Raw genomic sequence first — 113,729 nt, 5'->3', positions numbered from 1 at the left:
TGCCTTGTGATCGGTTGGCTGATGATCCGCCAGCCCGAGACCTTGCCACCCGAGCGGCGACGCTCCTTCGCCCCGGCAGCCCTGATCGAGGCGACGCGTGTGTGCTTCTCGCACCGCGTCTTTGTTCTGTCGACAGCGATGCAGGTCCTGGCATTCGGCATGTTGTTTGGTTGCTTGAGCTCGGTTCAGCAGATCTTCGAGACCAGTTTCGGACGCGCCGAAACATTCGAGCTATGGTTTGCCCTGATCGCCTTAATCTCGGGCAGCGCGTCGGTGATCAACGCGCAATTGGTCGTCCGTCTGGGGATGCAGCGGATGATTACCATCGGCTTTGGCATGCAAGTCGCCTTCTCCGCGATGGTGTTGCTTTTGGCGCTGTTCGGCGCGGTCCCGTTCGGGCTTTACATCGTCTGGACCACGTCCTTGTTCTTTATGGCGGGGCTCGTGATCGGCAATCTGAACGCATTGGCGATGGAGCCCGTCGGCGATATCGCGGGCCTTGCGGCGTCGGTCCTTGGTGCGGTGGCAACGGTGCTGGGCGCGATGATCGCAGCCCCCATTGGGCTTGCCTTCGATGGCACCCCGCTGCCCCTCGCCATGGCCACGGCAACTCTGTCGGCAATCGGGCTGTTCACCGTGTTCCGCGGCCTACGGTAATCAGGCGCTTTTCTTTACCTTGAACGTGCCGGCCAGTTCCGCCAGATCGCGCGCGATCGCGAAGGCGCCTTTGATCTTGTCGGCGTTGCTCTTCCAGTCGCGGCGCACGACGACCTTGTTGTCCTTGAGTTTTGCAAGGTTCCGCTCGTCCTGCAGATAGGACACAAGCCCCTCTGGCTTGGCGAATTTGTTGTTGTGGAACTCGATCGTGGCCCCGCGCTCGCCCGCGTTCAGCTTGGCGATACCCGCGCGCTTGCACATCGCCTTGATGCGCACGACGAGCATCAGAGTGTTAACCTCCTTCGGCAGGGCACCGAAGCGGTCGATCAGCTCTGCCGCGAAGCCTTCCAGCTCGACCTTGGTCGTCAGGTTCGACAACCTGCGATAGAGCCCCAGACGCACGTCGAGGTCGGGCACATAATCCTCGGGGATCAGCACGGGCACGCCAAGGTTAATGACCGGTGCCCATTGATCGTCACTCTCGGTCAGGCCCTCCATCTGGCCAGAGCGGATTTTGGCGACGGCTTCCTCCAGCATGGATTGGTACAGCTCGTAGCCGACCTCGCGCATGTTGCCCGACTGCTCTTCGCCCAGAACGTTGCCTGCTCCCCTGATATCAAGGTCTTGGCTGGCAATGTTAAAGCCCGCCCCCAGACTGTCGATGGAACCCAGTACCCTCAAGCGTTTCTCGGCCACGGGTGTCAACTTGGCGCGCGGCTTGGTCGTCAGGTAGGCGTAGGCGCGGGTTTTCGAGCGACCGACACGTCCGCGAATCTGGTAAAGCTGCGACAGCCCGAACATGTCGGCGCGATGGATGATCATCGTGTTGGCCGTTGGGATATCGATGCCGCTTTCAACGATCGTGGTCGCGAGAAGCACGTCGTATTTGCCGTCGTAGAACTGGTTCATGCGACTGTCGAGCTCACCCGGCGCCATCTGCCCGTGGGCCACAAGGAAGCTGACCTCTGGCACCTGCTCCCTTAACCATTCTTCGATTTCCGGCAGGTCGGTGATCCGTGGGACCACGTAGAAGCTCTGCCCGCCGCGATAATGCTCGCGCAACAGGGCTTCGCGGATCGTCACGGTGTCGAATTCGGATACGTAGGTGCGGATCGCCAGGCGGTCGACCGGCGGCGTGCCAATGATCGACAGCTCGCGCACGCCCGAGAGCGACAATTGCAGCGTGCGTGGGATCGGTGTGGCGGACAGGGTCAGGACGTGGATGTCAGAGCGCAGCTGCTTCAGCCGTTCTTTGTGTTGCACGCCAAAATGCTGCTCCTCATCGACAATCAGGAGCCCAAGTTGTTTGAATTTGACTTGTTTCGACAGCACGGCGTGGGTGCCGACGACGATATCGACCGAGCCGTCGCTCAGGCCGTCGCGCGTTGCATTGGCGTCCTTAGCCGAGACGAAGCGCGACAGTTGGCGCACGTTCAGCGGGAACCCCCGGAAACGGTCCTTGAAGGTCGCGGTGTGCTGGCGCGACAGCAAGGTTGTGGGGGCCACAACCGCCACTTGCAGACCGGCAGCGGCGGCGATGAAGGCCGCGCGCATAGCCACTTCGGTCTTGCCGAAGCCCACATCGCCGCAGACCAGACGATCCATCGGCCTACCCCGGGCCAAATCCTCCATGACCGCTTCGATCGTGGTCAATTGATCCTCGGTCTCCTCGTAGGGGAAGCGCGCGCAGAAGGCCTCCCACATGTCTTGCGGCGCCTCAAGGATCGGCGCGCGGCGCAGCTCGCGCTCGGCTGCGATGCGGATCAGGCGGTCGGCCATGTCTCGAATGCGTTGCTTCAGCCGCGCTTTCTTGGCCTGCCACGCACCACCACCGAGCTTGTCGAGCAGGCCTTCCTCGTGACCGTAGCGCGACAGCAGCTCGACATTTTCAACTGGCAGATAAAGCCGGTCCCCACCCGCATACTCCAGCAAGATGCACTCGTGCGGGGCACCGGCGGCTGTGACAGTCTCCAGCCCGATATAGCGACCGATCCCGTGGTCCACGTGGACGATCAGCTCGCCTTGGGACAGGCTCTGCGCCTCGGTCAGGAAGTTCTCGGCGCGTTTGGTTTTCTTGGCCCCGCGAATAAGCCTGTCGCCCAGCACGTCCTGTTCTGAAATGACCGCCAGCCGCGCCGCGGTGAACCCCTGATCAAGCGGCCAGACGGTCAGGTAGACACCACTTTCACCCGCCTGTGCGGCGGAGTTAATGGTGCGCACATCATGGATGTCTTGATCTGCCAGAAGGCCCTGAAGCCGCTCCCGAGCGCCGTCAGAAAAACTTGCGATCACAACCGCGCGTTCGCGGCGCATTGCATTCACATGATCCGCTAAAGCGCTGAAAATATTGCCTTCTGCCTGCCGCTCGGGCGCGAAATTGCGTCCGATCCGCCCGCCTGCATCCGTGACGCCCGGCCCGGTAGCCTGCGGAAGAACAGAGAAATTGACGACTCGCGTGTCGCCCAAAGCAGCCGTAAAAGCCGCGTCATCGAGATAAAGCAGGCCGGGCGGCACTGGTTTGTAGACCGAATCCAGCCGGGCTTTGGATTTCAGCGCTTCCAGCCGATTGTCATATTGATCGGCGATGCTGTCCCAGCGGGCCAGCCGCGCCGGGGCGGTCTGGTCATCGAGGCAGACCGACGCATCGGGCAGGTAGTCGAAAATGGTCTCCAGCTTTTCGTGGAAGAACGGCAGCCAATGCTCAATCCCTTGTGTCTTACGTCCGGCGGAGACCGCCTCGTAAAGCGGGTCATCGGTGCCGGCCGCGCCAAACTCGATCCGGTAATTCTGGCGAAAGCGCGTAATTGCGGCCTCGTCCAAAATGACCTCCGACACAGGTGCAAGCTCGACCCGCGTGAGCTTCTCGGTCGTGCGCTGCGTGGCCGTATCGAAGCGACGCGCGCCGTCGAGAACGTCGCCGAACAGATCCAGCCGCACGGGCCCGATTTCGCCGGGCGGATAAATGTCGATGATACCGCCGCGGATCGCGTAATCGCCGGGCTCCATCACCGTGGGGCTTTGCGAAAAGCCCATGCGTACAAGGTATTCGCGCAAGGCCGTCTCGTCGACGCGCCCGCCCACTTCCGCCATGAAGGACGCACCTTCGAGCACGGTGCGGGCTGGCACGCGTTGGGTGGCGGCAGACAGGGTCGTAAGCAGGATGACGGGCGCAGAAAAGCCCTGCGCCAGGGCGGCCAGCGTCGCCATTCGGGCGGCGGCCACATCCGCGTTGGGCGAAACACGATCGTAAGGCAGGCAATCCCAAGCTGGGAAATCCAGCACCGGCACGTCGGGCGCGAAGAAGGCCAGCGCGCGCTTCATCGCCGCCATTCGCTTGTCGTCGCGGGCCACGTGGATCACAGGGCCGCGCTCCAGCTCGCGCAGGACGAGCGTCGCGTCAAAGCCCTCTGGGGCGCCGGAAATCGTGATGGATGCCATGATCGGGTGACCTACCCCGCCACGCGCCAGTGTCAACCTAAAGCACGCAGGTCCTACAGAACCCCGGTCGAGAGATTGTGGAACATGCCCCACATGGAGGTGATCAGGATGGAGACCATTCCGATGATCTGGATCGCCAGCCGCTGCCGTTTCAGCCGAACACGGATATCTTCGAGCGAAGTGTGATCGACGATGCGCGCGCACCGCACCGACAGCGCAAAGACCAGCGACATGGGCGCAAAGATCAAGAACAGCGCCTGGCAGAACTCCACCCCGTAGACAAAGCCCATCATCATCAGCCCGGTCAGCGCGAAGAAAGCGAAGGCGGTCAGCCAAGATCCGGCATTGTCTGCGATGTAGATGAAGCGATTGGCGTTGATGCGCACGAGATCCTTGAGGTCTTCCTCGACCTGCCCGCCATACTTGGCCGCGCGGGCCAGCACATCGAACGGCACACCGATCACGTAATGCGAGGCCGCGCTCCAGGCGTAGGCCAGCGTAATCCAGAACCACAGGTTCGAGAATGAACGCATGTCGATGAGCTCGAAAGCGGTGCTGTACCAGTCCAATGTGTCGTCCGTCTTTGCCTGCCCGGTCGTCGTGTGCGCGCACCCTAAAAGCCGAATGCGGCAATGGAAAGGCCAGCCATCGCGTCAATCGCTTGAGTGGCGAGATTAATCATGCCACCACTGTCAAACCAACCTGACAGAGACCTGCCCATGCCCAACCCGATCACCGCCCCGTTCCCCGCCACCCGGATGCGGCGTCTCAAACGCAGCGCGGCGCTGCGCGGGCTTGCGCAGGAAAACGTGCTGACGGTGCAAGACTTGATCTGGCCGGTTTTCGTCATGGATGGCGAGGATGCTCAGACGCCCGTTCCCTCCATGCCCGGTGTCGCGCGCCTGACCGTGGACCATGTCGTGGAAGCCGCGCGGGAGGCCCATGATCTGGGCATCCCCGCGATCTGCCTGTTTCCCTACACCGATCCCAAGCTGAAGACCCAAGGCTGCGAAGAGGCGTGGTCGCGCGACAACCTGTCCAACCGTGCGACCCGCGCGATCAAGGCGGCGGTGCCCGACATCGCAGTGATGACCGATGTCGCACTCGACCCCTACAACATCAATGGCCATGACGGCATCGTGCGCGACGGCGTGATCGTCAACGACGAAAGCGTCGAGGCACTGGTGAAAATGGCACTGGCGCAGGCGGAGGCTGGCGCAGATATTCTTGGCCCCTCCGACATGATGGACGGCCGCATCGGCGCGATGCGCACGGCACTGGAAGCAGCGGGCCATCAGGACGTGGCCATCCTGAGCTATGCCGCCAAATACGCATCCGCCTTCTACGGCCCGTTCCGCGACGCGGTCGGCGCATCCGGGGCGCTGGTGGGCGACAAGAAAACCTACCAGATGAACCCGGCCAACTCCGACGAAGCCCTGCGCCTCGTGGGCCGCGATCTGGCCGAGGGCGCGGATATGGTCATGGTGAAACCGGGCCTGCCCTACCTCGATATCTGCCGACGGGTGAAAGATCAGTTCGGCGCGCCCACCTATGCCTACCAGGTGTCCGGTGAATACGCGATGATCATGGGGGCCGGGGCACAGGGCTGGATCAACGAAGAGCAGGTGATGATGGAGAGCCTGATTGCCTTCAAACGCGCGGGCTGCGACGGCATCCTGACCTATTTCGCACCGCGCGTCGCGCGCCTGCTGCGCGGATGAGTTTCGCGCCGGGTCAGGTCTGGACCTATCCCGAGACAGAAGACGTTCCGCAATTGCTTGTCACCATAGGCCGGATCGACAGCGCCGAAAGCCTTGGCGCAGACCCCGGCAATTCTGATGTGATCTCCGTCAGCCTGCGCGCGGCGGACGAAGACTGGCCTTCGGTCGGGCATCTTCCTTTCGCGGCGCCCGCGCTGGAGGGCGGCGAATTGGTAATGGAGGACGCAACGTTGCCCGATGGCTTCACAGAGGGCTACGAGACATGGCAGGCTGCGTTCCGTCAAGGTGACGCCGGGGTGTTCACGATCGGTCCCGCAGCGGCATTCGCCACCGTGCTTGAAGCCCTGTCCGCGAAAGAGTGATCGGCAAAGCCTCGCTCAAAGGCTCAATTTGCGTGACATTTCGCCAATTGCCCCGTATTTAGTGCGTAAGGCCCAAAAGAGGCCCAAGGCAGAGCATAAATAAAGATATAGGCGGACCCATGAGCATTCTTTCCCGGCGCAATTTTCTTGCGGCATTTGGCAGCGCAGGCCTTCTGGCGGCGTGCGGCAACGGCGTGAACAGTCAAGGCAGCGCCCGCATCGACGCCCGCGTCGATAGCGCGTTCGACTTCCTCTACAACAATGTCGGTGGCTCCACCGATCTCGCCAACAAGGCCGCGGGCATCTTGATGATGCCGCTCGTATCCGAGGCAGGCTTCGGCGTCGGCGGCTCCTACGGGCGCGGTGCGCTGCGGGTCAACGATGTGACGGTGGATTATTACTCCGCCACCGCTGCGAGCTTCGGCTTCCAGATCGGGGCGCAGCAATATGCTCACGCGCTTTTCTTCATGACGCAGGACGCGCTGTCCGAATTCCGCCGCTCCCCCGGCTGGACGCTGGGCGCAGATGCGCGCTACGCGGTCTCCAACGAGGGCGGCAATTTGAGCGTCGACACAACGACCGCCCTGACCCCGGTCATCGCAGTGGTATTTGGCCAGGCCGGGCTGATTGCCGGCGCCACAATCGAAGGCAATAAGTACACGAGGATCATCCCGTAAGGGCCTCTTTCTGAAGAACTTTCATGTTTTCTGATGAGCGTTGTGACCGTCTGTATTGCGCAGGAAGGTAAATTTTGGACGGCTATGTCGAACCTCTTCGCCTAGAAATCCGCGTACAGCCGGACGTCGCGCAGCTCTATGTCGTGCGCTGTATTCCGCCACCGGTTAAAGCCACAAGGTGAGCTCAAGATCGATGAGGGCACAGGCGAAAGCCGTGTTCAAAATGGCTGGTGGACCCTGATCTGCAGGTCGGGCGGCCTCATTTGGTCGTCCCGACCGACAAGACATCACTGGTTGCTGGCGTCCATGGCGTGGGACGCCGACACGGCGCAGTGGATTGTCAACGATATCGGAATGAACAGCCTCAAAAAACGCTGAAGACACGCTCAGCGATCGTGCTTGGAAAAAAGGCGCAAGCCGTGTTACCTTGCGTCAGTGTATTTTAGGTTTTTGATATGTTGCGCGCCAGATTTCTAAGGCTGTGTCTTTTCGTCCTGTCTGCCGCCTTTATGGTCGCAGCCCCTGTTCTGGCGCAGCAGAGCTCTGGTGGCAGGGTTGCTTTAGTCATTGGCAACGCGGGATACACGAACGTCCCTGAGCTGAAGAACCCGAAGAACGACTCCGAAGATATCGCGGATGCCCTGCGCGATGTGGGCTTCGATGTGACGTTGCAGACCGATCTTGACCAGGCCGCGATGCTGGACACCTTGAGAGGGTTTCGCAGGCGCGCGCAGAAAGCCGATGTCTCCCTGATCTACTTCGCAGGGCACGGGATCGAGATTGATCGCCAGAACTACCTCTTGCCCGTCGATGCGGTGCTGGAAACGGACTCGGACATCAATTTCGAAGCCGTCGATCTCGATACCATGATCTATGCAGCAAGCGGGGCCGAACAGCTGAGCATGGTGATCGTGGATGCCTGCCGGAACAACCCGTTCGAGGCCTCGATGAAGCGCACCAATGCCAGTCGCGCCGTCGGGCGTGGGTTGATTGCGGTCGAACCCTCCAAGAACACTCTGGTGGCCTATGCAGCCAAGGAAGGCACGACTGCCGCCGATGGCGCAGGGCGCAACAGCCCGTATGCCGCCGCGCTGATCAAATCGCTTAAGGCCCCCAAGCTGGAAGTCGGGTTGATGATGCGTCAGGTCCGCGACGACGTGTTGGCCTCGACGGCTGGACGGCAGGAACCCTTCGTCTACGGCTCACTTTCGGCGGACAAGATCTACCTCAATGATCCGAATGCAGATGCAGGCGGCACCGAATTCGTCGTACTGGATGATGGCGTCAAGGACGTGCCCGACACCAATGCGGGTGAGATCGTTTTCTGGAAATCGATCTCGGAAGAACATGCGGTCGAGGAACTGAATACCTACCTGAAGCTCTACCCCAACGGCTTCTTCGTGGAACTGGCCCGCGCGCGGATCAAACGTGCCGGTGGGCAGGTCCTGAGCCCGCAAGAGCCCGAACAGCGGCTCGTGCCGAACAATCCCACGCCCGATATTCAGGTCGAGCGCAAATTGACCCGAGAAGAAACCGTCGAGCTGCAAGAGCGGCTGTCTGTTCTAGGCCACAATCTGGGCCGCGCGGATGGCGTCGCAGGCAAGCGGACATTATCGGCGATCCGCGCCTTTGAGCGTGATGAGCAACGGCCCATCCTCGGCCTCGCGTCTTGGGCCGTTCTCAACGCTCTGCGCGAAAAAGTGACCGAGCCTCAGCTCGTCGGATGGCGCGCGGCACAAGTCAAACGTGCAAAGCCTACGCCACCTAAAAAAGTTAAGGCTAAGCCCAAGTCCACGCCAAAAAAAGCGGCCGCACCAAAGAAGGTGGTCGCGCCAAAAGCTGTCGCAGCGCCAAAGCCGCAAGCGCCGCCTAAGGTCGCAACTCCGGCCCCTACTCCCGCGCCAAAGGCCACGCCCGCGAAAAAGAAGAAGCTCACGGCGGGTGACCGACAGTTCTGCGCAGCAAACAGACAGTGCGGCACGAGAGAATGCAAAATCGGCAGCGTCATGAAGGGTGGACGAAACTGCCGGTTCTGCGCGCGGTATTACGAGCGGTGTCTCTAGGAATTACCCATCCAAAGCCCGCAAGCGCTTGATTAGCGAGGAGGTGTCCCACCGTCCGCCGCCGAGTTTTTGCACGTCCTTGTAGAATTGATCCACCAGCGCGGTGACGGGCAAGGACGCGCCGTTCTCGTCGGCGGTATCGAGGCAGATGCCAAGATCCTTGCGCATCCAGTCCACTGCGAAGCCATGGTTAAATTCGTCGTCGATCATCGTCTCGTAGCGGTTGGACATCTGCCACGACCCCGCCGCACCTTGGGAAATCACCTCGACCACCGCCTTGCCATCCAGACCGGCCTTGTCGGCGAAATGCAGCGCCTCGGACAGGCCCTGCACCAGGCCTGCGATGCAGATCTGGTTGACCATCTTGGTCAGCTGGCCCGCGCCGTTCTCGCCCAGTCGTTTACAGGCCTTGGCATAGGTGTCGATGATCGGCTCGGCGCGATCGTAAGCCCCCTGATCGCCGCCACACATGACGCCAAGCTGGCCGTTCTCGGCCCCCGCTTGCCCGCCGGAGACAGGCGCGTCGACGAAACTGATCTGCTTCTCATCGGCCAGCGCATAAAGCTCGCGGGTGACCTTGGCCGACACGGTCGTGTGGTCGACAAAGATCGTGCCCGCAGACATGCCCGCAAAGGCGCCATCGTCGCCCAGACAGACCGAGCGCAGATCGTCATCGTTGCCGACGCAGGCCATCACGAAATCCGCGCCCTCGGCGGCATCGCGCGGGGTCGGCGCAAAGCGCCCGCCGTGCTCAGATGCCCAAGCCTCGGCTTTGGCGGTGGTGCGGTTGTAGACGCAGACCTCGTGGCCCGCCTTCACCAGATGCCCCGCCATCGGGTAGCCCATGACCCCCAGCCCCAGAAAACTTACCTTAGCCATGCGCGCGGCCCCTTCATCTGTTTGATTATGCCTGCCAACCGATGTAACGACGAGGGCCATGGCGTCAAGCAAAGGGGCGTCAGAGTGTGGGTTCGCTAGGGGCTTTGCGGCGATGGGTTTGCTCTTCAAATGGACGTTCCGGCTGTTCCTGCTGGTCTCCGCTTTGGCGGTTGCGGCCCTGCTGCTGGTCTATTATTTCGCCTCCCGCTCGCTGCCGGATTACGATGCCAGCCACACCGTCCCGGGCCTGTCGGGCGAGGTGGAGATCATCCGCAACACTGCCGGCGTGCCCCATATTTTTGCCGCCGATGACAATGATGTCTTCTACGGGCTGGGCTTTGCCCATGCGCAGGACCGTCTGTGGCAGATGACCATGCTGCGCCGGACGGCCCAGGGCCGCCTATCAGAGCTGTTCGGCGCACGGACGTTGCAGATCGACAAGTTGATCCGGCGGCTCGATCTATACGGGCTTGCGCAGCGCTCGGTCGCGGCGCAGGACGCATCGACCCGATCGGCGCTGGAGGCTTATGCGGCGGGGGTCAACGCCTGGCTTCGCATCGTCAACCAAGAGGCCTTGGGGCGCGGCGCGCCGGAATTCTTCATCTTCTCGCCTCAGATTGCGCCGTGGCAGCCGGCCGACAGCATCGCAGTCGTCAAGATCATGGGGTTGCAGCTGTCCGGACACCTGGAAGAAGAGGTGATCCGGGCGCGCGCATCCCTGTTATTGCCGCCAGAGCGGGTGCGGGACCTGTTGCCCGATGCCCCTGGCGCGGGCATCGCGGCGCTGGAATATGCCAGTCTTTTCGAAGGGGCCGCCCTGCCCCGCTACGCGGCCAATACCACCCCGCCGAAAGACCCGATTTCGCCCGTGCCGGACCGCGGTCTCGCCGGGGCCTCGAACGCCTTTGCCGCGGCTCCTGAGCGGTCTGCCGCAGGCGGCACGCTTCTGGCCAACGATCCCCATCTGGGTCTCTCCGCGCCGTCGATCTGGTATCTCGCGCGGCTGGACCTCGCGACCGGTGGGGTCATGGGCGGGACCATTCCCGGCATGCCCATTGTGCTGAGCGGCCGCTCTGACAAGGTGGGATGGGGCGTGACCTCTGCCTATGTGGACGATCAGGATATCTTCATTGAGCGATTGAACCCCGACGATCCCGAGGAATACGAGACGCCCGAAGGCTTCAAATCGTTCGAGACCCGCCAGAGCATCATCCAGATCGCCGACGCCCCGTCCGAGACGATCACAATGCGCTGGTCGGAAAACGGCCCAGTCCTGCCCGAGACCCAGTATAACCTCGGCGCGATCACGCCTCTGGGTCATGAGGCGGCGCTTGGCTGGACATTGCTGACGGATCAGAACACTTCGATCCAGGCCGGGTTGAAAATCATGCGGGCCCAGAGCAAGGAAGAGGTCATAGCGGCGGCCGAAGACTACGTTGCCCCGGCGCAAAACCTGACCATCGTCGACGAGACCGGGATCGCGATGAAGACCATCGGTCACATCCCGCAGCGCGATGTGCGCCACCAGAGCGAGGGCCGGATCCCTGCCCCCGGCTGGATCGAGACGAACCGGTGGCAGGGTGTTATGCCCTACGGCACCAACCCCGAATTCATCGACCCAGATGGCGGCATTCTGGGCAACACCAACAACAAGGCGGTCGACCGCCCCTTTCCCAACCATGTCAGCCACCATTACGGCGACACGCAACGGGTGCAGCGTTGGCGGCGGCTCATGCTCAACCGTCAGGTGCACACGCGCGACAGCTTCGTCGAGGCGCAGCTGGACACGGTTTCTTTTACCGCGCGCGCACTATTGCCGCTGATTGCCGCCGATCTGTGGTTCACCGGCGAGGCCGCGCCCGATGGTTCGCCCGAACGCCGCCGCCAGCGCGCGCTCGAATTGATGGCGGGCTGGAACGGCGAGATGTCAGAGCATCTGCCCGAGCCGCTGATCTACGCCGCATGGCTTCGGGCATTGCAGACACGCCTGATCCGCGATGAGTTGGGGCCACTGGAAAGCGAGTTCTCCCATGTAGAGCCGCTGTTCATCGAACGCGTATTCCGCAACGCCGACGGCGCGAATGTCTGGTGCGATGTGCTGCAGTCGGCACCGAAAGAGACTTGCTCGGATATCTCGCGTTTCGCGCTGGATGATGCGTTGGTCTGGCTCACCGAAAAATACGGCCCCGCCATCGAAAGCTGGCGATGGGGCGACGCCCATGAGGCGACCCATGACCATCAGGTGCTGGGAACCATCCCTTTGCTGTCGGCCTTCGTGAATATCCGCCAAAGTACCTCCGGCGGCGATAATACGCTGATGCGCGGGCGGACCTCTGGAAAGGGCGCTGACCCGTTCCAGAATGTGCACGCCGCTGGCTATCGCGGTGTCTATGATTTCGGGGACCCGGACAGCTCGCTCTTTATCCTGTCGACCGGGCAATCGGGCCATCCCCTATCGCGCCACTACGACGATCTTGGCGTGCTGTGGCGGCGCGGCGAATACATTCCGATGTCGCTCGACCCCGAGCTGGCTCGCGCTGGTGCGCTCGGCATCACCAAACTGGTCCCTGCCCCATGAGCAAGATCCACTTGATCCGCCACGGGCAGTCCGAGTTCAACGCGGCCTATACCGGCAACGGTGATGTCATGATCTTCGATGCGCCATTGACCGAGCGTGGCCACACGCAAGCCAAGGCAACGCGGCATAGGGTGGCCGATCTGGGCATCGAGACGGTCATTTGCTCGCCGCTGACACGCGCGATCCAGACCGCACGCCATATTTTTCCAAGCACAGCAATGCATGTCCATCCCGAGACTCGCGAGCATTTGGCCCATAGCTGCGATGTGGGCGTGCCTCCGGCACAACTTCAAGCGACCTTTCCCGATATGGAATTCGACCATCTGCCCGAGGTCTGGTGGCATCAGGGGCCGCTCAACGCCCTCGGTATCCCTGTGGAGCCCTGGGACGTTTTTGATGCCCGCATCGCCCGCCTTAAAGCGGAGCTGCACGCCTGGAAGGGCCGCCCGCTGGCCGTGGTTTGCCATGGGCATGTTATCCGCGGCCTGACCGGGATCACCCCGGACAATTGCGATATTGTGGAGCTTGAAGCCTAGACCGCCCGTCTAGCCAATCGAGCGGGTGATGGCGACGCCCGCCGTCGCAGCAGTCCCGGTCAGCGCGATGCCCCAGAAGAAATCGGTCAGCGTCATGGTCCAGTTCCAATCCTTCATCACCGACAGGTTGGTGAATTCATAGGTGCCATAGCCAAGGGCGCCCAGAAACGCGGCGGTGCCGAAGACCCAGAGCAGGCTCTTGTCGCCGGTCATCGCGGGCATGGAGACGAACCACAACACGCCAACGATATAGAAAGAGTAAAACATCAGCGCCGGGCCAAGCCGGGGGCTGTCGAGGATCAGGTCGGGGATGAACCGCTCGAAGGTCGGCTTGATCAGATAGCTCAGGCCCAGATAGTCGAGCGCGAGAAAGACCGCGAAGGTCGAGATGTAGAGAATGGCAATCGTGGCGGCGGACAGGGTCATGGTGGAGGCTCCTTTGAGCGGCTAACCCCGTGGGGGCGCAAATGGTTGCGGCACCGTGTGAATTCACCCCTAGAGTTTCTCGAATTGTCCCTTTTGGGTCGCAGTCCAGGTGACGGTCAGCTTGAAGCCATCCTCGGTCTGCTCTTCGTGATCCACGACCTCTTGCCCAAACAGCCAAGCCCGCGCGCGCCCGTCCGAGAAGTCGAGCGTGATCTCTTCGGTGGTCGAGCCCGCCCGCAAATGCGCAGCCGCACGCGCAAGCAAGTCGTCCAGCCCCGACCCGTCCAGCGCCGAGGTCAGGAAGATCGCCTCATCGCGCTCCGCCTTGTTGCGCGCGGTCTCGAGCGCGTCCGGCGCAAGGCGGTCGAGCTTGTTCCAGACCTCGAGCACCGGCACTTCGGGATCGACGCCGAGATCGGCCATGATGGCGCGCACGTCGCGGGCCTGGTTCTCGGTCTCCGGATGCGAGATGTCGCGGACGTGCAGGATCAGATCGGCGGACAGAACCTCTTCCAGTGTCGCACGGAAGGCGGCGACAAGTTGGGTCGGCAGATCGGAGATGAAGCCCACAGTATCAGACATGATGATCTCGAGCGCGCCGCCGTTGTCCAGTGGCAACTCAACCGAACGCATCGTCGGATCAAGCGTCGCGAAGAGCATGTCCTTGACCAGAACCTCCGCTCCGGTGAGCCGATTGAACAGCGTCGACTTGCCCGCGTTCGTATAGCCGACCAAGGCCACCACCGGGTACGGCACCTTGGCGCGCGCGGCGCGGTGCAGCTCGCGCGTCTTCACGGTCTTTTCCAGCTGGCGGCGGATGCGGGTGATCGCTTCGTCAATGGCGCGGCGGTCGGCCTCGATCTGCGTCTCGCCCGGCCCGCCCACAAAGCCCAGCCCGCCGCGCTGGCGCTCGAGGTGGGTCCAGGCGCGCACCAGACGGGTGCGCTGATAGCTGAGCGCGGCAAGCTCGACTTGCAACACGCCCTCCCGCGTGGCGGCGCGGTCCGAGAAGATTTCGAGGATCAGCCCCGTGCGGTCGAGGATCTTCACCTTCCACTCGCGCTCGAGATTGCGCTGCTGCACGGGGGTCACCGGGCCGTCGATCAGCACCAGTTCGATCTCTTCGTCCTTCAGACGCTGTTTCAGCTCTTCGATCTTGCCGGTGCCAAACAGCGTGCCGGCGCGAGTCTTGGGCAGCGGCGTGATTTCAGACCCGATGACCTCCAGCCCCGGCAAAGCGGCGGCCAGCGCCACAGCCTCGCCCAAGGCGAACTCGGGCAAGCGGCGACGCTCGGCGGTCTTGATGTCAGGGTGGATGACCCAGGCGCGGGTCAGGCCAACATCTTCGGTCTCAAGAATTATCTTCACCGTCGTAAAGGTTGATCGGCTGCGACGGCATGATTGTGGAGATCGCGTGCTTGTAGACCAGCTGGGACTGGCCGTCGCGGCGCAACAGGACGCAGAAGTTGTCAAACCAGGTGATCACACCCTGTAGCTTGACCCCGTTGATCAGAAAAATGGTAACGGGAATCTTGGTTTTGCGAACGTTGTTAAGGAATGCATCTTGCAAATTTTGCTTATCACCGGCCATGTTTTATTGCCTTATTTCTTGCGCTTATGGTGCGGGTGCCCCTTTGGGAGAGGCGTTAACTTTGATCGTGGGCGCAGTATGTCGAGTGATTTGGGAAGTTTCCACCCCGAAATGTTCCCCGCTCGGCGAAGGTGCGCCTAGCCGCGCCAGAACTCCGGGTTGAACAGGGCGATGATCGCCAGCGTCTCCATTCGGCCCAGCACCATGGCCGCGATCAGCACGGCTTTGGCGGAGCTCGTCAGGTCGGCATAGGTCGTCCCGCCCTCAATGGCGACCGAGGCGAGCGGCCCGGTGGTCGAAAGCGCCGAAATAGCAAAGATCACCGCCTCTTCGAAGGCGAGGCCGGTGGCGGCCAGAAGCACCGTGATTGCCGCGACGGTGATGGCGAAGAGCATGAAGAAGATCCACGCGATAAATGCGCCCTCCCGGCGCACTTCGCGGCCCAGTCGCCCCCCGGCCCCGATCGAGTTCGGGTGTACGAGCCGCTCCATCTCGCGGATGCCATGCTTGTAGAGCGCGTAGAACCGCAACAGCTTCACCCCGCCCGCCGTTGTCGCGACCCCGCCGCCCATGATGGCGAGCCCGGCAAGTACGAGGCCCGGTGTCGGAAGCCCCGACCACGCCCGCGCGGTTTCCCAGTCGGCGCTGACAAATCCCGACGTCGTCAGAAAGGACAGGACCGTGAACACCGAACCCCAAAGCGCGCGCAGGGCCGCGAGAATGTTTTCCTCCTCGTTCACCTCGAAGGCACCCACGAAGTGGCGCAGCCATAGGAACAGCGGCACGACGATGACAAAGACCGTGGCCATGCGCATCTCGCGATCATCGCCCAACGCAGGCAGATAGTCCTTGTTGAAGGGCAGCGCGAGGGTCTGGCGGGTCACGGCGAGCGCCAGAAACACGAAGATCACCATCTCCAGCGGCAGCGACAGGCCCAGCTCTGTCGATGCCAGAATGCCGCTCGTCGACAGTGTCGCCAGCGCCACCATCAGCGCGGGAAAGCCCGGAGCGCCCGCCACCACCTGAATGAGCCACAGAACCGCGGTCGCCCCGACATAGAGCGGGATGAATTTCAGCGCGAACCGCCCGATGCGGGCGTTCGCATCCTCCGAGCGGGTGAGGTGCACGCCAGAGCCTGGGCGCGCGGCCCCGTCGCGCCCCCCGGGACGCATCACCTCGAACCCGCCAAGGGTCATCGGGGCCAGGATCGCAATTGCCGCGAGGATCATCAGGAAGCCGCCCATCCATGCCACGATGCCCCGCCATAGATGCAGCGGGTCGGGAATGATGCGCGGGGTGTCAAAAATCGATGCGCCCGTCGTCGTCAGGCTGGAGACCATCTCGAAATAGGCGTTGAAGAAGGACATGCTCGGGCGCGCCTCGTGCAACGGAACGGCAAGCATGACCGGCAGCAGCAGGAAGGCCGCGACCAGCGTCAGCAACTGACTGCGGGCGACACGCCGCACCGAGCGGTGCAGCGTCGCGAGCCCGATCAGCACCGACAACACCCCAAACAGCACAGCGCCATAGACAAACGGCTGCCCGACGCGGTGCAGATCCAGCGAATAGGCGTGGATCGCGGGTGCAAGCATGGCGGCCGCACCGATTGCCATCAGCTGCACAAAAAGCGGCAGCCGCAGTGGCCAGGGCGTATCCTTATGAAGCGTCTGGGCCCGCATCGCCGACTAGAAGAAGTCCACCGAGACCTGCAAGAGCCGCTCGACCTCGGGCACCTCGGACGCCATGGCAAAAATCACGATGATGTCGCCCTCTTCGATCCGGGTGGATCCGGTCGGGCGCACGACCTTGCCGCCCTTTTCGATCGCGCCCACAAGCGCGCCTTCAGGAAAGCCCACATCGCCGAGCCGCTGGCCGGCCATAGGCGAGGTCGAAAGCACCTGCGCCTCGATTACCTCGGCCTCGGCATCGCCGATGGAGTAGATCTGGCGCACCCGCCCGTGGCGGATGTGGCGCAGGATCGAGCTGACGGTCGTGGCGCGCGGGTTGATATAGGCGTCGACGTCGAGCGGCTCCATCAGGGGCACCAGTGTCGGGTCGTTGACCAGCGCAATGGCCATGGGACAACCTTCGGCCTTGGCGCGCACGGCGGCGAGCAGGTTCGTTTTGTCGTCATCCGTTACGCACAGAACGGCGTCGGCGCGCGTGATGTTGGCCTCCGCCAACAGGTCCGCGCTGAGGCCGTCGCCATGCAGCACAATGGTGCGCTCCAATGCGTTGGCCGCGCGCTCCGCGCATTTGCGGTTCTTCTCGATCATCTTGGCACGCACCCGTTCCGTGCGCGCCTCCAGCGCCTTGGCCACGGCAAGTCCGACATTGCCGCCGCCGATGATTACCACGCGTTCCTGCTTCGACTGGGTCTTGCCGAAAATCTCCATCGCGCGGGGCACGTCCTCGCGGTGGGTGCAGAGGTAAATCTGGTCCTTGTCGTAGAGCTGATCACCGGGCTCTGGCGCAAACAGCGTGCCTTCGCGGCGCACGCCTACGACGATGGCGCGCAGGGTCGAGAACAGGTCCGTGAGCTGGCGTAGGGGCGTGTTCAGGACCGGGCAGTCTTCGTCCAGCTGGATGCCCAGAAGCTGGGCCTGGCCCGACAGGAAATTCTCCGTGTCAAAAGCAGCGGGGTCGGCGAGGCGCTGCAAGGCGGCCTCCGCCACTTCTTTTTCGGGGCTGATCACGACATCAATCGGCATGTGGTCACGACGGTACAGGTCGGAATAGATCGCGGTCAGGTAGCTTTGTGAGCGCAGCCGCGCGATCTTGCGCGGGATCGAGAACACCGAATGCGCCACCTGACAGGTGACCATGTTCACCTCGTCGGAAAATGTGGCCGCGATGATCATGTCGGCGTCCCGCGCCCCTGCCCGGTCCAGCACGTCTGGGTAGCTGGCAAACCCGGTGATGCCCTGCACATCCAGCGTATCCGTGGCGCGGGCCACCAGTTCGGGGTTGTTGTCCACGACGGTGACGTCGTTTTTCTCATTGGAGAGGTGGCGCGCAATTTGCCAGCCAACCTGCCCTGCCCCGCAGATGATTACCTTCATGTGGTCCGGTCCTGGGTTACACGAGTGTTAAGGCATGGCAGATGGGTCTGGCGCGGTCAATTGGCAAGCGCTGGCGCCCTTCAGTCCGATCCCGTCGCGGCCATATCCTCGTCCTGCACCTGCGCTATCCGTGCCCCCGCCTTGTTGGAGGTGACCACACCCAAGGATTTCAACTTCCGGTGCAGCGCGCTGCGCTCCATGCCGACGAATGCCGCGGTGCGAGAGATATTGCCGCCGAAGCGGTTGATCTGCGTCATCAGGTATTCCCGCTCGAACAGCTCACGCGCCTCGCGCAGCGGCAAGGTGGCAAGGTTGCCGCCGATGGTCACGCCAGAGCTGCTTTCGCCCTCGCCGCCCGATTGCGGAAGCTCGCGCGCCTCGATCTCGCCCTTGTCGGGACCGAGGATCAGCACCCGCTCGATCACGTTCTTGAGCTGGCGGATATTGCCGGGCCACTGCATGGTTTGCAGCAGCGTGACGCATTCATCGCTGAGGGCGCGCAGTGGAAGGCCCTGGGATTTGTTGAAGTTGTCGATGAAGTGCCCGGCCAGCCCCGGAATGTCCTCGCGCCGGTCCTCAAGGCTTGGCACGTGGATCGGGACCACATTCAGGCGGTGATACAGCTCTTCACGGAACCGGCCTGCGTCGATCTCCGCGCTAAGGTCGCGGTTCGTGCTGGAGATGACGCGCAGGTCGACCCGCACCTTGTCATTGCCGCCAACCCGTTGAAATTGCTGCTCGACCAGAACGCGCAGAATCTTCGATTGGGTGCCAAGCGGCATATCCGCGACCTCGTCGAAGAAGATGATCCCGCCATGGGCCTGCTCCAGCAGACCGGGTTCGACCCCGCGCTCGCGGCTTTCGCGGCCAAACAGCACTTCTTCCATGCGCTCCGGCTCGACCGTGGCGCAGTTGACGGTGACGAAAGGCGCATGGGCGCGGTTGGAGTTGGCGTGGATGTAGTGGGCGGCCACATCCTTGCCCGCGCCTGCACCGCCCGTCAGCATCACGCGACCGTTGGAGCCGGTGACCTTGTCGAGCTGGCTTTGCAACGCTTTGAAGGCCGAGCTTTCGCCGACCATCTCGGCGCTTGCGACCTCGCCGCGTTTAAGCTGATTGTTCTCCCGGCGCAGGCGCGACGTCTCCATCGCGCGGGTGATGACCACCATCAGCTGGTCGATGTTGAAGGGCTTTTCGATGAAATCGTAAGCGCCCTGTTTGATGGCGGCGACGGCGATCTCGATATTGCCGTGGCCCGAGATGATCACCACCGGAATATCGGGGTTGTCGCGCTTGACGTGCTTAAGGATATCGATCCCGTCCATCGCACTGTCCTTGAGCCATATATCGAGGATCATCAGCCCCGGGGGCTCGGCGTTCAGCTCCGCCATGCATTGCTCCGACGTGCCGGCCAGCCGGGTGGTGAAGCCTTCGTCCTTGAGGATGTCCGAGATCAGCTCCCGGATGTCCCGCTCGTCGTCCACAATCAGAATATCGCCCATATTTCTGCTCCTTGTGCGTTCGGCCCTCAGGCCACGTTTTTGCGTTTTGCAGCCGTCAGCCGCGGCAGCACGATCACCGCCTGCGCGCCGACATGGCCGCTGTCGTCGAACGGGGCAGCATCTCGCAAATTCAAGCTACCGCCATGTTCTTCAATGATTTTCTTCACGATCGGCAGGCCAAGACCCGTCCCCTTGGCCCGCGTGGTCACATAGGGCTCAAAGAGCCGTGCGCGGTCTTCGGGCAGGCCAATGCCGTTGTCCGATATCGTGATCGTGACTTCCTTGGGACCGGTCATGACCTCAAGCTTGATTTGCGGCTGATGACCGGGATGCGGTTTGTCCTCCACATAGCTCTCGATGGCTTCGCCTGCGTTTTTGATCAGGTTCGTCAGAGCCTGCCCAATCATGGTCTGGTCCAGTTCCGCGAGGATTTGCGGCTCGTCTGCTTCCAGACTTATCTCGACGCCGGGTTGGCCAGATTGCTGCAAGACCACGGCATCTTTCACGAGCTTCATCAGATCGATTTCGCGCAACTCGGGCTCCGGCATGCGCGCAAACTTGGAAAACTCGTCCACGATCCTGCGCAGGTCCCCGGTCTGTCGGATGATCACGTCGGTATATTGCTCCAGCGCCTCCAGCTCGTCGCCCGCAAGCGGGGTAAACTTGCGTTTGAGCCGCTCGGCGGAGAGTTGGATCGGCGTAAGCGGGTTCTTGATTTCATGCGCGATCCGTCGCGCCACATCGCCCCAGGCGGCCATCTTCTGTGCGCTTACCAGTTCGGAAACGTCATCGAAGGCCAGCACGTAACCTTCCAAATGACCTTCTTCGGACCTGCGCGTCGCGATGCGCACCAACAGGCTTTCAAGCTGTCCGCGCCGGGTGATCTTGATTGCCTCTTGGGCGGTTTCATTGCCGGATTGCGTCAATTGCCGCAGGACCGGTGCGAATTCCGGTACGAGGTCGGTGAGGCCTTGCGTGACTTCCGCGTCTTCGCCGAGGTCAAGCAATCGGTGGGCCGAGCGGTTCATGAAGGTCACGCGCTCCTCGGCGTCGAGCCCGATCACGCCCGCGGTCACGGATGAAAGCACGGAGTCAAACAGTCTGCGCCGCCGCTCGATCTGCTCGGTGTTGCTCAAGAGCGTGTCACGTTGAACTTTAAGCTCGCGCGTCATTTGATTGAAAAGACGACCTAAAAGAGCGATCTCATCTTCGCTTTTTGCCTCGACAACCTGCACATCCAGATCCCCGGCCCCAACGCGCTGCGCTGCGGATGCCAATTGACCAACGGGGCGCGCCAGCCGCTCCGCGAACCACAGGCCAAGCCAGATCGCGGCGAGGATCAGGATGACCGCAAACCCTAGGTAAATCAGCCCAAAATCGAGCAGCAGCCGACCGCGATCGCTTTCCAGTTGCTGATACAGGCGCACGGTTTCCTGAGTCTGATCGAGCAGGCTGAGAATGTTCCCATCGACCGTCCGGCTCACATATATGTAGCGGTCCGGATAGGCGCTCAGACGCATAAGCGCGCGGAATTCATTGTTCGACCAGTCTTCGATGATCACAGGCTGATTGTTTTGCGCCTGATCAAAGGCGGCTTGCGGAACGGGCTCGAAATCAAACCGGTAAGAGCGGTTGCCGCGCGCCTTAAGCTCACCGGCCCCGTCGACCACGAAGGCTTCCTTCAAGCCGCGCTGCACCTGTTCCTGCACCTGTGTCAGCACCTGACGGATGTCAGAATCGGAAATGAAATTAGTGGTTTGACGGGCGATATTAAGGTAGCCTGCAAGTCTGATCGTGTCGTCGGACAGATCATCGCGCTGCTCTTGCTCATAAGCCTGCGCTGCCGCCAGCGAGTTACCCACCACATTGCTGACCCGGTCTGAGAACCAGCCTTCAAGACCGAAATTCAGCGTCACCGTTGCGAAGACGGCCACCAAGATTGTCGGGATAAGTGCGACAAGCGCGAAGACACCCGTCAGCCTAAGGTGAAGTTGGGACCCCGCAGATTTCTCGCGCCGTGATGCAACGATCTTACCGACCTTTTGTGCAATCAACGCTGCGACCAGCAGCACATAGACCAGATCCGCGAGAAGAATGAACCGAATGCCGCTTGAGGTTGGATCTAACTCAGCTGGACCAAGCCCCAGATACGTGACCACGGCAAGGATAGGCCCCATCGCCACAAGACCGAGCGTCGCAATATTACGTACCCGGCGCAGCTTGCGCACTCGATTCAGCCTATCCCAGGATGCCGCCCGTGGCCGCACCCCATCTTGGGTTTTCATCTGCTTTTACCGCCTTGCCACGCATCGTTGATGTGATCGTCACGCCGTCCCTGCGGCGCAATCGTCACGGTGACTGTTGCGGTTTTACATCAACTTACGGCGGCGTGTCACGCGAATATCGAGATCGGTCACCTTTTTTCTCAAGGTATTGCGGTTGATGCCAAGCAAATCGGCACATTTGGCCTGATTTCCCCCTGTCGCCTCGAGTGCGATCTCGATCAGGGGAAGTTCGACCTCACGCAAAATGCGCTGATAAAGCCCCGGTGGCGGCAACACTCCGCCGTGCAGATCGAAATAGCGCCGCAAGTGGGACGCAACCGATGCGGACAGTTTCTCCGCCGGGCCACCCCCCATCAGTGGCTCGATCTCGGGCTGGTTTCCCAGCACGACTTCAACATCCCCGCGCCCTATCTCAGTCTCGGCCGCGGTGACGATCAACCTGCGCACCGTATTCTCTAACTGGCGAACGTTACCGGGCCATGAATACGCGCGGATCATTTCCAGCGCATCTTTCGAAAATCTGCGCGAAGGAGCACCGTCGCGTTCAGCCTTTATCAAGAAATGGTCCGTAAGAAGTGGGATATCTTCAACCCGCTCGCGTAAGGAGGGCACATTCACCGTCACACCGCCCAGCCTGTAAAACAGGTCCTGGCGAAAGATCCCCGCCTCCATCTTGGCCATCAGATCCTGCTGCGAGGTGGCCATGACGCGCGGCGCGTCATCCGTCAGGCTATCGAGCATTCGAACGACACGCGCCTGCGCATCTTCAGACAGGTCGGACACCTCGTCGAAAAGGATCGAACCACCGCGGGCGCGCGACAGGATAGTTGCGGGCCCTTCCATCGACGCCAGATCGGACGGCGTCGCAGTCACGAAAGGAAGATTACGTCGGTCAGAAAAATCGTGGATCGCCCGGGCGATCAGGCTTTTGCCAGTGCCGCTTTCGCCTGTGATCATCACGGCGAGGTCCGTGTTCATCACGCGGGCAACCAAGCGGTAAAGGGCCTGCATGGCTGCTGTGCGCCCGATCAGGGGCAGATCGTCGCCGTCCCCTGCGTCCTCGACCGCGGGCTTCGGCACCGAAGGCGCCACGCGTTTGGTATCCAAAGCGCGCGCCGCCCGTTTCATCAGATCCGGGAGGTCGAAGGGTTTGGGCAAATAGTCATAGGCATCAGCCTCGGTCGCTTGAATCGCCGTCATGATCGTGTTCTGCGCGGAAATGATGATGACCGGCAATGCGGGACGCTTGTCCTGGATCGCGGGCAGCATCTCCAGCCCATTTCCATCGGGCATCATCACGTCCGAGATCACGAGGTCACCCTTGCCCTCCCCGACCCACCGCATCAGCGTGGTCAGCGACGATGTCGCATGAACCTTGCACCCTGCCCGGGTCAGGGCTTGCGTCAAAACGGTGCGAATGGTGCGGTCGTCATCGGCGACCAGAACGGTTCCGTCCATAGATCAAAGCTCCTTGAGCATGGCAAAGTGAGAGGGGCGAGGTATGGTGTGGTGCGGTTCAAATCGGCAAAGCTCGACCACTCGGTCGGCAACAGCGCCGAACAACCAAGGCGGCTGCTTCTTGAGCGATAGCGGCGAAAAAGGCGGGTCAGCTTTGCGGATAACAAACAACGGCATCTATTCGGCCTCCTTCGGAGCGACCGGAAGGGAAATCCGAAACGCCGTGCGGCCCGGAGCGGAGGAGACGGAAATCCAGCCATCATGCTCGGCAATGATCTTGGAGACCAGCGCCAGACCAAGCCCGGTGCCGTTCTCGCGCCCGGAGACGAAGGGCTCGAAAATCTCGCCATCCAACTCCGGCGGTAGTCCAGGCCCGTCGTCGATAATCTCGATCTGCAGGGGCACTGCAGCACGCGATCCGTCCGGGCGCTCTACTCGCAGGGACAGCTCGTAATACGTCCGAATTTCGATCGTACCACTGGACTTTCCGGCGGCTTGCGCGGCATTGCGCAAAAGGTTCAGGAACACCTGAAGCAGTTGATCGGAGTCCGCAAATGTCGGCGGCAGGGACGGGTCAAAAAACTCGCGAATTTTCATGTGGGCTGCAAAGCCCACAGCGGCGGATTTCTGGGCCCGGTCCAGCACATCGTGGATGTTGACCGCGCGCCGCTGCGGGGGGCGCAAGTTGCCAAACTGTTCTACCTGTTCCAGCAGCTTTACAACCCGACGTGTCTCTTCCACAATTAAGTCTGTAAGCTCAATGTCTTCTCCGCTCAAGCTCATGCTCAAAAGTTGCGCGGCCCCGGTTATTCCGGCCAAAGGGTTCTTGATTTCGTGGGCCAGCATCTCTGCCATGCCGATCGCCGACTTGGCCGCCGTCTTGGACTGCATCGCACGACCCATCTTTTCTGCAATCTCGCGTGGCTCGAGCAAGATGAGAATGTAGCCTGGCCGGTCGACCATCGTGGTGATCTGCACATCACACTGGACCGGCGCACGTTCGCCGGACCCGACGTCGACGGTGTTGACGAAGAGCGCGGACAGGTCACGCCGCACGCGCGTGACGGCCTCGTCCAATGGAGCGTTGACATGCAGCTTGTCCCAGACCGGCGCGCCGCGCAGGGATTTCGCCGACAGGTTCATGAACGTCTCGCAAGCCGCATTCACCTCGGCCACGCGGTTTTCGCTGTCTATGATGAGCGCGGGGATCGGCAGGGACGACCACAGGGTATCGAAGAATCCCGGGCTCATGCGGCGGCCTTCTCACATAGCGCATCGGGAAGAAGTCGCAGAACCCGCGCAGAATCGTGCGCTGTCAGCACCTCGCGGCGAAGCGCGGTGTCTGTCGAGGCCGCGTCCATGTACCAACCCAGATGCTTGCGCGAGACGCGGCTGCCAAGCTCTGTGCCGTAGAACGCCAGCATGTCCTCGTAATGCGCCGAGACCATGTCGATCAACCCCCGGCCTGCCGGGATCACGGGGGCCGGCGTGCCGTGAAGTTCGTGCGCGATTTCGGCGAGGCACCAGGGCCGCCCTTGCGCGCCGCGCCCAATCATGACCCCATCCGCGCCGGATGAGGACAAGGCCGCCCGTGCGCTCCGTGCGTCGACGATATCGCCATTGGCGATGACGGGGATCGAAACGGCTTCTTTCACGGCGCGGATCGCAGCCCAATCGGCACGGCCCTTATAAAACTGGCATCGGGTTCTGCCGTGGATCGTGATCATCTTGATGCCTGCGGCTTCCGCCCTGCGGGCAAGATCAGGAGCGTTCATCAAGTCGTCGTCCCAGCCCAGCCGGGTCTTGAGCGTGACCGGCACTTCGACCGCCGCGACCACGGCGTCGATCAGGGTCAGTGCGTGGTCAAGATCCTTCAGCAGCGCCGAGCCCGAATAGCCGTTGGTGACCTTCTTGGCCGGGCAGCCCATGTTGATATCGATCACCTGCGCCCCATTCGCCGCCACGACCCGTGCGGCTTCGACCATCCAGCGCGCTTCGCGACCGGCCAATTGAACGGAGGTGTTGGCGAATTCCATGCCCAACTCTGCCTTCTCGCGCACGCCGGGCTTGGCTTGGACCATCTCCTGGCTCGCGACCATTTCCGAGACCACGAGCCCTGCTCCGAAGCTCGACACCAGCTTGCGGAACGGCAGATCGGTGATGCCAGCCAATGGAGCCAGCAGCACGGGCGGGTCGATCTGTCTGTCTGCCAACGCGAGGGGCACGTGATTAATCCTTGTGCATTCTCCATCTGAGCTAGAGCCCAATTGGACCCGAGGCAACGCTAAGCCACAGAGAGATGACGTGAAATCGGGCTGAAAACCGAGACTGCACAAAAAATAGGCGCTGGTGGCTGGCCCATTGTCAGCGCCGCTTGCAGAAACTAGACGTGCGAACATGACTGGGGCACCCAAAACCACCGCCGCCGTGATCGTGGCGGCCGGGCGCGGCACTCGCGCCGGAGGCGAGATTGCCAAGCAATGGCAAGAGCTTGCCGGACGGCGCGTGATCGACTGGACCTGCGCCGCCTTCGCCGGGCGCGTGGATCATATCGCGCTTGTAATCGCAGAAGACTGCCCCGCTGACTGGGTGCCTGAGGGCGTTGAACGGGTCGTCGGTGGCGACAGCCGCGATGCGTCGGTCCGGCGCGGGCTTGAGGCGCTTGAAGGGCGGTTTGACCGCGTTCTGATCCATGATGGCGCACGGCCTTTGGTCAGCGCAGATGTCATTGATCGCGTGAAAGAAGCGCTGGATCAGCATCAAGGCGCGGCCCCCGGCGTCGCGGTAACCGACACCTTGTGGCGGGGGACCACCACGGTCGACGGCGTTCAGGACCGCGAAGGCCTGATCCGCGCGCAGACGCCCCAAGGCTTTCAGCTGCAGGCCATTCTGGCAGCCCATCGCGCCCTTGATACTCCCGCAACCGACGATGTCGGCGTCGCGCGGGCCGCGGGAATTGAGGTTGCCATCGTCGAAGGCTGCGACGACAACATCAAGATCACGACCCCCGACGACTTCGCCCGGGCTCGCCGCATTCTGGAGGCTGACATGGATATTCGCACCGGCAATGGCTTTGATGTGCACCGCTTCGGCCCCGGCGATCATGTGGTGCTGTGCGGCGTCGAGGTGCCGCACGGGCGCGGGCTACAGGGCCATTCAGATGCTGATGTCGGGTTGCACACGATCACCGACGCGATCTATGGCGCGCTGGCGCGCGGCGATATCGGGCAGCATTTCCCGCCCTCCGATCCGCAGTGGAAAGGCGCGGCGAGCCATATCTTTCTGGAGCACGCGCGCGATCTGGCCGCCGAGATGGGATTCTCGATCAGCAATGTCGACTGCACCCTGATCTGCGAAGAGCCGAAAATCGGACCGCACGCGGAGACGATGCGCGACAAGGTGGCCGAGCTTCTGGCGATTGAGGGTGACCGTGTGTCGGTCAAGGCCACCACATCCGAACAGCTAGGCTTCACCGGCCGCCGCGAGGGGATCGCCTGCATGGCGACCGTGACTTTGGTGAAGCGCTGATGTTCTCGGTGTCAAAGCTCTGGGCGACGTTCTTCTATACCGGGCTCTTGCGCCCTGCCCCGGGAACCTGGGGCTCTGCGGCGGCCGTGATCGCCGCATGGGGCATCGTCTCCTGGCAAGGCGCGCTTGGCCTCGCGGTGCTGACGGTAATGATGTTCGCCGTGGGCTACCTGGTCACAGATATGGAGACACGCGGCAAGGACGATCACGACCCGTCCGAGATTGTCATCGACGAGGTCGTCGGCCAATGGATTGCCCTGCTTCCCGTCGCGATTGGCGCTGGACACGCCGGGGTCCCGATCACCGCACTGTGGCCGGGCATCTTGACCGCCTTCGTGGCGTTTCGCGCGTTTGATATCTGGAAGCCGGGCCCCGTCGGCTGGGCCGATCGCAAGCACGGACCGCTAGGTGTGATGCTTGACGATGTGGTCGCCGGTATCATGGCCGCGATTGTCGTGATGATCGGCGCGTGGCTGTCCCATGGGTGACGCGGCGCAGGTCCTTGATGCCGCCCGCGCCCGGGGATGGCGTATCGCGACGGCAGAAAGCTGCACCGGTGGGTTGATCGCGGGCGCCCTGACAGAGGTTCCCGGCAGTTCCGACGTGGTGGAATGCGGCTACGTCACCTACTCCAACGCCGCGAAGACGCGCATGCTTGGCGTCACCGCCGCCGCGCTCGATGCGCACGGTGCGGTGTCCGAGGAGGTCGCGCGCGAGATGGCCCATGGCGCGTGGGGGCGCGCCGGGGTGGACTTGGCGGTGTCCGTCACAGGGATCGCAGGTCCCGGCGGATCTGAGTTCAAACCCGAAGGCATGGTGTGCTTCGGACTTGCTACGCCCACGGGCGTGATCACCGAGACGATGCAATTCGGCGCTCTCGGGCGCGCGCAGGTGCGCCAAACCACCGTTGAGCGCGCGCTGACCCTGTTGCTGCAGGCCTGCGATTCATAATCGCCGCTTTCGACGGCATAGCCTCCCTTCGACGCACAATTTCTAAGCACTTCAAAAATCGCACGGCTTTTGGGCGCTCTCTGTGCGCAATGCCTCTTTTACTGGCGCGCGGCACGCGGTTTTTGCGCCGGTAACGCAGAATAAACCAAGAGGGATATACCCAATGAACGGAGCGGATACCGCCTGGATAATCGTCGCCACAGCCTTGGTGCTGTTCATGACCCTGCCGGGTCTGGCGCTGTTCTACGGGGGCCTTGTGCGCGCCCGCAACGTGCTGTCGGTCTTCATGCAATGCTTCGCCATCGCATGCTTGATGTCGATCTTGTGGCTGGCCGCGGGTTACTCCATCGCCTTCGGCGATGGCAACGCCTATTGGGGTGGTCTGGGCAAAGCGTTCCTGAACGGCGTGACGGCAGAGACTTTGTCAGGCACCCTGCCCGAGGTTCTGTTCTTCGCCTTCCAGATGACCTTCGCGATCATAACGCCGGCGCTGATCGTGGGCGCTTATGTCGAGCGGATCTCGTTTGGCTTCGTGATGACCTTCTCGGGGCTGTGGATGCTGATCTGCTACGCACCGGTGGCCCATTGGATCTGGGGCGGCGGTTTGCTGGCGGGTGAAGACTGGTCACTGTTCTCCGAAGGCGTCAACGATTTCGCCGGGGGCATCGTGGTGCACCAGACGGCGGGTCTCGCCGCATTGGTCGTCGCCGTGTTCCTCGGCCAGCGCCGCGACAAGTCCAAACCGCCCCACAACCCCGGCATGGTCATGATCGGGGCCGCAATGCTCTGGGTCGGCTGGTTCGGCTTCAACGGCGGCTCGCAGCTGGCCGCGGACGGCACCGCCGCGATGGCGCTGACGGTCACGCATATCTCGGCCGCCACCGCATCGCTGAGCTGGGCGCTGTGGGAGCGTATCCGCTACGGCAAGGCGTCGCTCGTGGGCATGGTCACCGGCACCATTGCTGGTCTGGCCTCGATCACGCCTGCGTCGGGCTCTGTCGGCCCGGTTGAGGCGCTGATCATCGGCGGTGTCGCAGGCATCATATGCCAAGAGCTGTGCGGCATTGTGAAAAACGCGCTCAAGATCGATGACACGCTTGATGTGTTCGCGGTGCATGGCGTCGGCGGCATGTTCGGCATCATTATGCTGGCGGTGTTCGGCCATGCCGATTGGACCGCGCAGTTGGGCGGTTTGCTTGTCGTGGGCATCTGGACACTGGTGATTACAACGCTGATTGTGCTGGTCACAAAAGCCATCTTCCCGATCCGGGTGAGCGATGAGGACGAGGTCACGGGCCTTGATCTAACCTCCCACGGAGAGCGGGCCTACGACATGACCAGCTGATCCGGCTCTAAAACCAAGGAAAGGCGCGAGGGTTTCTCGCGCCTTTTTTCGTTTTGCATCAGTATCTTTGCGGAAAACTCGCTAAAATCAGCAGCGAATGACTTGACCAAGCAGCTCTCCACACCCAAATATGTAAATGTAAATAACATTCACATAAAGGAACCACCCATATGACACCCTCACCCATGACTGCCCAAACCATGCCCCGGATGGGTTGGTTTGCCCGCGCCGAGGCATGGCTCGACGAACGCGGCAAAGGTGCCTGGATCGCCGCCATGGTTCTCGGGTTCATTTTCCTGTGGCCCGTCGGCTTCGCCCTTCTGTTCTACATGATCTGGAGCAATCGTATGTTCAACTCATCCTGCCGCCCCGCCGCCATGCGCCGTAACCGCCACGCCTTCGCGACCTCCGGCAACAGCGCGTTTGACGCCTACAAGGCGGACATGCTGAAGCGCCTCGAAGATGAGCAGGCCGCGTTTGAAAGCTTCCTGGAGCGCCTGCGTGAAGCCAAGGACAAGTCGGAATTCGACACGTTCATGGAAGAGCGCGCCGAAGCTGCGAAGTCCAACGACGCCTAAAGCAAACGAACCGGCCCCGCCCGAAAGCGGCGGGGCCCCTTCCCTTTTGAAAGATCGCACCCCATGTCCGATACCATGAGTTATGATGCCCTTCCCGATCCGGCCACTGATCCCGCCTTCTACGACGGAGTGGTCCTGAAGCGCTTGTTGGCGTGGGTGGTCGACACGCTGCTGATTTCGGTCATCGCGGTGGTGATCGCATCGCTGCCGCTGTTCTTGCTGTGGTTCATCTTCCCGGCGGTGTTTTTGGTGGTCTCGCTGATCTACCGGATCGGCACGATCAAGGCCTACTCGGCCACGCCCGGCATGCGCCTTTTCAATATCGAGCTGCGCACCTATCAGGGCAGTCCCCTGGATGGCGGCGAAGCGACGTTGCACACGATTGGCTATCTGGTGGCCAGCGCGTTCTTCATCCCTCAGATCATCTCGCTGTTGATGATGATGCTTGGCGAGCGCGGCCAAGGCCTGCACGACATGTTCGTGGGTGTCGTTGCGATCAACAGCCCCGGACGCGTGTGAGGGCGTCATTGCGGGGATGACGTGCCTGCATAATCGACGCGTTAACCGGGTTTTAACTCTCCGATGTGAACTTTCCTAAAAAGCAATTGTTAACCGTCGGAGCCGTTGTTAGGCTCCGTCAAAATTGCTCTTCTAGTTAGGGTATCATGCGTCACACGCTTCCCATTGCGCCGCAATTCTACGTGACGGCCCCCCAAGCCTGCCCGTATCTTGACGCGCGCCGGGAGCGGAAGTTGTTCACCGCCCTTCAGGGCGAGCATGCGAATACCCTCAACAACACACTGTCCAAGCAAGGTTTCCGCCGGTCTCAGAACGTGCTGTACCGCCCGTCCTGCGCGGATTGCTCTGCCTGCCTGTCGGCGCGCATTCGCGTAGCCGACTTCGAGCCGTCGCGGGGTCAGCGCAAATGCCTCAAGCGCAACGAGATGCTTGAGCGCGAGGCGACCTCGCCCTGGGCCACCGAAGAACAATACGATCTGTTCCGCCGCTATCTGGACAGCCGTCACGCCGATGGTGGCATGGCCGATATGGACATCTTCGAGTTCGCCGCAATGATCGAAGAGACGCCGGTCAAGAGCCGCGTCATCGAGTATTGGGATCGCAGCGGCGACGAGCCGCAGCTGATCGCGACCTGCCTGACGGATGTGCTCGATGACGGGTTGTCGATGGTCTACTCGTTCTACGACCCAGATTGGCGCCGCAACTCGCTTGGCACCTACATTATTCTCGACCACGTGCGCATCGCGCAGGAGGCGGGACTGCCTTACGTCTACCTTGGCTACTGGGTCCCCGGCTCGCCGAAGATGGGCTACAAGGCGGGCTTTTCCGCGCTCGAGGTCTTCCGCGGCGCGGAATGGGTCCAGATGGTCGACGAGTCGCAATTCGATGCGGACACGCATCCCCTATCGGTCGATCCCATTGCAGAGCAAGTCGCGCGGATCAACCTGCCGGACACCCGCGCGCCCAAAGACTGATGCACATCTCCAGCTTTGCGATCGTCGTCCCGGACTATGATGCCGGGATCGCGTTCTACGTGGACCGCGTCGGGTTCACCCTGATTGAAGATACCGATCAGGGCGCGGGCAAACGCTGGGTGCTTGTCGCCCCGTCCCCGAAGGCCGAAACCCGCATCCTGCTGGCCCGCGCGCAAGGTGAGACCCAGACCGCGGCCATCGGCAACCAGACCGGCGGGCGCGTGGGGTTCTTTCTGCACAGCGATGATTTCGACGCGGATTTCGCGCGTCTGCGCGACAATGGCGTCGTGTTTGAGGAAGAGCCGCGGTCAGAAGCCTACGGCAAGGTCGCCGTCTGGCGCGATCCCTGGGGCAACCGATGGGATCTGTTGCAGCTCACCTGACGTGTCGAAGGCGACCTTCACAGGCCGCCCCCATTGATCAGTTTCCGATCAGGTTCGGCAGGATCGTCACGACCCCCGGGAACGCCGCCAACAAGCCCAACCCAGCCACCTGGATCAGCACGAAGGGCAGCACGCCGCGGTAAATATGGCCCGTCGTGACCTCTTTCGGGGCCACACCGCGCAGGTAGAACAATGCAAAGCCGAAGGGCGGCGTCAGGAAGGACGTCTGCAGGTTCACCGCGATCATGATCGTCACCCATTTCGGGTCCATGGTGCCGCCGTAGATCACCGGGCCCACGATGGGGATCACGATGTAGATGATCTCGAGGAAGTCCAGCACGAAGCCCAGGATGAACAACACCAGCATGACGATCAGGAACACGGTCCATTCATTATCGAAGCTGCGCAGGAACTGCTGGATATAGTGCTCCCCCCCGAAGGAGATCACGACGAGGTTCAAGAGCTGCGAACCAATCAGGATGGTGAACACCATCGACGTGACCTTTGCCGTCTCGCGCACCACCGGGCTCAGCACCCCGTAGCTCCACAGCACGTAGCAGGAGAACAGCAGCCCGAACATCGCGTAAAGATAGGCGGCTTGCGCCACGACGAAGGCGAAAACGTTCTCGAACGCCACGTCGTCGATGTTCATGCGCATGTCGAAATTCGTTCCGAGCAGGATCATGATCACGATGGCGAAGCTGGTGATCAGCACGATCCGGGGCGACCGGCCCTCGTCCTGCAGCTTGCGGTAGGCGGCGAGCATGATCGCACCACCGGCGCCAAGCGCCGCGGCGGGCGTCGGGTTGGTGATACCGCCAAGGATCGAGCCCAGCACGGCGACGATCAGCACCAGCGGCGGGAACACAACCCGGATCAGGTCATTCGCCCCGAGCCTGCGTGCCGCGAAGGTCGCGCCGTAAAGGATCATCGCGATCGGCAGCGCCATGTAGACCAGCGTAGTGCCCGGCGATGTCGTCGGGAACACGGCCAGCACGTCGATCAGCGCCATCAGCAAAATGCCCGCCGATCCCACGATCAACGGCACGGGCGAGGCAGAGGGCGAGACGCCCCGCGCCAGCGCAAACATCATCGCAAAGAACAGCATGGTGATCGCGATGCCGGTCCCGATCGGTGCGGCGGCGGCAACCTTTTCGGCCACAGCGGCTTCCAGCTCTTCCGGGGTCAGGCGCACGGATTGCTGCACGCCCCCGGCCTCTGCGATGGCGCTCTGCTCGGCCACGGCGGCGTCCCATGCCTCTTGGCCATGCAGCTCGATCATCGAGGCCTGGCATTCGGGCGAGACATTGGTGCGCAGCGACGCTGCCTCTCCCGCGTCGGTGAAGCTGTCGACGGTGAAGTTCTGGGATCCGATCACGTTAACCTGCATCAGCAGGATCAAGCCCACGACCAGACCCACGGGCGCGAACAGGAACCAGGTGAAGGCCTCGGAGCGCGCGATGGGTTCCGCGTTTGCTGCGCCCATTTCCACGGCCGGTGCCTTCGATGGGTTCAGCAGCGCGTAGCAGAACGCGTAGCCCGCGTAGAGCAGCGCCAGCAGGATGCCCGGCAGCAAGGCCGCTTGGAAAAGGGTGCCGACCGACACCACGGCGGGCTCGCCGAGATAGGTTAGCGCGTCGGTACAGCCTGCAAGGATCGCACGGTTTTCCTGCGCGGCGGAATACAAATCACCGGCCAACGTGCCCAGCAGCACGATCACGATCGAGGGCGGGATGATCTGCCCCAACGTGCCCGACGCGGCGATGACGCCGGTCGCGATCTCGGGCGAGTAGCCGTTGCGCAGCATGGTCGGCAGGGACAACAGCCCCATCGTCACAACGGTTGCGCCCACGATCCCGGTGGAGGCCGCAAGGAACGCACCAACGACAACCACGGAAACTGCCAGTCCGCCCGGCAGCGGGCCAAAGACGCGCGCCATGGTGGTCAGCAGGTCATTGGCGATCTTGGAGCGTTCCAGCGTGATGCCCATCAGCACGAACATCAGCACGGCCAGCAGCGTCTCGATGGAGGCACCCGCCAGCACGCGCTCGTTGATGCGGTTCACGATGAAGGACACGTTGCGGTCCAGCGCGGTCTCCCAGCCCTGCACGAAGACCGGCTCCGCGATGCGGGGCAAGTCGGGGTATCGGAAGACCGATATCGCCTCCGCCCTGACGCCTTCTGATAGAAGGGCCGCGTATTCGGGTGCATTCTTGTCGATCGCCTGGTGGATCAGCAGCCCGCCCGTGTCGAGCGCCGCGATGATCCCGAAGGAGATGATCGCAGAGCCGCCAATGGCGAAGGCCACCGGAAAGCCCGACAGGATCGAGCCGAACAGGCACAGGAAAACGATGATCAGGCCAATTTCGACGCCGTCTAATCCGAAAAGCATGGTCCCTGCCCCTTAGTGAATGTCTGCTGCCAGCTCGGCTTCGTCGTCGCCAAGTCGGTCTTTATCAAGATATTTGCCATCGCTCTCGGGGCCCTCTTTCCATTCGAGGTAGGAGCGCATGAAGAACGCCATCGCGTGCAGGAACACCAGCGCGGTGAAGGCGCAGAGCAGGATCTTGAACAGGAAATAGGCGTTGAAGCCGTTGGGCGAGAAGCCGATGGTCTCTACATTCCAGCGCAGCGCGCGGGACTTGGCCAGCAGGCGGTCCAACGTGTCGGATGCGGACGGGTTCGGCACGATCAGGTGCCGCCACAGGAAGTACCAGCTATAAAGCCAGGTCAGTACCGCCATCGGCATCATGAACAGCAGGCTGCCCGCCATATCGATCACCTTCTTGGTGCGGTAACTGACCGCGGAATAGACGAGGTCGACGCGGACATGGCCGCCCTGCACGAAGGTGTAGGTGACGCAAAGCGCCACGACCAAGGCGTTGTAGAATTTCAGCTCTTCGGCCCACCAGCTGATATCCTTGGAGAAGGTCATGCCCAGCCCCATGGAAATCTGAGCCTGCGCGAAGATGCGCTGCACAAAGATAATCACGATCTGCTGCAGCACCATGAACAGGCCGGCCCAGGCGGCCACGCGCCCGATGACGTTGGCAAAGCCCTCCAACGCGCGCACGCAGCCCCACATGAACGCGTTGCGCCAGAAGCCTATGGCGAGCAACACAAGGAAGGTCGTGATGCAGAAGAAGAAGAACTCGACGGAGCCGCCATAATAGACAAAGCGCATGAGCGCCTGCTTGTCTTCGGCGGAATTGTCCCACAGGACCCAACCCAGCCAGTCGCCCATCGTGAACAGGGCGTAGGCCGTGTTGTAGAAGGCCATGGCGATGTTGGTGACAAGCCAGATGATGCCGTCGAGCATGTGCGATCCCCCCGGAAAGTTGCCTGAGGCTTGTCGTGTAAGCCCCTGATGTTGCGGCCCCTTCTACGCCAAAGGCGCGGGGCCGCAACTTGATCTAGATCAGATAAATCTGATCGGGCTTAGCCGCCGAGAACGCGGGTGCGCTGCTCGACATAGTAGCCGTCGGACTTCTGAATCCAGGACGCGGACGACGCGAGGCTCGTCTCGAAGCTTTCACGGGTGCGCGCGAACAGCTCGTCGCCCATGTTCTCGTCCATGACCTTCTTGGAGGCCGCGCCATAGGCATCCCACACGTCATCGGGGAATTGCAGGGTCTTGACGCCCTGCGCCTGCAGACGCTCCAGAGCCGCGCCGTTATTGGCGAGCGTCTGGGACAGCTGGTAGGCGGTGGTGGCCTTGGTGGCGTTGTCGATGATCGCCTTGTGCTGATCGGACAGCGACTCCCAGACCTCGAGGTTCATGCCGCAGGACAGACCCGAGCCCGGCTCGTGGAAACCAGCGGTGTAGTAGATCTTGGCGACTTCCTGGAAGCCTGCGCGCTCGTCGGCGAAGGGACCAACCCACTCCAGACCGTCCAGAGCGCCCGAAGACAGCGCCTGGTACAGCTCGCCGCCGGGGATGTTCTGGACCGATGCGCCCAGCTCGCCCAGCACCTTGCCGCCAAGGCCCGGCATGCGGAAGCGCAAACCCTGCAGGTCGGCGGCGGAGTTGATTTCCTTGCGGAACCAACCGCCCGACTGCGAGCCGGAGTTGCCACACTGGAACGACTTCAGACCGAAGATCGAGCCCAGCTCGTCATGCAGGTCCTGGCCGCCACCATGGTAGTACCAGTTGGTCAGCTCTTGCGCCGTCGCGCCAAACGGCACGGCGGTGTAGTAGGCATAGGCCGGGTGCTGGCCGATGAAGTAGTAGTCGGCGGAGTGGTAGAGGTCGGCCTGACCGGACGACACGGCGTCAAACACCTCGAACGCGCCCACAAGCTCGCCCGGGGCTTTCTTGTCGATGGTCAGATCGCCACCGGACATGGCGTTGACGGCCTCGTTGAAATAGGTGGCTGCGTCATCGAGCACGGCGAAGCCGCGGGGCCACGACGTGACCATGGTCAGCTGGCGCTTGCCCTGTGCGACGGCCGGAGCGGCCAGCGCGGTTGCGGCAACGGCCGAGCCGCCAAGCGCAGAAGTTTTCAGAAAAGAACGGCGATCCATTTGGTATCCTCCCATTGATAGACGTGTGCCCGGCCATTCTGATGCGGCGGGGCACTCTCCCGTACGTAGCGCGGACCCTAGAGATGCAAGCGGCGCTGTAAATACCCGGTTCCCGGTAGTTTTGGCCTGAATCCGCCCCCTGGGCGCAATTTTTTGATGCCCCGGCGCATTGACCGCGGCCCGCAGGCCCGCCTAATTGTCGAAAAGGGAGGAAGCCTCGTGGCCTCAAGGGCGCAGACATGGCGTGACAGCATCCGGCTGAGCTATGGGCAGAAGATCACCCTTCTGGCCACCCTGCCCCTGATTCTTGCCGTCGGCGCTATCGCATGGATCGTGGCCAACCAGTCGCGCCAGCTGGCCGAGAACGAAATCAGCCAGCTCGAGGCGCGCCTGATCGAGACCAAGAAGGAAGAGCTGCGCAATTACGTCACCCAGGCGCGCAACGGCTTCTACTACATTTACGGCAACGCCGCCCCGGACGACGAGACCGCCAAGCAACGCGTGGCCAACATCCTGTCGGCGATGATCTATGGCGAGGAAGGTTTCTTCTTCGTCTACGACTACGACGGCCGCGCGATCGTGCACCCGCGCCAGACCGACTACATCAATCAGGACCTCAGCGGCTTGACCGACAGCCTTGGCACGCCGGTTGTGGACCCGCTGATAGAAATCGCGCGCGGCGGAGCGGGTTACCACACGTTCCTGTGGCCCAAGCCTTCCACCGGCGAAGAGGCGATGATGGTGGCCTATGTGACCGGCTTTCAAAGCTGGCAATGGGCCGTCGGCACCGGCGTCTTCATCGACGACGTGCTGGCCTCCGTCGCCTCCGCACGTGCCGAGACGCAGGCGCGCATCGAACGCACCTTCGTCTATATCGTGCTGATCACGATCCTTGCCCTGCTTGGGGTCTTCATCACGGGCCTTCTGCTCAATCTGCGCGAGCGGCGGCTGGCCGACGCCAAGCTCCGGGCGCTCACCGAGCGGATCATCGACACGCAGGAAGAAGAGCGCGGCCGCGTGGCCCGCGAGCTGCATGACAGTATCAGCCAGATCCTTGTGGGCATCCGCTACACGCTGGAGCTGGCCAGAAAGCGGGTGATGAGCGGCGATGTGAAGGCATCCCAGAGCCTCGACAAGGGGATCGGCGGGCTGACCGAGGCGATCCACGAGGTGCGCCGCATCTCCTCGGACCTGCGCCCCGGGGTACTGGATGATCTGGGCCTTGGCCCTGCCCTGAAATCACTCGTGGATGCCTTTGCGGAGCGCACCGGGATCGAGACCGAGTTTCAGACCGTCGTGTTCCGCAACAGGCTCGACAAGGATGCCAAGATCGCGCTCTACCGCATCGCGCAAGAGGCGCTGACCAATGTCGAGCGCCACGCCGAGGCGAGCCGCGTGACGATCGAGGTCTCCGGCCACCGCCAGGGCGCCACGATGCGGGTGCAGGACAACGGGCGCGGCATCGACAGTGATCGCTCAAGCGGACTGGGCCTGCGCAACATGCAAGAGCGGATCGACCAGCTGGGTGGCACCCTGCGGGTGTTGTCGAGCCAGGACGGAACGATCATTGAAGCTTCCGTCCCGCTGTCGCATATGCTGTCGCCGAAGACCGAGCGCGACCCGAAGACCACGAGGAAATCCGCATGACCCGACCGATCCGCGTCATTATCGTAGACGACCACCCGATGGTGGCCGACGGCATCTGCGCCATCCTCGAAAGCTACGACGATATCGAGGTGCTCGGCACGCTCAGCAACGGGCAGGAAGTCGTCGACCGGGTGGAGGAACTGGCCCCCGATGTGATCTTGATGGACCTGAACATGCCGCAGCTGGGTGGCCTGTCGGCGACCGAGATCCTGCTGGAACAGAACCCGGGCACCCGCATCCTGATCCTGTCGATGCATGACGCGCCGGAATATGTCTCCACCGCCATGTCCCACGGGGCCAAGGGCTACCTGCTGAAAGATGTCCCGACCGAGGAAATCCACACAGCCATTCAGGCCGTGATGCGCGGCGAGACCTATCTGTGCGGCGGCGCGACCGCGTCCCTGTCCCCCAAGACCTCCGACGGGCGGGAGGTTCTCACCGCCCGCGAGCAGACGATCCTGTTGCAGCTGGCCCAAGGCCGCTCGAACAAGGAGGTCGCGGCCGAGCTCGACATCTCCGTGCACACGGTCGAGACCCACCGCAAGAACATCAAGCGCAAGCTCGGCATCAACTCCACCGCCGGGCTGACCCGATATGCGATGGAGCATGGGGTGTTGCAGGGCACGGGTGTGGAGTTTTGAGGCGACAATGGGCTCCCCTTGCGAGCATTGTCTACGACTCCCCCGGGGTAGAGGCGAATTTGCAGGCCAAATTTTACTTTGTTGACTATTTGCTCTATCGAGTTGCGAGTAGGGCCCGCCACTGAGGGGGCCTGTTTTGGGAAGGCTAACAATGAAAATTCTCTTTTCTGCAATTGCCATGTCGCTGACGGCGGCCGCTGCCTATGCAAGTCCTGTGCCTGCAATCGTTCCATATAGCGGATCCTTTGATGAGGCGACAATTGCGGCCGAGGATGGGTTGCCAGCTGGCGATTACGATACTCTTGGCGGACTAGAGCAGGTCGGTTTATTCAGGTTAGTCGAAGGTGCCAACACTTTTTCAGGCTCAATAAACGCACCGACTGACACGGCCGATGTGTTCCTGATAGAAATCTTGGCAGGATTTCAATTGGTTGGCGCCACGCTAGATTGGGCCACGAACCTCCCGAGCATTCAAGCGCCCAACATTTTCAATGTGCCCAGCGGCTTCCTTGCACAAAGCACATCCGGAGCAAACGCACCGATTTGGACCGTTGAAGAAAGTGACGATACCCCAACGATTTTCCAGCTTGAGAACATTGAAGCGAATATGGTGGGTAGCACATTCGATGTTGGACCGGCGCAGTATACTGCACCTGCCTTCGATCCACGGGGGCCGGGGGTTTACAGCAACCTCTTCAATGGTCAGACCACTTGTGGGTTTACTTATGTCCCTGCCAACCCGGGCGTAAGCCCTCAGTGCGTAAGTGGGTTGGACTATACCCTGACATTCAATGTCGAGAGGACCGAAGAGCCGCCTGTAAACCCCGTCCCACTGCCCGCCTCGCTGCCGCTGCTTCTTGCGGGCTTTGGCGGATTGGCACTTCTGCGTCGTCGTCAGAAAAGCTGAACCATCTCCGGTGATGATGGAAAAGCCGCGCCCCTGGGGTGCGGCTTTTTTGCTTTGCGACTTAAGCTGCAAATCCATGGCAGCGCGGCACAGATGAGCGCCCCGAAAGGCTCCCGTATCGCACCCTACAGTTCGTCCAACGCAATGTTATCGCGCAGGAAGGTCCAGAACTCTGACCGCCGCTTGGCTTGGCTGCTACCCGGCAACCCGCGCCTGCGGTAGAGCCACACCCCGTGCTGCTTGGTCTCAAACACCCGCATATCCGTCGGCGGCGCGCGTCCCTCGGCCTCATCGGCTACGGCGATCGCCGAGTTGACCGACACCCGCTCATCGCCGCGCCCGTGCAGCCATTGCAGCGCGGGGCCGCGGGACAGATCGCACAGGGACAGGTTCGGCAGCGCGCCGGACAGGATCGAGACGGCGGAGACCGGCGGGCGCGCCACCCCCATCGCGGGGGCAAGAAAGCTCATATTCGCGGCAACGATGCCGCCCGCCGAGATACCGAGGATCGCCTGCCGCGCTGCACCCAGCCCGTATTGCAGGCGGTTCTCCTCGATCCAGCGAAGCGCGGCTAGTCCGTCCTCCGTTGCCGCCAGCGCCGGGGCGGTGGAAAACCGGCGGGCCAGCTTAAAAGCTTTGGGGCTGCTCGCTTGACGCTCCAGCACCTGCGGCGCCCAGTCAGAGGTGAGCGCGTCAAGCTTGGCCTTCAGTCGGTACTCCACGGAGACAAACGTCAGATCCTGCGCCACGGCATCACGCGCCAGTTTGCGCCCGGCCCGGTAAGAGCCGCCCATAAAGCCCCCGGAATGAAAGAACAGCACGGTGCCGACTGAGCGGACATCCGGCGCGAAAATCTCCAGATGCAGCGGCACCTTCTCGCCCGCCACGAGTGTGCTGCGGTACTCGACCAGAAAATCCGGCGCGCGATCGTCCATCAGCGCCCCCTAGCCTCGCCCGTTGCAGCCGTTCGGCTCACCGCGCGGTCAGCTTCCACTGGGCGGCGTCCACGGGGATGAAGGCCTCGATCGCCGCGGTCGCAATGACATGGGTCTGGTCGTTCTCGGCGTCGTGCACATCGAGCCCGCCCTTGACGCCCGTCACCTTCGCACGGCCCCGGGGCAGCTCGGCGGTGAGCGCATCAATGTCCAGCTCCTCGGGCTTCTGCACGCCGATGGTGACCTGCACGCGCATCTCGGAATGGTCGATCCCAAGGCTCTTGAACAGCACGATGGAGGAATGGTGCAGCGCGTCCTGGATCGCGCGTTTGGCGGCCTTGGTATAGTCGCGCCCGTACAGATCGTTGCCCGTGCCCATCTCTAAAATGATGCGATGTTCCATCACGCGGGCTCCATATCGAAGCTGACCATCACGGCGGCATTCACGATCACCGTCACGCCGGAGCCGTCGGGTTTCGGCACGTCCAGCCCGCCAAGGCCCACAGTGATGGATGGCTGGCCGTAAGGGAAGATGGCCACCAGCTGATCCACATCGACCGCATCGGGATCTTGCGCGCCGATCTCCACGTCGATGATCATGTCGGATTTGTCGAAGCCGAACGCTTCCGCCACGTTGATCGAGTTGTGCCACAACGCGTCCTTGATCGCGCGGGACGCGGCCTCTGTATAGTCGCGGCGGCGCAGGGACGTGCCCATGCCGAACTCGTGGATCATGCGTGTTTTGGCCATCTCGCCCCCGTTAGCTGTCTCCGGGGAAAGGGTGAGCCATGCCGAAGAATAAAAGGCAAGCCCCTTCGTCTTTCACGTGGAACTCGCGCTGGTTGTAGGGCTGATTAAAAGGTGGGCGCACCCGGCCCTCGGGCAAGGTGGACAGCGCAGGTTCCAGCTCGGCCCAAAGCGCATCCACATCATCGACGTCGATATAGACCATTTGTTCTCGCCGCTCATCGCTCAGGTCGAAGTCAACTTCGAGCAGACGCACCGCGACCCGGTCCCGGCGCAGAAACGCGTAATTGTCCGCCTGAAATCCGCAGGTGAAGCCCAGAATCCGCTCAAAGAAGTGTCGCTGCGCCTCGAGATCACGGCAGTAGATGAACGGGGTAATCTGAGTCATTTCCGCCATGATGCGCCCCTCATTTTGCAATCCTTCCCCATTCCACACCTCTCACGAAACAAAAATACCCAAAAATCGCGCCACGAGACAGAAAATTCAGCCTTTTGCCTGTTGACCCCTCTGCCCCTGTTGATAATGTCTGCGCACTTGCAAAGGAGCACGGCGTGAACAACGTAGTCGTCATTCTAGGAAAACGGTGCATGGGTCGGTAGCGACACGCCATAACGGTACCCCATGCGCCCCCGCCAAACGACGGGGGCTTTTTTGTGAGCAGATGAAACGAGAGACGTGAAGGACAGCACGATGGCAAGCAAGCAGATGACCGGCGCAGAGATGGTGGTCCAGGCCCTGATCGATCAGGGTGTCGATACCGTATTCGGCTATCCCGGCGGCGCCGTGCTGCCGATCTACGACGAGATCTTCCAACAGACCGAGATCAACCACATCCTCGTCCGCCACGAGCAGGGCGCGACCCACGCCGCCGAAGGCTACGCGCGCTCGACGGGCAAGCCGGGCGTTGTGCTGGTGACCTCTGGCCCGGGTGCTACGAATGCAGTGACCGGCCTGACGGACGCTTTGATGGACAGCATCCCGATGATCGTGCTCACGGGCCAGGTGCCGACCTTCATGATCGGCAATGACGCGTTCCAGGAGGCCGACACCGTCGGCATCACGCGCCCCTGCACCAAGCATAACTGGCTGGTGAAAGACACCGATCAGCTGTCGGACGTGATCCATCAGGCGTTCCACGTGGCCACCAACGGTCGCCCCGGCCCGGTGCTGATCGACATCCCGAAGGACGTGCAGTTCGCCAAGGGGCACTATACCCCGCCCAAATCCGCCTCGACCGCGCATTACGCGCCGCGGGTGAAGGGCGATATCGAGAAGATCACCGAGCTGGCCCAGATGATGGAGACCGCCAAACGCCCGATCATCTATTCCGGCGGCGGCGTGATCAATTCCGGCGACAGCGCCACCGCGCTGCTGCGCGAGCTGGCCAAGGAGACCGGCTTCCCCGTCACCTCGACCCTGATGGGCCTCGGCGCCTACCCGGCCTCGGGCGATCAGTGGCTGGGCATGCTGGGCATGCACGGGCTCTACGAGGCCAATATGGCGATGCATGACTGCGATCTGATGATCAATATCGGCGCGCGGTTCGACGACCGGATCACGGGCCGGGTGGACGCGTTCTCGCCCGGCTCCAAGAAGGCCCATATCGACATCGACCCGTCCTCGATCAACAAGGTGATCCATGTGGATGTGCCGATCATCGGCGACGTGGCCCATGTGCTGGAAGACCTGCTGCGCGTGTGGAAATCCCGCGGCCGCAAGACCCACAAGGAAGGGCTGTCCAAGTGGTGGAAGCAGATTGAAGAGTGGCGGGCAAAGCGTTGCCTTGCCTACAAAAACTCCGAAACGATTATCAAGCCACAATACGCACTGGAGCGGCTCGAGGCGCTGACCAAGCACCGCAAGGACCGCTACATCTGTACCGAGGTGGGCCAGCATCAGATGTGGGCCGCGCAATATCTGGGCTTTGACGACCCGAACCGCTGGATGACCTCGGGCGGGCTTGGCACCATGGGCTACGGCTTGCCGGCCTCGGTCGGGGTGCAGGTGGCGCATCCGGACGCGCTGGTGATCAACGTCGCGGGCGAGGCGTCGTGGCTGATGAACATGCAGGAGATGGGCACGGCCCGTCAGTACGATCTGCCGATCAAGCAGTTCATTCTGAACAATGAGCGCCTTGGCATGGTGCGCCAGTGGCAGCAGCTGCTCCATGGCAACCGCTACTCGCACTCGTGGTCCGAGGCCCTGCCTGACTTCGTGGTTCTCGCGCAGGCGTTCGGCGCGAAGGGCATCATCTGCAAGGATCCGTCCGATCTGGACGACGCGATCATGGAGATGCTCAACCACGAGGGCCCGGTCGTCTTCGACTGCTGCGTCGAGAAGCACGAGAACTGCTACCCGATGATCCCCTCCGGCGCGCCGCATAACGAGATGCTGATGGGCGAGGACACCGGCGAAGACGCGATCGGCACCAAGGGCGCGGTGTTGGTGTAAATTTCGATGTGGGAGTGGTTCACCTCGCTCTTCGCGGCCTCCCTGCCCCCGATGGTCGTGCCGGATTACGATCTGAACCGGGACGTCTGGCAGCAGGAGCTCAGCTTTACGGAGGCCGTGGAGGTCTGCGTCGAGCCGCTGGAGGCAAGCTACACGGTCACGGCGACCAACACGGAGGGCGAGGCGCAGGTGCTGCACTTCGCCGACCGCATCGACATTGACGGCGCGCCCGTCACCTTGAAGCCAGAGGCCATCTGCCTCGCCAAAGCCGCCCGCGATCCGCTGCGGTTGACCCTTTTGACCAAGGCGGGCTACCCCGCCAGCACCGGCACCCCGGTGATCGACATTCGCTAGGAAAGAGAGAGCCCCATGTCCCCGCTCAAGATCAAAAAAGGCACGTCGAAACATTCGGCCTATGACCTCAAGGACCCCAATGCCGACATCATCGAGCGGCACACTTTGGCGGTCCTCGTCACTAACGAAGCGGGGGTTCTAGCACGGGTCATCGGGTTGTTTTCGGGCCGGGGCTACAACATCGAAAGTCTGACCGTGGCCGAGGTGGACCATGAAGGGCACCGCTCGCGCATCACCATCGTGACCTCCGGCACGCCCGCCGTAATCACGCAGATCAAGGCGCAGCTGGAGCGCATGGTCCCGGTGCATGACGTGCACGACCTGACCGAGGAAGGCGCAAGTGTCGAGCGCGAGCTGGCCCTGTTCAAGGTTGCAGGCACCGGCAACGAGCGGATCGAGGCGCTGCGCCTGGCCGAGATTTTCCGCGCAAATGTGGTGGATAGCACGTTGGAGTCGTTCGTGTTCGAAATGACCGGCACGTCCGAGAAGATCGACGCCTTCGCCGAACTCATGCGTCCCCTGGGGCTGATCGAGCAGGCGCGCACCGGAGTTGCGGCGCTCTCGCGCGGGCCTGAGTAGGACGCAAAAGGCCCGCCTCCACGCCGCCCGAGGCAGATCGAACAATGGCGTGAAGACGGACCTGAATGGCCCTGCACATTTGGGGGCGCAGGGCCAAACCTAAGGCTTTAGGCTTCGGGGATCAGGCCGCCTTCGGTGGCTGCCGTCATTTCCTCTTCATCCACCACGCCATCGCCATTGGTGTCGATGGCGCTGAACCCTTCTTCGGTCAGGGTCGGGTAGCTGGCCAGCATCTCGGTGAAGGAGACGACGCCGTCCCCGTCGCTGTCCAGATCAGCCACAGCGGCAAAGGCTGCGGTACCCACAAAGGTTGCGGTGGTCAGTGCGATAAGAGCGGTTTTCATAGACTCTCTCCGTTTTTGGTTACGCGCCGCCGTCAGGGCGGTCGCTGAAGGATACATGCCCTCTGCCCGCACCGATCGTTAGGCATTGTCGGATTTGTGCCAAAAACGCGCTACCGCTTGCCATTTTGGCTTATCCGTCCCGGCACGAGATTGCCCAAAAAATGCGCACGGGGCGCAGTGGCGGGAACCCACCGACCGAGCCACCCGGTTTGGGCAATTTGCGACCCATGGCGCGCTGCGGGGGTCGCAGTGAGAAAAGCCGCGCCCATGCGAATCTGGAACCGTGGAGGCAGGTAATCGCACCGAAGGACGCATCCATGACCACCGATCTCAGCCGTGTCTCGGCCCCGATTGAGCAGGCGCGCGGACTGCCAAATGCCCACTACGTCGACGCCGCGACCTTTGCCGAGGAATGCGATGCGGTGCTCCACAGCACGTGGGCAGGCCTTGCCGTGGGCGCCGATGTGCCCGAGCCCGGCGATGCGAAACCGCTGGAATTCCTGGGCCTGCCCCTGCTTTTGATCCGCGACAAGGACGGCGTGGTGAGGGTCTTCCAGAACACCTGCCGCCACCGCGGCATGATCCTCGTCGATGCGCCGCGCAAGATCGAAGGCGCGATCCGCTGCCCGTACCACTCCTGGTGCTACTCCACCAAGGGCGACCTGGTTGCCACCCCCCATGTGGGTGGCCCGGGCATGAACACCCATCCCGATATGGACCGCAGCACGCTTGGGCTGATCGAGATACGCTCCCATATCTGGCGCGATGTGGTGTTTGTGAACATTTCGGGCGATGCCGCGCCGTTCGAGGACGTCCATGCCGACCTGATCGCCCGCTGGGCCGAGTTCGACCAGCCCATGTATCACGGCGGGCCGGACAGCGCGTTCACCCTCGATGTGGCCTGCAACTGGAAGCTGGCGGTCGAGAATTACTGCGAAAGCTACCACCTGCCCTGGGTGCATCCCGGGCTGAACAGCTATTCGCGGCTGGAGGATCACTACAACATCAACGAGCCCGGCCGCTACTCGGGCCAAGGCACGCTCGTCTACCGCCAGTTCGAGGGCGAGAACGGCGCGCGCTTCCCGGACTTCGCGGGGCTCAGCGACAAATGGGATGAGGGCGCGGAATACATCACGATCTACCCCAACGTACTGCTGGCCGCGCAGCGCGACCATGCCTACGCGATCATCCTGGAGCCGCGGGGCGTGGATGCCACGGTCGAGCATGTCCACATCTACTACGCCGCACCCGAGGTGGACGCGGCGATGCGCGTGAAGAACACCGAGCTGTGGCGCGGAGTTTTTGAAGAGGACATCTTCGTGGTCGAGGGCATGCAGCGGGGCCGCTACGGACCGGGCTTCGACGGCGGACGGTTCTCGCCCGCGATGGACGGGCCGACGCATTGTTTCCACGCTTGGGTGGCGGAGCGGATACTGGCCCACAGGCAGGCGCAGGCCATGGCCGCCGAGTGAGCCTGGATGCGGAGCTTCTGGCGGCCCACGCTCGCGACGATCGGCCTGCTTTGATCGCGCTCTACGAGCGGGCCGCCGATGAGGCCGAGACCGAGGTGGCGGCGGGGTTTTACCTGACCCATGCCTATGTGTTCGCCCTAGAGGCGGGCGACACGCGCTCGAAAGCTCTGGCCACCCGGTTGCGCGCGATGGGGCGGCTTTAGTTGCGTTGCCCCCGCCGACCCGGTAGCCTTCTGCCATGAAACATGTTCCCAAAGACACTACCGATGACGCGCTTATTCAGGAGTTTCTGAACAAGGGTGGAAAAGTCACCGTGGGCAAGACCAAGCCGCTCAAGCCGGAGCTGGGTTTGAGCAACAATGTCTGGAACAGCAAGCTGACAAAAGAAGAAAAAGCGGCCCGCGACAAGACGTCGAAGCCCAAGTCCTAGGCTCTTTCCGGGTGTGCGAAGTAGCGGGGCGCAGGTCGCTCCGCCGGGAGTATTTTGCCAGGATAAAGCCAAAGCCTGAATCGATTTGGACAAAGAAAAAGGCCCCTTCCGAAGAAGGGGCCAGGTTCGCTGATCAGGCTCGTCGTTGTACCGCCCGTTAGTTTTATGCCTGCGGCCCGATCCGCGTCAGGGGCGAACGCATCCGCCCCGGAACCCGGACGATGCTCCGCAGGAGCACCGCCCGTATCTTGTTTAGCTACACCCGGACGTCCCGCCGCAGGTGTTGCACTTCATGCAGGTGCCGTTGCGCACCAGCGTGTAGTTGCCGCATTCGCCGCAGGCCTCGCCCTCGTAGCCCTGCATCTTCGCTTTCGCGCGGGCATCAAGGGAGACGGAGCCGGACGCGATCGCCGTGGAAGCCGTTGCGGCGGCCGACGCCACCTCTGGCACCAGGGTTTGCAGGGCAGCGACCGGATCGGCCGCGCCGTCGAGCGATGTGGCGCCCATCGAAGCCATCCCGCCTTGCAGCACCTTCAGCTCTTGCGGCACGCGCTTGCGCAGGTAGCCGGTGGAGCTGATCTGCTTGAGCACCTCGAGCGACTTGGATGCGGCGTTCTCCGACAGGTTGTCGACGTTTTGCAAGTTCTCCTGCTCGCCTTTGCCGAGATCATCGAAGGTCTCGCCCGTGGGCTTCACATGGGCCAGATCGGTGCGGTCGAGATAGCTGACAGCGAGCTCGCGGAAGATATAGTCGAGGATCGACGTCGCGTTCTTGATGCTGTCATTGCCCTGGACCATGCCGGCCGGCTCGAACTTGGTGAAGGTGAAGGCGTCCACGAACTCCTCCAGCGGGACCCCGTACTGAAGCCCGACGGAAACCGCGATGGCAAAGTTGTTCATCATCGCCCGGAAGCCCGCGCCTTCCTTGTGCATGTCGATGAAAATCTCGCCCAGCTGGCCGTCCTCGTATTCGCCGGTGCGCAAGTAGACCTTGTGCCCGCCCACGATGGCCTTCTGGGTGTAACCCTTACGGCGCTCGGGCATCTTGGCCCGGGCGGTGGCCTTCTCGACCTCCTTGATGATGACCTTCTCGATCACCTTCTCGGCCAGCACGGCGGCTTTTTCCTGCGCCGTGCCGCTTTCGAGAATCTCGGCGGCCTCGTCATCGTCTTCGACAAGGGCTGCGGCCAGCGGCTGGCTGAGCTTGGAGCCGTCGCGGTAGAGCGCGTTGGCCTTGATGCCCAGCGACCAGCTGAGTTCATACGCCTTCTGGCAGTCCTCGATGGTGGCATTGTTGGGCATGTTGATCGTCTTGGAGATCGCGCCGGAGATGAAAGACTGGGCCGCGGCCATCATGTAGATGTGGCTGTCGACCGACAGGAAGCGCTTGCCCTTCTTACCGCAGGGGTTGGCGCAATCGAACACGGCATAGTGCTCTTCTTTCAGGTGCGGCGCACCCTCCAAGGTCATGGTCCCGCAGACATGGTCATTGGCGGCCTCGATCTGGTCTTTCGAGAAGCCCAGATGGCGCAGCATGTCGAAGGCGGGATTGTTCAGCTCGGCGGCCGGGATGCCGAGGGTCTGCGTGCAGAACTCCTCGCCCAGGGTCCACTGGTTGAACACGAAGCGGATATCAAAGGCGGAGGGCAGCGCGGCCTCGATCTTGGCCAGCTCTGCCTCGCCGAAGCCGTGACCGACCAGCGAGGTGTGGTTGATGCCGGGCGCATTGCCGAGCGTGCCGTGGCCCACCGCGTAAGAGACGATCTCTTCGATCTCGTTGGAGCGGTAGCCGAGGGTTTCCAGCGCGCCGGGCACCCCGCGGTTGATGATCTTGAAGTAGCCGCCGCCTGCGAGCTTCTTGAACTTCACCAAAGCGAAGTCAGGCTCGATGCCGGTGGTGTCGCAATCCATAACCAGACCGATGGTCCCGGTAGGCGCGATCACGGTGGCCTGCGCGTTGCGGTAGCCGTGCTTCTCGCCCAGCTCCAGCGCCTCGTCCCAGGCGGCCATGGCGAGGTTCACCAGGTCCTGATCGGGACAGTTGGCGTGGTCGAGCGCCAGCGGCTTGATGTCGAGGTTCTCGTAGCCCTCGTCATTGCCGTAGGCCGCGTTGCGGTGGTTGCGGATGACCCGCAGCATGTGGTCTGCGTTCTTCTTGTAGCCCGGGAAGGCGCCTAGCTCGGACGCGATCTCGGCCGATGTGGCGTAAGATACGCCGGTCATCAGGGCGGTCAGCGCGCCGCACATGGCGCGGCCTTCGGCGCTGTCATAGGAGTGGCCCATGTTCATCAGCAGGCCGCCGATGTTCGCGTAGCCCAAGCCCAGCGTGCGGAAGTCGTAGCTGCGCTGCGCGATGGCGGGCGACGGGAACTGCGCCATGGTGACGGAGATTTCCAGCGTCAGGGTCCACAGGCGGGTGGCGTGCATATAGAGCTCTGCGTCGAACTTGCTGTCCTTCTGGTAGGTCAGCAGGTTCATCGAGGCGAGGTTACAGGCCGTGTCGTCGAGGAACATGTACTCGGAGCACGGGTTGGAGCCGCGGATCGCGCCATCTTCGGGGCATGTGTGCCACGCGTTGACGGTGTCGTGGTACTGGATGCCGGGATCGGCACAGGCCCAAGCGGCGTGGCCGACCTGTTCCCACAAATCGCGGGCCTTGATGGTCTTGGAGACCTTGCCGTCCTTGCGGTTGATCAGCTCCCAATCCGCGTCGGCCTCGACCGCCTTCAGGAAGGCGTCGGTCACGCGGATGGAGTTGTTGGAGTTCTGGCCGGAGACCGAGTTGTAGGCCTCGCTGTCCCAATCGGTGTCGTAGGTCGGAAACTCGATGGAGGTGTAGCCCTGCTTTGCGTAATCCAGCACGCGCTTGACGTAAGTCTCTGGGATCGCGACCTTTTTGGCTTCGCGGATCGCCGACTTCAGCTGCTCGTTGGTCTTGGGGTCGACCGCATCTTCCAGCTTACCGTCCCAGCCTTTGATCGCCTGGAAGATCGCGTTGAGCTTCTGCTCGTGCATCTTGGAGCCCGCGACGATGGACGCCACTTTCTGCTCTTCGAGCACCTTCCAGTTGATGAATTCTTCGATATCTGGATGATCGGCGTCGACGATCACCATCTTGGCGGCGCGGCGGGTGGTGCCGCCGGATTTGATGGCGCCTGCTGCGCGGTCACCGATCTTCAGGAAGCCCATCAGGCCGGAGGATTTGCCGCCGCCGGACAGTTTCTCGCCCTCTGCACGCAGCGACGAGAAGTTGGTGCCGGTGCCGGAGCCGTATTTGAACAGGCGCGCCTCGCGAACCCACAGGTCCATGATGCCGCCATCGTTGACCAGATCGTCGGAGACGGACTGGATGAAGCAGGCGTGGGGCTGCGGGTGCTCGTAGGACGATTTGGATTTGGTCAGCTTGCCGGTCTGAAAGTCGACATAGTGGTGGCCCTGTGCGGGACCGTCGATGCCGTAGGCCCAGTGCAGTCCTGTGTTGAACCATTGCGGGGAGTTCGGCGCGGCCATCTGCTTGGCCAGCATCACGCGCATTTCGTCATAGTAGGCTTGTGCGTCGGCCTCGGACGAGAAATAGCCGCCCTTCCAGCCCCAGTAGCACCATGCGCCTGCAAGACGGTCGAACACCTGCTTGGACGAGGTCTCGCCGGTAAAGCGCTGATCTTCGGGCAACTTCTTGAGCGCGGCCTCATCGGGAACCGAGCGCCACAGGAAGGACGGCACGCCCTTCTCTTTCACGCGCTTTGTGGCCGCAGGCACGCCGGCCTTGCGGAAGTATTTCTGTGCAATGACGTCAGAGGCGACCTGGCTCCAACCTGCGGGGATCTCGACATTGTTGAGCTTGAAGACGACCGTGCCGTCGGGGTTGCGGATTTCAGACGCGGTGGTCGTGAATTCCAGGGCGGCGTAGGCGTCCTGCCCCGCTTTCGTCAGCTTGCGGTCAATTTTCATTGGTCGTGTGTCCCCGATATCCCAGAGCGCTTGATGCGCATCAATTCATGTTCTGACCTGCCTCATGCGGGTCGTCTTGGTGGGCGCGGCGAAAACCGTTCCGCTGCCTGCGCCGCAGTGGCGCTGGCATTGCATCGTGTTCGACACAAGAGGCTTGCGAAATGTTGTCCCGTTTCCCGTTGCTGGCCCCTACCCCTATATGTTGTGGCTTCGGTGTCAGCTCGCACAACCTGCCGTATGCGCACCTAACGGGTCAACGAATTATTTACCGTGTATCACCACAAAAATCTGTTGACCTTGGGGGATCGTTTTGACGCCCGATTCTGCCGCGCTTGCGAGATGAAATCGGGGACAAAACCTGCATGCCGAAAAAACGCAATCTTGAGGACCACTTAGCCCCTAATGCTGTCCTATCGGTTGAACTATCCACAGGCTTATCCCCAGTGGATTGGGGAGCGTTAACACTCGCTTAACTATATATAGGAGCAGGCCGCGGGATGTCGTCTAGATGTAGGGATGCAACGGTCCGGTCTCAAAACTGCGTAGTTTGGACGCGTCCCGTCATCTATCCACAGAATCGCGGATGGCGCGGAGGTCTCGACACTAAGCGGGAAGAATTGCCGCGCTGCGGCTTCAGATGGTCGGGGCGGCGAGATTCGAACTCACGACCCCCTGTACCCAAAACAGGTGCGCTACCAGACTGCGCCACGCCCCGATCATCTGCTGCATTCCCTAAACCGCCGATGCGGGTTTGAAAAGACCAAACTACTCACACGGCCAGATGGCGACGGCGGGATCGAAACTTGGGTGACGCAGGACGTCGCCCGGCGCAATTCCAAAGCGCGCGCTCAGCCCGCCATTGATCTCCAGAACGTGGGTCAGGCCCTCCCCGCCTTCAATCGGCGTCTCGTCGAGCGGGATGGCGTTGGTATGGATCTTGGCGATTTCACCGGTCGGGCCGACGAAGATCATATCAAGCGGGATGAGCGTATTGCGCATCCAGAAGGCAAGGCGTTGCGGGCGCGGATATACAAAGAGCATGCCGGAACGCGCGGGCATCGACCTCACGTGCATGAGCCCCCGGGCGCGGTCTTGCGGGGTCTCGGCTACGGCGACGTCGAAATTGATCTGACCGAAGCTGCCCTTGATCGACACAACATCCGGGGCGCAGGCCGCAGCCGCCGCCCCGCTATACGTCAAAGCACACGCAAGAAGCGCGGCTTTAATTCTTCTTGTTGGCGTAATCCCAGGAATGCGCTTCCGCGGCCATCTGGCCACGTTCCCCATCAACGACGCGCAGGCAGATCGCCTCGCCGGCCTGAAGATCGGCCAAGCCACAGCGGCGCAGAACCTCGATATGAAGGAAGATGTCGTTGGTTTCACCATAGGCATTGGCAAAGCCGAAGCCTTTTGCCTTGTCAAACCATTTCACCCGCGCGGGTGTCAGCGGAATGTCGCTGAGCTCGTCGAGATTTCCGGGCAGACCCTCGATCGGCGCATCGGCCTCGGGCGGATTGACGGACAGGACTTCAACGGCCTGCAACCCGCGTTCGGTCTCTTGAACGCGCAATTCAACATGGCTGCCATCGGCGACGGAGCCCTGGCCGAAATTGCGCAGCACGTTTGCGTGAAGAAGGATGTCTGGTCCCCCCTCGTCGCTGACGACAAATCCAAACCCTTTAACCGCATCAAACCACTTCACTTGCCCGACGATAAATCGAGCTGATTCAGTGATCTCTTTCGTTTCTGTCATCCATGCCGCGCCGAAATTTTCAGCGCCTCCAAGTTTGCCCATGGAGCCCCCTGCTTCTTCTTAGGGCTCATAGGTGCCACGTTTCGCGCGTTTTTGATAGGTAAGGCATTCCAGACCCAACACGTTTACGCATACGTCAATTTCCATTCATTTCCGCAGGCTTACGCGGCCTACGGGTTCAGTCGTACGACCTCCCACGGGGCGGAGGCGTCCGCCCGGGTCCAGCGGAACCGATCATGTAGGCGGGCGGTCCCGTCCGCCCAGAATTCAATCTCCACCGGCGTGATCCGAAAGCCGCCCCAAAACGGCGGGCGGTCCGGGTTGATGCCCTTCTCTGCCGTCACCTTGGCGACCTTGGCCATCAATGCGCCGCGCGAGCTGAGCGGGCGCGACTGGTCAGAGGCCCAGGCCCCCAGCCGGCTCTTGAGCGAACGAGATCTGTAATACTCATCCGCCCGTGCACCATCCTCGCGGGTGACATGCCCGCGCACGCGAACCTGCCGTTGCAGAGACTTCCAGTGTAGCACGAAGGCCGCCGTGCCGCTCGCCTCAATCTCCTGCGCCTTCACCCCTTCGTAGTTGGTGTAGAAGACAAAGGCGTCGTCCTCGATATCTTTGAGAAGGACCATGCGCACATTCGGCATCCCCTGCGGGTCCACGGTGGCCAGAGCGATCGCATTGGGATCGTTGGGCTCGCGCGCTTCGGCCTCTTTCAGCCAGGCGCGGGTCAACGCAAACGGGTCATCCCCCGCGAATATGCCAGTTCGATCAACCATACCGATCAGTTCACTTTCTATAACGTTGCTTCGATAAGCGCGCGGAGCGCGTCTCGCAACCCTTAACCTTGCGTCTTGGGACATGTGCGTCGGCGGGACTTCGCCGACGCCCGACTGCCTGCCCATATAGAGCGATCTCTTGAAGGCCACAGGGCTTTGGCCTAGAGAACCAGACAATACCGGGGCTAGATGGGCGTGAGGGAACAGATGTCAAACGGATTAATGGCGGGCAAACGCGGCCTGATCATGGGGGTCGCGAACGACAAGTCGATCGCATGGGGCATCGCGAAAGCCTGCGCCGAGCAAGGCGCGGAGCTGGCCTTTTCCTACCAGGGCGACGCGCTGCTCAAGCGGGTCCGCCCGCTGGCCGACAGCATCGGCGCCAAACATGTGCTGCCCTGCGATGTGGGCGATGGCGCGTCGATTGACGCGCTGTTCGAGACACTGAAGGACGATTGGGGCAACCTTGACTTCGTCGTGCACGCCATTGGTTTTTCGGATAAAAACGAGCTTCGGGGCCGCTATGTTGACACCAGCCCCGACAACTTCCGCATGTCCATGGATATATCGGTCTACTCCTTCACTGCTGTAGCACAGCGCGCGGAGAAGATGATGAACGACGGCGGCTCGCTGCTGACGCTCACCTATTACGGCGCCGAAAAGGTCATGCCCCATTACAACGTGATGGGCGTCGCCAAGGCCGCGCTTGAGGCCTCCGTCAAGTATCTGGCAGAGGATCTGGGCAAGGACGGCATCCGCGTCAACGCGATCTCCGCCGGCACGATCAAGACGCTGGCCGCATCGGGCATCGGCGACTTCCGCTACATCATGAAGTGGAACGAGTATAACGCCCCGCTGCGCCGCACCGTGACGCAGGAAGAAGTCGGCAAGTCCGCGCTGTACCTGCTCTCGGACCTCGGCTCCGCCGTCACCGGCGAGGTTTTGCATGTGGATGCGGGCTACCACGTTGTGGGCATGAAAGCCGTCGACGCCCCGGATATCGAGAAATGACTCTGGCGGCCTTCGCCACGGTCGCTTTCATTCACCTGCTCGCGGCGATGAGCCCCGGGCCCTCCTTTGTGCTCAGCGTCCGAGCGGCGGCCTCCGAAGGCTTCCGGGTGGCCACCGGCCTTGCGGTGGGCTTCGGCATCGGCGCCACGATCTGGGCCGCCGCCGCCCTGCTGGGCCTGTCCGTCCTGTTCGAGATCGTCCCGGTGCTCTTCACCGCGCTGAAAGTCGTGGGCGGGCTGTTTTTGCTCTTTATCGCGATCCAGATGTGGCGGCACGCAACAGAGCCGATGCCAGTCGTGACCGATGGCAGCGCCCCGCGCTCCACTTGGGGTGCGGTCAAGCTGGGCACACTCGCCATGCTCGCCAACCCGAAGCCCGCCGTGTTCTTTGGGGCCGTCTTTGTGGGCGTCGTTCCGCTCGAGGCCAGTCTCACCGACAAGGCGATCGTGCTGGCCAACATCTTCTGGGTTGAGACCGCGTGGTACATCGTGGTCGCCCGCCTGTTTTCCCTGTCCCGCGCCCGCGCAGCCTATGGGCGGTTCAAGACCGCCATGGACCGCAGCTTTGGCGGGCTGATCGCCCTGCTCGGCGCCAAGATCGCCATCACCTGAGGAGCCACACGCCATGACCGACCGCCTGCCCCACGAAAAAGGCTTCCACATCTCCTGGGATCAGATCCACCGCGACAGCCGCGCGCTGGCGTGGCGGCTGGACGGTCACGGCCCCGATGACGGTGCGTGGAAAGCGGTCGTGGCGATCACCCGCGGCGGCATGGCGCCTGCGATGATTGCCGCGCGCGAGCTCGATATCCGCACGGTCGACACGATCTCGGTCAAAAGCTACGACAACCAGACCCAGTCCGAGGCGTCGGTCCTGAAAAAGCCCGACGACACGCTGATGGGCGACGGCACCGGCATCCTGATCATCGATGATCTGGTCGACAGCGGCAAAACGCTGGAAGTCGTGCGCGCGCTCTATCCCAACGCGCATTTCGCCACCGTTTATGCCAAGCCAAAAGGCCGCCCGCAGGTGGACACGTTCATCACAGAAGTCAGCCAGGACACCTGGATCTTCTTCCCGTGGGACATGGCGATGCAATATGTGAAGCCGTATCGGGGCGAATAGGATGCTCTTGAACCCGAACATGGCCGCGACCTTCCCGCCCCCGGTGATGGAGGCGCGGCGCTGGCTGGAGGGTGTGGATTTCCCCGCAGACCGGCCCTTGATCAATGTCAGTCAGGCCGCCCCCGTTGACCCGCCGCCCGCGCCGTTGCGCGAAGCGATGGCGCAATTCGTGCTGGAGGATGACGGCGCGCATCTCTACGGGCCTGTATTGGGCCTGCCGGAGCTGCGGGCCGAGGTCGCCAAGCAGTGGTCGCAGGGCTATGGCGGGACTGTGGCGCCCGCGCAGGTCGCGATCACGTCCGGCTGCAATCAGGCCTTCGCCGCTGTCATTGCGACGCTCTGCGCGCCCGGTGACGAGGTGATCCTGCCGACGCCGTGGTACTTCAACCACAAGATGTGGCTCGATATGGGCGGCATCGCTGCCGTTCCGCTCAAGACCGGCGACGGGCTGCTGCCCGACGCAGGCGCGGCGGAGAAGCTGATCACATCAAAGACACGCGCCATCGCATTGGTATCGCCCAACAATCCCGGCGGCGTTGAGTATCCGTCAGAGACCCTTTCGGCGTTCTACGAGCTTTGCGGCGCGAAAGGCATCGCGCTGATTGTGGACGAGACCTACCGCGATTTTGACAGCCGCACAGGCGCGCCGCACGACCTGTTCACACGCGATAGCTGGGACGAAACGCTGATCCAGCTTTACTCGTTTTCCAAGGCGTACCGGCTGACCGGGCACCGCGTCGGCGCCGTGGTTGCGTCCGAGGCGCGGCTGGCGGAGGCCGAGAAGTTCCTCGACACCGTCGCGATCTGCCCCAACCAGTTGGGCCAGCGCGCCGCGCTTTGGGGGATGCAGAACCTTGGCAACTGGCTTGGCACGCAACGTGCCGAGATCCTTGCCCGCAAGGCCGCCATCGCGAAGCATTTCCCCCGGCTCGAGGCCAAGGGCTGGGCGCTGGAGGGCAATGGCGCCTACTTTGCCTATATGCGGCATCCGTTCGATGAGCCTTCCGACCAGTTGGCGCAGCGCATGGTGCGCGAAATCGGGGTTCTATGCCTGCCCGGCACCATGTTCGTGCCCGACGATGACCCGTCGGGCGCGCAGGCGCTGCGCATCGCGTTCGCCAATATCGACGCGGACGGCATTTCGCAGCTATTTGACCGGCTCGAGACGCTCTGATCCGCTTGCCCCGGCCCGCGCGCCGGGCTACCACGTCGCAACAGTTTTTCGAGGGGTTCCAACGCCATGGCCAAATCGCAGAAATCGAGTGCCTCCAAGATCGCCGTCTGGGTGATTTTGGTGCTGCTGGTCGCGGGTCTCGCAGGCTTCGGCGCGGGTGGTCTGGGGGGCAACATCACCAAGATCGGCGAGGTCGGCCAAACGCCGATCACGGTGCAGGAATACCAGCGCGCCCTGCAGCAGGAACTGAATTTCGAGACCCGTCGCCGGGGCGACGCCGTCTCGATCCAGCAGGCCATCCAGGAAGGGATCGACCTGCGCGTGCGCACCCGGCTTGCCGCCAATGCGGCGCTCGCCGAAGAGGCGCGCATGATGGGCCTGTCGGTCGGCGACGCAGAGGTGATCCGCGAGCTGCGGCAGGTCCCGGCCTTCCAGGGCGCAAGCGGCACGTTCAACCGCGATACCTATGAATTCACGCTGCAACAAAGCGGCCTGCGCCCCAATGAGTTCGAGGAAAACATTCGCCGCACGGCCGCGGTTGGCCTGCTGCAACAGGCGGTGACCGGCGGGCTGGTGCTCGACGACGCCTATGCCGACACGCTCTACAATTTCCTGGGTGAGCGCCGCTCCTTCCGCTGGGCCTCGGTCACGCCCGATCTTCTGGTCGTGCCGAACCCGCAGCCCGCCGATGCCCAGCTGCAAGCCTACTATGACGATAACAGCGCCCAGTTCGAAACGCCCCAGCTGCGCAAGATCAGCTACATCTGGCTCACGCCCGACATGCTGACCGACACGATCGAGCCCACCGATGGCGAGCTGCAGGCGCTCTACGAAGAGCGCTCCGACGAGTACAACCAGCCCGAGCGCCGCCTGGTCGAACGCCTGAGCTTTCTGACCATGGACGCCGCGCAAGATGCCAAGGCCGCCATCGAGGCGGGCGAGACGTCCTTCGAGACGCTCGTCGAAGAGCGTGGACTGACGCTGGAAGATGTCGATCAGGGCGAAGTCGCCCGCGATGATCTGGACGCCCCGATTGCGGATGTCGTCTTCGCCGTCACCGAGCCGGGTCTGTCGGAGCCGGTGGAAACCTCTCTCGGCCCCGCGATCTACCGCATCAACGCGGTGCTCGAGGCCCGCGAGACGCCCTTTGAGGATGTGCGCGAAGAGCTGGCGGCCGAGGCCGCCGCCGATCAGGCCCGCCGCGCCGTGCAGTCTTTCCGCGACGATATCGACGATCTGCTTGTGGGCGGCGCGACGCTCGAAGAGGTCGCCGACGAGACCCCGGCACAGTTCGGCACGGTGGACTATTCGGGCAATGACCGCGAGGGCATCACCGGCTACGACAATTTCCGCGACGAGGCCGAGCGGCTGCAGGAAGGCGACTTCCCCGAAGTGGCCGACCTGTCCGATGGCGGGCTGTTTGCCGCGCGGCTCGACGAAATCGTGCCGCCCACCCTGCCCGCGCTCGATGAGATCCGCGACGAGGTCGCGACCGCGTGGGACGCGGCAGAGATCAACCGCCGTCTGGCGGAGCTGGGCGAGACGCTGAAGGCGCAGCTCGACGCGGGTACACAGCTCGAGTCACTGGGTCTTGAGGGCCGCACCGAGACCGACCGCACCCGCACCGACTTCATCGAGGGCGCGCCGATCGGCCTGCTGATCGAAGCCTTCGATCTGCCCGCCAACGGCACAGCGCTGGTGGAGGACGAGAGCGGCGTGATCCTGCTGGAACTCCTTGATATCTCGCCGCCTGACACCGCCGCCGACGAGGCGCAGGCGGTGATCAGCCAACTGTCAGCGCAGGGAAGCCAGGGTCTTGCCGCGGATGTGTTCGAGATGTTCGGGCAAGCCATCCAATCCCGCCACGGCCTGTCGCTCGATCAGGCTGCGCTGAATGCGGTCCACGCCCAGATGGGCGGCGGTGTTGGCGGCATCTAGGCACATGGCGCTCCTCCCCGAATACGACGCCTTCGCCAAGGGCTTTGACGCGGGCGAGAACCAGATCGTCTACACGCGGCTGGCCGCCGACCTCGACACGCCGGTGTCGCTGATGCTGAAGCTGACCGGCGCGAAGACCGACAGCTTCGTGCTGGAATCGGTGACCGGCGGCGAGGTGCGCGGGCGCTATTCGATCATCGGGATGAAGCCTGATCTGATCTGGCGCTGCCACGGCGAGACGTCCGAGCTGAACCGCGCTGCGCGCTACGACCGTGATGCGTTCGAGCCTTGCGATGATGATCCCCTGACAGCCCTTCGCGCGATCCTCGCGGAAAGCCAGATCGACCTGCCCGACGGTCTGCCCGCAGCCAGCGCCGGGCTGTTCGGCTATCTGGGCTACGACATGATCCGGCTGGTCGAGCATCTGCCGGATGTAAACCCTGACCCGCTGGGCCTGCCCGACGCCGTGATGATCCGCCCATCGGTGATTTGCGTGCTCGACGGTGTGAAGGGCGAGGTCATCATCGTCAGCCCCGCATGGGCCAATGGGGGACTGTCGGCCCGCGCGGCCTACGCGCAGGCGGCCGAGCGTGTCATGGACGCCGTGCGCGATCTGGAACGCCCGGTGCCTGCTGATGCGCGCGATTTCGGCGAGACCGCGCCCGTGGCCGATCCCGTCTCAAACTTCACCCATCAGGGCTATCTCGACGCCGTGGCGCAGGCCAAGAAGTACATCAAGGCCGGCGACATCTTTCAGGTGGTCCCCTCGCAGCGCTGGACACAGGACTTTGCGCTGCCGCCCTTCTCACTCTACCGCGCGCTGCGCCGCACGAACCCGTCGCCCTTCATGTTCTATTTCAACATGGGCGGCTTCCAGATCATCGGCGCCTCCCCGGAAATTCTGGTGCGCGTCTTCGGGCGCGAGGTCACGATCCGCCCCATCGCGGGCACCCGTCCCCGCGGGGCCACACCCGCCGAGGATCTCGCCCATGAGCAGGACCTGCTGGCCGACCCGAAAGAGCTGGCAGAGCATCTGATGCTGCTCGATCTGGGGCGCAACGACACCGGCAAGGTCTCCAAGATCGGCACGGTGAAGCCCACCGAGAAATTCATCATCGAGCGCTACAGCCACGTGATGCACATCGTCTCCAACGTGGTGGGCGAGCTGTCGGATGATCACGACGCGCTGTCGGCGCTGCTGTCGGGCCTGCCTGCGGGTACCGTGTCGGGCGCGCCGAAGGTCCGCGCGATGGAGATCATCGACGAGCTGGAGCCCGAGAAGCGCGGCGTCTATGGCGGCGGCTGCGGGTATTTCTCGGCCAATGGCGACATGGACATGTGCATCGCCCTGCGCACCGCGGTGCTGAAGGACGAAAAGCTCTACGTGCAGGCCGGCGGCGGGGTCGTTTATGACAGCGACCCGGAGGCGGAGTTTCAGGAAACCGTCAACAAGTCCAAGGCGCTGCGCATGGCCGCGAAAGAGGCAGGCCTGTTCCTGCGCGACGGCAACAGCTGATCAGCTGCCGTCCTGCGTGGCAAGCATCACTGCAGAGACCGGCACCATCGCGATGCTCGCATCTTTCTTCTCCAGCGCCCATTCCACGATGGCCTTTACGGTCTCCTCATAGCTGCGCCCGACCACAACCACGGCCCCGTCCTGATTGGCGGTGAAGGCCGCACGGTCGAGGTAGCGTTTGATCTTCGGGGCCTTTTCCAACTCCGCATCAAGGATGCGGAAGACCGTGGCGTTTGGAATATTCTCGCGCCGGGCGGCCTGCTGGGCCGTGTTGAGGCCCCGGTCGTAGGTAATCAGCCCGTGCCCCGTATCGCGGATCGCGCCCAGCACCGGCTGAAGCAGCGAACGGTTGCCCTGAATGCGCCCATCAAGCGGATCCATAAGGCCAACGGCCTCTGAGAGCACATCAAAATAGGCCGATACGGACACGGCCACGTCACTCGGCTCAGAGCTTTCGGGCAAGTCGTTGACGATCGCCACAACCTCAACCCCGGCTGCGCGGTACTCTGCCATGATCGCTCTGGCGTTGGGTGAGGTCGGGTCAATCGCCACAGTGACCGGCACGGCAAGCTGCGCAAGTTCGCTGCGCGCGATCCCGTCTTCGCCGCTGTCGATCAACAGAACCGAGAAAAGCGATTTGCCCTCCGCGCCTTCCACGGGGGTCGCGAACTGGCGCAACGCATCGTTTTCAATCGGTGCTGCGACCTCAGTTGCTTCAGGGGCCGGGTCCTCGCTCGGCACCGCCGCGGGCGTGCCAAGGCTGGGCAGCCTGTTTGTTACGACCCCCGCGACCGGGTTCGTGATCTGCGGCACGGGGGCGGTGATCGGCGTATCTGCGGACACGGTCTCGACCTCTTCCTCTCCGACGGTCGGAAGGCTCCGGCGCGGCGGGGTGTCCGGCTGCGCCTCGGCCGTGGGCTCTGGAGCGGGGACGCTTGCGACTTGTTCCTCACCCACCACGGTCTCGCTCGGCACTTCGGAGCGCTGCACAACGGACGTGTCGGCCTGCGCCAGTGTTTCCGCGCCTGCGGGCTCTTGGACCTCCGGCGTGACCGCCTGCGCGGCGGAGCTGTCGGCCTGCGCGGTCAGGGTCGCGGCGCTGTCATCGGGGATGATGGCGACGGGACTTTGTGTCTGGGCAGGCGCGGCGCTGACCGCTTCGGCGGTCTGGGTGTCCGTGCTTGCGGTCAGCGTCTCGGAGGCCGTCGCCTGAGGCGTCTGCGAGGCGACCACCGGTGCTTGTGCTGTCTCGGTGTCAGAGGCGACCGTGGCGGTTTCAATGTCGGGCGCGACGGCGGGGGTGTCCGTGTCCGGCGCCACGATTTCGGTCTCGGTCTGCGCGGCGGGCGCGGCGGTCTGGGTCTCGTTGGTTGGTGTGATGGTCTGCGCATCGGCAGCGGGGGCGACCTCGGCGCTGTCGGCCTCGGCCACAATCGGCTCCGCCGCTGTTTCCGGCGCGACGGCGGCGGCGTCGTCTTCGGGTGCGACCGTTTCGCTGGGCGGCGTTTCGGCCTCCAGCTTGGGCGCCGCGTCGATCCGATCCTGTGGGAGCGGTGCGTACAAGGACAGGATCGAGAGCACAACAGCGCCCACAAATCCGCCCGATACCAGCCCTGCGCCTAGTCCTTTGCCCATCGCCTTGATCCTCGCCCGACTTAATCGTGACGCCCCACGTCACACCCCAGATGGCTGCCAGATCGGGCGTTTGCACCCTGTTATCCACCGCGGCGTCTGTTTCACAACTTGACCCCGGCGCGCAGCTCTGAGCATTTATACCGCGACACGGAAGGCTCTGGAAAGCCCTTTCGGGACAAAGGGTAAGATGATGCTGCTGCTGATCGATAATTACGACAGTTTCACCTATAATCTGGTGCATTTCTTCGGCGAGCTCGGGGCCGACGTGAAGGTCGTTCGCAACGACGCCATCGACGTGCAGCAGGCCATGGCGCTGCACCCACGCGGCATCGTGCTGAGCCCCGGGCCGAAAACGCCGCTCGACGCGGGCATCTGTCTGGCCCTGACGCAAGCCGCCGCCGAGACCCGCACGCCGCTCTTTGGCGTCTGCCTGGGTCACCAGACCATTGGCGAGGCTTTCGGCGGCAAGGTCGTGCGTCACAGCGAGATCGTGCATGGCAAGGCCGGGCATTACATCCACGAAGGCAAGAGCGTTTTCAAGGACTTGCCCTCCCCTTTTCAAGCGACCCGCTACCATTCCCTGGTGGTCGATCGCGAAAGCCTGCCCGACCCGCTGGAGATAACCGCGACGCTGGAGGACGGCACGATCATGGGGCTGCAGCACCGTGAGCTGCCGATCCACGGCGTGCAATTCCACCCCGAAAGCATCGCGTCGGAGCATGGGCACCAGATGCTGCGCAATTTCCTCGACATGCTGCCCCGGGACAAAGAGGCCGCCGCATGAGCGATGCCCTGAAGCCGCTCATTGGCATCGCCGCCGACCGCCCGCTGACCCGCACCGAGGCTGAGCAAGCCTTTGCCGTCCTGTTCGAGGGCGAGGCGACGCCCAGCCAGATCGGCGGTTTGCTGATGGCCCTGCGCACACGGGGCGAGACCGTAGATGAATACGCCGCCGCGGCGGCTGTGATGCGCGCCAAGTGCAACGCGGTCAAAGCGCCCGAGGGCGCGATGGACATTGTCGGCACCGGCGGCGACGGCAAGGGAACGTTGAACATCTCCACCGCGACAGCCTTTGTCGTGGCCGGTGCGGGCGTGGTGGTGGCCAAGCACGGCAACCGCAACCTGTCCTCGAAATCCGGCGCGGCGGACGCGCTGACGCAGATGGGGCTCAACGTCATGGTCGGGGCCGATGTGGTGGCCCGCGCGATCTCTGAGATCGGGATCGGCTTCATGATGGCGCCGATGCACCATCCGGCGATTGCCCATGTCATGCCCACGCGGGCAGAATTGGGCACACGCACAATCTTCAATATTCTCGGGCCCTTGACCAATCCCGCGGGCGTCAAACGCCAGCTGACCGGGGCCTTCTCGCCAGACCTGATCCGGCCCATGGCGGAGACGCTGATGACGCTCGGATCCGAGAAGGCGTGGCTCGTGCATGGCGGCGACGGAACCGATGAGCTGGCGATCTCGGCGCCCTCCAAGGTCGCTGTGCTGGAGAACGGCACTGTGACCGAGGTCGAGATCGCCCCGGAAGATGCAGGGCTTTCGCCCCACCCGTTCGAGGAGATCATCGGCGGCACGCCCGAAGAGAACGCTGTGGCCTTCCGCGCGCTGCTCGACGGTGCGGCGTCGGCCTATCGCGATGCGGTCTTGTTGAACGCCGCCGCCGCGCTGGTCGTGGCCGACACCGCCGCCACCCTGCCGGAGGGCGTCGAGATGGCCCGCGACAGCATCGACAGCGGCCGCGCCAAGGCTAAGTTGCAGGCTCTCGCCGCATTCACCACGGAGGCCGCATGAGCACGCCCACCATCCTTGAGAAGATCAAGGCCTATAAGCTGGAAGAGGTCGCGGCGCGCAAGGCCGAGCGCCCCCTTGAGGACGTTCAGGACGCCGCCCAAACCGCGCCTGCGCCGCGCGGCTTCTACGCGGCGCTTTCTGATGCCGCGACAAGCGATTACGGCCTGATCGCGGAGATCAAGAAAGCCAGCCCCTCCAAGGGCTTGATCCGCGAAGATTTCGATGTCGCAGCCCTCGCGCGCGCCTACGCCGAAGGTGGCGCGACCTGCCTGAGTGTTCTGACCGACACGCCCTCTTTTCAGGGCGCCGACGAATACCTGATGCAGGCGCGCGATGCCTGCGATCTGCCTGTCCTGCGCAAGGACTTTCTCTACGACACCTACCAGGTGTTCGAAGCCCGCGCGCTTGGGGCGGACTGCATCCTGATCATCATGGCGTCGGTCGATGACGACACCGCCCACGCGCTCGAAGACTGCGCCGTGTCTCTGGGCATGGACGTGCTGGTCGAGGTCCATAACGAGGCGGAATTGACCCGGGCCCTGCGCCTCGACAGCCCGCTTCTGGGCATCAACAATCGCGACCTGAACACGTTCGACGTGACGCTCGACACGACCCGAAAGCTCGCGCGCCAGGTCCCCGCCGACAAGATGATCGTCGCCGAAAGCGGCCTGTTCGAGCCATCCGATCTCGCTGATCTTGCCCGCTATGGCGCGCGCTCTTTCCTGATTGGCGAAAGCCTGATGCGCCAGGATGATGTGGCTGCCGCCACACGCCATATCCTAAGTCAAAAACCAATGGTTGGAGGACTTTAGATGGCAAAGCTTACCCATTTTGACGAGGGCGGTCATGCCCATATGGTCGATGTGTCCGACAAAGACGTAACCTCCCGCATCGCCGTGGCCGAGGGCTGCGTGAAGATGCAGGCCGAGACGCTGGCGCTGATCACCGAAGGCCGCGCCAAGAAGGGTGACGTGCTCGGGGTTGCCCGTCTCGCGGGGATCATGGGGGCGAAGAAATGCGCGGACCTGATCCCGCTTTGCCACCCATTACCGATCACCAAGGTGTCGCTCGACCTGGAGCCTGATCCAAGCCTGCCGGGCATCCGTCTGACCGCCACGGTCAAGACGACCGGCCAGACCGGCGTCGAGATGGAAGCGCTCACGGCCGTCTCCACCGCCGCATTGACCATCTACGATATGGTCAAAGCCGCTGAGAAAACGATGGAAATCAGCGACATACGGCTTGTCCTGAAAGATGGCGGCAAGTCCGGCCTGTTCGAGGCCCCGCGCGGATGATCTCTGTCGCCGAGGCGCTGGAGGCCGTTCTCGCCCTCGGCGCACCTTTGGACATCGAAGAGGTCGACCTTGCCGAGGCGGACGGTCGCATTCTGGCGCAAGATGTGCAGGCCAACCGGGACCAGCCGCCCTTTGCGGCCTCCGCGATGGACGGCTACGCGGTGCCCTCGACTGACATCAAACCCGGCGACACGTTCAAGGTCATTGGCGAGGCCGCGGCGGGACATCGGTTTGACCGCTCTGTCTCGGCGGGCGAGGCCGTGCGGATTTTCACCGGTGCCCCACTGCCCGACGGCGCACACCGCGTTGTCATTCAAGAGGATACCACACGCGAGGGGGACGTGATCACCCTCACCGACCCGCTCGATAGCGGCCACCATATCCGCCCGGCAGGTGGCGATTTCAAACGCGGCGACAAGATGGAATCGCCGCGCCTGTTGAGCCCGGCGGATATCGCGCTTCTTGCTTCCATGAACATTGCGCGCGTGCCTGTGCGCCGCCGACCGGTTGTCGCGATCATCGCGACGGGCGACGAGTTGGTGAGCGTCGGGGAGACCCCGCGCGACGACCAGATCATCGCGTCCAATTCCCTTGGCCTTGCTGCCATGTTTCGCCGCGCGGGGGCAGAGACACGCGTGCTGCCCATCGCGAAGGATACGGTCAGCTCGCTGGAGATGGCATTAACCTTGTCCGAGGGCGCAGATCTGCTTGTCACCATCGGCGGCGCCTCTGTCGGCGACTACGACATCGTCGCGGAAGTGGCTTCGGGCGTGGGGCTAGAGCGCGAGTTTTACAAGGTTGCAATGCGCCCCGGTAAACCCCTGATGGCGGGACGCATCGGGGATCGCGCCATGGTGGGTCTGCCGGGAAATCCCGTGTCTTCAATGGTCTGTGGCGAAATCTTCATTTTGCCCTTGCTGTCGAAATTCTTGGGTATGCCCAGCGGTCCACGCGCGCGGATTGAGATGCCGCTGCAGGGCGCGCTATCCAAGAACGGTCCTCGAGAGCACTACATGCGCGGTGTGATCACAAACGGGGCCGTGTCCGTCGCAAGGCGTCAGGACAGCTCCTTGTTAACCGTGTTGGCGCAAGCAAACGCACTCGTGGTCCGCCCGCCCCACGCCCCCGCCTGCGATAGTGGGGATGTGGTCGAGGTCATCCCACTCTAGCGCAGTTGACACAAAACAAGAACACAGGTAGAACAAAATGGAATGCGACGCCCGTGTCGCCCACAGGGAGTTCTGAGCAAATGCTGACGAAGAAACAGCTGGACCTGCTGAAATTCATTCATGCGCGCGTGCAGCGCGACGGCGTACCGCCTTCGTTTGACGAGATGAAGGATGCGCTGGATCTACGGTCGAAATCCGGCATCCATCGCCTGATCACCGCGCTGGAAGAGCGCGGCTTTATTCAGCGCCTCGCCCACAAGGCCCGCGCGCTTGAAATCATCAAACTGCCCGATGCGATGGAAAACAGCGGCTTCCAGCCGCGCGTGATCGAAGGCGACAAGCCGGAACCGAACAAAAACGCGATGCCTTTGGATACGGTCGACGCGACGGAGCTGCCCGTGATGGGCCGTATTGCGGCAGGCACACCGATTGAGGCGATCAGCCAGGTGTCGCATCATGTTGCGGTGCCGGGCTCGATGCTGTCGGGGCAATCGCACCACTATGCGCTTGAAGTCAAAGGCGATTCGATGATCGAGGCCGGGATCAACGATGGCGACGTGGTCGTCATCCGTGAACAGGTGACCGCAGACAATGGCGACATCGTCGTCGCGCTCGTCGAGGGTCAGGAAGCCACGCTGAAACGCTTCCGCCGCCATGGCTCGTCCATCGCATTGGAGCCCGCGAACGCCGCTTACGAGACCCGGGTTCTGCCCGACAACATGGTCAAGGTCCAGGGGCGCTTGGTGGGTTTGATCCGCTCTTACTAATTTTCGACATTTGATAGTTTGAGGCCGCGCCCTGATGTGGGGCGCGGCCTTTTTTGTGTCTCGCGCCCGGGCGCGCCCCGCGCGCGAGGCACCCACATCCGCTGCCCCTGCAAGGCGCGGCTCGTCACCACGCGCACACCCCGGTCTTCGATGTGCAGCGCAATGGCGCCATCCTTGATCAAGTCCCCTGCGGTCCAGCCGAGACACCCGTCGGGCAAAGGCGTCTCGACGCGCGGCAACAGCAGATACGCATCGGCCCGGCACAGGCGCGAGACATCAATTTTTTCGGGATTGCGCGCGTCCATGATCAGGCGAAGCGGGCCGACCTCGAGATCGACCTGATTGGGCGACAGATCTGCGCGGGCCGCGGCCTGCACTTGGTCCACCGGATCGCCGTCATTTTCGAGCCACACCCGAGCGGCAAAGCCATCCCCTTTTGGCTTATTCAACACGCGCACGCCGTCCTGCATCACACCCAACAGCCGCCCCGTCTCCGAGATCAGAACCGCAGGGCGCTCGGTCTGCGCCCAAAGCGCGAAGGACAAAAGCACCGGAACCACCCCCGCAACGCGACCAGCCCCCTGCCATAAACACAGCATCAAGCCGCCAAGTGTGACCAGCGGAAGGACCATCGGGCCCGGCGCAACCACGGCGCTCGTGCTGCCGCCCAGGCCCGCGACGAAATGCGCAACGCCCAGGATCCAGGCAAGGCCAAGCCGCATGACCTCAAGGCCGATCCATTCCAGCCCGACAGCGCTCAAGAGCCCCGCGACCAGCGCGCCTGGCATCACCACCAGCCCCATGACAGGCACGGACAGGACATTGGCAAGCAACCCATATTGCGCGATCTGATTGAAATGCGCCGCCGCGATCGGTGCGGTGGCCAGCCCGGCGATGAATGACGACAACACCAGCGACGCCGTCCCGCGCGCCCATCGCGGCAACCCGCTGAACAGGCCGAAATCGCGCACCGCTGCGAACACGGCGACAAGGGCCACCGTCGCGGCAAAGGACATCTGGAAGCCCGGACCGATCAGGGCCTCGGGCGTGAAGACCAGCACGATCAGCGCGGCGATGGCGACCGCGCGCAGCGACAAGGCTGGCCGGTCCAGACAAAGGGCCAGCAGCATCACGGACACCATGATGAAGGCCCGTTGCGTCGCGATACTGGCACCCGATACGCCGAGATACACAAAGGCCGCCGCAAAAGCCGCCACCGCCGCGAGCTTGCGCGCCTCGACCCGCAGGGCCACGGGCGGGATCAGGCTCAGACACAGGCGGACCAGCGCGAAAACCGCGCCGGTGATCAACCCCATGTGCAGCCCGGAGATGGCCAGCAGATGTGCGAGGTTTGACGCCCGCAGCACCTCCACCGCTTCCGCATCCAGATCCGCGCGATGGCCCGTCAGAATGGCCGCGGCGAACGGCCCCTCGGTGCCGCCCATGCGCGACTTGATGGCGTCCGCGATGTCGAGCCGTTTCGCATAAAGCCAGATCGGAAAGCTCCAAGGCGCATCGACCCACGATCCGCTGCGCAGCACCGGATTGCGGGTATAGCCCAGGGCGCCAAGTTGCTTGAACCAAAGGTGTCGCTGAAAATCGAACCCGCCCGGCTCCACCGGGCCAGAGGGCGGTCCAAGATGGCCCGTGGTCATCACCGTGTCGCCCGGCCGGATGTCCGAGATCACCTCCGGCCCATGGAGCGACACCCGCACGCGAAGCGGCCGACGCTCAAGCGGCACCCGGTCAAGGCGGACCTGATCAAGCGTCAGGCGCATCTTCTCTGACGCGGAGCGGTCGATCGCGACGACCCGTCCTTCGATCGGGCCGTAGTAGCGGTAGCTGAGAACGGGCGCGGCCACATGGGACGTGCGCAGGCTGGCGAGCGACGTGCCAAGCGCGATCAAGGTCAGCGCCCACAAAACGATGGAGGCCCAGGTGCCGCGATGCACGCCGAGGACCCGCAGGATGGTCCACGTAATCCCCAGTCCGAGAGCCATCGCGATCAGGGCTGCAAGCGGGGGCTCCACGGGCAGCGCGAAGTAAAGTCCGACGCCGGTGCCAAGGCAAACCGGGGTCCATGCGAACAGGTGGCCCTGTTGGCGGCCAAGCGCACCTGACACGCGTCCGAGCGCCGCTCGCAAGCTCATGCCGGTCCGCGCCGGGGCTGCTCTTGTCTCCATCTGTTCGATTGCCTAAACCTGCCCGACAGCTGCACGCGCGAGTGTGCGCGATCATGCTTTCCAAAAGGTTAAGACGCTCATGTCAGACACCCCTGTCGTCACCCGTTTCGCCCCGTCCCCCACCGGTTTTCTGCACATCGGCGGCGCGCGCACGGCGCTGTTCAACTGGCTCTACGCACGCGGGCGCGGCGGCAAGTTCCTGTTGCGGATCGAGGACACGGACCGCGCGCGCTCGACGCCCGAAGCCACGCAGGCGATCCTTGATGGGCTGACATGGCTGGGGCTGGATTGGGACGGCGATGCGGTCAGCCAGTTCGAAAGCGCCGAACGCCATGCAGCGGTGGCCCACGAGATGCTCGCCGCGGGCAAGGCTTACAAGTGCTTCTCCACCCAGGACGAGATCGAAGCGTTTCGCCAGACAGCGCGGGCCGAGGGCCGCTCGACCCTGTTCCGCTCGCCCTGGCGTGATGTGCCGGAGGCGGATCATCCCGATGCTCCCTTCGTGGTCCGCATCAAGGCCCCGACCGAGGGCAGGATCACGATCGAGGATACCGTGCAGGGTGAGGTGACGTGGAAGGCCGAGACGCTCGATGACATGGTCCTGCTGCGCTCCGACGGGACGCCGGTCTACATGCTGGCCGTCGTCGTCGACGACCACGACATGGGCGTGACCCATGTGATCCGGGGCGACGACCACCTCGCCAACGCAGCGCGCCAGTCGATGATTTACACAGCGATGGGCTGGGACCTGCCGGTCTACGCCCATATTCCTCTGATCCATGGGCCCGACGGAAAGAAGCTGTCGAAACGCCACGGCTCGCTTGGGGTCGAAGAGTACATCGCCATGGGCTACACGCCCGCGGGCATGCGCAATTATCTCGCGCGGCTGGGGTGGAGCCACGGGGACGACGAGGTGTTCACCACCGCGCAGGCGCTGGAGTGGTTCGACATGGACGGGATCGGCAAGGCCCCTGCCCGGCTCGATTTTAAGAAAATGGAAAACATTAACCGCCATCACATCGGCATGAGTGATTCCGACACGATGCTGCGTGACATGCAAAGCTATCTGCGCGCCAAGGGCGAGCCGCCGCTGCCGGATGACAAGGCCGCCGCCTTCCGCGATGCCTTCGGTGCGCTGGATGTGGCGGACAAGACGCTGGGCGATCTTCTGGGCAAGTTCGCCTTCGTGCTCGATGAGCCGCCTTTCACACGCGATGAAAAGGCCGAAAAGGCGCTCGATCCGGTATCCCGTGGTATACTGAAAGAATTGACGCCGCAGCTGCAAACTGTTAGCTGGGAACGCGAACCGCTGGAGCAGGCCGTGATGGGCTTCGCCGAGGCGCAGGATCTCAAATTTGGGAAGTTGGCCGCACCCTTGCGGGTCGCCCTGTCCGGGCGGGTCACATCCCCCAGCGTCTTCGACATGATGATGATCATCGGGCGCGACGAGACCCTGGCGCGGCTGCAGGCCGTGATCGACTGACCGCCCGCGCACACGCGCCGGACACGCGGAAAGAACAACACCCGATGGCTCTCTAAGCCATTGAAATATAAGGCACTGCCACCGCGCACGGCCTCGAGACAGGAAAGGTGACAGAATGTCTGACAAGACCGCTAAGCTGACCATCGGCGACAAGGAAATCGAGCTGCCGATCTATTCGCCCACCGCGGGCCCCGACGTGCTCGACATCACCAAGCTCTACGCCCAGGGCGGCGTGTTCACCTACGATCCGGGCTTCACCTCGACCGCCGCCTGCGACAGCACCATCACCTTTATTGATGGCGGCAAGGGCGAATTGCTGCACCGCGGCTATCCGATCGATCAACTGGCCGAAAAATCGCATTATCTCGAGGTGTGCTACCTGCTGCTTTATGGCGAGCTGCCCTCGGCCGCCGAGCTGGAAGATTTCGAGAACCGCGTCACCATGCACACGATGCTGCATGAGCAGATGATGAACTTCTTCCGTGGCTTCCGCCGCGACGCGCACCCGATGGCCGTCATGGTCGGCGTGGTCGGCGCGATGTCGGCCTTCTACCACGACTCGACGGATATTTCGGACCCGTGGCAGCGCGAAGTGGCCTCGATCCGCCTGATCGCCAAGATGCCGACGATTGCCGCGATGGCGTACAAATACACCATCGGCCAGCCCTTCGTGTATCCGCGCAACGACCTTGACTATGCGTCGAACTTCCTGCGCATGTGCTTTGCCGTCCCCGCCGAGGATTATCAGGTCAATCCGATCCTGAGCCGCGCCATGGACCGCATCTTCACGCTGCATGCCGACCACGAGCAGAACGCGTCCACGTCAACTGTGCGTCTGGCCTCGTCGTCTGGCGCCAACCCGTTCGCCTGTATCGCCGCGGGCATCGCCTGCCTGTGGGGTCCGGCCCATGGTGGCGCAAATCAGGCGTGCCTTGAGATGCTCGAAGAGATCGGCACCGTCGACCGCATCCCCGAATTCATCGCGCGCGCCAAGGACAAGGACGATCCGTTCCGCCTGATGGGCTTCGGCCACCGCGTCTACAAGAATTTCGATCCGCGCGCGAAGGTGATGAAGCAATCCGCCGACGAAGTGCTGGAGCTGCTGGGCGTGGGCGACAACCCCAAGTTGCAGGTTGCCATTGAGCTGGAAAAGCAGGCGCTCGCCGATCCCTATTTCGCCGAGAAGAAGCTGTTCCCGAACGTCGATTTCTACTCCGGCATCATTCTGGAGGCGATGGGCTTCCCCACCTCGATGTTCACCCCGATCTTCGCGCTCGCGCGCACCGTTGGCTGGATTTCGCAGTGGAAAGAACAGATCTCCGATCCCAAGCTCAAGATCGGGCGCCCGCGCCAGCTCTACCAGGGCGAGACGCTGCGCGACTACGTCAATATCGAGAACCGTTAAGCACAAAAAAGCGGGGCTTCGCTGGAAGCCCCGCTACTCGGATAATTTGGCCTACGCCGCAGCCTTGGATTTATCGAGGAACGGATAGTCCGTATACCCGGTCTCATCACCGCCGTAGAACGTATCCTGATCCGGCTCGTTCAACTCCGCACCCAACTGGAACCGCTCCGGCAAATCCGGGTTCGCGATGAAGGCGCGCCCGAACGCCACGGCCTGCGCATCGCCCCTCTCGATAAAGTCCGCGGCCGAGGTCGCGTCGAAGCCGCCATTGGTCATGAAGAACCCGTCATAGTGACCCCGCAAGCGCGCGAGCATCTCAATCTCTTCCTCGGAGCGCTCGTTGCCCGGGAAGTTCTCCATCGCATGCAGATAGGCCAACTTGCGCGCGCTCAGCATCTTGTAGGCTGCCGTGAACAACGCCTCCGGATCGCTGTCGGACATGTCATGGGCCTGGCCCAGCGGCGACAGCCGCACGCCGATCCGGCCCGTCTCAAACACCTCTGACACCACGTCCAGAACCTCGCCCAGCAGCCGCAAGCGGTTCTCGATTGAGCCCCCATAGGCATCGTCGCGCTTGTTCACACCGTCCTGCAGGAACTGATCCAGAAGGTAGCCATTCGCGGAATGCACCTCGACGCCGTCGAACCCTGCGGCCTTCGCGCATTCGGCGGCGTGGCGGTAATCCTTCAGCAGCGCCTTGATGTCATCCAGCGACATCGCCTCCGGCTCCGACGTGTCTTCAAAGCCGTTTTCGGTGAAGGTCTGCGCGTCGGCGGCGATGGCGGAAGGGGCCTGCGGCTTGCGGCCTTCGGGCAGCAGCGAGACATGGCTGATCCGCCCCACATGCCACAACTGACAGAAGATCCGCCCACCGCCCGCATGCACCGCGTCAGTGATCTTCTTCCACGCGGCGACCTGCGCATCGCTGTAGATGCCGGGCGTGTTGATATAGCCCTTACCCAGCGGCGAGATTTGCGTCGCCTCGCTGATGATCAGGCCCGCGCCGCTGCGCTGCTGGTAATAGGTGATCGCCATGTCGGAATGCACGCCGTCACTTTGCGCGCGGTTGCGGGTCAGCGGCGCCATAAGCACCCGGTTCGGCAGCTCAAGCGCCCCCATTTTGACGGGCGAAAACAGAATATCAGTGTCGGGCATGTCGCGTCCTTTTTTCGTGGCTGAGAGTTACCGCTCAACTCACGTACAGGCGCGAGGTTCCGTGCTGAATCCGCCTAGCGCCCTTCGTAATTCGCCGCCCGTTTGTCGAGGAATGCCAGAACCCCCTCGCGGAAGTCATGGGTCTTGCCACACTCGCCCTGCAGCTTGGCCTCCAGCAGGAGCTGTTTCTCGAGGTCGTTCTCGAAACTGCCGCGGATGATCTTCTTGACGCGGGCATAGGCTTCGGTCGGCCCGTTGGCCAGAAACGCCGCGCGGTCCTTCCAGTGCTGGGCGAAGTCCTCATCCGGCACCGCTTCCCAGATCATGCCCATCTGGCTGGCCTCGGTCGCGGTAATGGGCTCTGCGAACAGCGATGCACCCATCGCCTTGGCCATGCCGATCTGGCGCGGCAGGAAGTATGACCCGCCCGCATCGGGGATCAGGCCGATCCGTGTGAAGGCCTGCAGGAACACCGCCGAATGCGTGGCGATCACAACATCCGCCGCAAGCGCAAGATTGGCCCCTGCCCCCGCCGCGGGCCCGTTGACCGCAGAGATCGTCGGGATCTTGCAGTTGTAAATCGCCATCAGCATCGGCACGTATTCATCGCGCAAGGTCCGCTCAAGATCGGTCGAGGCCACGGTCGCGCGGTCGCCCAGGTCCTGGCCCGAACAGAACGCGCGCCCCTTGCCGGTCATCACCAGCACGCGGGCGTCTTCTTCCGCCGCGCGGACGGCATGCAGGATCTCCGCCCGCATCTGCGTGTTCAGCGCATTCATCACATCAGGCCGCGTGAACTCGATCACGGCGACATTGTTGCTGATGTTGAGCCTCAGGGTCTCATATTGCATTGCCATCTCTCCAACCAGTTGGGCGGAGAATAGCGAACCGACCGGTTTGGAAAAGCGAAACGCGCCGTCACGTGTGATTTTATCCGCCGCGCTCCGATCTCCAGGCCTGCAGCGCCGCATTGGACGAGGGCTTTGCCCGCCGCACGCGCGTCCTGCGCGGTCGGTCGCGGCGGTAATGCAACTCCCGCGCGCCAAAGTAGAAGCTGACAATCGCGCCCAGCAGCCACCAAAGCGGCTCCGGTACCAGATCCAGCCCGGCCATCCGCGCCGAAAAGCCCAGCGGATCGCACATCGCATAGACAAAAAGCCCCAGCGTCCCAAGCGCCAGCAGCGGGCGGGGCAACCGGTTCATCCCGTTGACCGCGCGGTCGAACCAGCCATCTCGGATCGTCGCGATTTCCTTGGCATGCTGCGCGAGTGCCGCATCAAACGCCTGATGCTCCAGCTCCATCTGCCGTGTGGCATTGGGCCGAAAGGTCTCGGCCACATCGACCACAGCGCCCGCGACGCCCTGCGCGCCGCCTTTCACCAACTGAGAGATCACGCCCATGACGCCACCCGTGCGCGATGCTCGGAGATCGACAGATGGTAGCCCGGCGACAGGAATTCCTCCGCCCGCCGGATCCAGCCCCCCTTGCCCCCATCGCGCCTGCGCGCATATTTGCGCGAGGCAGGACGCTTGTCGGCCAGTCGGTAGTAATACTCCCGCCGCGCGATGCCATAGGCGTCGACCATGTGATCGGCCGCATCCGCAAACGCCGCGTAAGTCGCACGGATCGTGTGTGGCCCGATCACGCCATCCACCGCCACGTCCTGGCCCATATCGTTGAGCAGCCGTTGCAGCAGCTTCACTGCGTTGCGCCCGGAATTGACATACATGTCGAACACCAACGCCTGCAGCGGCTCTGGCAGCCGGTCGATGCGCGGGGCGTGGTAGTAGTGGTCGATGAAAATCTCGATTGCCTGGCTGCGGGTCAGCTGCTGCACGTCGCGCGCGTCGACATCGCCATCCCCGTCCAGATCCAGCCCAAGCCGGCGCATCGTGTGGATGGTGACCCCGTGGTTGGTCGGCCCGCCGGGATCATCGGGGTCGTTCACATAGCCGCCCTCGCGGCGGACGATATCGCGGGCAATTTCCTGAACAGTCTGCATGGGCTGGCCTCCGAAATGGACGCCCAGCATCAGACAGAATGGTTAATTCTAGCTATCAGCACCGTTCGGTGCCTGGTAGACACCTTGTTCCTTCAGCGCGTCGATGACCTCGACCGGCATGTAGGTCTCGTCATGTTTTGCCAATATTTCCGAGGCTTGGAAGACACCGTTGATGTACTTCCCGGTGCCGACCATGCCTTCCCCCTCCTTGAAGAGGTCCGGCAGGATGCCCGTGTAGGTCACCGCCACAACGGCGTTGCCATCGGTCACGTTGAAGGCGATTTGCTCGTCTTCGTTGACGATCAGACTGCCCTCCTCGACCAGCCCGCCGATGCGGAACGTCTCGTTCGGGCCGGGCGGCGTTTCGGTGACCTGCGTGGGCGAGCGAAAGAAATTGATGCCGTCGCGCAAGGCGTAGCCGATCAGGGCCGTGGACAAGGCCAAGGCCACCACCGCGACCGCGATGATCTGGATTCGGCGTTGTTTCTTCAGGCCCTTCATGGCGCTCCCTTACGGAAAAAGCGGGGCCAGCATCAGCCCCTCGGACTCTTCAAGATTAAGCATCAGATTGGCATTCTGCAACGCTTGGCCCGATGAGCCTTTCGTGAGGTTGTCGAGGGAGGCGAAGATGATCGCGCGCCCGGCGATGCGGTCCTGCGCGACCCCGATATGCACGAAGTTCGAGCCGCGGGTCTCGTGGGTCGACGGCGCCTGTCCCATCGGCAGTACGACGACGAACGGCTCGCCGGAATAAGCCTCTGCCAGGGTCGCGTGGATCTCGGATGCATCGCCCCGTACATAGACGGTCGCAAGGATGCCGCGGTTCATCGGCACCAGATGCGGGGTGAACTGCACATGCACATCTCGCCCGGCAATCTTCGAGAATTCCTGATCGAACTCCCCCAAGTGCCGGTGCGTGCCGCCGATGGCATAGGCGTTGCTGCCCTCCGACAGTTCCGCATGGAGCAGGTTTTCCTTCAACGACCGCCCCGCGCCGGAGACGCCCGCCTTCAGGTCGATGATGATCTGATCAAGATCAATCACGCCTGCCTCGATCAGCGGCCGCAGGGCGTATTGCCCGGTTGCGGCGTTGCAGCCGGTGCCCGCCACCAGCCGCGCGGTCCGGATGTCATCCCGGTAGAACTCGGTCAGGCCATAGACGGCCTCTTTCTGTAGCTCGACCGCCGAATGATCGTTTCCGTACCATGTCTTGTAGGCCGCCGGGTCGCGCAGCCGGAAGTCGGCGGACAGGTCAATGATCCGCAGATCGCGCGGCAGCTTCGAGATCACCTCTTGGCTCGTCTTATGCGGCAGCGCGCAGAAGCACAGGTCGATGCCTGCGAAATCAATCTCGTCGATCTTGACCAGCGTGGGCAGGTCGAGATGGCGCAGATGCGGGAAGACTTCGGCCATTTCCAGGCCAGCCTTGCGGTCTGCGGACAGGGCCGCGTTCTGCAGCGATGGATGGGTGGCGATCAGCCGGACAAGCTCCGCGCCGGTGTAGCCAGAGGCGCCCAGAATGGCGATTTGGTGGGTCATGACAGACTCCATGTCAATTTTGCGGGTGTTTAGAAGAAAGATACGCAGGCGGCAATCACGCGGCCTGGAATTCGATCTTTCGTCGCAAGAACTGCGTCGCGCGGTCGGTCACCTGCGCGGGCGAGCCGGTGGTGACGAACTTGGTCTCCTCACCCGAGCCCAGCATGTCTGGGTGCCGTTTCAGGTAATCCCCGAGGCTCGCAGAGACGAGATTGGCCTGCGAGAACACCTTCACATCAGGGCCCAACGCGGCCTGAAAGGCCTCCTGCATCAGCGGGTAATGCGTACAGCCCAGAATGGCGGCCTGCGGATGCGGCATCCGCCGTTTCAACGCATCAACATGGGAGCGCACCAGCGCCTCGGCCAGCATCTCGTCGCCGTCTTCCAGCGCGTCAACCAGACCGCCGCAAGGCTGCGCCTCGACATCGACACCGATGGCGCGAAAGGCCAGCTCCCGCTGGAACGCGCGGCTCGAGACCGTTGCGGGCGTGGCGAACAGCGCCACGTTCTTCACATCCACCTCGCGCGGCGGTGAGTTGTCGCCCCATTGCCGCTCGGTCAGCGCCTCGATCATCGGCACGAAGACCCCAAGCACCCGCTTGTCATCCGGCACCCAGCTTTCCTGCATCCGCCGCAGCGCCGCGGCAGAGGCCGTGTTGCACGCCAGGATCACCAGATCGCAGCCCATGTCGAACAGCTGTTGCGTGGCGGCGCAGGTCAGCTCGAAAATATCATCCGCGGTCCGCACCCCGTAGGGCGTGTTCGCACTATCCGCGAAGTAGCAGACCGGCAGATCGGGCATGTCACGCGCGATCTGGTCGTAGACTGTCAGCCCACCCAGCCCAGAATCGAAAATGCCAACCGCCATCTACCGCGCGTCCTTCTGCTTCCACTGCGCCTCGAACTCGTATCCATAGTCGAGCGACGCAAGGGGCTTGGGTGACAGCTGATAGGTCTTGGCGCGCAGGAAGTCCATCATCGCTTTGGGGTCCTTGGTGTGGACCGCGATCTCTTCGGGCGGGATCGGCTTGCCGATGACCACGCGCACAGGCTCATCCACCCGGCGTTTGAACTCGTTGATCAGCAGCGCCAGCCGCAAGGTCGGGTGGGCGTGGCTGGCCAGCTGGAACAGCCGCGAGTTGGACCCATCGAAGAAGATAGGCACCACGGCGGCCTTGGATTTCGACACCAGCTTGGCCGTAAAGGTCCGCCACGCCGGGTCCATCGCCCGGCTGAACGGCTTGCTGGAGGTCGACACGGTACCGCCCGGAAAAATGCCAATCGCGCCGCCCTCGGCCAGATAACTCAACGCTGCCTTACGGGTCGCAAGATTTTCGGCCATCGCCTGCTTGTCCTGATCAAAGCTGATCGGCAGCAGGATGCGGTTGATCTCTTCGGACTTGCGAAACACCGCATTGGCCAGAATCCGGAAGTCGCCGCGCGTGTGGCTTAGCATATGGCCCATCATCAGCCCATCGAGGATGCCGTACGGGTGGTTCGCAATCAGGATCAGGGGCCCATCACGCGGAATGTCCTCCAGCGATCCACCCAGAATTTCCAGCGACACGCCGTAGCGCTCGGTCATCACTTCCCAGAAATCTGCGCCTGCGGCGACCTCTTGCTCATAGCCTTCCGCACGCTTGATCATGCGAATGCGGCCCGTGGTGTTCTCCAGCACGCGGATAAGGGCCCGTCCCGCCTTTGTCTTGGCAGAATGAGCGTAACTAATTTCACGCGGGGCATGGGAGGGCATACGCGGCACCTCGATGAAATAACCTGTGACCTACCTGTAGGGCACGCCGGGCAGAATCGAAAGCATTTCGAACATGATATTTGCCGCCGTTAGGGCAGTGTTGCCGCTGGGATCATAGGGGGGCGAGACCTCGACCAGATCGCAGCCCACAATCGGAAGGCCGCGCAGCCCGCGGATCAGCTCCAGCGCTTGCGGCGTGGTCAGCCCGCCGATCTCTGGTGTGCCGGTGCCGGGCGCGATGGACGGGTCGAGACTGTCGATATCGTAGCTGATATAGACCGGCCCGCCCCCCATCTTCGCCATGATCTGCGCCGCGAGCGGCTTTGTGCTTTTGTGCCAAAGCTCCGGCGCGAGGGTCAGGTTGAAGCCCCAGTCGCGCGGCTCGTCGAAATCCTCCGCCGTGTAGCCCGTGCCGCGCAGCCCGATCTGCCAGACGTCGCTCGCACGCAGCAGCCCTTCCTCATAGGCGCGGCGGAACACCGTGCCATGGGTCTCGCGCTCGCCGAACATCTCGTCGTTCACATCGGCATGGGCATCGACGTGGATCAGCCCCACAGGCCCGTGTTTCTTGGCAATCGCGCGCAGGATCGGCAGGGTGATCGTGTGATCGCCCCCGATCGTCATCGGGATGACATCATGCTTTAAGAGCGCGTCGTAATGCTCTGTAATAATTCGAATACTCTCGCGCAGATTGAATGTATTGATCGCCACATCGCCCACATCCGCGCAGTGCAGACCGTCAAAGGGCGCCGCCCCGGTCTGCAATGCATAGGGCCGGATCATGGCGCTTTCATTGCGCACCTGCGCGGGCCCGAACCGCGTTCCCGAGCGCCAGCTAGACCCGTGATCCATCGGAATACCCAGAAGCGCCACGTCGAGCCCTTCGGCACTCTCCACCTTCGGCAGTCGCATGAAGGTCCCCTGACCCGCAAACCGCGCCAGATCATTGCCAGAGACAGGTTGGTTGGGCATCAGCCGCGCTCCTTCAGGTTATGGCAATAGAGGCACATCAGCTCCATCGCGACATGGGCGCCCGCGACGCCCGTCATGTTGCCCACGTCATAGGCGGGCGAGACCTCGACCACGTCGCCGCCCACCATGTTCAAGCCCTTGAGATCGCGCAAGATATGCAACGCCTGCGCAGAGCTGAGCCCGCCTGACACAGGCGTCCCCGTGCCGGGCGCAAATGCCGGATCGAGGCAGTCGATATCGAAGGTCAGATAAGTCTGATTGTCCCCGATGATGTCGCGGATTTTGGCAACGACGGCGGCGGTGCCGGTCTCATGCACCTCCCGCGCGTCGATCACGTTCACGCCCATGTAATCCTCGCAAACCGTGCGAATACCCACCTGGACCGAGCGTTCGGGCACAATCAGACCTTCCTTCACAGCCTTGTAGAACATCGTGCCGTGATCCACCCGGGCCATGTCATCATCGGGCCAGGTGTCGGAATGGGCATCAAATTGCAGCAGCGACAGGGGGCCGAATTTCTCGACATAGGCGCGCAGGATCGGGAAGCTGATATAGTGATCGCCACCCAACACCAGCGACCCGGCCCCTGCGGCCAGAATGGTCGAGATATGATTTGTTAATGCTTGAGGAAAGGCCGGTATATCTGCGTAATCAAACGCTAAATCTCCGTAATCCGCGACATTGAACTCCGTCAGCGGGTTGATATCCCACCCGTAGGGCGGATCACAGGGCTGCAGGGTCGACGCCTCCCGGATCGCGCGCGGTCCCATTCGCGTGCCGGGCCTGTGGGTCACGGCCTGATCGAACGGCACGCCGGTCACCGCCAGATCGACCCCTGTCAGATCCTTCGTATAGGTGCGCCGCATAAATGACAGCGCCCCGCCAAAGGCGTTCTCGAAGGACATGCCCTTGAAGCCGTCCCGCGTGATTGCGTTATCCACATCATTGGCCGCGTCTTTCAGTGCCATCTAGCCTACCTTAACCCCGTCGCGGACCAGCTGATCCGTGACCTCTACAATGCTGGCGCGCAGGGTCTCTGCGACGAAATCCACCTGCGCGCGTGTGATCACCAAGGGCGGCGACATGACGTTGAGGTGCCCCATGGGCCGCACCATCAGCCCGCGCGCCTCCGCCGCGTCCGAGATGCGCTTGCCAACGTCGAGCGCATCGTCGAGCAGCGCCTTCGTCGCCTTGTCCGCCACGTTTTCCACGCACATCATCAGCTTGCGCCCGCGAATATCGCCCACCAGCGGCAGGTCTTCGAGCTCTGTCAGGCGCTCTTCGAAATAGGCTCCCACGGATGCCGCATGGTCCAAAAGCCCTTCCCGTTCGATGATCTCGATATTCTTCAACGCCGCCGCGCAGGCCACCGGATGCCCCGCATAGGTGAAGCCCGAGGCATACCAGCGATCACCTTGCATCGCGTCCCAAATTCGGTCCGAAAAGATAAGTGCACCAATAGGTTGATAGCCAGAGCTCAAGCCCTTGGCGCAACAGATGATATCGGGCTGCACCCCGAACTCATCCCAGGACGCAAACCAATGGCCCAGCCGCCCGAAGCCTGTGACGACCTCATCGGCGATAAACAGGATGTCATGGCGCGCGCAAACCTCTGCCATCCGCCGCAGATACCCCTCCGGTGGCACGACCACCCCGCCAGAGGCTTGAATGGGCTCGGCAAAAAAACCGCCGACCTTCTCCGGCCCGATTTCGGCGATCTTCGCCTCGAACTCCGCGACCAGATCATCGCAGAACTCCGCCTCCGACCGCTCGCCGATGGCACGGTAGCAATCGGGCGCGCTGACACGGTGAATGCCCTCGCTCGCATAGGCGAACTCCGGCACCTTGTCGCCCGCGCGCTTCCCGATGGAGATCGTCGCATAAGTCGAGCCGTGATAGCTCGCATCGCGCGCGATCACATGGGTCTTGTTCGCCCGGCCGGCACAGCGCTGATAATAGGCCACCATCCGGTAGGCACTGTCGATGGCGGTCGAGCCGCCGGTCGTGAAATGCACATGGTTCAGATCACCCGGCGCAAGCTCGGCTAGCTTGGCCGACAACAGCGCCGCGGGCCCGTTCGTCATATCCACAAAAGTATTTGAAAAGGCCAGCTTTTCGGCCTGCGCCGCAATCGCATCGGCCATCTCGCGCCGCCCCAGACCGATATTGGTGCACCACAGCCCGCCCACGGCATCAAGATATTCACGCCCGGCACTGTCCCACAGCGAGCAGCCCGCGCCGCGCTCGATCACCAGCGGCCCGTCGCGCACGAAGCTCTCGAAATGTGTCCACGGGTGCAACGCATGGGCACGGTCGAGCGCCGCTATATCCAGATTGGTGTCGGCGCTCATGCTCCCTCCGAAACTCCGTCCGGGCCAACCTGCCCGCGCCATAGTGACTTTGCAAGGCTTGCGCCTAGGTTGCAGGCAAGGCAGAGAAGACCAAACAGAGCAGGCTCCCATGACATCATCCCAACAGCCCCCCTTGCGTGACGCGTTTCTGGACGCGATGAGCGGGCTTGTCTCGTCGGTCACCATCGTGACCACCGATGGCGACGCGGGGCGCGCCGGGGCGACGGTCTCTGCGATCACGTCGGTCTCTGCCGATGGCGACGCGCCCACGATGCTGGTCTGCCTGCATCACGAGACCTCCGCCGCGCCCGCGATCATGGCCAACAAGTGCTTTTGTATCAACGTGTTGAGCGCCGATCAGACCGAGATTGCCAATGTATTCGCCTCCCGCACACCGCCCCCCGGCGGCGACAAGTTCAGCGCAGGGATCTTCGAGCCCATGCAAACCGGCGCGCCCGGGCTGAAATCCGCGCTGGCGCGGTTCGACTGCACACTGGTCTCGGACGAGCGGATCGGCACGCACCACGTCATGATCGGCGCCGTGCGCGCGGTGGCCCGAAATGATGGCGCGCCGCTGCTTTACGGCAAACGGGACTATCAGGCGCTCAAATAGGCTGCGCCGTCTCCACCAGCCGCGCAAAGAACGACGCACCGTAAGGCGCGGCCTCATCATTAAAATTGTAATTCGGATTGTGCAGCCCCGCGCCCTCCCCTTGGCCGAGGAACAGGTACGCGCCCGGGCGGGCCTCCAGCATATAGGCGAAATCCTCCGCCCCCATCTCGCGCCCGCCATTACGTACCACGCCCGCAGCCCCCGCAACCTCCGCCGCCACGTCCGCCGCGAACATCGCCTTGTCGCCATTGTTGACCGTGGCCGGGTAGCCGCGCTCATAGGACAGCCGCGCCTCGACGCCGTAGCTTGCCGCCTGACCCGCGACAATCTCGCCCAAACGACGCTCCACCATGTCCTGCACGGTCGGATCAAACGTGCGCACGGTGCCATTGATATAAGCCCCGTCGGGGATGATGTTGTCCGCGCTGCCCGTATGGATTTGCGTCACCGACACCACAAGATCATCCAGCGAGCGGTGGTTGCGCGAGACAATCGTCTGGATCGCGTTGCAGATGCCCAGACACGCAACGACCGGGTCGCGGGTCTCGTGCGGATAGGCCCCGTGGCCGCCCACCCCGTCGATATGGATGTGGAACGTATCAACGGCGGCCATGATCGCGCCTGGCGTCGTCGTGAACGATCCTAAAGGCGCACTTGGCGTGTTGTGCAGCGCGTAGACCTCCTTGATGTCGAAGCGGTCCATGATCCCCTCTTCGACCATGACGCCCGCGCCGCCGCCGCCCTCCTCCGCGGGCTGGAAGATCAGCGCGACCCGTCCCTTGAAGCGCCGCGTCTCCGCCAGGTATTTCGCAGCCCCCAGCAGCATGGTCGTATGCCCGTCATGGCCGCAGGCATGCATCTTGCCGGGAATTTTCGAGGCATAATCCAGCCCCGTCGTCTCCTGCATCGGCAGCGCGTCCATATCGGCGCGCAGGCCAATCGTCGGCCCCTCGCCCTGCCCCTCGATAATCGCCACCACGCCGCTTGTCGCGATACCCTCGTGGATCTCGCTAATCCCGAACTCCCGCAGCCGCTCAACCACGAAACCTGCGGTCTCGTGACACTCGAATTGCAACTCGGGATGCTGGTGCAGCCAGCGCCGCCAGGTCTTCATATCCTCGGCATAGTCGGCGATGCGGTTGACGGGTGGCATGGGCGCGCTCCTTGGGGTTAGATGCGCGCAGTCTTCCCCAAGCCCAAGGCCCGCGCAATGCCCGATCTGATCTATGACAGCACACAGCCCATGGCCCGCCTGATCGAGATCATGCGCCGCCTGCGCGACCCCGAGACCGGCTGCCCATGGGATGTCGAGCAGGATTTCGCCTCCATTGCGCCTTACACGATTGAAGAGGCCTACGAGGTCGCCGATGCGATTGAGCGCCGGGATTGGAATGAGTTGAAGGGCGAGCTGGGCGATCTGCTGCTGCAAACGGTCTATCACACGCAGATGGGCACGGAGGCGGGGCATTTTGACTTTGCGGAGGTCGCCAATGCCATCTCCGACAAGATGATCGCCCGTCACCCCCATGTCTTTGGCGACGAGAGCCGCGACAAGTCCGCCGAACAGCAGACCGCTGATTGGGAAAAGATCAAAGCGGCCGAGCGTGCGGGCAAGGATCAAGGCGGCACGCTCGACGGTGTCGCCATCGGCCTGCCCGCGCTTCTTCGGGCGCTGAAGCTGCAGAAACGTGCCGCCCGCGTGGGCTTCGACTGGCCGTCCACCGACGAGGTGCTCGACAAGATCGTCGAGGAGTCCCGCGAGCTGGTCGAGGCGCGCGAGACGCTGTCCCAGGCCGAGATCGAAGAAGAATTCGGCGACCTGCTGTTTGTCATGGCCAATCTCGGCCGCCATCTGGGGCTGGATCCGGAATCCGCCCTGCGCGCCGCCAACGCCAAGTTCACCCGCCGGTTCGAGCAGGTCGAGGCCTTGCTGGCCGCCCGCGGCAAACGCCCCACCGACAGCGACCTCGCCGAGATGGACGCACTTTGGGATCAGGCCAAGGCCGAAGAACGCTTGCCTTAAGATCGCGACTGGCTACCCTTAGGTCATGCTGCGTTCTCTGATCATGACCCTTCTGCTCTCCGCCGCCCCGGCTCAGGCCCAGCAGCTTCGTGAGACGGGGTTGGAGCTGGTGCTGCTTGCCGACGCCTCCGGCTCCATCGACGCGCAGGAGCTGGCGTTTCAACGCCAAGGCTACGCGGAAGCGCTGACCGACCCGATGGTGCTGGACGCGATTGAAAGCTCGATTTATGGCTCCATCGCGGTGACTTATGTCGAATGGGCGACCAACACGGCCCAGGTGGTCGACTGGACAATCATCGCGGGCCCCGACAGTGCCACTGCCTTTGCCGACGCCTTGATGACGACGCCGCAACGCGCCTTCGGGCGCAACGCCATTGGCACGGCGTTGATGGAAGGGATGCGCCTGATCACTGACAATGACATCCGCGCGCCTCGCGCTGTCATCGACTTCTCTGGCGACAGTATCCGCAATTCTTCGGGGCCGAATATCTCGACCGCGCGCGCCGCGGTGCTGGAGGCCGGGATCACGATCAACGCCCTGCCGATCCTTCGCCCGGAGGACGGTCGCCGCGCGGGCAGCAATCTGGAAGCCGAGTACCAGGAACGCATCATCGGCGGCCCCGGCGCCTTCATGGTCACAGCCGAGAGCCGCGCCACCTTTGCCGAAGCCGTGCGCCGCAAGCTGTTTCTAGAGATCGCAGGGCACACACCGCAAAGCTTTGACTTCGCAAAACTCGATCCGGATTAAGACAAATGCAAGAGATACTGCGCTAGGTCATCCCAATGACCCAGACGCTCAAACTTCTTCCGCCTGACCTTTGGTTTAATCAGCTTTTTGCCACGAAATCCGCTCAGCGCGGCGGGGTCGTCCGCCGCGCCGTGCGCGATGTGGAGCGGGTCATGGGACGGGCGCAGTTTGAGGCGATGATCAAGGAGCGCGGTTTTCAGGCCATTGAAAATGGCGAGCAATACATCGTCCTGTGCAACCAGCGCCCGGTCCGCCTCATCCGATAGAAAATCATTCAAAATGATTTTCGGGAAACTATTTTGAATAGTTTCCCGCCGCCTAGCGGCCCTTGAACAGCGACCCCATGATCCCGCGCACAATGGCGGTCCCGGCCTTGGTCCCGATGGAGCGCATCATCGACTTCGCAAAGGCCTCCCCCACAGAGTCGCCGCGTCGCGAGCGCGTCCGCGTCGTCTTGGTTTTCGAGGTCGACCGCTTCACCCGCGTCCCGGAATAGCGCCGCCCGGTCTGATACTCCCGGTCCCGCGCCTCCATCTCCTCTTCCTTGGCCTCCGCTTCCTCTGCCGCTTTCGCCGCGTCCGCGGCGCGCTTGGCGAGCATCTCGAAGGCCGAGTTGCGATCCAGCACCGTCTCGTACTTACCCGCCACCGGCGAGCCCGCGATCGCGGCATTGCGCGACGCGGTATCCAGCGGCCCCAGCTGCGAGGAAGGCGGACGGATCAGGGTCCGCTCGGCCACGCCCGGCATGCCCTTCTTGATCAGAAATGACGTCACTGCTTCGCCGACACCCACCTCCTTGATCGCGTCCTCGATATCGAAGCGCGGGTTCTCGCGATACGTGTCGGCCGCCGAGCGCAGATCCTTCTGGTCCTTGCGGGTAAAGGCCCGCAGCGCATGCTGCACGCGGTTGCCCAACTGCCCCAGAATGTCCTCCGGCACGTCCGCAGGTTTCTGCGTAATGAAATAGACGCCCACCCCCTTTGAGCGGATCAGCCGCGCAACCTGCTCCACCTTGTCGACCAGCGCTTTCGGCGCGCCATCAAACAGCAGATGCGCCTCGTCGAAGAAGAACACGAATTTCGGCTTGTCCGGGTCGCCCACCTCGGGCAGCGTCTCGAACAGCTCGGACAGCAGCCACAGCAGGAAGGTTGCGTAAAGACGAGGCGCGCCCATCAGCTTGTCGGCGGCCAAAATGTTGATCTGCCCGCGCCCGTCCGCGCCCACATGGAACATGTCTTCAAGCTCCAGCGCGGGCTCCCCGAAGAAATCGGCCGCCCCCTGGTTTTCCAGCACCAGCAATCGCCGCTGGATCGCCCCGACAGACTGGGACGACACGAAACCGTAGCGGAGCGCCAGCGTCTTGGCATTCTCACCGATCCATACCAGCAGCGCCTGCAGATCTTTCAGGTCCAGCAGCGGCAGGCCTTCTTCGTCGGCCACGCGGAAGGCGATGTTGAGGATGCCTTCCTGCGCCTCGCTCAGCTCCATCAGCCGCGACAGCAGCAGCGGGCCCATCTCGGACACCGTGGTGCGCACCGGATGGCCCTTCTCGCCATACATGTCCCAGAAAGTGACGGGGAACGCGGTGTAGGTGTAATCGGTGAACCCGATCTTCTGGACGCGCTCGGTAAAGGCGCCGTGCAGTTTGAAATCGGGCGAGCCGGAGGCCGCAAGCCCCGACAGATCGCCTTTCACATCTGACATGAAGACCGGCACGCCGGCGTTGGACAGATTCTCGGCCAGAATTTGCAGCGTCACCGTCTTGCCGGTGCCCGTCGCGCCCGCGATCAACCCGTGCCGGTTGGCATATTTAAGCAGCAATTCCTGCGGCTCCGTATAGCCTTCGCCGCCGCCACCTACGAAAATTCCACCCAAATCAGCCATCAAACCGCCCCCGTACCCATGTTCGCGCAAGTTTTCTTTGCACCTACAATACCTTGTTAACTTCTTTGTGCCAGAGTGATCCGCATGGCGATGCGCCGCGTTTGAAGATCTCCTCCGAAAACGCACCGGTGCGTTGGCATGACTTCCTCCCTGTCGACTGGGCCGTGTCCAAGGACACGGCCTTTTTTTGTCCACGTGAGCCGGTCGCTCTAAGATGTGATCAAATCTCAAAGAATTCCGGTTGACCCATGCCATCGCGCGCCATAACGTCTCGCATATAAGTCGGCCTAGTCCGACAGGGAGAAGACAATTCGGGAAAAGGGTCAGCGCAAGCCGGCCCTTTTTTCACGTCAGATGCCAGGTCAGACCGCCCGCTCGCCACGGCATCCTGATTACCAAGCAACCATGAAAAGAGCGTGACCCCGCGCAACGATGTGTTTTCCCGCCTGACACTCGCTGCGGCCCATGTTAAACCTCCGCAAATTTCAAAAACCGAGCAACAGGACCCCAATGTCTGAGTATCTTAAATCCCTGATGATTGGCGCGGCCATCGCCGCTTTCGTGTCGACCGGCGCCGTGGCGCAAACCGCGACCGAGACCACCGAAGAGGCCCCTGCCGCGGGCGCGCAAACCACAACCGAGGCCCCCACAGAGGGCGAGACGACCGAGCGCGCCGACGGGCTAAGCACCGGCCAAGAGATCATCGAGGTCGGCACGACCTACCGCATCTCCGAGCACGGCGATTGGGAATTGCGCTGCATCAAGGCCCCCGAGGGCACCAAGGATCCCTGCCAGCTCTACCAGCTGCTGTCCGACCAGCAGGGCAACTCCGTGGCCGAGATAAACCTCTTCCCGCTTCCCGAAGGCGACCAGCTGGCCGCAGGCGCAACCATCGTGACCCCGCTGGAAACCCTGCTGACCCAGCAGGTGAAACTGGCGGTCGATGGCGGGCAGGCCAAGGTCTACCCCTTCACCTTCTGCACGCAAGTCGGCTGCTTTGCCCGCGTGGGCTTCACCGATGGCGATGTCGCAGCCTTCAAGCGCGGCAATGCCGCCAAGATCACGGTGGTTCCCGCGCAGGCCCCCGATCAGGTGGTCGAGCTGACCATGTCGCTGAAAGGCTTCACCGCCGGGATGGACGCCGCCACGGCAAACGCCCGCGCCGAGTAATCGGAACGACACCAATTTTAAGCCGCGTGGCCCAATGGGCACGCGGCTTTTTTCATGTCTTGGAAGACAGGCGCGCTGCGCGCCCTCCGCGACGGCGCGGGGTCGGCGGCGTCAAAAGTCCCTCGCGCAGGACCTCGCCCATGGGATGCGTTTGAGCATCCAGCGCATAGGCTTCAAGAAGGGCCTGGATCGCGTCCGTCGCTGCCAAACCGTCCGGCAGGGTCAGCGCCCAATCCAGAAAGATCGAGCGGCACTCGCCCTTGGTGATCCCCTCGATCCGGAACGCCTCGCGGATCAGGCCCTTGCGGTCGATTGTCTGCAGCTCCATGCCGGTCGCCCCTGTTATCGCTCGGCGCAATTTAGCACGGGCCACGCCCTAGGACAGCGCCTTGTCCACGACCCCCGCCGCCTGTTTGCGACAATTTTCAAGCCGCGCGGCCAGCGCGTCGAGACTGTCGCACCCGCATTCGCGCAGCAAAAGGCGCAAGCCCCCTTCCCCGATCTCGTCTGGGTCCAGCGGTTTGGCCGTCAGAAGCCGCGCCGCAAGCTGCACCCGGGAGTACAGATCATGGGCCTGCGCCAACGTCGCCGCGTCCTCCGTCGTGATCAGCCCTGCATCCACGCCCGTGTCCAGCTGTTCCGTCAGCCCCCGCGCAGCACTGCGCGCCATCAGCCCGATGGCCTGGCTACACAGCTCGACATCCTGCATGCCGCCGGGGCCGCCTTTGACATCCCACGTGCCGCGCCCGCGCCCGGCCTCCGCCAGGCGGACCCGCATTTCCTGTGTCTCGCGCTTGATCTGCTCGATCGGGTAGCCATCGGTCAGCACATCCACGCGCACCTCTTCGACCCGCGCGCGCAACTCCGCCGCGCCAAAGACCGGGCGGGCGCGGGTCAGCGCCAGATGCTCCCATACCCAGGCCTCGCCCTTCTGGTAGCCCGCATAGGACGCCAGCGAGGTCGCCACCGGCCCCGACTGCCCCGAGGGGCGCAGGCGCAAATCCACCTCGTAGAGCCGCCCTTCCGCCATGGGCGCAGACAATGCCGTGACCAGCGCTTGGGTCAATTTCGCGTAGTAGCTGCGCACGGGCAGAGACCGCGGGCCGGTTGAGATCTCTTCGTCCCCCGGTTCGTAGATCACGATCATGTCCAGATCGGACACCGCCGATAATCGCCCCACGCCAAGCGATCCCATCGCCAAAACCAGCGCGCCCTGCCCTGGCGGCGGGCCGTGCTTGCGGGCGAACTCGTCCGTGACCACCGCCATCAACGCGCTCACCGTGGCCTCCGCCAAATCGGCATATTGCGCCGCGACATCGCCCGCCTCCAGAAGCTGCTGCAGGTGATGCACGCCGATCCGGAAGTGCCATTCCTTCTGCCAGCGCCGCGCGGTGTCGAGCTTGGCCTCGTAGTCTGGCGCTTGGCGCATCTGCTCGGCCAGCTCCGCCCGCAGCGCGTCTACCCCCGGCCACGGCGCGAAAAAGCCGCCGCCGATCACCGCGTCCAGCACGGCGGCGTTGCGCGACAGGTAGGTTGCCAAAGCGGGCGAGGTCGCGCAAATCTCGACAATCAACGCCGCAAGCTTCGGGTTCGCGTCAAAGAGCGAGAACACCTGCACCCCTGCCGGCAATCCCGACAGGAACCGCTCGAACTCCGCCATCGCTTCGCGCGGGCGCGGGGCGCGGGCCATCTGTGCCAGCACGCCCGGGAAGACGCGCTGGAACAGGGTTACCGCCCGCTCCGAGCGCAAGGCCGGAAGGCTGCGCCAGCGCTCCAGATAGCTTTGCGCGCTTTCCAATTCCGACGGTACGTCTCCGCCTGTCTCATCCGCTTCCGGTGCGAAGAACTCGTCTGTGACCGCGGCAACCTGGTCCAATCGCTCCAACACACGCGCGCGAAAGCTTTCGGTCTCCGCAAATCCCATGAACCGCGCCAGGCGGTCAAACCCTTGCGAATTCTTCGGCAGGTCATGGGTCTGCGCGTCCCCGATCATCTGCAGCCGATGCTCCACCTCGCGATGCGCAACATAGGATGCCGCCAGTACTTGCGCGGCCTCAGCGGGAATCCACCCCGCATCGACAAGGCAGGACAGCCCCTCCAGCGTGCCGCGCGCGCGCAAGGACGCATCGCGCCCCCCCGCGATCAGTTGTCGGGTCTGGGTGAAGAACTCGATCTCGCGGATGCCGCCCGCACCGAGCTTCATGTTGTGCCCCTCCAGAGCCATCTCGCCGCCCAAGCCCTTGTGGCTTCGGATACGCAGACGCATGTCATGGGCGTCCTGAATGGCGGCAAAGTCGAGATGCTTGCGCCAGATGAACGGCGCCAACCGCTGCAAAAACGCGTCGCCCGCCGCGATGTCCCCCGCACAGGGCCGCGCCTTGATGAAGGCCGCGCGCTCCCACGTGCGCCCGACGCTCTCGTAATAGCGCTCTGCAGCCTCCATCGCGATGCAGACGGGTGTGACGGAGGCATCGGGACGCAGACGCAAATCCGTGCGGAACACGTAGCCGTCGGCGGTCACATCCGACATCATCCCCATCAGCGCCCGGGTGATCTTGACGAAGGTCGCGCGGGCCTGCGTGTAGTCGTCAGGCGCAAAGCGGCTCTCATCGAACAGGCAAATCAGATCGATGTCGGAGGAGTAGTTCAGCTCATACGCCCCCATCTTGCCCATCGCCAGCACGCACATCCCGCCGCCGGTCTCGGCATCTTCGGGCTTGAGCCCCGGCAGCGCGCCGCGGGCGATTTGCGCGGCCACAAGCGCGCTTAGACCGACCTGCAGGCAGCGATCGGCCAGCTCGGTCAGGCAATGGGTGACGGTCTCCAGCGGCCAGAGCCCGCCCAGATCGGCAAGCGCCGTCAGCAAAGCGATCCGCCGCTTGGCCTGCCGAAACGCGGGCTTCAAATCCTCCGCCGCGGCAATGTCGGCCCAAACGCCATCCCGAAGCGCGTCGGCCTCATGGGTCGCAAACGTCCGGACCCACTCCGCCTCCCGCCGCATCAGCCCCGCGAGATAGCCGCTGCAGGACGCCGCGGCCTCAAGCAGCGCGCAGAGCGGCTCCGGCACGTCCCCGAACTCCGCGCGGATATCGGCGGCGACGGTCTCATCATAGATCAACGGGCTGCGGGAGATGCGGTCACTGAATGCCATAGTGCCACGATGGAAGCGCCGCTCGGTGGCGTCAACCGCCGGTTGCGTGCCCCGCGCGACATGCTACCTCTTGGCCGCATGAGCAAGAGTTTGAAACGGGTCCGCGCCGCACTCGAGGCCGCGGGGCTGGACATCATCATCATTGAGACCACCGAGTTGACCCGAACCGCCGCTCAGGCCGCGGCGGAGGCCGGTTGCCATGTCGACCAGATCGCCAAGTCGATCATCTTCCGTGGTGAGACCTCGGGCGAGGCCGTGTTATTCTTGACCGCGGGCGGAAATCAGGTCGATGCCAGCAAGGCCAGCGCGCTGGCGGGCGAGCCTTTGGGCAAAGCCGACGCCGCTTTGATCCGGGCGCAGACGGGGTTTGCCATCGGGGGCGTCTCGCCGGTGGGCCACCTGAGCCCGATCCGGGCCTTCATCGACCCGCGTCTTACCGAGTTCGGGGTGATCTGGGCCGCCGCAGGCACCCCGCGCCATATCTTCGCCCTCGCGCCCGATGATCTGATCGCGCTGACCGGTGGCGCGATTGCGGAGTTCACCTAGACACCGGCCACCCGCGAGACCACCCGCGCGGCCCGCAGGCCCGGCGGCTCGTCGCCGCGACCCAGCCGCTCCATCGTGATCTCCGCCGCCGCTGCCTGCGCCGCCCGGTCGGGCCCGGAGCCCAAAAGTTCCGTTACCGCGCGCGCGATATCGGCGGGCTTGCAATCGGCGCCCAGGAATTCCGGCACGGTGCGGGTCTCGGACACAAGGTTGACCAGCGTCACCGTGTCGATCCGCAACATCGCCTTGATCATCTGGCGCGAGAACCAGTTCATGTCATAGGCGATCACCATCGGGGTCGCGTTGGCCGCAAGCTCCAGCGACACGGTGCCGGACGCCGCGAGCGCCACATCGGCGGCGGCAAAGGCCGCGCGCTTCTCTGCCAGCGCCGCTTCGGCGTCCATGGCGCGCGGGTCCAGCACTACGGGATTGCCCGGCCAGCGCGCCACTTGCGCCTGAACCAGCGACGCGACCGGGGCGGCGGCCGGCACCACCACCCGGACGTCCGGTCGGGCCTCTGCCACCCGCCGCAACGTGTCGCCAAAGATGTCGCCCAGCCGCGTGACCTCGCCTTTCCGCGATCCCGGCAATGCCAGCACCAGCGGCGCATCCCCCAGACCATGGGCCGCGCGAAAGTCCCGCGCGGCGTGGAGGTCCGCGACAGGCTCCGCCACGACCGGGTGGCCTACGAAGTCACACGCGATCCCGGCGGCCTCCATATAGGGTGGCTCGAACGGCAGCAGGGCCAGCACATGATCCACAACGCCCACGAGACGTTCAACGCGTTTGGGCCGCCACGCCCAGACCGAGGGCGCGACGTAATGCACGATTGGCAGGTCGGAGACCTCCTTGACCTTACGCGCGACGCGCAGGCAGAAATCCGGGCTGTCGATGGTGACCAGCACATCCGCGCCGGAGCCCAGCACGTCGACCACCGCCTCGTCGCGCCGTTTGAACAGCGTGCGCAGTTTTGGCAGCACCTCGGCCAGGCCCATCACCGACAGCTCGTCCATCGCGAAGAGCGAGACCATGCCTTCGGCCTCCATCAACGGACCGCCGATGCCCTGAAACTGCACCTCCGGGTCAAGCTGGCGAAGCCCCGCCATCAAGGCTGCCCCCAGCCGGTCACCCGAGGGCTCGCCCGCGATCAGGTAGACCTTCACTCGCGCACCCAGAAGAGCAGGTTTTGCCGGTCGGCGATCTCGACGCACCGGTCAAACTCCAGCACCATGACCCCGCCCGCTTCGATCACCACGCCGCGCAAGCCGACCTCTGCGGCGCGAAGGAAGGTGAGCGGTCCGATCGTCGGCATATCGACCCGGCGGTCCTGCCCGGGCTTGGCGGCCTTTACCAAAAGCCCCCCTTGCGGCAGGTCCGGGTCGCGCACGCGGTCGACACCCGGCGCGCCCTCGCCCGTGCCGGTCAGCCAATCCGCTGCAAGCCCGATGGGATCGTCCCACGCATTGTCATTTGTCAGCGCCTTATGGCCCACCCCTTTGGGCCGAACCATGAGCGAGCGCATCATCCAGTCCGTGCCGCCCGCGGCCTCGATGGCGAGCGCCTGGCCCCCGGCCACGATGCAGGCCTGCCCCACATCGACCTTCGCCATCGCCCCGATGATCTCGACACCCCGGTCCGCGTCCCGCTTATCCTGATCGGACGGTTTCACGATCCCATGCGCGCCCGCATCCGGGATCAGGTCAGGTGCCAGGTCATGCGCCGCGATGATCTCGATCCCGGCTTCCTCGAAGAAGCCCAGCACCAGCCGCAGCGCGCCGTCATCGCCCGCCTGCAAGGCCGCCATCATCCGCGGGACAAGCGGCATGGTCGCGCTGTCAATCGCAGACGGGTCCAGCCGCGGGCGTGCGACGCGACCGGCAAAGCAGATCTGGTCCACGCCTACGGATCTGAGGTCGTTGATGAAGCTGCCAAGCGTCTCCACCCGGAAGCGCATCATCGGCCTGTCCCCGCGCGCATCGCTGGAGTGGCCCTCCATCTCGCAGTAGCGGAATGGGCGGCCCTCCGCCTCCAGCCTGCGGATCAGCACGCCGGGCAGCGCGCCCTCGCCTGCGACCAGCGCGAACATCAGCGCGGCGTCAGAAAGGACCGCCCGCTGTCGCCAAGGATGAACTCGACGACCTCGCGCACATATTCGCTGTCGGTCTCTTCGGACAGGCGGCGGGCACGGTCCTGAAACGCCCCATCCCCCTGTCGCAGCATCTGGTAGGCGGCGCGCAGTGCAGTGATATCCGCACGGTCCACGCCCCGGCGCTTCAGCCCGACATAGTTCAGCCCATCGAGCTCGCCGCGCGGGGCCTGCACAAGGCCGTAGGGAATGACATCATTGGTCACCATGGTCACCGCGCCGATGATCGCGCCGCGCCCGATGCGCACGAACTGATGGATGCCCGCCAGCCCGCCGATGATGACATTGTCCTCGATGATGCAATGGCCCGCGATGGCGCCCTGATTGGCGACGATGATCCCGTTGCCGAGGATCGCGTCATGGGCCACATGGGCACCGGTCATGAATAGGCAGTCATCGCCGACCTTGGTCAGCCCGCCGCCGCCCTCGGTGCCGGTGTTCATCGTAACGCCTTCGCGGATGCGGTTGCGCTTGCCGATCTCCAGCCGGGTCTCCTCGCCGCCGAATTTCAGGTCCTGCGGGATCTCCCCGATGGAGGCGAACGGGAAGATCACCGTGTCCTCGCCGACGCTGGTCCGCCCTGTGACGACCACATGGCTTTTCAGCACGACGCCGCGCGCCAGCGTCACGTTCGGACCGACGCAGCAGAACGGCCCGATGCTGACGCCATCGCCGATCTGCGCGCCCTCTTCGATCACGGCGCTTGGGTGGATGTCGGCGCTCACTTGGGCATGTCCATCATCGCGGTGAACTCCGCCTCTGCGGCCATCTCGCCCTCGACCGATCCCGTGCCTTTGAACTTCCAGACCTTGCCGCCGGGCTTGCCGCGGGTCACCGTTACATCCAGATGCAGCACGTCGCCCGGGACAACCTTGCGGCGGAACTTGCAGCCATCGATGGCCATGAAATAGACCAGCAGATCCTTGTCGGCCATGTCCATCGTGACCCCCACCATCACGGCGGCGGTCTGGGCCATCGCCTCAATGATGGTGACGCCGGGCATGATGGGCGTGCCGGGGAAGTGGCCCTGGAAATGCGGCTCGTTGAAGGTGACGTTCTTCATGCCGCGGGCAGAGATTCCGGCCTCGATATCGACCACCTTGTCGATCAACAAAAAGGGGTAGCGGTGCGGAATGATCCGTTGGATCAGGTCGATATCGGCGGTGGTCTGCGTCATGTGTCTTTCCTTATGCCCTTGTGCTGCGGGCCTGATGGTCTTTCGCGTAGCATCCGGCCCCGCGCCGCACAAGGCGCGCGACCGCCCGGTCATTGGTCATCGGACTCTGCATCGGCTTCCGGCAACGGAGCCGTCTCAACCTCGGTCGAGGGCCGTTGCTGTGGCACCTGCCCCGGATCCGGCGGCAAGGGCGCGGCCCCGATTATGCTGTCGACCCGCGCAATTGCGGCGTCCGTGATGTCGATCTGGCGGACCGAGAAGATCACCGCCTCATTGTTCAGGATCGCGATCGCGCCGGTCTCTTCCACCAGCTCTAGAAGCACCGGGAAGGCCGCCTCAAAAAACCGTGCACGCTCCTGCTCCGCGACGCGCCGGATGTTGTCGGCCTTGGCCTCTTGCGCGCGGCGAATACCCGTGACCCGCTCGTCGAAATCTTGCGCCAGTGCCGCGAAGGCCTCGGGGTCCATCTCCGCCCGCTCTTCGGTCAGGCGCAGCTCCTCGGTTTCCAACGCGGCTTCGATGCGCCGGTTCTCCTGGGACAGGTCCTGGGATTGCTGCTGCAGGTCGCTCTGCACCCGCTGGCCAAAGGCCGACGCGGTGTAGAGCCGATCCTGATCAAGGGTCAGGATGGGGCTCGATTGCTGCTGCGCGTACGCGGGCGCGGCGAGGCATGCGAGGACCAGCGCTGCGCCGCGACCATACATGGTCTAGAACCGGGTGGAGACCGTCAGGTCAAACGACTGTTCCTTGTCGAAATCCTCGGACACAAGCGCGCGCGAGAAGTTGAAGCGCAGCGGCCCTAACTGCGTGTCCCACAGCAGCGACACGCCAACGACGGAGCGCAGGGAGAAGCCATCGTCGACCACGCAATTGGGGGATGTCGCGGTCGAGCAATTCACATCGTCAAGGCCCCAGACCGAGCCTACATCGAAGAACGCGCCGCCGCGGATGCCGTATTCCTCGGGCAACCCCAGCGGGAAGTCGGCCTCCAGCCGCGCGACCGCAAAGAAGTTGCCGCCCAAAGCGTCGTCGGTGTTCGGGTCGCGGGGGCCGATGCCGGCCCCTTCAAACCCGCGCAACTTGCTGGGTCCAAGGAAGAAGCGCTCCGTGATGCGGCTGTTGCCTTCAAGCCGGGTATTTGCCCCAAACTCAAGCTCCGCGCGCAGGTTGACCTCTTCGCGGGCAACGCGCGTTTCCGCTGCCAGCAAGCCGGTCGTTTGCACATAACGCAGGCCGCCACCGATGCCCGCAATCTTCTGGCCGAACTGCAGCAGAACACCGCTGGTCGGGTTCAGGCCGGAGCGGCGCGTGTCGTAGGAGTACGTATAGCCGACAGCAGAGGTATAGGCCGAGCTCTCGTCGCGTCTGATAATGGGCGATACAGTGCTCTCCACGTTCTTGATGGAGTCCCGCGAAATCTGGTAGCTCAGGGTCAATCGCCCGTTCTCGCTGACCGGGAAGGTCAGGGACGGCTCGAACCCCACACGCAGTGTGTCGTAGTCCGAGAATTCTTGATCAGTCGTGCGGTAATAGGCTGTCAGCCCCAAGGCCAGATCACGACCAAGGAAGGCAGGCTCGACGAACCGCACATTCGTGTCTTGCGAGTCTGATCCGGTGTCGAAGGACAACCCAAGCGTCTGCCCGCGCCCTAGGAAGTTGCGCTCAAGGAAGTTGACGTTGAACGAGGTGCCAGCGTCCGCGCTGAAGCTGACCCCGAAGCCCAGCGAGCCCGTTGTCGTCTCGTCAACATCGACATCCACGACCACCTGCTCAGGGCCACTGCCCTCGCGGGTGTTTACGTCGACGTTGGAGAAGTAGTTCAGCGCCCGGATGCGCTCGGCCGCGTCGCGGATCTCGCGCGGATTGAAGGGATCCCCTTCCACCGTGTTGAACTGGCGGCGGATCACGCGATCCAGCGTCGTCGCGTTGCCCTCGATATCGATACGCTCGACAAAGACACGCGGGCCGCGAATGACGGCGAATTCAACATCGAGGCTGATATCAGCTTCGTTACGGGTGATGCGGGGCTCTACACGGATAAAGTTGAAACCCTTCTGGATCGCAAGCCGCTCCATCCGGGTGATCGTATTCTCGACACGGGCCGGCGAGTAGGTCTGGCCCGGCTTCAAGCGTGCAACGGCCTGAAACTCATCGATATCGATCTCCGGCAGGTCCGAGAAGGTCGTGACCTCGCCCACGGTGAATTGCTGCCCTTCGCGCACCCGGAAGGTCACGAAATAGCCGTCGCGGTTGCGCGTCAGCTCGGGCGTGGAGGACAGGACCTGAAAATCGACGTATCCGCGCGACAGGTAGAAGTCGCGCAGCAGCTGCCGGTCAAATGCAATCCGGTCGGCAAGAAACGTGTCCGACTGGATGATGGAGCGCAAGAGCCCTGCCTGCTTGGAGCCGATGACCCGCCGCAAGCGACGATCAGAATAGGCGCGGTTGCCCACAAAGCTGATGCGCTCGACCTCGACCACATCGCCTTCGGCAATCTCAAAGACCAGATCGACGCGGTTGTTGGAGCGCGGGATGATCCGGGGCGTCACAGTCGCCGCCACACGGCCTGCCTGATTGTAACCTTCGGCCAGAAGCGCAGCGTCGGCTTCCGCCGTCGAGGGATTGTAGACCCGGCGCGACTGCGATTGCAGCAGTGGCAGCAGGTCTTCGTCCTTCAGGCGCTTGTTGCCCTCGATGTTGACGCGGTTGATCGTGGGAAATTCCTTCACCGTGACCACAAGGCGGTTGCCCGCAGGCACAATATCGACCGTCTCGAACAGGCCCGATCGCTGCAATCGCTGCAGCGCGTCGTTCAGCTGGGCGGCCCCCACGTTCTGGCCGGGCTGGACATTAAGGAAGGATAGGATCGTCGCGTCTTCGATGCGCTGATTGCCTTCGATCTCGATCGATGAAACCGGGAAGCTTTGTGCGTAGGCCGGGGCCTGGCTGAGGCCTGCCACAGAGCCAATAGCGGCGCTGGCGATAAGCACCGTTCTAATACACTGAATCTTAAGAAAATGTCGTGTGTATTGCGCCGCTTTTGCGATCTTCATCTGCCCCGATCCCGCTCTTACACGCTATATTATGTGTCGGGTGTAGACCGAGTCTCAAGATTTGTCAAAAGCACATGCGCCGAAATCGGCGATGATTTGCAGGCGCTTAGTCGGAAAAATTACCGACCTTTACAGTCCCGCCAGAAGACCGGCCGTGCACAGCGCTGCACCCACTGCAACCGGCCACAACAGGCGGTCCCAGTTCAAACGCAGCAGAAGGCTCAGGCCCTGATAGCTGTTTTGGATGTGTTGCATTGGTCCAGTCCCTCAAATCACCGGACCAATATCGCCCTCAAATGTGGCGCGAATGGGGCGAGATCAGGGACAGAAAAGGTCATTTGACAGGGCGAAGACCATCAATGACAGCAGCAAGGTCAGGCCGCCCATCATCATAAAATTCAACGCCTTGTCGCTGGGCGGCTTGCCCATGACGGCCTCGTAGGCATGGAAGACCAGATGCCCGCCATCAAGCACCGGGATCGGGAACAGGTTCAACAGCCCCACGGCGGTCGACAGCACCGCGATGAACCAGATGAACTCCATCACGCCCTGGCTTGCCATGTCGCCCGAGGTCTGCGCGATGCCGATGGGCCCTTGGATGTTGCACGAGCTGATCGCGCCGGTAATCATGTGCCACATGCCCGACAGGCTCGACGTCGCGATGAACCAGGTCTGGTTCAAGCCGCCCAAAAGCGCCTCTCCGGCCCCGAGCGTCACGCGCGGCGGCTCGAAAAACGCGCCGCCCGAAAAGCCGATCAACCAGCGGGTCTCGAACCCGTCGCCAGTGGGCAGATCGCGCTGGCGCGGCGTGAGCGTCTTTTGCAAGGTTTCGCCGTCGCGCCAGACCTCCAATGCCAAGGGCGCGCCTTCGCTGGACTGGGCAAGCTCCTGCACTTCGCTCAGCGCATAGACCGCCTGCCCGTCCACCGACGTGATCACGTCGCCCACTTCCAGACCGCCATCCATCGCCGCGGATTTGGGCTGCAGCTGATCGATCACCGGCGGAAACGGAAACACGCTGTCGAAGCTCAGGCGGTCGCCGTCGCGTTCGACCTCGTAGCTCACACTGGGCGCCGGGTCGGCTTCGCGCGCCGCCGTGTAGAAGGCCGCCAGATCGGGGGTCTCGACGCCCGCCACGCTCAGCAGGCGGTCACCCGGCTCGAACAGCTCTTCCTGCCCCGGATGCGGCTTAACCTCGCCGATGACCGGATCATCGGTTGTCGTGCCGGAAAACAGGAAAATCCCGGTAAACACCAGAATGGAAAGGATAAAGTTGAAGACCGGTCCTGCCGCAACGGCGGCCGAGCGGCGCCACAGGTCGGCGCCATGCATCGTGCGTTTGCGTTCGGCCTCGCTCAGCTGGCTGATCGTCTCGCCATCCTTACCAGACGCCGCGTCCGCGTCGCCCAGAAACTTCACATAACCGCCAAAGGGCAATGCGGCGACCTGCCAGACCGTGCCACGCTTGTCGACGCGCGAGTAGATCACCGGGCCGAAGCCCAGCGAGAACACTTCCGCGTGGATGCCGCACCAGCGGCCGACGATGTAATGCCCGTATTCATGGATCGCGACGATCACCGACAGGGCCACGACGAACGCCACTAACGTACCCAAGAACCCACCAAAGCTCGGCATCATCCCGAGTATATCCATGTCGTCTGCCCTTCTCGTGCGTCGTCTTTTCAGCTCAGCCTTGCGCAAGGCCCCGAGCGACCTCTTGCGCCACCTGTCTGGCGAGATGGTCCACTGCGAGCACCTTATCAAGGGTGAGTGTGTCGCAACTAAGGCTATTTTGCCCCTGAAGCCGCATCAAAACCCCGTCAACAACCCGCGCCATGTCCAAAAAGCCGATCTCTTCGGCGATGAACGCATCAAGCGCCGCCTCCTTGGCCGCATTGAACGCGGCCCCGGACAGCCCGCCGGTCTCCATCACGTCGCGCGCCAGTCGCAACGCCGGATAGCGATCCGCACAGGCCTTGCGGAAATTGAGCGAGCCAATCTGCGCAAGATCGAGCCGGTCCACCGGCACATGGCCCCGGTCCGGCCAATGCAGCGCGTAGCCTATGGCGTGGCGCATATCCGGCGGCCCAAGATGCGCCATCAGCGCGCCGTCATTGAAACCGACCAAGGCGTGGATCAGGCTTTCGGGGTGCACGACCGCCTCGATCTGATCCGGCCTGACGCCAAAGAATTCTTTGGTTTCAATCAGCTCCATGGCTTTGTTAAACAAGCTCGCCGAGTCGATGGTGATCCGCTGTCCCATGTCCCAGTTTGGATGGGACGAGGCCTCGGCCAGCGTCGCGTGCTCCAGCGCCTCAATCGGCCAGTCGCGGAACGCGCCGCCCGAGGCGGTTATGATCACCCGCTCCACGGCGGCGATATCCTCGCCCACCAGCGCCTGGAAGACGGCCGAATGCTCGCTGTCCACCGGCAGGATCGTCGCGCCATGGCGTTTTGCTTCGGCCAGCAACAGCGGCCCCGCAGTCACAAGCGACTCCTTGTTGGCCAAGGCCAGCGTCTTGCCCTGCCGCAGCGCGCGCAGGCCGGGCGGCAGCCCCGCCGCGCCGACGATGGCCGACATGACCCAATCCGCGGGCCGATCTGCGGCCTCTTCCACCGCTTGCGCGCCCGCTGCGACCTCGATGCCCGTGCCGGACAGCGCCGCTTTCAGATCGTCGAAGCACTCATCAAACGCCGTCACCGCAAGATCGGCGCTCAGCGCCCGCGCCTGCTCTGCCAGTCGTGCCACGTTGCGCCCGCCGGTCAGGGCGACCACATCGTATGTCTCCGGCGCGCGGGCGATCAGGTCGACCGTGTTCTCCCCGATCGAGCCGGTGGAGCCAAAAATCGTGACCTTGCGCGTCACAGGGGGACCGGCGGGAAATCCACAAGCTGCTCGATCAGCAGCAGGAACACCGACGCGCCGAGCATGCCGTCAAAGCGGTCAAACACGCCGCCATGGCCCGGGATCAGGGCCGAGCTGTCCTTGACCCCCATCTTGCGCTTCATCGCGCTCTCCGCGATGTCGCCCATCTGCGAAGCCATTGAGATTGCGATGGAAATCCCGATGATTTCCACGCCCACGCCGGGTCCCATGAAGAAGACACCCACCACCGCGGCGGCGATCCAACCTGCCGCGGTCCCGGACCAAGTCTTCTTCGGGCTGACCTGCGGCCAGAATTTCGGCCCGCCCAGCAGACGGCCCGCAAAATAGCCGAATACATCGGTGGCAATCACCACCAGCGCCAGCCACAGCATCCATTGGAAGCCGAAATCGACGCGCTGCACCGCCAACCCGTAGCAGGCGATCACGATCAGCGCGGAGAACACGATGTAGAGCGTGCGGTTGCGCTCCAGCAGACCTATCCCCGCCAGCGCAGGGGCCAGCACGAAGGGCAGGCCCACGCCTTCGGGCAAGAAGCGCACCGCCAGAAACGATCCCGCCGCGATCAGGCCCATGGTGATGGCGCGGCGCGGGCCGCCGCCCAGCATGCGCACCAGCTCCCACACGAGCGCGGCGCAGATCACGGTCAGCAGGATCATGAACCAGATGCCCCCCGCCCAGACGGCGGCGATGCCCACCACGGCCATGACCGCGCCAGAGCTCATCCGCACGGCGAGATCGGCAAACTTTTCCGAAGTTGCGCTCATATCCCCTCCCAAAGATGCAAGCGGAGGCCTTTATCAGGCCTTCTTGACGGCCCCAAAACGACGATCGCGGCTGCCGTAGCGGCTGACCACGGCCTCGAACACGTCGGGGGTGAAATCCGGCCAATGGGTGTCGATGAACTCGTATTCCGCATAGGCCGATTGCCACAGCAGGAAGTTCGAGATGCGCGCCTCGCCCGAGGTCCGGATCACCAGATCGGGGTCCGGCAGCATGTAGGTATCAAGGAAGGACGCCAGCACTTCGGAGTTCACCTGATCGGGACGCAGCCGCTTTTCGGCAATCTCGACGGCCAGGCGCTGCGTCGCGCGGGTCACCTCGTCGCGCGCACCGTAGTTCAGCGCAATCGTCAGATGCGTGGTGTCGTTGTTCTCGGTCAGCTTCTCAAGGTAGTCCATCAGCGCCTGCAGCTTCTTGTCGAGCTTGTCGCGCTCGCCGATGAAACGCACCCGGGTGCCAAGGCGGTGCAGGTAGTTCGCCTCGCGCTGGATATAGCGGCGGAACAGCGCCATCAGGCCAGAGACCTCGGACTGGGTGCGCTTCCAGTTCTCGGTCGAGAAGGCAAACATTGTCAGGTATTTAACGCCGAGGCTCGGGCAGGTCTCCACCGCCTGGCGCACGCGCTTGGCACCCGCCTGGTGGCCGAACAGCCGCGGGCGTCCACGCTGCGTGGCCCAACGCCCGTTGCCATCCATGATGATGGCCACATGGCGGGGTCCGCCGGGATTGATGTCTGTGACGCTCATTGCTGCACCCTCAATTCTTTTCTTTTTTATTTCTTTAACGCAAAAGGCCGCCCCTGTCAGGCGGCCATATCCAACGCGGCGAAATTACACCTGCATGATTTCTTCTTGCTTGTTTTCCAGCGCCTGATCAACCGCCTTGATCTGCGCGTCGATCATCTCCTGGACCTCGCTTTCCCAGATCTTCTGGTCGTCCTCGGACAGGCCGTCGGCCTTGGCCTTCTTGATCTGGTCCATCGCGTCGCGGCGGATGTTGCGGATCGAGATGCGCGCGTTCTCGGCGTATTGCCCGGCGACCTTGGTCAGCTCGCGGCGGCGCTCTTCGTTAAGCTCCGGGATCGGCAGCATGATGATCGTGCCGTTGAGCTGCGGGTTGATGCCAAGCCCGCTCTCGCGGATCGCCTTCTCCACCTTGCCCACAAGGCCCTTGTCCCAGACGTTCACCGTGACCATGCGCGGCTCGGGCACGTTGACGGTGCCCACCTGGTTGATCGGCGTCATCTGCCCATAGGCATCCACCATCACCGGCTCCAGCATCGAGCCGGAGGCACGCCCCGTCCGCAAGCTGCCGAACTCGGTCCGCAGGGAGGCCATCGCGCCATCCATGCGGCGCTGAATATCATCGGTATCGAGCATAAAGTCGTCAGACATGGTCTTCTTCCGTCCGGTTTTTTGTTTTGTTGCTCTCCATTTAAAGCAAGCTCGGGCGTGAGGCCAGTTCGGTTTGCACGAATAGTCGCACGCCGTGTCCGCGACGCTCAATGCGTTCAATTTTAACAAAAAGGCCGCGGACCATTTACCAAGTGTTCAAGGCCTTGTGGCCATGTCGCCGGAGTATCCCGCTGTCCCCAGAGCCGTGCTTTGACCACTCTCACCGACGCCACAATGATCTACCTTGGCAACTTCGCCTTGGTCGACACTGACGAAACAGACAACGACGTGGACAACCCGTCGGTGCTGCTTGGCGTGCATGATGACCTCGCCCTTGTCACAATCACTCAGGTTGACGAGGATGATGACGGCGTCATTTATGACGACGAAAACAACCCGGCCAACGACTTCATCAACTACGATCTCGGGTCTGGCGCGGCCTCGTATTTTGTCGATGCGTCCATGATCTACACCGCAACCATCACGCTGGGGGATGGTACCACGGTCACGGATGATTATCTGGTGATCCAGACGACCAATGGGGACACGTTCCTTCGCACCACGCTGAGCAACTCCGACTCGCTCGACAACACATCCATCCAGTCCATAGAGCTGACATCGGCACAAAACACCAACGGCGCGGGCTTTTTTACGAGCGAGTCCGTCGACAACGCGTCGATCGTCTGTTTCGCCGAAGGCACCCAAATCGCAACGCCCTCGGGCGAGGTCGCCGTGGAGACGCTGAAATCGGGAATGCGTGTGCTGACCCAGGATCACGGTCCGCAAGAGATCACTTGGGTGCATGTGCGATCGCTGTTCTGGGCGGGCCCCCACGCGCCGATCCTGTTCAAGCCGGGCGCACTTGGTCCCGGCATTCCATCCGCGCCCTTGGCGCTATCGCCACAACACCGGGTGCGTTTACGCTCGAAAATCGCCAAGCGGATGTTTGCGGCCGACGAGATCTTCGTTCCCGCCAAACGCCTTCTGGACTGGCCGGGCGTGCGGCGCGGGCTGCGTGTGTTGCCGGTGACCTACGTCCATTTTGCCTGCAGGCACCACGAGATCGTCTTTGCCAATGGCGCCGCGGTAGAGACCTTCTTTCCCGGGCCTCAAGTTTCGGATATCTTGCCCGGAAAGGTGCCACCGGTCGCGCCGCCACAGCTCGCCCGACCCGAGCCGCGCGGTCATGCGCAACGCAGTCTGCTGCGCAGGCACCTGAAAAACCGCCGCTTTACGCTGACCTAAGCCGCCTCAGCCCTGCACTTTCGTGTAGGTCCCCTCGCCCGCCAGGATGCCGCGGAAGCCGCCGGGCTCGTCGAGGGAGAAGACGATGATCGGCAAGTCATTGTCGCGCGCCAGCGCGATGGCGGAGGCATCCATGACCGCCAGCCGCTTGGCCAGCACGTCGTCGTAGCTCACCTCGTCGTAGCGTTTTGCGTCGTCATGCTTGGCCGGGTCCTTGTCATAGACCCCGTCGACGCCGTTCTTGCCCATGAAGATCGCCTCGCACGACATCTCGTTGGCGCGCAGCGCGCTCGCGGTGTCGGTGGTAAAATATGGATTGCCGGTCCCGGCGGCGAAGATGCAGACCCGCTTCTTTTCCAGGTGGCGCACGGCGCGGCGGCGAATGTAGGGCTCTGCCACCTCGTTCATCGTGATGGCCGAGATCACCCGCGTGTGGATGCCAAGCGCCTCCAGCGCGCCCTGCATGGCGAGCGCGTTCATCACCGTGGCGAGCATGCCCATGTAATCCGCCGTTGTCCGCTCCATGCCCTGCGCGGAGCCCTGCAGCCCGCGGAAGATGTTGCCGCCGCCAATCACCATGCAGATCTCGACGCCCATTTCGTGCACGGTCTGGATTTCACGCGCGATGCGCTCGACGGTCGGCGGATGCAGCCCGAACCCCTGATCGCCCATCAACGCCTCGCCGGAGATTTTCAGCAAGACGCGTTTGTAGGCGGTTTTGGGGGTGTCATCGCTCATCGGGCGGATCTCCTGTTGGCTGCTTGCAAATTGTCGGCAAAATGTCGGAAAACCGGGGCGGTTTCAACGGCGAAGCGCACCAACTGCGCCACCCACATCAAGATCGCGCGGCAACATGCTGGAATTGCTTGCAACTATACCCAAAGACGCGCCGGTTTTGATCGCGGGGCCGACGGCATCGGGCAAGTCCTCGCTCGCCCTGGCTATCGCGGAGGCGCAGGGCGGCATCATCGTCAACGCCGACGCGTTGCAGGTTTTCGATTGCTGGCAGGTGCTGTCCGCCCGCCCCGACGCGTCCGAGCTGGCCCGCGCGCCGCACGCGCTCTATGGTCATATACCCTATACCGACACCTATTCCACCGGGCATTGGCTGCGTGACGTCGCGCCGTTTTTGCAAGGCGACGCGCGCCCCATCATTGTCGGCGGCACGGGGCTGAATTTCACCGCATTGACCGAGGGGCTCGCCGATATCCCGGCTACCCCGCCGCAGGTCCGGGCGGAGGCCGACGCGCTGCCGCTGGAGCTTTTGTGCGATGATCTGGACGTACAGACCCTCGCCCGGATCGACATGCAAAACCGCGCCCGGGTGCAGCGGGCGTGGGAGGTGCAACGCGCCACCGGTCGCAGCATCGCCGCGTGGCAGGACGACACGCCGCCGCCTCTTCTGCCGCTGACGCGCGCCCATGGGATCGTGCTGAACTCCGAGAAGGACTGGCTCAACGACCGCATCACCCGCCGCTTCGATCAGATGCTCGAACAGGGTGCGCTGGACGAGGTCCGCGCCCTGCGCGGCGACTGGGACCCCCGGCGTCCCTCGGCCAAGGCCATCGGCGGACCTGAGCTTATGGCGTATCTGAACGGCGAGATTTCGCTGGCAGAGGCCCGGACCCGCGCGATCACCGCTTCGCGCCAATATGCCAAGCGCCAGCGCACCTGGTTCCGGGCCCGGATGCGCGACTGGGCGCAGATTTCCGCCGATCAGCTGACGGCCTGACACAAAGTTGCCACAATTCCACATTTGACAGTGTCGCGACCCACTAAGTAGGTATTGTGACACCAAAATCGAACAATCGCCTCCCCACTTCGACCGACAGGATACCGCGGCTTCATGGCTCCCAAGACGCTCCCCATGGTAGAGACCCTCGCCACGCATCAGCGCACGGAGGCGTGGCGCTCGGATGCGGCGCAATCGCTCGATTATCCGATTCTTTTCTGGGTCACCCGTGGGCAGGGCCGGATCATGGTCGACTGCCGGATGCGCGGCATCGGGCCGAACACGGCCGTTTTCATCCCGCCCCACACGCTGTTCAGCTACGAGATGTTTGCCGCGCCGCAGGGCATGGTCGTCTCCCTGCCCCGCGACGAAAGCCTTGGCCTGCCACGCCGGGCGGCCCTGTTGAAGGCCACGACGGTGCAGATGCAAAGCGACGCGGCCGGGCTGATCGACGCGCTGGCGCGAGAGCTGTCGGAGCTGCGCCCCGGCCAGCGCCGCGCGGTGATGGCCCATGTGATGATGCTGGGCGTCTGGCTTGACCGCGCCCTGACAGAGCAGCCGCAGGAAGAGCCCGGCAAGTCCGACCGCGTATTGCGCCGCTTCAGCCATGTGGTCAGCATCGGGCATCGGGACGGAAAATCGCTGGGCGAATTCGCCGCCGATCTGCAGGTCACGCCCACGCATCTCACACGCCTGACCCAGAATGCCGTGGGCAAACCCGCCTCCGCGCTGCTTCAAGAACGTGTGATCCAGGCCGCCTGCGCCGCCCTGCGCGACACCGACCGCCCGGTGCAGGACATCGCCTCAAAGCTGGGATTTTCGAGCCCGGCCTATTTTACCCGGGCTTTTCAGCAGCATACAGGACAAAGCCCTTCGGCCTTTCGGAAATCCCGAAGATCTGCCTGATATCACGGGCTTTCGCGGTTATTTCTCGCGTTGACCCTTGGTTAACTTGCACCCTCCACCCATAAGCGTCATCGTGACGTCGTTTTTGGTCCTCCAGATGACGGAATAAACCGTTGACGGGGGGACTTGAATGTTGCGCAATGCCAACTCATGCGGATGGGGGACGCGGAAGTCAGACACTGACGCACAAGATCAAGGGCCGTGGGGGCATGTCGATGCCTGCATAGTCGCACGATACAATGATCGTCTACAGGGAGACACTAATGACGAAATCCACTTTAACCGGTGCACCCGTGCACCACGCGGCCGAGATGTATGCCAAGGAATATAAGGCTGGTCAGCTTGACCGCCGCGAATTCCTGGCCCGTGCCACGATGCTTGGCGTGACCAGCACGGCCGCCTACGCGATGATCGGCGGCGTACAGCCCGCACAGGCTGCGGCCCACGCCCAGCAAGGCGGCACGCTGCGCATGCAGATGGAAGTCCGCGCGCTGAAGGACCCGCGCACCTACGACTGGACCCAGATCGCCTATTTCACCGCCGGCTGGCTGGAGTATCTCGTGGAGTACAACTCCGACGGTACGTTCGAGCCGATGCTGCTGGAAGGCTGGGAGATCAACGAGAACGCCACCGAGTACACGCTGAATGTCCGCAAGGGCGTGAAGTGGAACAACGGCGACGACTTCACCGCCGAAGACGTGGCGCGCATCGTCACCGCATGGTGTGACAAGGATGTCGAGGGCAACTCGATGGCTGGCCGCTTTGCGGTGCTGGTCGACGCCAACACCAACAAGGCCATCGAAGGCGGGGTCGAGGTTGTGGACAGCCACACCGTCAAGCTGAACCTGCCTGCACCCGACATCACCCTGATCGCGGGCATGTCGGACTATCCGGCCGCTGTCTACCACAGCTCTGCCACCGGCACGCCGGAGGACATGCTGGCCAACCCGATTGGCACCGGTCCGTACATGCCCGAGTCGCTCGAAGTGGGCGTCAAAGGCGTGGTTGTGCGCAACGAGGGCTTCGATTGGTGGGGCTACGAGGCAGGCAAAGGCGCCTATATCGACCGCTTCGAGTTCATCGACTATGGCACCGACCCGGCAGCCTGGCTGGCCGCGGCTGAAGCCGACGAGGTGGACATGCTTTACGAAACCGTGGGCGAATTTGTCGACGTGTTCGATGGCATCTGGGAGAAATCGGAAGTGGCCTCGGCCGCGACGATCGTCATCCGCCCCAACCAGGAGGCCACAGACGCCGACGGCAAGAAACCATACGCCGACAAGCGCGTGCGTCAGGCCATCGCCTATGCCGTGGACCGTGCGGTCTGCCTCGAGCTTGGCTATGCCAATCAGGGCCAGGTCGCCGACAACACCCATGTCGGCCCGATGCACCCGGAATACGCGGATGTGCCCGGTTTCGAGCATGACCCACTGAAGGCGAAGACCCTGCTCGAAGAGGCCGGCATGGCCGATTACGAGTTTGAGCTGATCTCCATCGACGATGACTGGCGCAAGAACACCACCGATGCGGTGGGCGCACAGCTGCGTGATGCGGGCTTCAACATCAAGCGGACGATCATCCCGGGCACCACGTTCTGGAACGACTGGACCAAGTACGGCTTCTCGTCGACCAACTGGAACCACCGCCCGCTTGGCGTGCAGATCCTGGGACTGGCCTACCGCTCCGGCGAGGCATGGAACGAGGCGGCCTTCGCCAATGCCGAGTTCGACGCGGCGCTGGCCGAGGCCAACTCCATCGCCGACAACGACAAGCGTCGTGAGGTGATGGTCAAGCTGCAGACAATCATGCGCGACGAGGGCGTGACGCTGCAGCCGTACTGGCGCTCGCTCTACCGCCACATGAAGCCGGGCATCGTCGGCGCCGATATGCACATCGCGTATCTGCCGCAGATCTATAAGTACGCCTACGCGGCTTAAACCAAACCACGGCGAGGGCCGCTCCCCACACGGAGCGGCCCTTTCTGCATCAAAGCAAGCCAGCCCGCCGGATCAGCCATCCTTGATCCGGTTCCAGACGCCTCAAAGGGCGCAACCCGGGCGGCCAACACACAGGGACCCACCTAATGGGAATGTTCATCCTCCGCCGTGTGGGCGTGATGTTGCTGACGGCCTTTTGCCTGACCTTCATCGTGTTCTTCATGACGAACCTTTACCCCAACCTCGAGAAGCTCGCCAAAACCCAAGGCAACTTCCGCATGTCCGACGAGGCGGTGGTCAGCTACCTGACCCGCGAGGGCTACATGGCCCCCCTGCCCGTCAAGTACGGCCGCTGGCTGGGGGTGCTGCCCAACCACGTCTTCACCGACGAAGACGGCAAGGTCACCGGCAAGTGCATCCGCGAGGGCGTCAACACGCCCGAGACCGCGCCCGCCTATTGCGGCGTGCTGCAGGGCGAATGGGGCTACAGTTCGGTGTTCAAGGAGGATGCGGGCTCGATCATCGCCAAGCGGCTGGGTCTGACTGGCTGGCTGGCGCTCGCGGCCTTCGCCGTGATGATCCCGCTGGCGCTGATTATCGGGGTGCTTGCAGGGATGCGCGAGGGGTCGCGCACCGACCGGTCGCTGTCGACTTTTTCCATCGCGTCCTCAGCCACGCCGGAATATGTCTCGGGCGTGATCTTTATCGCGGTCTTTGCCTCTTCGGCCTTCGGGCTGCGCTGGTTCAAGGGCTCGTCCACATCTGCGATGGACGATATCACCTTCGCCAATTTCACCCTGCCGGTGGCCACCATCGCGCTCTACGGCGTGGGCTACATCGCGCGGATGACGCGGGCCTCCATGGCCGAGGTCATGACCGCGCAATATATCCGCACCGCGCGCCTCAAGGGGGTGAGCTTCCCCAATATCGTGATGCGCCACGCGCTGCGCAACGCGCTGATCGCGCCCTTCACGGTCATCATGCTGCAGTTCCCCTACCTTTTGACCGGCGTGGTCATCACCGAGACGCTTTTCAACTACAAGGGCTTCGGCTGGATGCTGGTGCAGGCCGCATCGAACAATGACATCGACCTTCTTCTCGGGGGCTCCGTGGTCGCCGTCTTTGTGGTTCTGGTCACGCAGCTGATCTCTGACGTCGGCTACGTCTTCCTCAACCCCCGCATCAGGATTTCATAAATGGACCCGCTCAGCTGGGGCGAGATTATCGTCCAACTCTTCTTGCGATTCACACCGGTGTGGATCGCCCTCATCGTCACCTTCGCGCTGTCGATCACCTACAAGCGCAAGCTCGGCCTCTACGGCAAGCTCTTCGACAGCCCCATCGGCATGGTGGGCTTCTTCATCACGATGTTCTGGGTGTTCACCGCGCTCTTCGTCTCGTTTGACATGATCATGACCCACGATCCGCTGACGCAGGTCTCGGGCATGAAGAACAAGGTGCCCGGCACGCCGCTGACCGGCGCGGGCGAAGGCGATTACCCGCATTACCTGTTGGGCGGCGACAATCTGGCACGCGACGTGTTCAGCCGGGTCGTGAAAGGCTCGCAGATCGTGCTGGTCATTGCGCCCGCGGCGACGCTGTTTGCCTTTATGGTGGGCATCACGCTGGGCCTGCCCGCCGGTTATTTCGGCGGCAAGCTCGACACCGTGCTGTCCTTCCTCGCCAACCTCGTGCTGGCCTTCCCGGTGATCCTTTTGTTCTTCCTCTTGGTCACGCCGGAAATCCGCAACTACGAGGTCTTCTCGCTGTTCGGCAGGCCTGCCACCTTCCCGATGACAATGGCGGGCATTCTGTTCCTGTTCCCCATCGTGTTCTTGCTTGTGCTGTGGCAGTCGCGCTATTTCACGCAGCCGTCCAAGCGCAACCTGTACGTGGCACTCACAGTCATCATCGGCGGCTACATCTATCTGGGCCTCGCGTGGGACGCAGACCCGCTGGGCATCGTGTCGATCGAAAACGGCGTGCTGATCGTGTTCGTCTCGGTGGTCTTCGTGAACAGCCCGACGGTGTTCAGGATCGTGCGTGGCCTGGTGCTCGACATCAAGACGCGCGATTACGTCGCCGCCGGTCAGACCCGCGGCGAAGGCCCGTGGTACATCATGCTGTGGGAGATCCTGCCCAACGCCCGTGGCCCGCTGATCGTCGATTTCTGCCTGCGCATCGGCTACACGACGATCCTTTTGGGCACCTTGGGCTTCTTTGGCCTCGGCCTGTCCTCGGAGAGCCCGGATTGGGGCACGACAATCAACGCGGGCCGCCGCCTGCTGTCGGTCTTCCCGCACCCCGCCATCGTCCCCGCCGTGGCCCTGATGAGCCTCGTGCTGGGCCTGAACCTGCTGGCCGATGGCCTGCGCGAAGAGAGCTTGAAGGATTAATGGCGGTGTTTTGGAACAAAACCCGCCACGTGCGGTGTAGCGAAAACGCGCAGCGTTTTGGCGGGCCGGCACCCGGTCCAATCAAGCTCGAGAATTTGGAGATAGCCCATGGCTGACACAGACACCTATGACGGCCCGATCCTGGAGATCGACCAGCTTTCGATCTCCTTCTTCACACGGCTGCGCGAAATTCCGGCGGTGATGGACTTCTCCTGCACCGTGCAACCGGGCGAAGCGATGGGCCTTGTGGGCGAGTCCGGCTGCGGCAAATCCACCGTGGCGCTTGGCGTCATGCAGGACCTTGGCGTGAACGGTCGGGTCGTGGGCGGCTCGATCAAGTTCAAAGGCCGCGACCTTGGCCAGATGAGCGCCGAAGAATTGCGCGACATCCGCGGCTCCCAGATCGCGATGATCTATCAGGAGCCGATGGCCTCGCTGAACCCCGCCATGCGCATCGGCAAGCAGCTGATGGAAGTGCCGATGATCCATTTCGGCACCTCCGAAAAGGAAGCCTATGAGCGCGCGCTGGAAGTGGTCACGGACGTCAAGCTGCCCGACCCCAAGCGCATCCTGAACTCTTTCCCGCACCAGCTGTCAGGCGGCCAGCAGCAGCGCATCGTGATCGCGATGGCGCTGATGTCGAAGCCGTCCCTGCTGATTCTCGATGAGCCGACCACCGCGCTCGATGTGACCGTCGAGGCCGCCGTGGTCGAGCTGGTCAAGGATCTGGGCAAGAAATACGGCACTTCGATGCTGTTCATCTCCCACAACCTTGGCCTTGTGCTGGAGACCTGCGACCGCATTTGCGTGATGTATTCCGGCGAGGCGGTCGAGACCGGTTCGATTGAGGACGTGTTCGACGAGATGCAGCACCCGTACACGCAGGCGCTGTTCCGCTCGATCCCGCTGCCCGGGGCCGACAAGAACGCGCGCCCGCTGGTGGCGATCCCCGGCAACTTCCCCCTGCCCCATGAGCGACCTCAGGGCTGCAATTTCGGCCCGCGCTGCGACTACTTTCAGGCCGGTCTGTGCGATCAGGGCGACATCAAGATGCAGAAGATCAAGGGCAACGACCGCCACGGCTCGCGCTGCCTGCGCATCGAAGAGATCGACTGGAACGCCCCCATCGAGCTGGGCGCGCAGACCCAGAAGTCGGAACCCGGCGACGTGGTCCTGAAGATGGACAACCTCAAGAAATACTACGAGGTCGCGGCCTCCGCGCTCTTTGGCGGCTCGAACAAGAAGGTCGTGAAGGCCAACGAGACGCTCAGCTTCGAGGCGCGCGAGAGCGAGACGCTCGCCATCGTGGGCGAATCCGGCTGCGGCAAATCCACCTTCGCCAAGGTGCTGATGGGGCTGGAGACCGCCACGGATGGCAAGATCCTGCTCCACAACAACGAGATCCAGGATACGCCGATCGAGAAACGCGACACCAAGACGATCTCGAATGTGCAGATGGTGTTCCAGAACCCGTTCGACACGCTGAACCCGTCGATGACCGTGGGCCGCCAGATCATTCGGGCGCTGGAAATCTTCGGCATCGGGGACAGCGAGGACGCGCGCGAGCAGCGCATGTTGGAGCTGCTCGATCTGGTGAAGCTGCCGCGCGAATTCGCCGGACGCATGCCCCGACAGCTATCAGGTGGTCAGAAGCAGCGCGTGGGCATCGCCCGCGCCTTTGCCGGCGACGCCAAGATCGTGGTGGCCGACGAGCCGGTCTCCGCGCTCGATGTGTCGGTGCAGGCGGCGGTGACCGATCTGCTGATGGAAATCCAGCGCGAGAACAAGACGACGCTTTTGTTCATCTCCCACGATCTGTCCATCGTGCGCTACCTGTCGGACCGGGTGATGGTGATGTATCTGGGCCATGTGGTCGAGCTGGGCACGACCGATCAGGTCTTCCAACCGCCCTACCACCCCTATACCGAAGCGCTGCTGTCTGCGGTTCCCATCGCGGACACCTCGGTCGAGAAGAAGCATATCGTGCTCGAAGGCGACATCCCGTCAGCGATGAACCCGCCCCCCGGTTGCCCCTTCCAGACGCGCTGCCGCTGGAAAGAGCAGGTCCCGGGCGGGCTGTGCGAGAAAGAGGTGCCGCCGATGCGCCGGATGGCGGAGGGCCATCAGGTCAAATGTCACCTTGCCGAAGACATCCTTGCCCGCATGGAGCCGGTCATCAAGATCGCCGCGGAATAGCGGGCCTCAGGCGACGCTTTCCTCCAGGGTGATCGTCGCCACGTCGAAATCGGGCTGTCCGTCGATATTGAGAATGGCGGCACCGTCCTTCAGGATCGTGCTGCCGGTCCCGTCCAGATAGTTCTGCGCGGTCAGCTCCGGGACCACGGGATCGCCCGTGACCGGGTCGCTCTGCGCCTCATAGAGCACTGTGATCGTGTCCTCGGCGGGGTCGAAATCGGTCACCCGCGCCGCGGCGTCGGGTTCGATCGTCTCTTCCACAATGAAGCTGTCCGCGCCCGCGTCCCCGGTCCCGGTGTCATCGCTGGACAGGAACAGCGTATCGTCACCCGCGCCGCCAAGTAGCGTATCCGCGCCGTCCGACAGCGTGCTGGCCCCGCGCACATTGCCGTGCAGCACGTCATCGCCTTCCCCGCCAGAGACCAGATCGGTGCCACTGCTGCCCG

At 63.1% G+C, this 113,729-nt stretch carries 108 protein-coding genes and 1 tRNA gene (2 of these 109 running past the window's edge); 51 read left to right on the top strand and 58 right to left on the bottom strand.

Features of this window, described 5'->3' with window-relative positions; all coding sequences use genetic code 11:
- Window positions 1–657, top strand: partial view of a multidrug effflux MFS transporter gene (locus C8N43_RS03165; RefSeq protein WP_107844219.1) — the 3' portion only. It extends 531 nt beyond the left edge of the window; only the last 657 of its 1,188 coding nucleotides appear in the window; its start codon lies beyond the left edge, outside the window; it ends in the stop codon at window positions 655–657.
- On the opposite strand, the gene mfd is transcribed toward C8N43_RS03165, so the two are convergent.
- Window positions 658–4,095, bottom strand: coding sequence for a transcription-repair coupling factor (gene mfd / locus C8N43_RS03160; protein ID WP_107844218.1), 3,438 nt, complete (start codon window positions 4,093–4,095; stop codon window positions 658–660).
- Window positions 4,096–4,148: 53 nt separating this feature from the next.
- On the bottom strand, window positions 4,149–4,664 hold the full coding sequence (locus tag C8N43_RS03155; RefSeq protein ID WP_107844217.1) for a component of SufBCD complex: 516 nt from the start codon (window positions 4,662–4,664) through the stop codon (window positions 4,149–4,151).
- Between the two features lie 150 nt (window positions 4,665–4,814).
- On the opposite strand from C8N43_RS03155, the gene hemB reads away from it, so the two are divergent.
- The 4 genes from hemB (at window position 4,815) to C8N43_RS03135 (ending at window position 8,918) form a co-directional block, all read left to right on the top strand.
- On the top strand, window positions 4,815–5,816 hold the full coding sequence (hemB, locus tag C8N43_RS03150; RefSeq protein WP_107844216.1) for a porphobilinogen synthase: 1,002 nt from the start codon (window positions 4,815–4,817) through the stop codon (window positions 5,814–5,816).
- Complete coding sequence (locus C8N43_RS03145; RefSeq protein WP_107844215.1) at window positions 5,813–6,178, top strand: hypothetical protein; 366 nt, start codon at window positions 5,813–5,815, stop codon at window positions 6,176–6,178. The genes hemB and C8N43_RS03145 overlap by 4 nt, the downstream gene beginning before the upstream one ends.
- 119 nt (window positions 6,179–6,297) lie before the next feature.
- Window positions 6,298–6,855: a lipid-binding SYLF domain-containing protein gene (locus C8N43_RS03140; RefSeq protein WP_107844214.1), complete on the top strand. Its 558-nt coding sequence runs from the start codon at window positions 6,298–6,300 to the stop codon at window positions 6,853–6,855.
- Between the two features lie 455 nt (window positions 6,856–7,310).
- Window positions 7,311–8,918, top strand: a complete 1,608-nt coding sequence (locus tag C8N43_RS03135; protein WP_107844213.1) for a caspase family protein — start codon at window positions 7,311–7,313, stop codon at window positions 8,916–8,918.
- A gap of 3 nt (window positions 8,919–8,921) precedes the next feature.
- Here the strand turns inward: C8N43_RS03135 and C8N43_RS03130 are convergent, their stop codons facing one another.
- A complete protein-coding gene (locus C8N43_RS03130) occupies window positions 8,922–9,797 on the bottom strand; it encodes an NAD(P)-dependent oxidoreductase (RefSeq protein WP_107844212.1) in 876 nt (291 codons plus the stop codon).
- 112 nt (window positions 9,798–9,909) lie between these two features.
- Between C8N43_RS03130 and C8N43_RS03125 the strand changes: the two genes are divergently transcribed.
- Together C8N43_RS03125 and C8N43_RS03120 are read left to right on the top strand one after the other, a co-directional pair.
- Window positions 9,910–12,375: a penicillin acylase family protein gene (locus C8N43_RS03125; RefSeq protein ID WP_107844211.1), complete on the top strand. Its 2,466-nt coding sequence runs from the start codon at window positions 9,910–9,912 to the stop codon at window positions 12,373–12,375.
- Window positions 12,372–12,911 (top strand): histidine phosphatase family protein, encoded by a 540-nt coding sequence (locus tag C8N43_RS03120; protein ID WP_107844210.1) that lies wholly within the window; start codon window positions 12,372–12,374, stop codon window positions 12,909–12,911. Before C8N43_RS03125 ends, C8N43_RS03120 begins: the two co-directional genes overlap by 4 nt.
- 9 nt (window positions 12,912–12,920) lie before the next feature.
- On the opposite strand, the gene C8N43_RS03115 is transcribed toward C8N43_RS03120, so the two are convergent.
- The 11 genes from C8N43_RS03115 to dusB all read right to left on the bottom strand — a co-directional run bounded on the left by C8N43_RS03115 (window position 12,921) and on the right by dusB (window position 25,460).
- Window positions 12,921–13,337 carry a DUF2177 family protein gene (locus tag C8N43_RS03115; RefSeq protein WP_107844209.1) on the bottom strand — a complete coding sequence of 139 codons (417 nt, stop codon included), beginning with the start codon at window positions 13,335–13,337 and terminating at the stop codon, window positions 12,921–12,923.
- A gap of 69 nt (window positions 13,338–13,406) precedes the next feature.
- Entirely contained in the window at window positions 13,407–14,672 is a 1,266-nt protein-coding gene (gene hflX / locus C8N43_RS03110) for a GTPase HflX (RefSeq protein WP_107846216.1), read from the bottom strand.
- Between the two features lie 16 nt (window positions 14,673–14,688).
- On the bottom strand, window positions 14,689–14,928 hold the full coding sequence (hfq, locus tag C8N43_RS03105) for an RNA chaperone Hfq (RefSeq protein ID WP_107844208.1): 240 nt from the start codon (window positions 14,926–14,928) through the stop codon (window positions 14,689–14,691).
- Between the two features lie 137 nt (window positions 14,929–15,065).
- Window positions 15,066–16,541 (bottom strand): TrkH family potassium uptake protein, encoded by a 1,476-nt coding sequence (locus C8N43_RS03100; protein WP_245912890.1) that lies wholly within the window; start codon window positions 16,539–16,541, stop codon window positions 15,066–15,068.
- A 72-nt stretch (window positions 16,542–16,613) separates the two neighbouring features.
- A complete protein-coding gene (gene trkA / locus C8N43_RS03095; RefSeq protein ID WP_107844206.1) occupies window positions 16,614–17,990 on the bottom strand; it encodes a Trk system potassium transporter TrkA in 1,377 nt (458 codons plus the stop codon).
- A gap of 80 nt (window positions 17,991–18,070) precedes the next feature.
- Window positions 18,071–19,492 (bottom strand): nitrogen assimilation response regulator NtrX, encoded by a 1,422-nt coding sequence (gene ntrX, locus C8N43_RS03090; protein WP_107844205.1) that lies wholly within the window; start codon window positions 19,490–19,492, stop codon window positions 18,071–18,073.
- A gap of 26 nt (window positions 19,493–19,518) precedes the next feature.
- Complete coding sequence (locus tag C8N43_RS03085; RefSeq protein ID WP_107844204.1) at window positions 19,519–21,777, bottom strand: sensor histidine kinase NtrY-like; 2,259 nt, start codon at window positions 21,775–21,777, stop codon at window positions 19,519–19,521.
- Window positions 21,778–21,861: 84 nt separating this feature from the next.
- Complete coding sequence (locus tag C8N43_RS03080) at window positions 21,862–23,235, bottom strand: response regulator (RefSeq protein WP_107844203.1); 1,374 nt, start codon at window positions 23,233–23,235, stop codon at window positions 21,862–21,864.
- Window positions 23,236–23,238: 3 nt separating this feature from the next.
- The gene (locus C8N43_RS19540) at window positions 23,239–23,412 is read right to left on the bottom strand and encodes a hypothetical protein (RefSeq protein ID WP_158269898.1); all 174 of its coding nucleotides are present in this window, start codon (window positions 23,410–23,412) and stop codon (window positions 23,239–23,241) included.
- On the bottom strand, window positions 23,413–24,486 hold the full coding sequence (locus C8N43_RS03075; RefSeq protein ID WP_107844202.1) for a two-component system sensor histidine kinase NtrB: 1,074 nt from the start codon (window positions 24,484–24,486) through the stop codon (window positions 23,413–23,415). It abuts the gene before it with no gap.
- Complete coding sequence (dusB, locus tag C8N43_RS03070) at window positions 24,483–25,460, bottom strand: tRNA dihydrouridine synthase DusB (protein ID WP_245912889.1); 978 nt, start codon at window positions 25,458–25,460, stop codon at window positions 24,483–24,485. The genes C8N43_RS03075 and dusB overlap by 4 nt, the downstream gene beginning before the upstream one ends.
- A gap of 172 nt (window positions 25,461–25,632) precedes the next feature.
- Here dusB and C8N43_RS03065 point away from each other — a divergent pair, with 172 nt between their 5' ends.
- From C8N43_RS03065 to C8N43_RS03030, 8 genes are all read left to right on the top strand, one after another.
- Window positions 25,633–26,763 (top strand): bifunctional 2-C-methyl-D-erythritol 4-phosphate cytidylyltransferase/2-C-methyl-D-erythritol 2,4-cyclodiphosphate synthase, encoded by a 1,131-nt coding sequence (locus C8N43_RS03065; protein WP_107844200.1) that lies wholly within the window; start codon window positions 25,633–25,635, stop codon window positions 26,761–26,763.
- A gap of 8 nt (window positions 26,764–26,771) precedes the next feature.
- Window positions 26,772–27,251 (top strand): phosphatidylglycerophosphatase A family protein, encoded by a 480-nt coding sequence (locus C8N43_RS03060; RefSeq protein WP_107846215.1) that lies wholly within the window; start codon window positions 26,772–26,774, stop codon window positions 27,249–27,251.
- Entirely contained in the window at window positions 27,244–27,714 is a 471-nt protein-coding gene (locus tag C8N43_RS03055) for a CinA family protein (protein ID WP_107844199.1), read from the top strand. The genes C8N43_RS03060 and C8N43_RS03055 overlap by 8 nt, the downstream gene beginning before the upstream one ends.
- A gap of 163 nt (window positions 27,715–27,877) precedes the next feature.
- Window positions 27,878–29,059: an ammonium transporter gene (locus C8N43_RS03050; protein ID WP_107844198.1), complete on the top strand. Its 1,182-nt coding sequence runs from the start codon at window positions 27,878–27,880 to the stop codon at window positions 29,057–29,059.
- Between the two features lie 170 nt (window positions 29,060–29,229).
- Window positions 29,230–29,637 carry a DUF2852 domain-containing protein gene (locus C8N43_RS03045; protein WP_107844197.1) on the top strand — a complete coding sequence of 136 codons (408 nt, stop codon included), beginning with the start codon at window positions 29,230–29,232 and terminating at the stop codon, window positions 29,635–29,637.
- Window positions 29,638–29,700: 63 nt separating this feature from the next.
- Window positions 29,701–30,156 carry an RDD family protein gene (locus C8N43_RS03040; RefSeq protein WP_107844196.1) on the top strand — a complete coding sequence of 152 codons (456 nt, stop codon included), beginning with the start codon at window positions 29,701–29,703 and terminating at the stop codon, window positions 30,154–30,156.
- 146 nt (window positions 30,157–30,302) lie between these two features.
- Entirely contained in the window at window positions 30,303–31,130 is an 828-nt protein-coding gene (locus C8N43_RS03035; protein ID WP_107844195.1) for an arginyltransferase, read from the top strand.
- Window positions 31,130–31,513 carry a VOC family protein gene (locus tag C8N43_RS03030; protein WP_107844194.1) on the top strand — a complete coding sequence of 128 codons (384 nt, stop codon included), beginning with the start codon at window positions 31,130–31,132 and terminating at the stop codon, window positions 31,511–31,513. Before C8N43_RS03035 ends, C8N43_RS03030 begins: the two co-directional genes overlap by 1 nt.
- A 37-nt stretch (window positions 31,514–31,550) precedes the next feature.
- Here C8N43_RS03030 and C8N43_RS03025 read toward each other — a convergent pair whose 3' ends face one another.
- The 3 genes from C8N43_RS03025 to C8N43_RS03015 form a co-directional block, all read right to left on the bottom strand.
- Complete coding sequence (locus C8N43_RS03025) at window positions 31,551–33,905, bottom strand: TRAP transporter large permease (RefSeq protein ID WP_107844193.1); 2,355 nt, start codon at window positions 33,903–33,905, stop codon at window positions 31,551–31,553.
- 12 nt (window positions 33,906–33,917) lie between these two features.
- Entirely contained in the window at window positions 33,918–34,832 is a 915-nt protein-coding gene (locus C8N43_RS03020) for a TRAP transporter small permease subunit (protein WP_107844192.1), read from the bottom strand.
- A gap of 119 nt (window positions 34,833–34,951) precedes the next feature.
- Window positions 34,952–36,037: a TRAP transporter substrate-binding protein gene (locus C8N43_RS03015; RefSeq protein ID WP_107844191.1), complete on the bottom strand. Its 1,086-nt coding sequence runs from the start codon at window positions 36,035–36,037 to the stop codon at window positions 34,952–34,954.
- Between the two features lie 156 nt (window positions 36,038–36,193).
- On the opposite strand from C8N43_RS03015, the gene C8N43_RS03010 reads away from it, so the two are divergent.
- The 3 genes from C8N43_RS03010 (at window position 36,194) to C8N43_RS03000 (ending at window position 39,232) form a co-directional block, all read left to right on the top strand.
- Complete coding sequence (locus tag C8N43_RS03010) at window positions 36,194–37,684, top strand: cache domain-containing protein (protein WP_107844190.1); 1,491 nt, start codon at window positions 36,194–36,196, stop codon at window positions 37,682–37,684.
- Complete coding sequence (locus C8N43_RS03005) at window positions 37,681–38,325, top strand: response regulator transcription factor (RefSeq protein ID WP_107844189.1); 645 nt, start codon at window positions 37,681–37,683, stop codon at window positions 38,323–38,325. Before C8N43_RS03010 ends, C8N43_RS03005 begins: the two co-directional genes overlap by 4 nt.
- Before the next feature lie 151 nt (window positions 38,326–38,476).
- Window positions 38,477–39,232, top strand: coding sequence for a VPLPA-CTERM sorting domain-containing protein (locus C8N43_RS03000; RefSeq protein ID WP_107844188.1), 756 nt, complete (start codon window positions 38,477–38,479; stop codon window positions 39,230–39,232).
- A gap of 125 nt (window positions 39,233–39,357) precedes the next feature.
- Here the strand turns inward: C8N43_RS03000 and C8N43_RS02995 are convergent, their stop codons facing one another.
- From C8N43_RS02995 to C8N43_RS02980, 4 genes are read right to left on the bottom strand one after another with little or no spacing between them, the layout of a single operon-like run.
- Window positions 39,358–40,167: an alpha/beta hydrolase gene (locus C8N43_RS02995; RefSeq protein ID WP_107844187.1), complete on the bottom strand. Its 810-nt coding sequence runs from the start codon at window positions 40,165–40,167 to the stop codon at window positions 39,358–39,360.
- A 37-nt stretch (window positions 40,168–40,204) separates the two neighbouring features.
- Entirely contained in the window at window positions 40,205–40,573 is a 369-nt protein-coding gene (locus tag C8N43_RS02990; protein WP_107844186.1) for a Lin0512 family protein, read from the bottom strand.
- Window positions 40,570–40,917, bottom strand: coding sequence for a Lin0512 family protein (locus C8N43_RS02985; protein ID WP_107844185.1), 348 nt, complete (start codon window positions 40,915–40,917; stop codon window positions 40,570–40,572). Before C8N43_RS02985 ends, C8N43_RS02990 begins: the two co-directional genes overlap by 4 nt.
- A 10-nt stretch (window positions 40,918–40,927) precedes the next feature.
- Window positions 40,928–41,311, bottom strand: a complete 384-nt coding sequence (locus C8N43_RS02980; RefSeq protein WP_107844184.1) for a bleomycin resistance protein — start codon at window positions 41,309–41,311, stop codon at window positions 40,928–40,930.
- Between the two features lie 294 nt (window positions 41,312–41,605).
- Between C8N43_RS02980 and C8N43_RS02975 the strand changes: the two genes are divergently transcribed.
- From C8N43_RS02975 to ilvN, 3 genes are read left to right on the top strand one after another with little or no spacing between them, the layout of a single operon-like run.
- Window positions 41,606–43,366 (top strand): acetolactate synthase 3 large subunit, encoded by a 1,761-nt coding sequence (locus tag C8N43_RS02975; RefSeq protein WP_107844183.1) that lies wholly within the window; start codon window positions 41,606–41,608, stop codon window positions 43,364–43,366.
- A 6-nt stretch (window positions 43,367–43,372) separates the two neighbouring features.
- Entirely contained in the window at window positions 43,373–43,720 is a 348-nt protein-coding gene (locus tag C8N43_RS02970) for a hypothetical protein (protein ID WP_107844182.1), read from the top strand.
- Between the two features lie 15 nt (window positions 43,721–43,735).
- A complete protein-coding gene (ilvN, locus tag C8N43_RS02965; RefSeq protein ID WP_107844181.1) occupies window positions 43,736–44,299 on the top strand; it encodes an acetolactate synthase small subunit in 564 nt (187 codons plus the stop codon).
- A 107-nt stretch (window positions 44,300–44,406) separates the two neighbouring features.
- On the opposite strand, the gene C8N43_RS02960 is transcribed toward ilvN, so the two are convergent.
- Window positions 44,407–44,643 carry an EF-hand domain-containing protein gene (locus C8N43_RS02960; protein ID WP_107844180.1) on the bottom strand — a complete coding sequence of 79 codons (237 nt, stop codon included), beginning with the start codon at window positions 44,641–44,643 and terminating at the stop codon, window positions 44,407–44,409.
- Between the two features lie 317 nt (window positions 44,644–44,960).
- Here C8N43_RS02960 and C8N43_RS02955 point away from each other — a divergent pair, with 317 nt between their 5' ends.
- From C8N43_RS02955 to C8N43_RS02945, 3 genes are read left to right on the top strand one after another with little or no spacing between them, the layout of a single operon-like run.
- A complete protein-coding gene (locus C8N43_RS02955) occupies window positions 44,961–46,115 on the top strand; it encodes an aromatic ring-hydroxylating oxygenase subunit alpha (RefSeq protein WP_107844179.1) in 1,155 nt (384 codons plus the stop codon).
- Window positions 46,112–46,318: a hypothetical protein gene (locus tag C8N43_RS02950; RefSeq protein WP_107844178.1), complete on the top strand. Its 207-nt coding sequence runs from the start codon at window positions 46,112–46,114 to the stop codon at window positions 46,316–46,318. Before C8N43_RS02955 ends, C8N43_RS02950 begins: the two co-directional genes overlap by 4 nt.
- 35 nt (window positions 46,319–46,353) lie before the next feature.
- Window positions 46,354–46,545, top strand: coding sequence for a hypothetical protein (locus tag C8N43_RS02945; protein ID WP_107844177.1), 192 nt, complete (start codon window positions 46,354–46,356; stop codon window positions 46,543–46,545).
- A 252-nt stretch (window positions 46,546–46,797) separates the two neighbouring features.
- Here C8N43_RS02945 and C8N43_RS02940 read toward each other — a convergent pair whose 3' ends face one another.
- The 5 genes from C8N43_RS02940 to pdxH all read right to left on the bottom strand — a co-directional run bounded on the left by C8N43_RS02940 (window position 46,798) and on the right by pdxH (window position 53,025).
- On the bottom strand, window positions 46,798–50,496 hold the full coding sequence (locus tag C8N43_RS02940; protein WP_107844176.1) for a vitamin B12-dependent ribonucleotide reductase: 3,699 nt from the start codon (window positions 50,494–50,496) through the stop codon (window positions 46,798–46,800).
- A gap of 638 nt (window positions 50,497–51,134) precedes the next feature.
- A tRNA-Pro gene (locus C8N43_RS02935) sits at window positions 51,135–51,211 on the bottom strand.
- Between the two features lie 50 nt (window positions 51,212–51,261).
- Window positions 51,262–51,723, bottom strand: coding sequence for a DUF192 domain-containing protein (locus C8N43_RS02930; RefSeq protein ID WP_107846214.1), 462 nt, complete (start codon window positions 51,721–51,723; stop codon window positions 51,262–51,264).
- Window positions 51,719–52,249: a cold-shock protein gene (locus C8N43_RS02925; RefSeq protein WP_107846213.1), complete on the bottom strand. Its 531-nt coding sequence runs from the start codon at window positions 52,247–52,249 to the stop codon at window positions 51,719–51,721. The genes C8N43_RS02930 and C8N43_RS02925 overlap by 5 nt, the downstream gene beginning before the upstream one ends.
- 170 nt (window positions 52,250–52,419) lie before the next feature.
- A complete protein-coding gene (gene pdxH / locus C8N43_RS02920) occupies window positions 52,420–53,025 on the bottom strand; it encodes a pyridoxamine 5'-phosphate oxidase (protein ID WP_107844175.1) in 606 nt (201 codons plus the stop codon).
- Window positions 53,026–53,232: 207 nt separating this feature from the next.
- Between pdxH and fabI the strand changes: the two genes are divergently transcribed.
- From fabI to trpE, 6 genes are all read left to right on the top strand, one after another.
- Window positions 53,233–54,036: an enoyl-ACP reductase FabI gene (gene fabI, locus C8N43_RS02915; protein WP_107844174.1), complete on the top strand. Its 804-nt coding sequence runs from the start codon at window positions 53,233–53,235 to the stop codon at window positions 54,034–54,036.
- Window positions 54,033–54,647: a LysE family translocator gene (locus C8N43_RS02910; RefSeq protein WP_107844173.1), complete on the top strand. Its 615-nt coding sequence runs from the start codon at window positions 54,033–54,035 to the stop codon at window positions 54,645–54,647. Before fabI ends, C8N43_RS02910 begins: the two co-directional genes overlap by 4 nt.
- 13 nt (window positions 54,648–54,660) lie before the next feature.
- Window positions 54,661–55,161: a xanthine phosphoribosyltransferase gene (gene gpt, locus C8N43_RS02905; protein ID WP_107844172.1), complete on the top strand. Its 501-nt coding sequence runs from the start codon at window positions 54,661–54,663 to the stop codon at window positions 55,159–55,161.
- Window position 55,162: 1 nt separating this feature from the next.
- Window positions 55,163–56,335, top strand: coding sequence for an aminotransferase (locus C8N43_RS02900; protein WP_107844171.1), 1,173 nt, complete (start codon window positions 55,163–55,165; stop codon window positions 56,333–56,335).
- A 66-nt stretch (window positions 56,336–56,401) separates the two neighbouring features.
- Complete coding sequence (locus C8N43_RS02895; RefSeq protein ID WP_107844170.1) at window positions 56,402–58,273, top strand: peptidyl-prolyl cis-trans isomerase; 1,872 nt, start codon at window positions 56,402–56,404, stop codon at window positions 58,271–58,273.
- 4 nt (window positions 58,274–58,277) lie between these two features.
- Window positions 58,278–59,789 carry an anthranilate synthase component I gene (gene trpE, locus C8N43_RS02890; protein WP_107844169.1) on the top strand — a complete coding sequence of 504 codons (1,512 nt, stop codon included), beginning with the start codon at window positions 58,278–58,280 and terminating at the stop codon, window positions 59,787–59,789.
- Here trpE and C8N43_RS02885 read toward each other — a convergent pair whose 3' ends face one another.
- A complete protein-coding gene (locus C8N43_RS02885; RefSeq protein WP_107844168.1) occupies window positions 59,790–61,424 on the bottom strand; it encodes a divergent polysaccharide deacetylase family protein in 1,635 nt (544 codons plus the stop codon). It abuts the gene before it with no gap.
- Window positions 61,425–61,614: 190 nt separating this feature from the next.
- On the opposite strand from C8N43_RS02885, the gene C8N43_RS02880 reads away from it, so the two are divergent.
- The 6 genes from C8N43_RS02880 to lexA all read left to right on the top strand — a co-directional run bounded on the left by C8N43_RS02880 (window position 61,615) and on the right by lexA (window position 66,455).
- Entirely contained in the window at window positions 61,615–62,208 is a 594-nt protein-coding gene (locus tag C8N43_RS02880) for an anthranilate synthase component II (RefSeq protein WP_107846212.1), read from the top strand.
- The gene (gene trpD / locus C8N43_RS02875; RefSeq protein WP_107844167.1) at window positions 62,205–63,224 is read left to right on the top strand and encodes an anthranilate phosphoribosyltransferase; all 1,020 of its coding nucleotides are present in this window, start codon (window positions 62,205–62,207) and stop codon (window positions 63,222–63,224) included. The genes C8N43_RS02880 and trpD overlap by 4 nt, the downstream gene beginning before the upstream one ends.
- Complete coding sequence (gene trpC / locus C8N43_RS02870) at window positions 63,221–64,036, top strand: indole-3-glycerol phosphate synthase TrpC (RefSeq protein ID WP_107844166.1); 816 nt, start codon at window positions 63,221–63,223, stop codon at window positions 64,034–64,036. Before trpD ends, trpC begins: the two co-directional genes overlap by 4 nt.
- Window positions 64,037–64,519: a cyclic pyranopterin monophosphate synthase MoaC gene (moaC, locus tag C8N43_RS02865; protein WP_107844165.1), complete on the top strand. Its 483-nt coding sequence runs from the start codon at window positions 64,037–64,039 to the stop codon at window positions 64,517–64,519.
- The gene (locus C8N43_RS02860; protein ID WP_107844164.1) at window positions 64,516–65,688 is read left to right on the top strand and encodes a molybdopterin molybdotransferase MoeA; all 1,173 of its coding nucleotides are present in this window, start codon (window positions 64,516–64,518) and stop codon (window positions 65,686–65,688) included. Before moaC ends, C8N43_RS02860 begins: the two co-directional genes overlap by 4 nt.
- Window positions 65,689–65,768: 80 nt before the next feature.
- Window positions 65,769–66,455, top strand: coding sequence for a transcriptional repressor LexA (gene lexA, locus C8N43_RS02855; RefSeq protein ID WP_107844163.1), 687 nt, complete (start codon window positions 65,769–65,771; stop codon window positions 66,453–66,455).
- Here the strand turns inward: lexA and C8N43_RS02850 are convergent.
- Window positions 66,452–68,605 (bottom strand): ComEC/Rec2 family competence protein, encoded by a 2,154-nt coding sequence (locus tag C8N43_RS02850; protein WP_107844162.1) that lies wholly within the window; start codon window positions 68,603–68,605, stop codon window positions 66,452–66,454. The genes lexA and C8N43_RS02850 overlap by 4 nt on opposite strands.
- Window positions 68,606–68,717: 112 nt before the next feature.
- On the opposite strand from C8N43_RS02850, the gene gltX reads away from it, so the two are divergent.
- Window positions 68,718–70,121 carry a glutamate--tRNA ligase gene (gene gltX / locus C8N43_RS02845; protein WP_107844161.1) on the top strand — a complete coding sequence of 468 codons (1,404 nt, stop codon included), beginning with the start codon at window positions 68,718–68,720 and terminating at the stop codon, window positions 70,119–70,121.
- Between the two features lie 115 nt (window positions 70,122–70,236).
- Window positions 70,237–71,526, top strand: a complete 1,290-nt coding sequence (gene gltA / locus C8N43_RS02840; protein ID WP_107844160.1) for a citrate synthase — start codon at window positions 70,237–70,239, stop codon at window positions 71,524–71,526.
- Between the two features lie 51 nt (window positions 71,527–71,577).
- Here the strand turns inward: gltA and C8N43_RS02835 are convergent, their stop codons facing one another.
- From C8N43_RS02835 to C8N43_RS02785, 11 genes are all read right to left on the bottom strand, one after another.
- Complete coding sequence (locus tag C8N43_RS02835; protein WP_107844159.1) at window positions 71,578–72,681, bottom strand: alkene reductase; 1,104 nt, start codon at window positions 72,679–72,681, stop codon at window positions 71,578–71,580.
- Window positions 72,682–72,755: 74 nt separating this feature from the next.
- On the bottom strand, window positions 72,756–73,532 hold the full coding sequence (locus C8N43_RS02830) for an enoyl-CoA hydratase-related protein (protein ID WP_107844158.1): 777 nt from the start codon (window positions 73,530–73,532) through the stop codon (window positions 72,756–72,758).
- A gap of 79 nt (window positions 73,533–73,611) precedes the next feature.
- A complete protein-coding gene (locus C8N43_RS02825; RefSeq protein ID WP_107844157.1) occupies window positions 73,612–74,082 on the bottom strand; it encodes a holin family protein in 471 nt (156 codons plus the stop codon).
- Window positions 74,073–74,684 (bottom strand): holin-associated N-acetylmuramidase, encoded by a 612-nt coding sequence (locus tag C8N43_RS02820; RefSeq protein ID WP_107844156.1) that lies wholly within the window; start codon window positions 74,682–74,684, stop codon window positions 74,073–74,075. Before C8N43_RS02820 ends, C8N43_RS02825 begins: the two co-directional genes overlap by 10 nt.
- Window positions 74,685–74,732: 48 nt before the next feature.
- On the bottom strand, window positions 74,733–75,185 hold the full coding sequence (gene ccmE, locus C8N43_RS02815) for a cytochrome c maturation protein CcmE (RefSeq protein ID WP_107844155.1): 453 nt from the start codon (window positions 75,183–75,185) through the stop codon (window positions 74,733–74,735).
- A gap of 9 nt (window positions 75,186–75,194) precedes the next feature.
- Window positions 75,195–76,223, bottom strand: coding sequence for an N-acetyl-gamma-glutamyl-phosphate reductase (gene argC, locus C8N43_RS02810; protein ID WP_107844154.1), 1,029 nt, complete (start codon window positions 76,221–76,223; stop codon window positions 75,195–75,197).
- 55 nt (window positions 76,224–76,278) lie between these two features.
- Complete coding sequence (locus tag C8N43_RS02805; protein WP_107844153.1) at window positions 76,279–77,091, bottom strand: glutamate racemase; 813 nt, start codon at window positions 77,089–77,091, stop codon at window positions 76,279–76,281.
- Complete coding sequence (locus tag C8N43_RS02800) at window positions 77,092–77,976, bottom strand: lysophospholipid acyltransferase family protein (RefSeq protein ID WP_107844152.1); 885 nt, start codon at window positions 77,974–77,976, stop codon at window positions 77,092–77,094.
- Between the two features lie 30 nt (window positions 77,977–78,006).
- Window positions 78,007–78,948, bottom strand: coding sequence for an agmatinase (gene speB / locus C8N43_RS02795; protein ID WP_107844151.1), 942 nt, complete (start codon window positions 78,946–78,948; stop codon window positions 78,007–78,009).
- On the bottom strand, window positions 78,948–79,916 hold the full coding sequence (gene speB, locus C8N43_RS02790) for an agmatinase (protein WP_107844150.1): 969 nt from the start codon (window positions 79,914–79,916) through the stop codon (window positions 78,948–78,950). Before speB (C8N43_RS02790) ends, speB (C8N43_RS02795) begins: the two co-directional genes overlap by 1 nt.
- Window positions 79,917–81,299: an aminotransferase gene (locus tag C8N43_RS02785; protein WP_107844149.1), complete on the bottom strand. Its 1,383-nt coding sequence runs from the start codon at window positions 81,297–81,299 to the stop codon at window positions 79,917–79,919.
- A gap of 109 nt (window positions 81,300–81,408) precedes the next feature.
- On the opposite strand from C8N43_RS02785, the gene C8N43_RS02780 reads away from it, so the two are divergent.
- Window positions 81,409–81,912, top strand: a complete 504-nt coding sequence (locus C8N43_RS02780; RefSeq protein ID WP_107844148.1) for a flavin reductase family protein — start codon at window positions 81,409–81,411, stop codon at window positions 81,910–81,912.
- On the opposite strand, the gene C8N43_RS02775 is transcribed toward C8N43_RS02780, so the two are convergent.
- A complete protein-coding gene (locus tag C8N43_RS02775; protein WP_107844147.1) occupies window positions 81,905–83,065 on the bottom strand; it encodes a M20 aminoacylase family protein in 1,161 nt (386 codons plus the stop codon). The genes C8N43_RS02780 and C8N43_RS02775 overlap by 8 nt on opposite strands.
- A gap of 57 nt (window positions 83,066–83,122) precedes the next feature.
- Here C8N43_RS02775 and mazG point away from each other — a divergent pair, with 57 nt between their 5' ends.
- The 3 genes from mazG to C8N43_RS02760 are packed head-to-tail and all read left to right on the top strand — an operon-like array spanning window position 83,123 to window position 84,949.
- On the top strand, window positions 83,123–83,935 hold the full coding sequence (gene mazG / locus C8N43_RS02770) for a nucleoside triphosphate pyrophosphohydrolase (protein WP_107844146.1): 813 nt from the start codon (window positions 83,123–83,125) through the stop codon (window positions 83,933–83,935).
- A gap of 28 nt (window positions 83,936–83,963) precedes the next feature.
- Window positions 83,964–84,683, top strand: a complete 720-nt coding sequence (locus tag C8N43_RS02765) for a DUF1194 domain-containing protein (RefSeq protein ID WP_107846211.1) — start codon at window positions 83,964–83,966, stop codon at window positions 84,681–84,683.
- A 35-nt stretch (window positions 84,684–84,718) separates the two neighbouring features.
- Window positions 84,719–84,949 carry an N-(5'-phosphoribosyl)anthranilate isomerase gene (locus C8N43_RS02760; RefSeq protein WP_107844145.1) on the top strand — a complete coding sequence of 77 codons (231 nt, stop codon included), beginning with the start codon at window positions 84,719–84,721 and terminating at the stop codon, window positions 84,947–84,949.
- A 52-nt stretch (window positions 84,950–85,001) separates the two neighbouring features.
- On the opposite strand, the gene C8N43_RS02755 is transcribed toward C8N43_RS02760, so the two are convergent.
- Complete coding sequence (locus C8N43_RS02755) at window positions 85,002–86,567, bottom strand: helicase HerA-like domain-containing protein (RefSeq protein WP_107844144.1); 1,566 nt, start codon at window positions 86,565–86,567, stop codon at window positions 85,002–85,004.
- A gap of 510 nt (window positions 86,568–87,077) precedes the next feature.
- On the opposite strand from C8N43_RS02755, the gene C8N43_RS02750 reads away from it, so the two are divergent.
- Window positions 87,078–87,737, top strand: a complete 660-nt coding sequence (locus C8N43_RS02750) for an invasion associated locus B family protein (protein ID WP_107844143.1) — start codon at window positions 87,078–87,080, stop codon at window positions 87,735–87,737.
- Between the two features lie 52 nt (window positions 87,738–87,789).
- On the opposite strand, the gene C8N43_RS02745 is transcribed toward C8N43_RS02750, so the two are convergent.
- Together C8N43_RS02745 and C8N43_RS02740 are read right to left on the bottom strand one after the other, a co-directional pair.
- The gene (locus C8N43_RS02745) at window positions 87,790–88,065 is read right to left on the bottom strand and encodes a hypothetical protein (RefSeq protein ID WP_107844142.1); all 276 of its coding nucleotides are present in this window, start codon (window positions 88,063–88,065) and stop codon (window positions 87,790–87,792) included.
- Window positions 88,066–88,113: 48 nt separating this feature from the next.
- Window positions 88,114–90,888, bottom strand: a complete 2,775-nt coding sequence (locus C8N43_RS02740) for a bifunctional [glutamate--ammonia ligase]-adenylyl-L-tyrosine phosphorylase/[glutamate--ammonia-ligase] adenylyltransferase (protein ID WP_107844141.1) — start codon at window positions 90,886–90,888, stop codon at window positions 88,114–88,116.
- Between the two features lie 78 nt (window positions 90,889–90,966).
- Between C8N43_RS02740 and C8N43_RS02735 the strand changes: the two genes are divergently transcribed.
- Window positions 90,967–91,434 (top strand): YbaK/EbsC family protein, encoded by a 468-nt coding sequence (locus C8N43_RS02735; protein ID WP_107846210.1) that lies wholly within the window; start codon window positions 90,967–90,969, stop codon window positions 91,432–91,434.
- On the opposite strand, the gene lpxB is transcribed toward C8N43_RS02735, so the two are convergent.
- The 12 genes from lpxB to frr form a co-directional block, all read right to left on the bottom strand.
- A complete protein-coding gene (lpxB, locus tag C8N43_RS02730; RefSeq protein WP_107844140.1) occupies window positions 91,431–92,597 on the bottom strand; it encodes a lipid-A-disaccharide synthase in 1,167 nt (388 codons plus the stop codon). The two genes, C8N43_RS02735 and lpxB, sit on opposite strands and share 4 nt — an antisense overlap.
- On the bottom strand, window positions 92,594–93,520 hold the full coding sequence (locus C8N43_RS02725) for an LpxI family protein (RefSeq protein WP_146174148.1): 927 nt from the start codon (window positions 93,518–93,520) through the stop codon (window positions 92,594–92,596). Before C8N43_RS02725 ends, lpxB begins: the two co-directional genes overlap by 4 nt.
- Entirely contained in the window at window positions 93,520–94,305 is a 786-nt protein-coding gene (gene lpxA / locus C8N43_RS02720) for an acyl-ACP--UDP-N-acetylglucosamine O-acyltransferase (RefSeq protein ID WP_107844139.1), read from the bottom strand. The genes C8N43_RS02725 and lpxA overlap by 1 nt, the downstream gene beginning before the upstream one ends.
- Window positions 94,302–94,757, bottom strand: coding sequence for a 3-hydroxyacyl-ACP dehydratase FabZ (gene fabZ, locus C8N43_RS02715; protein WP_107844138.1), 456 nt, complete (start codon window positions 94,755–94,757; stop codon window positions 94,302–94,304). The genes lpxA and fabZ overlap by 4 nt, the downstream gene beginning before the upstream one ends.
- 89 nt (window positions 94,758–94,846) lie before the next feature.
- Window positions 94,847–95,461 (bottom strand): OmpH/Skp family outer membrane protein, encoded by a 615-nt coding sequence (locus tag C8N43_RS02710; RefSeq protein ID WP_107844137.1) that lies wholly within the window; start codon window positions 95,459–95,461, stop codon window positions 94,847–94,849.
- Window positions 95,462–95,464: 3 nt separating this feature from the next.
- On the bottom strand, window positions 95,465–97,810 hold the full coding sequence (gene bamA / locus C8N43_RS02705) for an outer membrane protein assembly factor BamA (RefSeq protein ID WP_107844136.1): 2,346 nt from the start codon (window positions 97,808–97,810) through the stop codon (window positions 95,465–95,467).
- A 129-nt stretch (window positions 97,811–97,939) separates the two neighbouring features.
- Window positions 97,940–98,065: a hypothetical protein gene (locus C8N43_RS19870; RefSeq protein WP_281257868.1), complete on the bottom strand. Its 126-nt coding sequence runs from the start codon at window positions 98,063–98,065 to the stop codon at window positions 97,940–97,942.
- 63 nt (window positions 98,066–98,128) lie between these two features.
- Complete coding sequence (rseP, locus tag C8N43_RS02700; protein ID WP_107844135.1) at window positions 98,129–99,463, bottom strand: RIP metalloprotease RseP; 1,335 nt, start codon at window positions 99,461–99,463, stop codon at window positions 98,129–98,131.
- A gap of 34 nt (window positions 99,464–99,497) precedes the next feature.
- A complete protein-coding gene (gene dxr / locus C8N43_RS02695; protein ID WP_107844134.1) occupies window positions 99,498–100,676 on the bottom strand; it encodes a 1-deoxy-D-xylulose-5-phosphate reductoisomerase in 1,179 nt (392 codons plus the stop codon).
- Window positions 100,673–101,461: a phosphatidate cytidylyltransferase gene (locus tag C8N43_RS02690; RefSeq protein ID WP_107844133.1), complete on the bottom strand. Its 789-nt coding sequence runs from the start codon at window positions 101,459–101,461 to the stop codon at window positions 100,673–100,675. The genes dxr and C8N43_RS02690 overlap by 4 nt, the downstream gene beginning before the upstream one ends.
- A 33-nt stretch (window positions 101,462–101,494) precedes the next feature.
- The gene (uppS, locus tag C8N43_RS02685; RefSeq protein ID WP_107844132.1) at window positions 101,495–102,223 is read right to left on the bottom strand and encodes a polyprenyl diphosphate synthase; all 729 of its coding nucleotides are present in this window, start codon (window positions 102,221–102,223) and stop codon (window positions 101,495–101,497) included.
- An 84-nt stretch (window positions 102,224–102,307) separates the two neighbouring features.
- Entirely contained in the window at window positions 102,308–102,871 is a 564-nt protein-coding gene (gene frr, locus C8N43_RS02680) for a ribosome recycling factor (protein WP_107844131.1), read from the bottom strand.
- Between the two features lie 210 nt (window positions 102,872–103,081).
- Between frr and C8N43_RS02675 the strand changes: the two genes are divergently transcribed.
- Window positions 103,082–104,116 carry a Hint domain-containing protein gene (locus C8N43_RS02675; RefSeq protein ID WP_146174147.1) on the top strand — a complete coding sequence of 345 codons (1,035 nt, stop codon included), beginning with the start codon at window positions 103,082–103,084 and terminating at the stop codon, window positions 104,114–104,116.
- 6 nt (window positions 104,117–104,122) lie between these two features.
- Here the strand turns inward: C8N43_RS02675 and pyrH are convergent, their stop codons facing one another.
- Window positions 104,123–104,854: a UMP kinase gene (gene pyrH / locus C8N43_RS02670; RefSeq protein WP_107844129.1), complete on the bottom strand. Its 732-nt coding sequence runs from the start codon at window positions 104,852–104,854 to the stop codon at window positions 104,123–104,125.
- Between the two features lie 115 nt (window positions 104,855–104,969).
- Here pyrH and miaA point away from each other — a divergent pair, with 115 nt between their 5' ends.
- The 6 genes from miaA to C8N43_RS02640 all read left to right on the top strand — a co-directional run bounded on the left by miaA (window position 104,970) and on the right by C8N43_RS02640 (window position 113,283).
- The gene (gene miaA, locus C8N43_RS02665; RefSeq protein WP_107844128.1) at window positions 104,970–105,848 is read left to right on the top strand and encodes a tRNA (adenosine(37)-N6)-dimethylallyltransferase MiaA; all 879 of its coding nucleotides are present in this window, start codon (window positions 104,970–104,972) and stop codon (window positions 105,846–105,848) included.
- A 135-nt stretch (window positions 105,849–105,983) separates the two neighbouring features.
- Window positions 105,984–106,754, top strand: coding sequence for an AraC family transcriptional regulator (locus C8N43_RS02660; protein ID WP_158269897.1), 771 nt, complete (start codon window positions 105,984–105,986; stop codon window positions 106,752–106,754).
- A gap of 263 nt (window positions 106,755–107,017) precedes the next feature.
- Window positions 107,018–108,691 (top strand): ABC transporter substrate-binding protein, encoded by a 1,674-nt coding sequence (locus C8N43_RS02655; protein WP_107844126.1) that lies wholly within the window; start codon window positions 107,018–107,020, stop codon window positions 108,689–108,691.
- A 146-nt stretch (window positions 108,692–108,837) separates the two neighbouring features.
- Window positions 108,838–109,887 carry an ABC transporter permease gene (locus C8N43_RS02650; RefSeq protein WP_107844125.1) on the top strand — a complete coding sequence of 350 codons (1,050 nt, stop codon included), beginning with the start codon at window positions 108,838–108,840 and terminating at the stop codon, window positions 109,885–109,887.
- Complete coding sequence (locus C8N43_RS02645; RefSeq protein WP_107844124.1) at window positions 109,888–111,087, top strand: ABC transporter permease; 1,200 nt, start codon at window positions 109,888–109,890, stop codon at window positions 111,085–111,087. It begins immediately after the preceding gene.
- A 108-nt stretch (window positions 111,088–111,195) separates the two neighbouring features.
- On the top strand, window positions 111,196–113,283 hold the full coding sequence (locus C8N43_RS02640) for a dipeptide ABC transporter ATP-binding protein (protein WP_107844123.1): 2,088 nt from the start codon (window positions 111,196–111,198) through the stop codon (window positions 113,281–113,283).
- A gap of 6 nt (window positions 113,284–113,289) precedes the next feature.
- Here C8N43_RS02640 and C8N43_RS02635 read toward each other — a convergent pair whose 3' ends face one another.
- On the bottom strand, window positions 113,290–113,729 hold the 3' portion of the coding sequence (locus C8N43_RS02635) for a calcium-binding protein (RefSeq protein WP_107844122.1). Its footprint extends 421 nt past the window's final position; 440 of the gene's 861 nt are visible here — the last part of the coding sequence; the start codon falls outside the window, past its right edge; the stop codon is at window positions 113,290–113,292.

It is taken from the genome of Litoreibacter ponti, assembly GCF_003054285.1.
Taxonomy (GTDB): domain Bacteria; phylum Pseudomonadota; class Alphaproteobacteria; order Rhodobacterales; family Rhodobacteraceae; genus Litoreibacter; species Litoreibacter ponti.
The sequence above is the reverse complement of the archived record's forward strand: the minus strand, read 5'-3'. Positions and strand labels throughout refer to the sequence as shown.

Bases quoted from the DNA above. Each gene is read 5' to 3' on its own strand.
- trpD (WP_107844167.1), top strand. From the start codon at position 62,205: ATGAGCGATGCCCTGAAGCCGCTCATTGGCATCGCCGCCGACCGCCCG.
- C8N43_RS03135 (WP_107844213.1), top strand. From the start codon at position 7,311: ATGTTGCGCGCCAGATTTCTAAGGCTGTGTCTTTTCGTCCTGTCTGCC.
- C8N43_RS19870 (WP_281257868.1), bottom strand. From the start codon at position 98,065: ATGCAACACATCCAAAACAGCTATCAGGGCCTGAGCCTTCTGCTGCGT.
- pyrH (WP_107844129.1), bottom strand. From the start codon at position 104,854: ATGAGCGATGACACCCCCAAAACCGCCTACAAACGCGTCTTGCTGAAA.
- C8N43_RS02645 (WP_107844124.1), top strand. From the start codon at position 109,888: ATGGACCCGCTCAGCTGGGGCGAGATTATCGTCCAACTCTTCTTGCGA.
- mfd (WP_107844218.1), bottom strand. From the start codon at position 4,095: ATGGCATCCATCACGATTTCCGGCGCCCCAGAGGGCTTTGACGCGACG.
- C8N43_RS02895 (WP_107844170.1), top strand. From the start codon at position 56,402: ATGGCCAAATCGCAGAAATCGAGTGCCTCCAAGATCGCCGTCTGGGTG.
- C8N43_RS03025 (WP_107844193.1), bottom strand. From the start codon at position 33,905: ATGCTTTTCGGATTAGACGGCGTCGAAATTGGCCTGATCATCGTTTTC.
- hfq (WP_107844208.1), bottom strand. From the start codon at position 14,928: ATGGCCGGTGATAAGCAAAATTTGCAAGATGCATTCCTTAACAACGTT.
- C8N43_RS02640 (WP_107844123.1), top strand. From the start codon at position 111,196: ATGGCTGACACAGACACCTATGACGGCCCGATCCTGGAGATCGACCAG.
- C8N43_RS03045 (WP_107844197.1), top strand. From the start codon at position 29,230: ATGACACCCTCACCCATGACTGCCCAAACCATGCCCCGGATGGGTTGG.
- speB (WP_107844151.1), bottom strand. From the start codon at position 78,948: ATGCCCAACCAACCTGTCTCTGGCAATGATCTGGCGCGGTTTGCGGGT.
- ccmE (WP_107844155.1), bottom strand. From the start codon at position 75,185: ATGAAGGGCCTGAAGAAACAACGCCGAATCCAGATCATCGCGGTCGCG.
- C8N43_RS03140 (WP_107844214.1), top strand. From the start codon at position 6,298: ATGAGCATTCTTTCCCGGCGCAATTTTCTTGCGGCATTTGGCAGCGCA.
- C8N43_RS02850 (WP_107844162.1), bottom strand. From the start codon at position 68,605: ATGAGCTTGCGAGCGGCGCTCGGACGCGTGTCAGGTGCGCTTGGCCGC.
- gltX (WP_107844161.1), top strand. From the start codon at position 68,718: ATGTCAGACACCCCTGTCGTCACCCGTTTCGCCCCGTCCCCCACCGGT.
- trpC (WP_107844166.1), top strand. From the start codon at position 63,221: ATGAGCACGCCCACCATCCTTGAGAAGATCAAGGCCTATAAGCTGGAA.
- C8N43_RS02655 (WP_107844126.1), top strand. From the start codon at position 107,018: ATGACGAAATCCACTTTAACCGGTGCACCCGTGCACCACGCGGCCGAG.
- frr (WP_107844131.1), bottom strand. From the start codon at position 102,871: ATGTCTGACGACTTTATGCTCGATACCGATGATATTCAGCGCCGCATG.
- C8N43_RS02775 (WP_107844147.1), bottom strand. From the start codon at position 83,065: ATGCCACCCGTCAACCGCATCGCCGACTATGCCGAGGATATGAAGACC.
- C8N43_RS03010 (WP_107844190.1), top strand. From the start codon at position 36,194: ATGCCCCGGCGCATTGACCGCGGCCCGCAGGCCCGCCTAATTGTCGAA.
- C8N43_RS19540 (WP_158269898.1), bottom strand. From the start codon at position 23,412: ATGCCGTTGTTTGTTATCCGCAAAGCTGACCCGCCTTTTTCGCCGCTA.
- C8N43_RS02860 (WP_107844164.1), top strand. From the start codon at position 64,516: ATGATCTCTGTCGCCGAGGCGCTGGAGGCCGTTCTCGCCCTCGGCGCA.
- C8N43_RS02830 (WP_107844158.1), bottom strand. From the start codon at position 73,532: ATGCAATATGAGACCCTGAGGCTCAACATCAGCAACAATGTCGCCGTG.
- C8N43_RS02690 (WP_107844133.1), bottom strand. From the start codon at position 101,461: ATGAGCGCAACTTCGGAAAAGTTTGCCGATCTCGCCGTGCGGATGAGC.
- C8N43_RS03000 (WP_107844188.1), top strand. From the start codon at position 38,477: ATGAAAATTCTCTTTTCTGCAATTGCCATGTCGCTGACGGCGGCCGCT.
- C8N43_RS03015 (WP_107844191.1), bottom strand. From the start codon at position 36,037: ATGGATCGCCGTTCTTTTCTGAAAACTTCTGCGCTTGGCGGCTCGGCC.
- C8N43_RS02660 (WP_158269897.1), top strand. From the start codon at position 105,984: ATGGTAGAGACCCTCGCCACGCATCAGCGCACGGAGGCGTGGCGCTCG.
- lexA (WP_107844163.1), top strand. From the start codon at position 65,769: ATGCTGACGAAGAAACAGCTGGACCTGCTGAAATTCATTCATGCGCGC.
- C8N43_RS02820 (WP_107844156.1), bottom strand. From the start codon at position 74,684: ATGCAGACTGTTCAGGAAATTGCCCGCGATATCGTCCGCCGCGAGGGC.
- gpt (WP_107844172.1), top strand. From the start codon at position 54,661: ATGACCGACCGCCTGCCCCACGAAAAAGGCTTCCACATCTCCTGGGAT.
- C8N43_RS03035 (WP_107844195.1), top strand. From the start codon at position 30,303: ATGCGTCACACGCTTCCCATTGCGCCGCAATTCTACGTGACGGCCCCC.
- uppS (WP_107844132.1), bottom strand. From the start codon at position 102,223: ATGAGCGTCACAGACATCAATCCCGGCGGACCCCGCCATGTGGCCATC.
- gltA (WP_107844160.1), top strand. From the start codon at position 70,237: ATGTCTGACAAGACCGCTAAGCTGACCATCGGCGACAAGGAAATCGAG.
- C8N43_RS03020 (WP_107844192.1), bottom strand. From the start codon at position 34,832: ATGCTCGACGGCATCATCTGGCTTGTCACCAACATCGCCATGGCCTTC.
- trpE (WP_107844169.1), top strand. From the start codon at position 58,278: ATGGCGCTCCTCCCCGAATACGACGCCTTCGCCAAGGGCTTTGACGCG.
- C8N43_RS02985 (WP_107844185.1), bottom strand. From the start codon at position 40,917: ATGGCCAAAACACGCATGATCCACGAGTTCGGCATGGGCACGTCCCTG.
- C8N43_RS02885 (WP_107844168.1), bottom strand. From the start codon at position 61,424: ATGGGCAAAGGACTAGGCGCAGGGCTGGTATCGGGCGGATTTGTGGGC.
- C8N43_RS03120 (WP_107844210.1), top strand. From the start codon at position 12,372: ATGAGCAAGATCCACTTGATCCGCCACGGGCAGTCCGAGTTCAACGCG.
- C8N43_RS02760 (WP_107844145.1), top strand. From the start codon at position 84,719: ATGACCCAGACGCTCAAACTTCTTCCGCCTGACCTTTGGTTTAATCAG.
- C8N43_RS03125 (WP_107844211.1), top strand. From the start codon at position 9,910: ATGGGTTTGCTCTTCAAATGGACGTTCCGGCTGTTCCTGCTGGTCTCC.
- C8N43_RS02780 (WP_107844148.1), top strand. From the start codon at position 81,409: ATGACATCATCCCAACAGCCCCCCTTGCGTGACGCGTTTCTGGACGCG.
- C8N43_RS02755 (WP_107844144.1), bottom strand. From the start codon at position 86,567: ATGGCTGATTTGGGTGGAATTTTCGTAGGTGGCGGCGGCGAAGGCTAT.
- C8N43_RS03080 (WP_107844203.1), bottom strand. From the start codon at position 23,235: ATGGACGGAACCGTTCTGGTCGCCGATGACGACCGCACCATTCGCACC.
- argC (WP_107844154.1), bottom strand. From the start codon at position 76,223: ATGACCCACCAAATCGCCATTCTGGGCGCCTCTGGCTACACCGGCGCG.
- C8N43_RS02785 (WP_107844149.1), bottom strand. From the start codon at position 81,299: ATGAGCGCCGACACCAATCTGGATATAGCGGCGCTCGACCGTGCCCAT.
- C8N43_RS03040 (WP_107844196.1), top strand. From the start codon at position 29,701: ATGTCCGATACCATGAGTTATGATGCCCTTCCCGATCCGGCCACTGAT.
- C8N43_RS02725 (WP_146174148.1), bottom strand. From the start codon at position 93,520: ATGTTCGCGCTGGTCGCAGGCGAGGGCGCGCTGCCCGGCGTGCTGATC.
- hemB (WP_107844216.1), top strand. From the start codon at position 4,815: ATGCCCAACCCGATCACCGCCCCGTTCCCCGCCACCCGGATGCGGCGT.
- C8N43_RS03030 (WP_107844194.1), top strand. From the start codon at position 31,130: ATGCACATCTCCAGCTTTGCGATCGTCGTCCCGGACTATGATGCCGGG.
- C8N43_RS03085 (WP_107844204.1), bottom strand. From the start codon at position 21,777: ATGAAAACCCAAGATGGGGTGCGGCCACGGGCGGCATCCTGGGATAGG.
- C8N43_RS03050 (WP_107844198.1), top strand. From the start codon at position 27,878: ATGAACGGAGCGGATACCGCCTGGATAATCGTCGCCACAGCCTTGGTG.
- C8N43_RS02735 (WP_107846210.1), top strand. From the start codon at position 90,967: ATGAGCAAGAGTTTGAAACGGGTCCGCGCCGCACTCGAGGCCGCGGGG.
- C8N43_RS02980 (WP_107844184.1), bottom strand. From the start codon at position 41,311: ATGGCGGAAATGACTCAGATTACCCCGTTCATCTACTGCCGTGATCTC.
- mazG (WP_107844146.1), top strand. From the start codon at position 83,123: ATGCCCGATCTGATCTATGACAGCACACAGCCCATGGCCCGCCTGATC.
- C8N43_RS02745 (WP_107844142.1), bottom strand. From the start codon at position 88,065: ATGGAGCTGCAGACAATCGACCGCAAGGGCCTGATCCGCGAGGCGTTC.
- ntrX (WP_107844205.1), bottom strand. From the start codon at position 19,492: ATGGGCGATATTCTGATTGTGGACGACGAGCGGGACATCCGGGAGCTG.
- C8N43_RS02945 (WP_107844177.1), top strand. From the start codon at position 46,354: ATGAAACATGTTCCCAAAGACACTACCGATGACGCGCTTATTCAGGAG.
- C8N43_RS03055 (WP_107844199.1), top strand. From the start codon at position 27,244: ATGGGTGACGCGGCGCAGGTCCTTGATGCCGCCCGCGCCCGGGGATGG.
- C8N43_RS02970 (WP_107844182.1), top strand. From the start codon at position 43,373: ATGTGGGAGTGGTTCACCTCGCTCTTCGCGGCCTCCCTGCCCCCGATG.
- C8N43_RS02710 (WP_107844137.1), bottom strand. From the start codon at position 95,461: ATGTATGGTCGCGGCGCAGCGCTGGTCCTCGCATGCCTCGCCGCGCCC.
- C8N43_RS03130 (WP_107844212.1), bottom strand. From the start codon at position 9,797: ATGGCTAAGGTAAGTTTTCTGGGGCTGGGGGTCATGGGCTACCCGATG.
- ilvN (WP_107844181.1), top strand. From the start codon at position 43,736: ATGTCCCCGCTCAAGATCAAAAAAGGCACGTCGAAACATTCGGCCTAT.
- C8N43_RS02925 (WP_107846213.1), bottom strand. From the start codon at position 52,249: ATGACAGAAACGAAAGAGATCACTGAATCAGCTCGATTTATCGTCGGG.
- C8N43_RS02975 (WP_107844183.1), top strand. From the start codon at position 41,606: ATGGCAAGCAAGCAGATGACCGGCGCAGAGATGGTGGTCCAGGCCCTG.
- C8N43_RS03005 (WP_107844189.1), top strand. From the start codon at position 37,681: ATGACCCGACCGATCCGCGTCATTATCGTAGACGACCACCCGATGGTG.
- C8N43_RS02805 (WP_107844153.1), bottom strand. From the start codon at position 77,091: ATGGCGGTTGGCATTTTCGATTCTGGGCTGGGTGGGCTGACAGTCTAC.
- C8N43_RS02940 (WP_107844176.1), bottom strand. From the start codon at position 50,496: ATGAAAATTGACCGCAAGCTGACGAAAGCGGGGCAGGACGCCTACGCC.
- pdxH (WP_107844175.1), bottom strand. From the start codon at position 53,025: ATGGTTGATCGAACTGGCATATTCGCGGGGGATGACCCGTTTGCGTTG.
- speB (WP_107844150.1), bottom strand. From the start codon at position 79,916: ATGGCACTGAAAGACGCGGCCAATGATGTGGATAACGCAATCACGCGG.
- C8N43_RS02955 (WP_107844179.1), top strand. From the start codon at position 44,961: ATGACCACCGATCTCAGCCGTGTCTCGGCCCCGATTGAGCAGGCGCGC.
- bamA (WP_107844136.1), bottom strand. From the start codon at position 97,810: ATGAAGATCGCAAAAGCGGCGCAATACACACGACATTTTCTTAAGATT.
- miaA (WP_107844128.1), top strand. From the start codon at position 104,970: ATGCTGGAATTGCTTGCAACTATACCCAAAGACGCGCCGGTTTTGATC.
- C8N43_RS03100 (WP_245912890.1), bottom strand. From the start codon at position 16,541: ATGGCAATCGGTGCGGCCGCCATGCTTGCACCCGCGATCCACGCCTAT.
- fabZ (WP_107844138.1), bottom strand. From the start codon at position 94,757: ATGACGCAGACCACCGCCGATATCGACCTGATCCAACGGATCATTCCG.
- C8N43_RS02650 (WP_107844125.1), top strand. From the start codon at position 108,838: ATGGGAATGTTCATCCTCCGCCGTGTGGGCGTGATGTTGCTGACGGCC.
- C8N43_RS03075 (WP_107844202.1), bottom strand. From the start codon at position 24,486: ATGAGCCCGGGATTCTTCGATACCCTGTGGTCGTCCCTGCCGATCCCC.
- C8N43_RS03145 (WP_107844215.1), top strand. From the start codon at position 5,813: ATGAGTTTCGCGCCGGGTCAGGTCTGGACCTATCCCGAGACAGAAGAC.
- trkA (WP_107844206.1), bottom strand. From the start codon at position 17,990: ATGAAGGTAATCATCTGCGGGGCAGGGCAGGTTGGCTGGCAAATTGCG.
- C8N43_RS02740 (WP_107844141.1), bottom strand. From the start codon at position 90,888: ATGGCATTCAGTGACCGCATCTCCCGCAGCCCGTTGATCTATGATGAG.
- C8N43_RS02825 (WP_107844157.1), bottom strand. From the start codon at position 74,082: ATGGGCGTGATCTCTCAGTTGGTGAAAGGCGGCGCGCAGGGCGTCGCG.
- C8N43_RS02835 (WP_107844159.1), bottom strand. From the start codon at position 72,681: ATGCCCGACACTGATATTCTGTTTTCGCCCGTCAAAATGGGGGCGCTT.
- C8N43_RS03065 (WP_107844200.1), top strand. From the start codon at position 25,633: ATGACTGGGGCACCCAAAACCACCGCCGCCGTGATCGTGGCGGCCGGG.
- C8N43_RS02880 (WP_107846212.1), top strand. From the start codon at position 61,615: ATGCTGCTGCTGATCGATAATTACGACAGTTTCACCTATAATCTGGTG.
- C8N43_RS02960 (WP_107844180.1), bottom strand. From the start codon at position 44,643: ATGAAAACCGCTCTTATCGCACTGACCACCGCAACCTTTGTGGGTACC.
- C8N43_RS02910 (WP_107844173.1), top strand. From the start codon at position 54,033: ATGACTCTGGCGGCCTTCGCCACGGTCGCTTTCATTCACCTGCTCGCG.
- fabI (WP_107844174.1), top strand. From the start codon at position 53,233: ATGTCAAACGGATTAATGGCGGGCAAACGCGGCCTGATCATGGGGGTC.
- C8N43_RS03115 (WP_107844209.1), bottom strand. From the start codon at position 13,337: ATGACCCTGTCCGCCGCCACGATTGCCATTCTCTACATCTCGACCTTC.
- C8N43_RS02900 (WP_107844171.1), top strand. From the start codon at position 55,163: ATGCTCTTGAACCCGAACATGGCCGCGACCTTCCCGCCCCCGGTGATG.
- C8N43_RS02995 (WP_107844187.1), bottom strand. From the start codon at position 40,167: ATGGACGATCGCGCGCCGGATTTTCTGGTCGAGTACCGCAGCACACTC.
- C8N43_RS02800 (WP_107844152.1), bottom strand. From the start codon at position 77,976: ATGCCCTCCCATGCCCCGCGTGAAATTAGTTACGCTCATTCTGCCAAG.
- rseP (WP_107844135.1), bottom strand. From the start codon at position 99,463: ATGGATATACTCGGGATGATGCCGAGCTTTGGTGGGTTCTTGGGTACG.
- moaC (WP_107844165.1), top strand. From the start codon at position 64,037: ATGGCAAAGCTTACCCATTTTGACGAGGGCGGTCATGCCCATATGGTC.
- C8N43_RS02750 (WP_107844143.1), top strand. From the start codon at position 87,078: ATGTCTGAGTATCTTAAATCCCTGATGATTGGCGCGGCCATCGCCGCT.